104 protein-coding genes, 1 tRNA gene and 2 pseudogenes (2 of these 107 only partly in view) are annotated in these 114281 nt (G+C 69.0%); 36 read left to right on the top strand and 71 right to left on the bottom strand.

Going from position 1 to position 114281, the window contains the following annotated elements:
* A protein-coding gene (locus F8178_RS07080; protein WP_317493852.1) for an ABC transporter substrate-binding protein crosses the window boundary here: on the top strand, nucleotides 1–1120 show its 3' portion. The gene continues 113 nt to the left of window position 1, outside the view; the window shows 1120 of its 1233 coding nt (coding positions 114–1233); its start codon lies off the left edge, out of view; it ends in the stop codon at nucleotides 1118–1120.
* 197 nt (nucleotides 1121–1317) lie between these two features.
* Here the strand turns inward: F8178_RS07080 and F8178_RS07075 are convergent, their stop codons facing one another.
* The 5 genes from F8178_RS07075 to F8178_RS07055 form a co-directional block, all read right to left on the bottom strand.
* Nucleotides 1318–2112, bottom strand: coding sequence for an ABC transporter ATP-binding protein (locus F8178_RS07075; protein WP_317493851.1), 795 nt, complete (start codon nucleotides 2110–2112; stop codon nucleotides 1318–1320).
* On the bottom strand, nucleotides 2109–2969 hold the full coding sequence (locus F8178_RS07070; RefSeq protein WP_317493850.1) for an ABC transporter ATP-binding protein: 861 nt from the start codon (nucleotides 2967–2969) through the stop codon (nucleotides 2109–2111). The genes F8178_RS07075 and F8178_RS07070 overlap by 4 nt, the downstream gene beginning before the upstream one ends.
* Nucleotides 2959–3948: a branched-chain amino acid ABC transporter permease gene (locus F8178_RS07065; protein WP_317493849.1), complete on the bottom strand. Its 990-nt coding sequence runs from the start codon at nucleotides 3946–3948 to the stop codon at nucleotides 2959–2961. The genes F8178_RS07070 and F8178_RS07065 overlap by 11 nt, the downstream gene beginning before the upstream one ends.
* Nucleotides 3949–3958: 10 nt before the next feature.
* Nucleotides 3959–5173 (bottom strand): branched-chain amino acid ABC transporter permease, encoded by a 1215-nt coding sequence (locus F8178_RS07060; protein ID WP_317493848.1) that lies wholly within the window; start codon nucleotides 5171–5173, stop codon nucleotides 3959–3961.
* Between the two features lie 166 nt (nucleotides 5174–5339).
* Nucleotides 5340–5933 (bottom strand): response regulator, encoded by a 594-nt coding sequence (locus F8178_RS07055; protein WP_317493847.1) that lies wholly within the window; start codon nucleotides 5931–5933, stop codon nucleotides 5340–5342.
* A gap of 168 nt (nucleotides 5934–6101) precedes the next feature.
* Here F8178_RS07055 and F8178_RS07050 point away from each other — a divergent pair.
* The 3 genes from F8178_RS07050 (at nucleotide 6102) to F8178_RS07040 (ending at nucleotide 8156) form a co-directional block, all read left to right on the top strand.
* A tRNA-Leu gene (locus tag F8178_RS07050) sits at nucleotides 6102–6175 on the top strand.
* Nucleotides 6176–6355: 180 nt separating this feature from the next.
* The gene (locus tag F8178_RS07045) at nucleotides 6356–7519 is read left to right on the top strand and encodes a tyrosine-type recombinase/integrase (protein ID WP_317493846.1); all 1164 of its coding nucleotides are present in this window, start codon (nucleotides 6356–6358) and stop codon (nucleotides 7517–7519) included.
* Between the two features lie 55 nt (nucleotides 7520–7574).
* Nucleotides 7575–8156, top strand: coding sequence for an NUDIX domain-containing protein (locus tag F8178_RS07040; protein ID WP_317493845.1), 582 nt, complete (start codon nucleotides 7575–7577; stop codon nucleotides 8154–8156).
* Here F8178_RS07040 and F8178_RS07035 read toward each other — a convergent pair.
* A complete protein-coding gene (locus tag F8178_RS07035; RefSeq protein WP_317493844.1) occupies nucleotides 8118–9239 on the bottom strand; it encodes a tetratricopeptide repeat protein in 1122 nt (373 codons plus the stop codon). The two genes, F8178_RS07040 and F8178_RS07035, sit on opposite strands and share 39 nt — an antisense overlap.
* Nucleotides 9240–9422: 183 nt before the next feature.
* Complete coding sequence (locus tag F8178_RS07030) at nucleotides 9423–9812, bottom strand: XRE family transcriptional regulator (RefSeq protein WP_317493843.1); 390 nt, start codon at nucleotides 9810–9812, stop codon at nucleotides 9423–9425.
* 166 nt (nucleotides 9813–9978) lie between these two features.
* Between F8178_RS07030 and F8178_RS07025 the strand changes: the two genes are divergently transcribed.
* Genes F8178_RS07025 through F8178_RS07010 form a run of 4 tightly spaced genes read left to right on the top strand, consistent with a single transcriptional unit; the run spans nucleotide 9979 to nucleotide 13185 of the window.
* Nucleotides 9979–10263, top strand: coding sequence for a helix-turn-helix domain-containing protein (locus F8178_RS07025; protein ID WP_317493842.1), 285 nt, complete (start codon nucleotides 9979–9981; stop codon nucleotides 10261–10263).
* Nucleotides 10260–10646, top strand: a complete 387-nt coding sequence (locus F8178_RS07020; RefSeq protein ID WP_317493841.1) for a WhiB family transcriptional regulator — start codon at nucleotides 10260–10262, stop codon at nucleotides 10644–10646. The genes F8178_RS07025 and F8178_RS07020 overlap by 4 nt, the downstream gene beginning before the upstream one ends.
* Nucleotides 10643–10975, top strand: coding sequence for a hypothetical protein (locus tag F8178_RS07015; RefSeq protein ID WP_317493913.1), 333 nt, complete (start codon nucleotides 10643–10645; stop codon nucleotides 10973–10975). Before F8178_RS07020 ends, F8178_RS07015 begins: the two co-directional genes overlap by 4 nt.
* Nucleotides 10972–13185 carry a cell division protein FtsK gene (locus tag F8178_RS07010; protein ID WP_317493840.1) on the top strand — a complete coding sequence of 738 codons (2214 nt, stop codon included), beginning with the start codon at nucleotides 10972–10974 and terminating at the stop codon, nucleotides 13183–13185. Before F8178_RS07015 ends, F8178_RS07010 begins: the two co-directional genes overlap by 4 nt.
* A 129-nt stretch (nucleotides 13186–13314) precedes the next feature.
* On the opposite strand, the gene F8178_RS07005 is transcribed toward F8178_RS07010, so the two are convergent.
* The 4 genes from F8178_RS07005 to F8178_RS06990 all read right to left on the bottom strand — a co-directional run bounded on the left by F8178_RS07005 (nucleotide 13315) and on the right by F8178_RS06990 (nucleotide 14680).
* A complete protein-coding gene (locus F8178_RS07005) occupies nucleotides 13315–13524 on the bottom strand; it encodes a hypothetical protein (RefSeq protein WP_317493839.1) in 210 nt (69 codons plus the stop codon).
* 96 nt (nucleotides 13525–13620) lie between these two features.
* Nucleotides 13621–14040, bottom strand: coding sequence for a hypothetical protein (locus tag F8178_RS07000; protein ID WP_317493838.1), 420 nt, complete (start codon nucleotides 14038–14040; stop codon nucleotides 13621–13623).
* A complete protein-coding gene (locus F8178_RS06995; RefSeq protein ID WP_317493837.1) occupies nucleotides 14040–14285 on the bottom strand; it encodes a hypothetical protein in 246 nt (81 codons plus the stop codon). The genes F8178_RS07000 and F8178_RS06995 overlap by 1 nt, the downstream gene beginning before the upstream one ends.
* The gene (locus F8178_RS06990; RefSeq protein WP_317493836.1) at nucleotides 14285–14680 is read right to left on the bottom strand and encodes a hypothetical protein; all 396 of its coding nucleotides are present in this window, start codon (nucleotides 14678–14680) and stop codon (nucleotides 14285–14287) included. The genes F8178_RS06995 and F8178_RS06990 overlap by 1 nt, the downstream gene beginning before the upstream one ends.
* A 106-nt stretch (nucleotides 14681–14786) precedes the next feature.
* On the opposite strand from F8178_RS06990, the gene F8178_RS06985 reads away from it, so the two are divergent.
* Nucleotides 14787–15977: a hypothetical protein gene (locus F8178_RS06985; RefSeq protein ID WP_317493835.1), complete on the top strand. Its 1191-nt coding sequence runs from the start codon at nucleotides 14787–14789 to the stop codon at nucleotides 15975–15977.
* A gap of 380 nt (nucleotides 15978–16357) precedes the next feature.
* Here the strand turns inward: F8178_RS06985 and F8178_RS06980 are convergent, their stop codons facing one another.
* From F8178_RS06980 to F8178_RS06970, 4 genes are all read right to left on the bottom strand, one after another.
* The gene (locus F8178_RS06980) at nucleotides 16358–16678 is read right to left on the bottom strand and encodes a hypothetical protein (protein WP_396345053.1); all 321 of its coding nucleotides are present in this window, start codon (nucleotides 16676–16678) and stop codon (nucleotides 16358–16360) included.
* A 614-nt stretch (nucleotides 16679–17292) separates the two neighbouring features.
* On the bottom strand, nucleotides 17293–18297 hold the full coding sequence (locus tag F8178_RS06975; RefSeq protein WP_317493834.1) for a PQQ-binding-like beta-propeller repeat protein: 1005 nt from the start codon (nucleotides 18295–18297) through the stop codon (nucleotides 17293–17295).
* A gap of 333 nt (nucleotides 18298–18630) precedes the next feature.
* Nucleotides 18631–18897 (bottom strand): thioredoxin family protein, encoded by a 267-nt coding sequence (locus F8178_RS20395; RefSeq protein ID WP_396345051.1) that lies wholly within the window; start codon nucleotides 18895–18897, stop codon nucleotides 18631–18633.
* A gap of 49 nt (nucleotides 18898–18946) precedes the next feature.
* Complete coding sequence (locus tag F8178_RS06970) at nucleotides 18947–19369, bottom strand: heavy metal-responsive transcriptional regulator (protein WP_317493833.1); 423 nt, start codon at nucleotides 19367–19369, stop codon at nucleotides 18947–18949.
* A gap of 84 nt (nucleotides 19370–19453) precedes the next feature.
* On the opposite strand from F8178_RS06970, the pseudogene F8178_RS06965 reads away from it, so the two are divergent.
* The 4 genes and pseudogenes from F8178_RS06965 to gndA form a co-directional block, all read left to right on the top strand.
* A pseudogene (locus F8178_RS06965) lies at nucleotides 19454–19707 on the top strand (transposase); the annotation flags it as partial.
* An 81-nt stretch (nucleotides 19708–19788) separates the two neighbouring features.
* Nucleotides 19789–20790, top strand: a complete 1002-nt coding sequence (locus tag F8178_RS06960; RefSeq protein ID WP_317493832.1) for an o-succinylbenzoate synthase — start codon at nucleotides 19789–19791, stop codon at nucleotides 20788–20790.
* Between the two features lie 908 nt (nucleotides 20791–21698).
* Nucleotides 21699–23372, top strand: coding sequence for a serine/threonine-protein kinase (locus F8178_RS06955; RefSeq protein WP_317493831.1), 1674 nt, complete (start codon nucleotides 21699–21701; stop codon nucleotides 23370–23372).
* 324 nt (nucleotides 23373–23696) lie between these two features.
* Entirely contained in the window at nucleotides 23697–25124 is a 1428-nt protein-coding gene (gene gndA, locus F8178_RS06950) for an NADP-dependent phosphogluconate dehydrogenase (RefSeq protein ID WP_317493830.1), read from the top strand.
* 174 nt (nucleotides 25125–25298) lie between these two features.
* Here gndA and F8178_RS06945 read toward each other — a convergent pair whose 3' ends face one another.
* A complete protein-coding gene (locus F8178_RS06945; RefSeq protein ID WP_317493829.1) occupies nucleotides 25299–26114 on the bottom strand; it encodes an alcohol dehydrogenase catalytic domain-containing protein in 816 nt (271 codons plus the stop codon).
* Nucleotides 26115–26239: 125 nt separating this feature from the next.
* On the opposite strand from F8178_RS06945, the gene F8178_RS06940 reads away from it, so the two are divergent.
* Complete coding sequence (locus tag F8178_RS06940; protein WP_317493828.1) at nucleotides 26240–26875, top strand: TetR/AcrR family transcriptional regulator; 636 nt, start codon at nucleotides 26240–26242, stop codon at nucleotides 26873–26875.
* On the opposite strand, the gene F8178_RS06935 is transcribed toward F8178_RS06940, so the two are convergent.
* Entirely contained in the window at nucleotides 26862–28304 is a 1443-nt protein-coding gene (locus F8178_RS06935; protein WP_317493827.1) for an NAD(P)/FAD-dependent oxidoreductase, read from the bottom strand. The two genes, F8178_RS06940 and F8178_RS06935, sit on opposite strands and share 14 nt — an antisense overlap.
* 142 nt (nucleotides 28305–28446) lie before the next feature.
* On the opposite strand from F8178_RS06935, the gene F8178_RS06930 reads away from it, so the two are divergent.
* The 3 genes from F8178_RS06930 (at nucleotide 28447) to F8178_RS06920 (ending at nucleotide 32136) form a co-directional block, all read left to right on the top strand.
* The gene (locus F8178_RS06930) at nucleotides 28447–29973 is read left to right on the top strand and encodes an NAD(P)/FAD-dependent oxidoreductase (RefSeq protein ID WP_317493826.1); all 1527 of its coding nucleotides are present in this window, start codon (nucleotides 28447–28449) and stop codon (nucleotides 29971–29973) included.
* A 177-nt stretch (nucleotides 29974–30150) separates the two neighbouring features.
* Nucleotides 30151–31044, top strand: coding sequence for an LLM class flavin-dependent oxidoreductase (locus F8178_RS06925; RefSeq protein WP_317493825.1), 894 nt, complete (start codon nucleotides 30151–30153; stop codon nucleotides 31042–31044).
* A 114-nt stretch (nucleotides 31045–31158) separates the two neighbouring features.
* Nucleotides 31159–32136 (top strand): pirin family protein, encoded by a 978-nt coding sequence (locus tag F8178_RS06920; protein ID WP_317493824.1) that lies wholly within the window; start codon nucleotides 31159–31161, stop codon nucleotides 32134–32136.
* 30 nt (nucleotides 32137–32166) lie between these two features.
* On the opposite strand, the gene F8178_RS06915 is transcribed toward F8178_RS06920, so the two are convergent.
* The 8 genes from F8178_RS06915 to F8178_RS06885 form a co-directional block, all read right to left on the bottom strand.
* Complete coding sequence (locus tag F8178_RS06915; RefSeq protein WP_317493823.1) at nucleotides 32167–32637, bottom strand: MarR family transcriptional regulator; 471 nt, start codon at nucleotides 32635–32637, stop codon at nucleotides 32167–32169.
* 46 nt (nucleotides 32638–32683) lie between these two features.
* Nucleotides 32684–33673, bottom strand: coding sequence for an LLM class flavin-dependent oxidoreductase (locus F8178_RS06910; RefSeq protein WP_317493822.1), 990 nt, complete (start codon nucleotides 33671–33673; stop codon nucleotides 32684–32686).
* Between the two features lie 14 nt (nucleotides 33674–33687).
* Nucleotides 33688–33933: an acyl-CoA carboxylase epsilon subunit gene (locus F8178_RS20390; RefSeq protein WP_396345047.1), complete on the bottom strand. Its 246-nt coding sequence runs from the start codon at nucleotides 33931–33933 to the stop codon at nucleotides 33688–33690.
* Nucleotides 33933–35558, bottom strand: a complete 1626-nt coding sequence (locus F8178_RS06905) for an acyl-CoA carboxylase subunit beta (protein ID WP_317493821.1) — start codon at nucleotides 35556–35558, stop codon at nucleotides 33933–33935. The genes F8178_RS20390 and F8178_RS06905 overlap by 1 nt, the downstream gene beginning before the upstream one ends.
* A gap of 15 nt (nucleotides 35559–35573) precedes the next feature.
* Nucleotides 35574–36023: an acyl-CoA thioesterase gene (locus F8178_RS06900; protein ID WP_317493820.1), complete on the bottom strand. Its 450-nt coding sequence runs from the start codon at nucleotides 36021–36023 to the stop codon at nucleotides 35574–35576.
* A 21-nt stretch (nucleotides 36024–36044) separates the two neighbouring features.
* Nucleotides 36045–41873, bottom strand: coding sequence for an SDR family oxidoreductase (locus tag F8178_RS06895; protein ID WP_317493819.1), 5829 nt, complete (start codon nucleotides 41871–41873; stop codon nucleotides 36045–36047).
* A 45-nt stretch (nucleotides 41874–41918) separates the two neighbouring features.
* Nucleotides 41919–43286, bottom strand: a complete 1368-nt coding sequence (locus tag F8178_RS06890) for an acyltransferase domain-containing protein (protein ID WP_317493818.1) — start codon at nucleotides 43284–43286, stop codon at nucleotides 41919–41921.
* A 69-nt stretch (nucleotides 43287–43355) separates the two neighbouring features.
* Nucleotides 43356–43943, bottom strand: a complete 588-nt coding sequence (locus tag F8178_RS06885; protein WP_317493817.1) for a TIGR03086 family metal-binding protein — start codon at nucleotides 43941–43943, stop codon at nucleotides 43356–43358.
* A gap of 552 nt (nucleotides 43944–44495) precedes the next feature.
* Between F8178_RS06885 and F8178_RS06880 the strand changes: the two genes are divergently transcribed.
* Complete coding sequence (locus F8178_RS06880) at nucleotides 44496–45272, top strand: AfsR/SARP family transcriptional regulator (protein WP_317493816.1); 777 nt, start codon at nucleotides 44496–44498, stop codon at nucleotides 45270–45272.
* Here F8178_RS06880 and F8178_RS06875 read toward each other — a convergent pair.
* Together F8178_RS06875 and F8178_RS06870 are read right to left on the bottom strand one after the other, a co-directional pair.
* Nucleotides 45221–45769, bottom strand: coding sequence for an acyl-CoA dehydrogenase (locus F8178_RS06875; RefSeq protein ID WP_317493815.1), 549 nt, complete (start codon nucleotides 45767–45769; stop codon nucleotides 45221–45223). The genes F8178_RS06880 and F8178_RS06875 overlap by 52 nt on opposite strands.
* A gap of 58 nt (nucleotides 45770–45827) precedes the next feature.
* The gene (locus tag F8178_RS06870; protein WP_317493814.1) at nucleotides 45828–47345 is read right to left on the bottom strand and encodes a DASS family sodium-coupled anion symporter; all 1518 of its coding nucleotides are present in this window, start codon (nucleotides 47343–47345) and stop codon (nucleotides 45828–45830) included.
* Between the two features lie 177 nt (nucleotides 47346–47522).
* Here F8178_RS06870 and F8178_RS06865 point away from each other — a divergent pair, with 177 nt between their 5' ends.
* Complete coding sequence (locus tag F8178_RS06865) at nucleotides 47523–48239, top strand: TSUP family transporter (RefSeq protein WP_317493813.1); 717 nt, start codon at nucleotides 47523–47525, stop codon at nucleotides 48237–48239.
* Nucleotides 48240–48261: 22 nt separating this feature from the next.
* Here F8178_RS06865 and F8178_RS06860 read toward each other — a convergent pair whose 3' ends face one another.
* Nucleotides 48262–49392 carry a cobalamin-independent methionine synthase II family protein gene (locus tag F8178_RS06860; protein WP_317493812.1) on the bottom strand — a complete coding sequence of 377 codons (1131 nt, stop codon included), beginning with the start codon at nucleotides 49390–49392 and terminating at the stop codon, nucleotides 48262–48264.
* A 12-nt stretch (nucleotides 49393–49404) separates the two neighbouring features.
* Nucleotides 49405–50079, bottom strand: coding sequence for a hypothetical protein (locus F8178_RS06855; protein WP_317493811.1), 675 nt, complete (start codon nucleotides 50077–50079; stop codon nucleotides 49405–49407).
* Between the two features lie 194 nt (nucleotides 50080–50273).
* Here F8178_RS06855 and F8178_RS06850 point away from each other — a divergent pair, with 194 nt between their 5' ends.
* Nucleotides 50274–50783, top strand: a complete 510-nt coding sequence (locus tag F8178_RS06850) for a mycothiol transferase (protein ID WP_317493810.1) — start codon at nucleotides 50274–50276, stop codon at nucleotides 50781–50783.
* A gap of 161 nt (nucleotides 50784–50944) precedes the next feature.
* Here F8178_RS06850 and F8178_RS06845 read toward each other — a convergent pair whose 3' ends face one another.
* Together F8178_RS06845 and F8178_RS06840 are read right to left on the bottom strand one after the other, a co-directional pair.
* Nucleotides 50945–51430 (bottom strand): hypothetical protein, encoded by a 486-nt coding sequence (locus tag F8178_RS06845; protein ID WP_317493809.1) that lies wholly within the window; start codon nucleotides 51428–51430, stop codon nucleotides 50945–50947.
* Nucleotides 51431–51915: 485 nt separating this feature from the next.
* Nucleotides 51916–52260: a hypothetical protein gene (locus F8178_RS06840; protein WP_317493808.1), complete on the bottom strand. Its 345-nt coding sequence runs from the start codon at nucleotides 52258–52260 to the stop codon at nucleotides 51916–51918.
* 117 nt (nucleotides 52261–52377) lie between these two features.
* Between F8178_RS06840 and F8178_RS06835 the strand changes: the two genes are divergently transcribed.
* Nucleotides 52378–53577, top strand: coding sequence for an FAD-dependent oxidoreductase (locus F8178_RS06835; protein ID WP_317493807.1), 1200 nt, complete (start codon nucleotides 52378–52380; stop codon nucleotides 53575–53577).
* 74 nt (nucleotides 53578–53651) lie between these two features.
* Here F8178_RS06835 and F8178_RS06830 read toward each other — a convergent pair whose 3' ends face one another.
* Nucleotides 53652–55208: an AbgT family transporter gene (locus tag F8178_RS06830; RefSeq protein WP_317493806.1), complete on the bottom strand. Its 1557-nt coding sequence runs from the start codon at nucleotides 55206–55208 to the stop codon at nucleotides 53652–53654.
* A 231-nt stretch (nucleotides 55209–55439) separates the two neighbouring features.
* On the opposite strand from F8178_RS06830, the gene F8178_RS06825 reads away from it, so the two are divergent.
* Entirely contained in the window at nucleotides 55440–57377 is a 1938-nt protein-coding gene (locus F8178_RS06825; protein WP_317493805.1) for a VWA domain-containing protein, read from the top strand.
* A 67-nt stretch (nucleotides 57378–57444) separates the two neighbouring features.
* On the opposite strand, the gene zwf is transcribed toward F8178_RS06825, so the two are convergent.
* Nucleotides 57445–58836 (bottom strand): glucose-6-phosphate dehydrogenase, encoded by a 1392-nt coding sequence (gene zwf, locus F8178_RS06820; RefSeq protein WP_317493804.1) that lies wholly within the window; start codon nucleotides 58834–58836, stop codon nucleotides 57445–57447.
* A 168-nt stretch (nucleotides 58837–59004) separates the two neighbouring features.
* Here zwf and F8178_RS06815 point away from each other — a divergent pair, with 168 nt between their 5' ends.
* The 3 genes from F8178_RS06815 (at nucleotide 59005) to F8178_RS06805 (ending at nucleotide 62103) form a co-directional block, all read left to right on the top strand.
* Nucleotides 59005–59457 carry a DUF6319 family protein gene (locus tag F8178_RS06815; protein WP_317493803.1) on the top strand — a complete coding sequence of 151 codons (453 nt, stop codon included), beginning with the start codon at nucleotides 59005–59007 and terminating at the stop codon, nucleotides 59455–59457.
* A 165-nt stretch (nucleotides 59458–59622) separates the two neighbouring features.
* Entirely contained in the window at nucleotides 59623–60993 is a 1371-nt protein-coding gene (locus F8178_RS06810) for a DUF222 domain-containing protein (RefSeq protein ID WP_317493802.1), read from the top strand.
* Nucleotides 60994–61137: 144 nt separating this feature from the next.
* Complete coding sequence (locus tag F8178_RS06805; protein ID WP_317493801.1) at nucleotides 61138–62103, top strand: hypothetical protein; 966 nt, start codon at nucleotides 61138–61140, stop codon at nucleotides 62101–62103.
* Nucleotides 62104–62167: 64 nt separating this feature from the next.
* On the opposite strand, the gene F8178_RS06800 is transcribed toward F8178_RS06805, so the two are convergent.
* The 5 genes from F8178_RS06800 to mraZ form a co-directional block, all read right to left on the bottom strand.
* Nucleotides 62168–62857 (bottom strand): uracil-DNA glycosylase, encoded by a 690-nt coding sequence (locus tag F8178_RS06800; RefSeq protein WP_317493800.1) that lies wholly within the window; start codon nucleotides 62855–62857, stop codon nucleotides 62168–62170.
* 31 nt (nucleotides 62858–62888) lie between these two features.
* Entirely contained in the window at nucleotides 62889–64895 is a 2007-nt protein-coding gene (locus tag F8178_RS06795; RefSeq protein WP_317493799.1) for a penicillin-binding protein 2, read from the bottom strand.
* A complete protein-coding gene (locus F8178_RS06790; protein WP_317493798.1) occupies nucleotides 64895–65596 on the bottom strand; it encodes a septum formation initiator family protein in 702 nt (233 codons plus the stop codon). The genes F8178_RS06795 and F8178_RS06790 overlap by 1 nt, the downstream gene beginning before the upstream one ends.
* Nucleotides 65597–65618: 22 nt before the next feature.
* Nucleotides 65619–66596, bottom strand: a complete 978-nt coding sequence (gene rsmH, locus F8178_RS06785; protein ID WP_317493797.1) for a 16S rRNA (cytosine(1402)-N(4))-methyltransferase RsmH — start codon at nucleotides 66594–66596, stop codon at nucleotides 65619–65621.
* 258 nt (nucleotides 66597–66854) lie between these two features.
* The gene (gene mraZ, locus F8178_RS06780; protein ID WP_317493912.1) at nucleotides 66855–67286 is read right to left on the bottom strand and encodes a division/cell wall cluster transcriptional repressor MraZ; all 432 of its coding nucleotides are present in this window, start codon (nucleotides 67284–67286) and stop codon (nucleotides 66855–66857) included.
* Between the two features lie 701 nt (nucleotides 67287–67987).
* Between mraZ and F8178_RS06775 the strand changes: the two genes are divergently transcribed.
* The 3 genes from F8178_RS06775 to F8178_RS06765 are packed head-to-tail and all read left to right on the top strand — an operon-like array spanning nucleotide 67988 to nucleotide 72725.
* A complete protein-coding gene (locus F8178_RS06775) occupies nucleotides 67988–68923 on the top strand; it encodes a MoxR family ATPase (protein WP_317493911.1) in 936 nt (311 codons plus the stop codon).
* 23 nt (nucleotides 68924–68946) lie between these two features.
* Nucleotides 68947–70221 (top strand): DUF58 domain-containing protein, encoded by a 1275-nt coding sequence (locus tag F8178_RS06770; RefSeq protein ID WP_317493910.1) that lies wholly within the window; start codon nucleotides 68947–68949, stop codon nucleotides 70219–70221.
* Nucleotides 70218–72725, top strand: coding sequence for a DUF3488 and transglutaminase-like domain-containing protein (locus F8178_RS06765; protein WP_317493796.1), 2508 nt, complete (start codon nucleotides 70218–70220; stop codon nucleotides 72723–72725). The genes F8178_RS06770 and F8178_RS06765 overlap by 4 nt, the downstream gene beginning before the upstream one ends.
* An 80-nt stretch (nucleotides 72726–72805) precedes the next feature.
* Here F8178_RS06765 and F8178_RS06760 read toward each other — a convergent pair whose 3' ends face one another.
* The 3 genes from F8178_RS06760 to F8178_RS06750 all read right to left on the bottom strand — a co-directional run bounded on the left by F8178_RS06760 (nucleotide 72806) and on the right by F8178_RS06750 (nucleotide 75499).
* The gene (locus F8178_RS06760) at nucleotides 72806–73219 is read right to left on the bottom strand and encodes a DUF3040 domain-containing protein (protein WP_317493795.1); all 414 of its coding nucleotides are present in this window, start codon (nucleotides 73217–73219) and stop codon (nucleotides 72806–72808) included.
* A gap of 165 nt (nucleotides 73220–73384) precedes the next feature.
* Nucleotides 73385–74671 (bottom strand): DNA polymerase IV, encoded by a 1287-nt coding sequence (gene dinB / locus F8178_RS06755; protein WP_317493794.1) that lies wholly within the window; start codon nucleotides 74669–74671, stop codon nucleotides 73385–73387.
* A gap of 96 nt (nucleotides 74672–74767) precedes the next feature.
* Entirely contained in the window at nucleotides 74768–75499 is a 732-nt protein-coding gene (locus tag F8178_RS06750; protein WP_317493793.1) for a methyltransferase domain-containing protein, read from the bottom strand.
* Between the two features lie 401 nt (nucleotides 75500–75900).
* On the opposite strand from F8178_RS06750, the gene F8178_RS06745 reads away from it, so the two are divergent.
* Both F8178_RS06745 and F8178_RS06740 read left to right on the top strand, forming a co-directional pair.
* A complete protein-coding gene (locus tag F8178_RS06745) occupies nucleotides 75901–76812 on the top strand; it encodes a ParA family protein (protein WP_317493792.1) in 912 nt (303 codons plus the stop codon).
* A gap of 10 nt (nucleotides 76813–76822) precedes the next feature.
* Nucleotides 76823–77890 carry a quinone-dependent dihydroorotate dehydrogenase gene (locus F8178_RS06740; protein WP_317493791.1) on the top strand — a complete coding sequence of 356 codons (1068 nt, stop codon included), beginning with the start codon at nucleotides 76823–76825 and terminating at the stop codon, nucleotides 77888–77890.
* Between the two features lie 6 nt (nucleotides 77891–77896).
* Here the strand turns inward: F8178_RS06740 and F8178_RS06735 are convergent, their stop codons facing one another.
* The 5 genes and pseudogenes from F8178_RS06735 to pgsA form a co-directional block, all read right to left on the bottom strand.
* A complete protein-coding gene (locus F8178_RS06735) occupies nucleotides 77897–78709 on the bottom strand; it encodes a phage shock envelope stress response protein PspM (RefSeq protein ID WP_317493790.1) in 813 nt (270 codons plus the stop codon).
* A 167-nt stretch (nucleotides 78710–78876) separates the two neighbouring features.
* Nucleotides 78877–79602: pseudogene (locus tag F8178_RS06730) on the bottom strand (PspA/IM30 family protein); the annotation flags it as partial.
* Nucleotides 79603–79865: 263 nt separating this feature from the next.
* Nucleotides 79866–80282, bottom strand: a complete 417-nt coding sequence (locus tag F8178_RS06725) for a helix-turn-helix transcriptional regulator (RefSeq protein WP_317493788.1) — start codon at nucleotides 80280–80282, stop codon at nucleotides 79866–79868.
* Nucleotides 80283–80386: 104 nt separating this feature from the next.
* A complete protein-coding gene (locus tag F8178_RS06720) occupies nucleotides 80387–80884 on the bottom strand; it encodes a CinA family protein (RefSeq protein WP_317493787.1) in 498 nt (165 codons plus the stop codon).
* Entirely contained in the window at nucleotides 80884–81501 is a 618-nt protein-coding gene (gene pgsA, locus F8178_RS06715; RefSeq protein ID WP_317493909.1) for a CDP-diacylglycerol--glycerol-3-phosphate 3-phosphatidyltransferase, read from the bottom strand. The genes F8178_RS06720 and pgsA overlap by 1 nt, the downstream gene beginning before the upstream one ends.
* Before the next feature lie 185 nt (nucleotides 81502–81686).
* Here pgsA and F8178_RS06710 point away from each other — a divergent pair, with 185 nt between their 5' ends.
* A complete protein-coding gene (locus F8178_RS06710) occupies nucleotides 81687–82268 on the top strand; it encodes an amino-acid N-acetyltransferase (protein ID WP_317493908.1) in 582 nt (193 codons plus the stop codon).
* Here the strand turns inward: F8178_RS06710 and F8178_RS06705 are convergent.
* The gene (locus F8178_RS06705) at nucleotides 82240–84756 is read right to left on the bottom strand and encodes a DNA translocase FtsK (protein WP_317493786.1); all 2517 of its coding nucleotides are present in this window, start codon (nucleotides 84754–84756) and stop codon (nucleotides 82240–82242) included. The genes F8178_RS06710 and F8178_RS06705 overlap by 29 nt on opposite strands.
* Nucleotides 84757–84969: 213 nt before the next feature.
* On the opposite strand from F8178_RS06705, the gene F8178_RS06700 reads away from it, so the two are divergent.
* Nucleotides 84970–85767 (top strand): lysophospholipid acyltransferase family protein, encoded by a 798-nt coding sequence (locus F8178_RS06700; protein WP_317493785.1) that lies wholly within the window; start codon nucleotides 84970–84972, stop codon nucleotides 85765–85767.
* Here F8178_RS06700 and F8178_RS06695 read toward each other — a convergent pair.
* The 5 genes from F8178_RS06695 to thyX all read right to left on the bottom strand — a co-directional run bounded on the left by F8178_RS06695 (nucleotide 85754) and on the right by thyX (nucleotide 91302).
* The gene (locus F8178_RS06695) at nucleotides 85754–87457 is read right to left on the bottom strand and encodes a ribonuclease J (RefSeq protein ID WP_317493784.1); all 1704 of its coding nucleotides are present in this window, start codon (nucleotides 87455–87457) and stop codon (nucleotides 85754–85756) included. The two genes, F8178_RS06700 and F8178_RS06695, sit on opposite strands and share 14 nt — an antisense overlap.
* Nucleotides 87454–88479 carry a 4-hydroxy-tetrahydrodipicolinate synthase gene (gene dapA / locus F8178_RS06690; RefSeq protein ID WP_317493783.1) on the bottom strand — a complete coding sequence of 342 codons (1026 nt, stop codon included), beginning with the start codon at nucleotides 88477–88479 and terminating at the stop codon, nucleotides 87454–87456. Before dapA ends, F8178_RS06695 begins: the two co-directional genes overlap by 4 nt.
* 69 nt (nucleotides 88480–88548) lie before the next feature.
* Nucleotides 88549–90108: a protein kinase domain-containing protein gene (locus F8178_RS06685; protein WP_317493782.1), complete on the bottom strand. Its 1560-nt coding sequence runs from the start codon at nucleotides 90106–90108 to the stop codon at nucleotides 88549–88551.
* Nucleotides 90109–90137: 29 nt separating this feature from the next.
* Nucleotides 90138–90545, bottom strand: a complete 408-nt coding sequence (locus F8178_RS06680; RefSeq protein ID WP_317493781.1) for an ACT domain-containing protein — start codon at nucleotides 90543–90545, stop codon at nucleotides 90138–90140.
* A 4-nt stretch (nucleotides 90546–90549) separates the two neighbouring features.
* Nucleotides 90550–91302, bottom strand: a complete 753-nt coding sequence (gene thyX, locus F8178_RS06675; RefSeq protein WP_317493780.1) for an FAD-dependent thymidylate synthase — start codon at nucleotides 91300–91302, stop codon at nucleotides 90550–90552.
* A 369-nt stretch (nucleotides 91303–91671) separates the two neighbouring features.
* Between thyX and F8178_RS06670 the strand changes: the two genes are divergently transcribed.
* Nucleotides 91672–92178 carry a toxin-antitoxin system HicB family antitoxin gene (locus tag F8178_RS06670; protein WP_317493779.1) on the top strand — a complete coding sequence of 169 codons (507 nt, stop codon included), beginning with the start codon at nucleotides 91672–91674 and terminating at the stop codon, nucleotides 92176–92178.
* Here F8178_RS06670 and F8178_RS06665 read toward each other — a convergent pair.
* Complete coding sequence (locus F8178_RS06665) at nucleotides 92175–93413, bottom strand: DNA glycosylase AlkZ-like family protein (RefSeq protein WP_317493778.1); 1239 nt, start codon at nucleotides 93411–93413, stop codon at nucleotides 92175–92177. The two genes, F8178_RS06670 and F8178_RS06665, sit on opposite strands and share 4 nt — an antisense overlap.
* Nucleotides 93414–93476: 63 nt before the next feature.
* Here F8178_RS06665 and F8178_RS06660 point away from each other — a divergent pair, with 63 nt between their 5' ends.
* On the top strand, nucleotides 93477–94055 hold the full coding sequence (locus F8178_RS06660) for a GNAT family N-acetyltransferase (protein ID WP_317493777.1): 579 nt from the start codon (nucleotides 93477–93479) through the stop codon (nucleotides 94053–94055).
* A 2-nt stretch (nucleotides 94056–94057) separates the two neighbouring features.
* Here the strand turns inward: F8178_RS06660 and F8178_RS06655 are convergent, their stop codons facing one another.
* From F8178_RS06655 to F8178_RS06610, 10 genes are all read right to left on the bottom strand, one after another.
* Complete coding sequence (locus tag F8178_RS06655) at nucleotides 94058–94507, bottom strand: hypothetical protein (RefSeq protein WP_317493776.1); 450 nt, start codon at nucleotides 94505–94507, stop codon at nucleotides 94058–94060.
* Between the two features lie 73 nt (nucleotides 94508–94580).
* A complete protein-coding gene (gene dapB / locus F8178_RS06650) occupies nucleotides 94581–95330 on the bottom strand; it encodes a 4-hydroxy-tetrahydrodipicolinate reductase (protein ID WP_317493775.1) in 750 nt (249 codons plus the stop codon).
* Nucleotides 95331–96707: a pitrilysin family protein gene (locus F8178_RS06645; RefSeq protein ID WP_317493774.1), complete on the bottom strand. Its 1377-nt coding sequence runs from the start codon at nucleotides 96705–96707 to the stop codon at nucleotides 95331–95333. It abuts the gene before it with no gap.
* Nucleotides 96685–98910 (bottom strand): polyribonucleotide nucleotidyltransferase, encoded by a 2226-nt coding sequence (locus F8178_RS06640; RefSeq protein ID WP_317493773.1) that lies wholly within the window; start codon nucleotides 98908–98910, stop codon nucleotides 96685–96687. Before F8178_RS06640 ends, F8178_RS06645 begins: the two co-directional genes overlap by 23 nt.
* Before the next feature lie 290 nt (nucleotides 98911–99200).
* Nucleotides 99201–99470, bottom strand: coding sequence for a 30S ribosomal protein S15 (gene rpsO, locus F8178_RS06635; protein ID WP_317493772.1), 270 nt, complete (start codon nucleotides 99468–99470; stop codon nucleotides 99201–99203).
* A gap of 294 nt (nucleotides 99471–99764) precedes the next feature.
* Nucleotides 99765–100295 (bottom strand): RNA 2',3'-cyclic phosphodiesterase, encoded by a 531-nt coding sequence (gene thpR / locus F8178_RS06630; protein WP_317493771.1) that lies wholly within the window; start codon nucleotides 100293–100295, stop codon nucleotides 99765–99767.
* 3 nt (nucleotides 100296–100298) lie between these two features.
* Nucleotides 100299–100778, bottom strand: coding sequence for a helix-turn-helix transcriptional regulator (locus tag F8178_RS06625; RefSeq protein ID WP_317493770.1), 480 nt, complete (start codon nucleotides 100776–100778; stop codon nucleotides 100299–100301).
* 89 nt (nucleotides 100779–100867) lie between these two features.
* Nucleotides 100868–101845, bottom strand: a complete 978-nt coding sequence (locus F8178_RS06620) for a bifunctional riboflavin kinase/FAD synthetase (protein ID WP_317493769.1) — start codon at nucleotides 101843–101845, stop codon at nucleotides 100868–100870.
* Between the two features lie 79 nt (nucleotides 101846–101924).
* Nucleotides 101925–102866 carry a tRNA pseudouridine(55) synthase TruB gene (gene truB / locus F8178_RS06615; RefSeq protein WP_317493768.1) on the bottom strand — a complete coding sequence of 314 codons (942 nt, stop codon included), beginning with the start codon at nucleotides 102864–102866 and terminating at the stop codon, nucleotides 101925–101927.
* A 107-nt stretch (nucleotides 102867–102973) separates the two neighbouring features.
* Nucleotides 102974–104296 carry an MFS transporter gene (locus F8178_RS06610; protein ID WP_317493767.1) on the bottom strand — a complete coding sequence of 441 codons (1323 nt, stop codon included), beginning with the start codon at nucleotides 104294–104296 and terminating at the stop codon, nucleotides 102974–102976.
* Between the two features lie 331 nt (nucleotides 104297–104627).
* Here F8178_RS06610 and F8178_RS06605 point away from each other — a divergent pair, with 331 nt between their 5' ends.
* Entirely contained in the window at nucleotides 104628–105725 is a 1098-nt protein-coding gene (locus tag F8178_RS06605; RefSeq protein ID WP_317493766.1) for an SAM-dependent methyltransferase, read from the top strand.
* 63 nt (nucleotides 105726–105788) lie between these two features.
* On the opposite strand, the gene rbfA is transcribed toward F8178_RS06605, so the two are convergent.
* The 6 genes from rbfA to rimP form a co-directional block, all read right to left on the bottom strand.
* Nucleotides 105789–106238 carry a 30S ribosome-binding factor RbfA gene (gene rbfA / locus F8178_RS06600; protein ID WP_317493765.1) on the bottom strand — a complete coding sequence of 150 codons (450 nt, stop codon included), beginning with the start codon at nucleotides 106236–106238 and terminating at the stop codon, nucleotides 105789–105791.
* Nucleotides 106239–106394: 156 nt separating this feature from the next.
* On the bottom strand, nucleotides 106395–106688 hold the full coding sequence (locus F8178_RS06595; protein ID WP_317493764.1) for a DUF503 domain-containing protein: 294 nt from the start codon (nucleotides 106686–106688) through the stop codon (nucleotides 106395–106397).
* Between the two features lie 77 nt (nucleotides 106689–106765).
* Nucleotides 106766–109744, bottom strand: coding sequence for a translation initiation factor IF-2 (gene infB / locus F8178_RS06590; protein ID WP_317493763.1), 2979 nt, complete (start codon nucleotides 109742–109744; stop codon nucleotides 106766–106768).
* Nucleotides 109745–109831: 87 nt separating this feature from the next.
* On the bottom strand, nucleotides 109832–110146 hold the full coding sequence (locus F8178_RS06585) for a YlxR family protein (protein WP_317493907.1): 315 nt from the start codon (nucleotides 110144–110146) through the stop codon (nucleotides 109832–109834).
* An 82-nt stretch (nucleotides 110147–110228) separates the two neighbouring features.
* Entirely contained in the window at nucleotides 110229–111284 is a 1056-nt protein-coding gene (gene nusA / locus F8178_RS06580; protein ID WP_317493762.1) for a transcription termination factor NusA, read from the bottom strand.
* Nucleotides 111281–111901: a ribosome maturation factor RimP gene (gene rimP / locus F8178_RS06575; RefSeq protein ID WP_317493761.1), complete on the bottom strand. Its 621-nt coding sequence runs from the start codon at nucleotides 111899–111901 to the stop codon at nucleotides 111281–111283. Before rimP ends, nusA begins: the two co-directional genes overlap by 4 nt.
* Before the next feature lie 230 nt (nucleotides 111902–112131).
* Between rimP and F8178_RS06570 the strand changes: the two genes are divergently transcribed.
* The gene (locus F8178_RS06570; protein WP_317493760.1) at nucleotides 112132–113091 is read left to right on the top strand and encodes a ferritin-like domain-containing protein; all 960 of its coding nucleotides are present in this window, start codon (nucleotides 112132–112134) and stop codon (nucleotides 113089–113091) included.
* A 33-nt stretch (nucleotides 113092–113124) separates the two neighbouring features.
* On the opposite strand, the gene F8178_RS06565 is transcribed toward F8178_RS06570, so the two are convergent.
* Both F8178_RS06565 and F8178_RS06560 read right to left on the bottom strand, forming a co-directional pair.
* Nucleotides 113125–113862, bottom strand: coding sequence for a hypothetical protein (locus tag F8178_RS06565; protein ID WP_317493759.1), 738 nt, complete (start codon nucleotides 113860–113862; stop codon nucleotides 113125–113127).
* A 170-nt stretch (nucleotides 113863–114032) separates the two neighbouring features.
* On the bottom strand, nucleotides 114033–114281 hold the 3' portion of the coding sequence (locus F8178_RS06560; RefSeq protein ID WP_317493758.1) for a PH domain-containing protein. The gene runs 1407 nt beyond the window's last position; the window shows 249 of its 1656 coding nt (coding positions 1408–1656); its start codon lies off the right edge, out of view; the stop codon is at nucleotides 114033–114035.

Raw genomic sequence — 114281 nt, 5'->3', positions numbered from 1 at the left:
CCCGCAATCCGGTGACTTGGCGTTCCTGGGGCCACCGCAGGAACAAGCGCTTCGCTACGCCATGCACACCATCAACGAAGCGGGTGGCGTGCTCGGCGAGGAGCTCCCGGACCCGATCGTCAGGGACGAGACCGAGGAGGAAGCCCAGGCCTCCGAAGCGGCCGACGAGGTGCTGCGCGGCGGCGCGCACGCGCTGATCGGGGCCGCCGCATCCGGCATGTCGCTGGCGTTCGTCGACCGGGTCAACGACTCGGGCGTGGTGCAGTGCTCGGGCTCCAACACGGCACCAACGTTCACCGATGCCGCCCACGAGTACTACTTCCGGACTGCGCCCAGCGACGCCCTACAGGGCCTAGTGCTTGGTGAGCGGATCCTCGAGGACGGCTACGAGCGCGTCTCGCTGGCTGCCCGCGCCGACGACTACGGCCGTGGCCTTCTGGAGAACACGGCCGAAGCCGTCGAGGAAGGCGGTGGCGAAGTGGTCGCCACCGACACCTACGACCCGGACACCACCGACTTCTCCCCGGTCGTGAGCAACCTGCTCGACCCAGGCCCGGATGCCGTCGTGGTGGTCGGCTTCGAGGAGGGCGCGCAGATCTTGCGTGACCTGGTCGAGGCAGGCGCCAGCCCGGAGGAGGGTGTCGGCCTGTACGGTGCCGACGGCCTGAACGAGCCGAACCTGGGCGAGCTGGTTTCCTCGGCGAACCCCGGCGCGATCGAGGGTATGGTGCTCACCGCGCCGAGCACGCCGGAGCCCGAAGCGTTCCTGGAGCGTCTGCAGGAGTTCGCTCCTGACCTGGATGGCTTCCAGTTCGCGCCGCAGGTCTTCGACTGCGTCACGATCGTGGCGCTGGCAGCTGAAGCCGCAGGCAGCACCGACCCGACCGTGTTCGTCGACGAGATGATCGGGGTGACCAGGGACGGCACCGAGTGCACCTCGTTCGAGGAGTGCCGCGAGCTGATCGAGGACGGCGAGGACATCAACTACAACGGCGTCAGCGGCCCGCTGGAGTTCAGCGATGTCGGTGAGCCGAGCGTAGCCACCATCGGTGTCTTCGAGGTCGACGATGAGGGCACCCCGGGCGGTATCGACAGCGTCGACGTCCAAGCGGACGAGTAAGCAGTAACGCGGGAGGAGTGGGGCCCGGCTCCTGACGAGTCGGGCCCCACTCCTGTGTTCTATCCCGGCCAGAGTCACCCGCACCACACCCGACAGTCCTCGCTCATCGCGCCCCACAGTCGCGCGCGCCCACAGTCGCGCAGGGAAGCAGCGGCGACGGCTGACGCGTACCTGGTCCGGGTGCCTAGTGCGGGTGCTCAGTCCACCTTGGCGAGCGTGCCCAGGTAATACTCGATCACCTTCGGGTCGTGCAGTAGCTGGTCACCCGAGCCCGTGTAGGCGTTGCGTCCTTGGTCGAGGACGTAACCGCGGTGGCAGATCTGGAGACAGCGGCGGGCGTTCTGCTCCACCATGACAATGGACACCCCGGCGTCGTTGACCTGCTGTACCTGCTCGAACACCTGATCCTGGTAGATCGGTGACAGGCCGGCGGAGGGCTCGTCGAGGAACAGCACCTCCGGCTCGGACATCAGGGTGCGACCCATGGCGAGCATCTGGCGCTCACCGCCGGAAAGCGAGCCAGCGCGCTGCTTACGGCGCTCGGCGAGCCTGCCGAACAACGACGCGACCTTTTCGAACCGGCGATCGAACTCCTTGGGCTTGAGGAACGTACCCATCCGCAGGTTCTCCTCCACGGTCAACGCGGCGAAGACGTTCTCCCGTTGCGGCACGTAACCGATTCCCCTCGCCACCAGCTTGTGCGGCTGCGCCTTGGTGATGTCGGAGCCGTAGTAGGTGACTGTGCCGTCCCTGATCGGCACGAGGCCGAACATGGCCTTGATCAGCGTCGACTTGCCCGCGCCGTTGGGGCCGATCACCCCGACCAGCTCACCCTGGCCGAGGGTCAGGCTGCACCCGGTCAACACGTTGACCTCGGGAACGTAACCCGCAACGATGTTCTCGGCGTGCAAAATAACGTCGTCACCCGGCTCACCGGCCCGCGGTTCGGCGCCCTCGACGTTGTCCTGCTGCGGTGTGTCGTCTGTACTCATGACGTCAGCTCCTCCGCGGGCGGTGTGCCGTGCTGCTTACCCAGGTAGGCGTCGATCACAGCGGGGTTGGTGCCGATGCTCTGTGGCGGCCCTTCGGCGATCACCTGGCCCTCCGCGAGGCAGACCACCCAGTCGCTGATTCCCATCACCGCATCCATATCGTGCTCGACGAAGCACACCGTCAGGCCTTCCTCGTCACGGAGCTTGACGATGTGTTCGAGCAGTGACTGGGTCAGTGCCGGGTTCACTCCGGCCATCGGCTCGTCCAGCATCACCATGGTGGGCTGCACCATCAGGGCACGGGCCAGTTCGAGCAGTTTGCGCTGCCCGCCGGAGAGGGTGCCCGCGAACTCGTCGCGCAGGTGGTCCAGCCGGAACCGCTCCAAGAGTTCGTCGGCCCTGTGCCGGATGGCGCGTTCCTGCCGGGACCATAGCGGCCGGAACACCGCCGCCGTGATCGCCTCGCCTCGCTGGCCGGTCGCGGCGAGCTGCAGGTTCTCCAGCACCGTCAGCCGTGACAGTGCCTTGGTGAGCTGGAACGTGCGTACCAGGCCGTGCCGCGCCACCCGGTAGGCGGGCATGTGCGCCATCTTCTTGCCGTCGAACCACCAGCGCCCCGAACCGGGCCGGTCGAACCCGGTGAGGACGTTGAACAGGGTGCTCTTCCCGGCACCGTTCGGACCGATCAGTGCGGTGATGGCGCCGCGCTGCACTTCGAGGTGGCTCACGTCGACGGCCATGAGTCCACCGAAGGCGCGGGTGACGTCGTCGACCTTCAGCAGCGGGTCCGGCTTGGCGACACCGGGCTCGGCGGCGACGTCCGCGAGCGGCGTGTACGCGGTCGTGTCATCGGACATCGAGCACCATCTCTTTCCTCTTACCCAGGATGCCCTGCGGCCGGTACACCATCAACAACAGCAACCCGATACCGACAATGACGTACCGTGCCGCGCCGATATCCGCAGGTTCCATGATCGCCGCCGGGATGTAGCCAGCGCGCATGGCCTCGTCGAGGAACGTCTCGAAGGACCGCAGGATGAACCAGAACAGCAATCCTCCGATCACCGGGCCGAGCACGCGACCCGCGCCGCCGAGCACCAGCATGGTGTAGAGGAAGAAGGTGACCACGGGATCGAACCCATCAGGGGTGACCGACTGTCGGTGGACCACCCACAGGATCCCGCCGATGGAGCCGATCACGCCTCCGAGTACCAGGCTCTGCAGCTTGTAGGCGTAGACGTTCTTGCCGAGGCTGCGCGCGGCGTCCTCGTCCTCCCTGATGGATCGCAGCACCCGGCCCCAGGGACTGTGGATGAGGAAGTAAACCAGGATCACGGCCAGCAGTACCAGGCCCCAACCCACACTCCTGGTCCAAACCTCGCGCGAGGTCATCTCGATCACGCCGAAGTCGTAGCTACCCCGTGGGATCGGGTTGAGGTCGTAGAAGTCTCTGCCGACGCCGGTCAGCCCGAAGACACCGCCGGTGACCGGTTCCGCGGCGTCGGATCTGTAGAACAACCGGAGAGCCTCGCCCGCCGCGATGGTGGATATCGCGAGATAATCAGCACGCAGCCGCAGGGCCGGTATACCCAGTATCAACGCGAGCACCACAGCGCAGGCGATACCGACGAGGATGCCCAACCATAGCGACAGTCCGAACTCCACCGATACCGCGGCGCCGTAGGCGCCGACGAGCATGAATCCGACCTGCCCGAAGTTGAGCAGGCCCGTATAGCCGAAGTGGATGTTCAAGCCGATCGCCGCGAGGATGAACGCGATCGCTGTTGCGCCCAGCGCACCGTGCAGGCCGTTGGCGAGGATCAGTTCGAAGTTCATATCGGCCCCCTCACCCGACCCTTTCCTTGCGGCCGAGGACGCCCTGCGGCCGGACGATCAACACGACGATCAGCACCAGCATGGCCCACATGTTCTGCAGCTCCGCCGGGAACCAGAGGGTCGACACGTGGGCGACGACGCCAACGGCGAATCCACCCACCATCGCGCCGTACGGCTTACCCAGGCCTCCAAGGATGATTGCGGCGAACATCAGCAGCAGCAGGCGGAAGCCCATGTCCCAGGCGACCACCTGGGTCAGCCCGAACATCACACCACCGAAGGCGGTGAGCCCGCCTGCCAACATCCAGACCACCATGATCACGTAGTTGACGTTGATCCCGGAGGAAGCGGCGAGGTCGCGGTTGTCGGCGACCGCCCGGATCGCGGTGCCCACGCGGGTCCGTTCCAGCATGAGCGCCACAGCGAGCAACACGATCACCGACAGGCCGAGCACCCAGAGACCGCGTGGCGTCGCGGAGAACCACCACCAGTTGATGACCGGCTGCACCTGATAGTCGGTGTAGTTCCCCGGACGAGAGCCGTACACGATCAGTATGAGATGCCGGATCAGCAACGCGAGCCCGATCGAGATGATGAACATGTTGATCCGGCCGACGCCGCGCATCCGCAACGGACGCCACAATCCGCGATCCAGCCCAGCGCCGAGCAACGCACCCACGATGACCGCCAGCACGGTCGCCGGGATGATGTGCAGACCTGGGCCGATCACCGCCGCGTTGAAGAAGAACGCGACCACCATGCCGAACGTGACCAGCTCACCGTGGGCGAAGTTGATCAGGCGTGTGGTGCCGAAGACCAGCGACAGCCCGACGGCGCAGATCGCGATGATGCCGCCGTACTGGAGCCCGGTGAGTAACGTCTGGGCCAGCCGTTCCTGGAACGGTGCGCCTACCGGCGGCGCGGGTTCGTCGATCTCGTCCTCGGTGCCCGCAGGGGGATCGTCGACCGGATCATCGGGCTCCTGCGCGAGGATCGAGGCCTCGCGTTCCCCTCCCGCTGCGAGCAGTTCGACGTCGGCTGGGCCGCCCCGGGCCACCACATCGACCCGTTCGGCAGGTGCGGACTCCGTTACCTGACTCGTGTCGGCGACGCCGGGTTCGGCCGGGTCGCCCGTGGCGGCCAGTGCCGTGCCCGGCGCCAGTATGAACAGCGCGAGAAACGCCAGCACGGCAAGCGCTCGCGCGATAACACTCCGTGGTTTCACCAGGGTTTCCCTGTCTTCCTTCCTCAGCCGTACGCCAGCGGATCACACCGTCGCACGAAGAGTGGCATTCTCCGGCGACTGAACGTAGCCGTAGCACGCCGTGTTGCCCAGAGTTGTTCACTGGCCGTTTTCACATCGTGATCGAACCGCGTGCATCAGCCACCGGCTACTTCCCGATACCGTCCACCACCGCCTGGGCGATCTCCTTCATCGTCGTCCGGCGATCCATGGCAGTGCGCTGGAGCCAGCGGAACGCCTCGGGCTCGCTGAGGCTCTGCTCCGTCATCAACAACCCTTTGGCCCGGTCGACGAGCTTGCGCGTTTCCAGCTTCTCGTTCAACCCCTCTACCTCGGCCTCCAGCGCCTGCAGCTCGGCGAACCTGCTGACCGCCAGCTCCACGGCCGGCACTAGTTCACGCTTGGCGAACGGCTTGACGAGGTAGGCCATCGTACCCGCCTCGCGCGCACGCGAAATGAGGTCGCGCTGGCTGAAGGCCGTCAGGATCACCACCGGCGCGATCCGATCCCCGGTGATCTTCGATGCGGCCTCGATGCCGTCCATCTTCGGCATCTTGACGTCCAGGATCACCAAGTCCGGCTTGAGCTCGGTGGCCAGCGCAATGGCTTCCTCTCCGTCGGAGGCCTCGCCGACGACCGTGTAGCCCTCCTCCCGCAACATCTCGACCAGGTCGAGGCGGATCAGGGCCTCATCCTCGGCGACGAGCACTCGCCGCTGGGCTTCGGCGGTCGATTCCGTCACCGGAAGTCCTCCTGCAAACGTGGATGGGGTCGATCTGGGTTGTTGCGACAGCCTACCGGGGGTAGGAGCTGGCGGCGGAAGCCTGCTCGCAACATGCGTGACTCGCGGCTCACCCGTAACCGACCTGGAGTACTAGCACCGCGAGCCATGCCGTAGAGTTGGATCATCGCCCCCGTAGCCCAATCGGCAGAGGCGGCGGACTCAAAATCCGTGTAGTGTGCGTTCGAGTCGCACCGGGGGCACAGGGCCTGACCTGGGCCAACAACCGAAGAGAGATCAACAGGCGCAAGCCCTGTCCATGACTGTGTCCATGAGCTAGGCTGGACACCATGGCCAGGGCTAGTCGTGTTGGTCGAACGAGGGGGAACATCCGTCAACGGGGAGGCTCCCTCCAGGTCCGCCTGTACGCCGGGCGTGACCCTGTGACCAGCAAGGATACGTATCTCTCGGAGACGATCAAGGGCACCGACAAGGCGGCCTGGCGCAGGGCGGAGGACAAGCTCGCCGAGTTCCAGGACCGGGTCGCCAATCAGCGGGCGGCGGCCTCCTCTGTCACCCTGGGCTACGCGCTCGACGAGTGGCTACGGGTGACAGAGATCGAGGACAGCACCCGCAATACATACGTGGGCTACATTGAGCGCACCATCCGACCGGTCCTCGGTTCGGTGCCTGCCAAGAACATCGACGCACGCACGCTGGAAGGCTTCTACACCGAGCTGCGGCGCTGCCGTTCGCGCTGTGACGACAAGCCGTTCATCGAGAAACACCAGGCGCGCGACGCGGACCACGACTGCACCGAGAGCGGGTGTGTGGCTCACCGCTGCCGCCCCATGTCGGCATCGACCATCCGCCAGCTTCACGCCATCATCAGCGGCACCCTGTCCGCCGCCGAGCGGTGGGGCTGGATCGCGAACAACCCGGCACGCGCCGCGCGCCGACCGAAGCCGAAGCCGCCATCACCGGACCCGCCCACCCCGGCGGAAGCCGCCCGGCTCGCCGAGGAAGCCTTCACCATGGACGACGACTGGGGAACCCTCGTGTGGCTTGTCATGGCCACCGGCATGCGCCGGGGCGAACTGTGTGGTCTGCGCTTCTCCTGTATCGACTTCGACGGCGAGGTGATCGATCTACGCCGCAACTGGGTGCTGGGTAAAGAGAAGGACACCAAGACCCACCAGAACCGCCGCATCGCACTCGACAGCGAGACCATCACCCTGCTCAGGGAACACAAGGCGCGGGTGAAAACGCGTGTCGAAGCGCTCGGTAAGAACTTCAGCGACGAGCTGTTCGTCTTCAGCGGCAGCAAGACGCCGGACCACTCGGAGCCCTACTCCCCCAACGCCGTGAGCGCCCGCTACCGCACCATGGCGCGCCGCGTGGGCGTGGATACCCACATACACGCGCTGCGGCATTACTCGGCGACCGAGTTGCTGACGGCTGGCGTTGATCTGCCGACTGTGTCCGGGCGCCTCGGGCACGGCGGAGGTGGCGCCACGACGCTGCGCGTCTATGCCGCTTGGGTCGCTGCTAGCGACCGAAAAGCCGCCGAGATCCTCGGCTCTCGCATGCCCAAACGATCGAGCTAGTTGTATGAAGTGAGGGAGCAAAGTCAGCCTGGCGTTGCCCCGTACCCTGACCCTCGTGACTGAGGAACAGGCCTCCTGGCAGACGTTCGGTGAGCGGTCGATCTATGACAGCCGTTGGGTTCGGTTGGGCTTGACTGATGTGCAGGCGCCGAATGGGCAGCGGTGGGAGTATCACGTTGTTCACCTGCACCGGATCGCGATCGCGCTGGTGGTGGATGAGCACAACCGGGCGTTGATGCTGTGGCGGTACCGCTTCGTCACGGGCCAGTGGGGGTATGAGCTGCTCGGGGGGCTTGTCGAGGATGGTGAGGAACCTGCGGCTACGGCGGCTCGTGAGGCGGCTGAGGAGAGCGGCTGGCGCCCGTTGGGAGAGCCCGATCATTTGATCAGCTTTGAGCCGTTGCCGGGGCAGGTGACCGCACCGGTGGATGTGTTCCTGTGGCGGGGGGCTGAGCGGGTGGGTGAGCCAACCGATACTGAGGAGGTCGGCACGCTGGAGTGGGTGCCGTTGCGCCGGGTGCCGGAGCTGGCGCGGCGGCAGGAGTTGCTGGGGTCGGGGGCGTTGGTGCCGCTGCTGTACTACTGCGCTACGCGTGGCCTAGCGGGTGGGCAGGATGAGGCTTCCGAGTCGGCGTAGTTGCCGGTCGGAGGTGATCTGGCTGGCTAGCCTGCGGGCTTGCCGGGCGTAGTCGCGCGCGGTGCTGGCATCGCCTGCGGCGGCGTGGGCGTAGGCGAGGTCGACGAGCATGGCGGTGCGGGCGCGGGTGAAGTCGGTAGGTAGTCGGGGTAGGGCGTTGGTGAGTTGGTCGATGGCTTCGTGTTCGCCGAGGCGGGCGAGGGCGTGGCCGCGCCAGCGGTCGAGGTGGGCGCCGCCGAGGAACAGGAACGGTAGCTCGGGGTCGGTGGGATCATCCGGCAGCAGGCTGGCGGCCTGGTCGAAGGCGCGTAGGGCGCCTTCGCGGTGGCCGGTGGCGGCCAGGCCCTCGCCGTGGGCGGCGGCCAGCCAGGCGCGCAGCAGCGCGGGGGCGGTGTGTTCGGCGAGGGTGCGGGCGTGGGCGAGCTGGTCGACGGCCGCCTGGGGGTGGTCGAGGTCGGTGAGGATGAAGGCTTGCTGGGCGGTGGCATGGGCGAGTAGGGCGGGTGATTCGGCTTCGCGTGCGGCGGCTTTGGCGGTTTCGTGGTGTTGCCAGGCCTGCCGGATGGCGTTGCGGTCGAGGGCTTCCCATCCGGCCAGGGCGGAGGCTTCGGCCAGCACGCCCGCGAGCTGTGTGCGGGCGGTGCCTGCGGTGCTGTAGCCGAGGAGATCTTCCACCTGGCTGATGTGGCTACGGAGCTGGTCGAGCTGGGTGAGCGCGCCGAACTGGCGATCAACCCGGCGGGCGTGGTCGACCTGCTGACGAAACAGCCGCACCGCCTCGGCGTCGACGCTGCGGGCGCGGTCCAGCCGGGTGATCAGCTCCTCGGCATCGGGATCGGCGTCCTGTTCGGGCGGGAATCCGAGTTCGGTGTTGGTGCGGCCGTAGATCTCGCGGAACAGTTGCCGGTAGGGCTGGCTGACGGTTTCGCGGCCGTTTTCCCACCGGGACAGTTTGACTTTCAGGCTCGCCTCGGTCATGACCGGAATGTCACGCGCGGCCGCGCGCTCGCACAGCAGGCGAATCACCCGGGCCGCCGAGTAGCCGGATTGCTGGCGCACGCTTTGCAGCCGGGTCGCAACCATGGTTCTCACCGCCCCCGATAACGGCTGTGACCAGGCGAATTAATCGCAGTTAATACCCGTGGGGTTAACTGCCGCCATCTGTTAGCGGGCGCGATTGTGGCGTGTCCTGGAGACATGCACACAGACACCAACTGGCCCGCAGAGCGGGCACACGGACACGACCGCTCCCCCACCATGGCGGGCTCACCGTCCGTTCGAGCCGGTGAACTTCTCGGCCATCGAGGACAGGCGGCGGTCGACCGTGTCGAGGCGTTCGGTGATGTCGTCGAGCCGGTCTTCCATCGCCTCCAGGCGGGCCAGGATCTGGTCGGTGACTGCGTCCCCGGTCTGGCCGGGATCCAGCGGTTTCTGTCCACGCAGGACAGCCGAGAGGTGCTGCGGGTGCCACTCCAGTGCCAGCGACAGCGCCTCGAGGGTGCGGGCGCTGCGGCGCCGCTGCACGGTGTGGTGCTGGATCTCACGCACGATCGCCTGCGACACACCCGAGCGCTCGGCCAGCTCGCGCTGGCGCAACCCCAGCTCGGTCACGCGCTCGTTGATCGCTCGCGCGACCGCCGCCCAATTCTCGGTCACCTATTCCTCCGTGCTCCGCCTGCACGGCGAGGTTAACGCTTAACGCATTCCCCGCGGCGCCAATCCTGGGCAGCGTCGCGCTTTCGGAGCAATCACGCTCCATTTTGAGCTGATATCAGCTTGTTTTTCCACTGAAATCATTCCATTCTGTTGGAGGAAATCCCTCATGAGTACCCCTGTGTCTTCTGGTGCCGGACGGCCGGCGTTTTACACGGTGGCTGAGGCTGCCGAGTTGTTGCGGGTCAATCCGGCGACGGTGTATCGAGCCATCCGGGAGGATGCGTTCCCGGCGGTGCGGATTCGGGGGCGGTATGTCGTCCCGGCGGCCGCGCTGGATCGGTTGATCGCTGAGGTGGTCGAGTCGGGTGGCTGTGTCGATCCGGCTCGGCTGATCGAGGAGCGGCGTACCGCGCGGGAGTTGGATGGCCGGTTCGGGGGTGGTGCCCGATGAATCGGGATCACCTGGATGAGCTGGCATTCAAGCTGACCAAGTTGCGGCATGTGCCGGATGAGGTGCTGGCCGAGCTGGTCACCCGGGACGGGTTGTGTTTCTGGGCCTTCGACCGCGACGAGATCCCGGAGCACTCCGGTATCGAGGATGCCGATCGGGCGCTGGCGGCCTGGCTGTGCGCGGGTTGTCCGGTGATGGAGGAGTGCCTGGAGCTGGAGCTTCGCGCCGGAGGGGAGCACACGGTCGGTGTGTGGGGTGGGATGTGCGAGCAGGATCGGCAGCGGTTGTATCCGATCTGGCGCTGGCACCGTGAGCACCCGCCCGAGCCCGGCGAACCCGACCACGAGCCCGACGAGCACGAGGATAGGGGTGGGTGGCGATGACGCTGGACCTGTCCCCCACCGAGGTTCTGGCTGGGATCGGCGTGGTGTTGGCGCTGGTGATCGCGTGGCGGGCGGGCTCCCGGCGTGCCCGGCGGGCGGCTGAGGCCGCCCGCGCGGGTGCCCGCCTGGTCTCGCTGGCCGGGCGCGTCGCGGTCACGGCGGCGGCGCTGCTGGGTGCGCAGTGGCTGGTGATCCACTATGTGGACAACACCACGCTGCTGATCATCCTGCTGGCGGTGCCCAACGTCATCGCCGCGCACGTACTCACCCGCACGCTCACGGTCACCGAACTGCCTGTCAGCAGGCGGGAGCGGGGTGGGCGGCCATGACCGGCCAGCAGCACCAGCGGCCGGACGGCAAGGGGGTGGTCGCCTCCGGGCGGCCACCCCACCCACCCGGTACCGAACCGTCGGGGGCGGTGGAGCATGTCGGTCCGGTCTACGACGCCGAACTCATCGACGACATACCGCCGAACGGGCAACACCAGCAGCACCCGTCACGGTGGTGTCGGTGGTGGCAGTGGTTGGCCGCGCGGTGGAGGGGCTCGCCGCGTGTGCCGCTGTGGCTCAAAGACCGCACCCAGCTCACGCAAGCCGCCAAGGATGCCCTCGCCGCCGTGCTCACCTCGCCCGTGCGGTTCGCCGGTGCGGTGGTGCGGGGCACGGTGACGGCGGGTCGGGTGTGGCGGCGGTGGGTGTCGGTGGCCGACTACCGGCAGGCGGCCGAGGAGGCGGGCAAGCTGGCCGATAAGTACACCGACATCCGGGCGCTGGCACTGTTCCGGTGGAAGGTCACCGGCGCCGCGCTGGCCGTGGCCGCACTGGCTGTCACGTGGAGCGTCCTGCTGTCTGATGACCGTCTACTCTGGCTCGTCGGTGGCGCGCTCGCGGTGGTGCTGGCGGTATTCGGGCGACGGCGGGATGGTCAGCCGGGGCGCAGGCAGGCGTTGGCCGGGCCGCGCTCCCTGACCTGGACCATGGACCCGCACATTCTGGTGGATGCCTTCCGGGACGCCCGGTTGATCGGCAAGGACGAAACGCTGCGGCTGGTGGATCGCCCCACCCGCCAGGGCCACGGGTGGGCGGTCACCCTCGACCTCCCGGCGACCCGTAAGGCGGTGGATGTGCTCAAGCATCGCGACGCGCTGGCCTCCGCACTCGCGGTGGACGAGGTGCAGCTTGTGGTCGAGCGGGTGCGCGGCACCGGCGGGCACGCCGGACGCGTCGCCCTGTGGGTGGCCGACACCGACCCCTACGACACCCCACCGAAACGCACCCCACTACGGGACGCGGAGCGGTGGGATGCGTGGCAGCCGGTGCCCTTCGGTCGCGACGCCCGCGACCGGCCCGTGGTGCTGCCGCTGGTGTGGACCTCGCTGCTGATCGGGGCCATCCCCCGGCAGGGCAAGACCTTCGCCGCCCGGCTGGCCGCCAGCGGGCTGATCCTCGACCCGCACGCGCGGCTGTATGTCGCCGATTTCAAGGCGGGTAAGGATTGGGACGCCGCCCAAGCCGTGGCGTATCGGTTCCTGTCCGGCGACGACCATCATCATGTGCTCGCGCTGCGGGACTGGCTGGCCGAGCTGGTCGAGCACGTGCAGTCCCGCTACCGACGCATGCGCCAGCTCGATGATGCCACCTGCCCCGAATCCAAGATCACCCCGGCGATGTCGCGCGACCCCGCGCTGGACATGCCCATCACCGCGCTCGTGATCGATGAGGTGCAAGTGCCGTTGGAAGACCGCACCCCGGTCACCGTCGACGGGCAACGCCTACCCACAGGCGAACGCATCGGCGAGCTACTGACCTGGCTGGCCAAGAAAGCCCCAGCCGCCGGGGTGGTGCTGATCCTGGCCACCCAACGCCCCGACTCCCGCACCATCCCCTCCGGACTCCGCGCCGTGCTGGGCTCCCGGTTCGCGCTACGGGTCATGGACTGGCGCGACTCCAACATCATCCTCGGCGAGCAAATGAACACCCGAGGCCACGACGCCAGCCGCCTGCTGGCCGCCCACAAAGGCGTGGGCATCCTCCGCCCCGACGGTGACACCACCAGCGGCGAGGAGGTCGCCACGACCGTGCGCACCTACTACGTACCCGGCGACGACTGGAACGCCCTCTGCCAACACGGCCATACCCTGCGCGAAGCCGAGGGCACCCTGACCGGCCACGCCGCCGGACACCACCACACCCCCCGCCTCGACCACGCGCCGTCCGTCGCCGCCCTCGCCAGCGGCCACGGCAGTTCCGGCGGGCACGAGGCCGACAACGTGCCGGAACCACTGGCCTCAGTGGCCGCTTACCTCGCCGACGACCTCGACAGCGAGCACGGGCGCGAGTTCGTGCCCACCGCCGAACTCCTCGACGCACTCGACACCGACGCCACCACCTTCGCACGCGGCATGCACGACCTCGGCTGCCAACCGGTCCGGCGCCGGATAGTCGACCAGGACGGCACATCCCGCCAGGTACGCGGCTACCGCACCGCCGACATCCACGCCGCCCTCGATCACCACGGCGGCGGTAAGGACGATGGATAGGCCGTCACAACCGCCCGTCACACCGCCGGGTGCCCGTCACAGCCGCCGTGACAGGCCATCAGGGCTCCTGCGCTGGGGAAACATGGTGCGTGACGGGTGTGACGGGTGCGCGCGAGCCCGTCACACCCGTCACTGTGGGGCACCACCGGACTCGGGGTCGGACGTCTCCGGTGGGGTGTCACAGCCGACCTGTTCGGCCAGGTGGTCGACAGAAGCGACCAACCGGCCCGCGAGTGTGGCCAGTCGTTCCACGCGCTGTTCGATCGCGGCCAGCCGCTGCGCGATCGCCGCACAGTGACAGGCGCGCGACCCATTGCCGGGGTCCTGCTCGCCTAGCATGGCTGGCCGCACTTGGCGCAGACTTTGCCCCCGCCGCCCTGCACCGGGATCGGGGCATGCGCCCGTCCCTCCGGGCAACCCCCCGCTGTCGGCGGTTCAGGCGGCCTCGCCGGGGCCGGGATCGGGGTAGGGGTGGGTGCAGTGTTCATCGCTGATTGCCTCCACGAACAGACAGATCACGCCGCTGGCGGTGGGCACGTCGACATACAGCGAGTCGCCCCGCGAGGCGATCGCCAGGTGCATCCGCCGCGCCCGCGCCAGCTCCTCGGCATCCCCACAGGACACCCACCGCTGCTCCGCCGGAGCCCACGTCCGGCGCCGCTGGATACGCGCGCGGGTGTGCCGCTCGATCCAGTCGGCCACCGCCACCGGATCGGCCAACACCGCATCCGGCGCGGTCTCCAACCGCACGTGCCGGTACCGCCACCGGGCGGTGTCGCTGCGGGGCAACAGGTAGGCGTGCCAGTGCACCCCACGCCAGCGCCAGGCATCCGAGACCACCAGCGGGCCCGCCATTACCCCGGCCCCTCGCCCAGCTCCCTACCGGGCGGGGGAATCCGCGCCAAGCATCGCTCACACGGCATGCCCCCGGGCCCGTCCATCAGCTCCAGCTCATCCGGCCCGAACACCGCCCCGCAGAACGCCACCAGCCGCAGCGGCAACGGCTCCCCCGGCTGCGGCGCGGGCAACACATGCGCCACCCGCCGCGTCTCGCCCACCGTGCCCGCCACCGGGCGGGCGATCAGCAACCGCACCCCCATCAGCCCTCACCCCCTGCGGGGTGGAACCCGGTGGGAACGGGCGAGGTCGGGGTCAAGCCCGTCCCCACCGGAGACTGCGACCACCGCGCTCGCCCGGTCGTTGGCCCGTGCTGGGCGCGCTCGCGTCGCTGGCGCCACTCGCGTGCCCGCTCGGGGGTCACCAGGCGCGGATGCGCCCACGCCAACCGCCGACACCGGGCGCATGGCGGGCCGGGGGCCTCGCCCAGCGCGCCGGGCATGACCACGTGTCCGCACAGCGCTCGATACCGGCCCCGCTGTTGGGAGCGTCCCGCCAGCTCGGCGTGGGTGACCACGTGCTCATGACCATCGTGCACGCACGCCACCCACGCGGCCCGTACCGCGCGCTCGCGTGGCTGGCGCTGTGTCCCGTTCACTATCGCCTCCACATACGTCACCGGTCTGACCAGGCACGAACGCCTGTGTCACACTGAAATCAGCTTGTCGTTAGCGCATGGGACCGGAACAGGACACGAGCGGGACATGACGGGGACATCTCCAGGCGGCGCCACCGGGGGCGAGCACGCGCGGTCGCCGCGCACGCTGCTGGAACACAAGATCCGCGAACGCAGGCAGTCCCTGGAAGAGTTCGCCGACTACGCCGAGCAGTTCGCCCGCCAGCACGGCGAACCCGGCACGCTCAGCGTGCGCCACCTCAAACGGCTCGTCGCCGGACACGGCGCCCACGGGCAACCCCTCGGCCGCCCCCGGCCAGCCACCGCCCGGCTACTCGAACGCATCTTTGACACCACCATCGACGAACTCCTGGCACCCCCGCACACCGCCGTGCGAGACCAGCGCGACGACGAGCGCGAGCTACGCCGGATGCTGCACGCCGCCGCCCGCATCGACAGCACCACACTGGCGCTGCTACGCGATCAGCTCAACGCCACCCGACGACTCGACCGGCAGCTCGGCGCGATCATCGCCCACGACGAAGTGCTCACCAAGACCCGCCAAGTCACCCAACTCCTCCACCACAGCCTCACCCCCGCGACACGATCCCAGCTCGCCGCACTACTGTCCGAACTGCACAGTCTCGCCGGATGGCAAGCCCTCGACATGGGCCAGATGCACATCGCCTGGCAACACTACGAACACGGCCGCATAGCCGTCAGCGACACCGAACACCCCGCCTACCGCGCCCACACCATCGCCGGGCAAGCCTTCGTACTCATCGACCTCGGCGACACCGCCAACGCCAACACCATGCTCGCCGCCACCCGCGAACGCACCCACCGCACCACCAGCCGCCTCATACGCTCCTGGCTCGCCGCCGCCCACGGCGAAGCACTCGCCGCCGACCAGCAACCCGAGGCCAGCGAGCGCGCCTTCGACGAAGCGGACGCGCTGCTACCCAATGACACCGCCGATGCCGACGGACCTTACGTCGCCCTCGACCCCATCCACCTCGCCCGCTGGCGCGGCCACGCCCTCGCCCGCACCGGCAACCCCGAAGCCATCGACGTCCTCACCACCGCCCTCGACCACCTCGACCCCACCTTCACCCGCGCCGAAACCGCGCTACGCGTCGACCTCGCCCAAGCATTGGCCGCTTGCGATGAGCCGATCGAAGCCCGCAAGCAGGTCGAGCAAGCAGACACCCTCGCCTCTCACATCGGTTCGACACGCCAGGGGCGCAGGATCAGCACACTTCGTCATTCGCTCCAATGAGAGGATCTCAGTGGGCTTACTATGCCGAAATGTGGCGATCAGCCTGCTCGCGACCAGTCATCGCCGTTACCTGCCTCCCCATCCTCTGACGACCCCACTCGCTACCTCGACTTGTCCATGCTCTTGTCCATGAACTGCGGTCGGTTGCGGCACTCTCAGTGCTTCATGGACAACTCCAATCGGAGAACATGCAGGTAACAGGACTAAGTGATTCCGGCCAGCCGACTCAAAATCCGTGTAGTGTGCGTTCGAGTCGCACCGGGGGCACCACCACAGAGCAGCCCTGAACGGCCCCTCACCAGGGAAAACCCGGCGAGGGGCCGTTGGTGTGATGTTCGGCCATATACGGCTGTCACCGGGGCTAGTCGGCTATCTGTGGACTATTCGTGGACGCGCTCGGACGGGGCGTCGAGGCCGAGGACCTTCCCGATGCGGTCGCGGGCGGTGTCTTCTTGCCCGGCGAGGACCTTGGCGTAGATCTGGTGTAGCACCGCTACGGAGTGCCCGGCCCACTCGGCCACCTGAGTCGACGGCACTCCGGCTGCCAGCCAGGTGGATACGCAGGCGTGCCGCAGGTCGTAGGGGCGGCGCGCCAGCACCGAGTGATACTCCTGCTCGCTCAAGGCCGCCTTGCGTGCCCGGTCCCACACTCGGAGGATGGTGGACTCGGCCAGCTCACCGCCGGTCAAGCTGCGAAACAACCGCCCAGCCGACGCGACGCCGAACCGCTCCAGGTGACGATGAAGCAGTGTGGTCGGCGGGTGAGTCCCGGCCGACGCGGTGCGTGATCCGCTCGGTGTTGTACCGGGACTGCCACCTGCTGGTTGTGTCGTTGACCGTAGCTAAGGCTGGCCAGCGGGCCGGTGCGACACGGCGACTCCTCACGGACGCTCGGTGTTGTACAGGCCTATCGCGGTCTCGGCGAAGGCATGATCGAGCGCGTAGGCCACCGTCCCGATCGAGGGCACCTACCCCTCGAGGTCGAGCGTGTCGCAGGCGGTTGGCGCTCGGTGCCCAACAGCGTGGTCGTGCCCTGATGAGTACGGTCGCCCAGCTGGATGCACGTCGCCCGGTGCGGTCGCTGGTCGACACGCATCACCACACCGACCACACCTTCGGCAACTACGTGGTGCCCGGCCATGGTCCGGTGGGTGGTGCCGAGCAGATCGTCGCGGTCCACCGCTACCTCAAGTTTCTCGGTGAGGTCGCCGAATCCGCGCATCAGCGCCGCCTGTCGCCGCTTGAGGCTGCCGGAGAACTCGATTTCGCGGTACCACAGGTGCTCCCGCCGCACATCGGGTCGAAGCGTTCGACCTTACCGCCCGCGGTCGTGGCCAGCTACCGTGTATGCACCCGGATCGACCGCTACGGCACGTACGGCGCTGGTGTGACCGGTATATGCCCATAGGTGATTACCGTCAGCATCGATCTTGTGTACCTCGTCATCCTGGCTTGCGGTGTAGGCATTGCCGTGTTCGTCGACCGCCACCTGGACCACGCGTCCCGTGTGGTGCCCGGTGTAAGCCCAGTACCGTTCCCCTTCCGGACTGAGCTTGTGCACTTCGAAGTCGGCAGCAGCAGTATAGATATCCCCCTCGCTGTCGACCGCGACGTCGAACACCGAGTCTGAGTGCCCGGTGTACGCCCAGACCCGCTGGCCGTCGGGATCGATCTTGTGTACCTCGTCGTCCCAGCTCGCGGAGTACACCATGCCCTCCGGATCAACCGCCACACCGCGCACAATGCCGTCATGCTCACCGTAGCGCCAGGCTACCTCCCCGTCCTGTGTGTACTTGACAATCTGCCGTGAACCGGCGGAATAGACGTTTCCATCACCATCGATAGCGAGTGCATTGGGAACGCACGGTGTGCTGGTGCTGAACACCAGGGAACCGTTGGGGTCGAGCTTGCGAACGTCACATGTGGTGGTGACACCCTCTTCTCGCTCGACACCCGCATAGGCGAACCCGTCGGCATCGACGGTGACTGTCGTGACGAACTCGTCCAGATTACCCGGATAGGACCACACTACCTCGCCGTTCGGGTCGAACTTCACCACGCTGTTGGCCACCACAGCATGTACGTAGCCGTCGGGGTCGACCTCGACATCGTCGCCGATCCCGCCGCCGTTGAAGCGCCACAGCCTTTCCCCCGTCGGGTCGAGCTTGTCGACCTCGGCAGTGGGAAGCGTTGAGTCGTAGCCAGCGGTGTAGACAGAGATCTCGGGCGATGCGTGAGATGCTGGTCCGCCAGCGAGCGATGGTACAACCGTCGCGCTGGCCAGTACGGCCACAAGTCGACGTGCTTTCGGCCCCGACATGATGAACCTCCCCCGATAGTGTGCGCTGTGCCTCAGACACGAAGCGTCTCACGTGCATACACGCGGCATCGAGCCGAGCGGTTGCCTCGCGCCCGAAGCTCGGCTACCCCTTTGGTGGAGAGAATGACGGTGCCCGTCCTGTCCTGCATGATGCACGCAGTATCCAACCGGAACCGGCACCATTCACACCTCGGTCGCCGAGGGCGTCGAGGGTGATGCGCCCCGGGTTTGACAGAGTCTGATTGTTGGATTCTTCTGGCATCTGACCTTGAGAAGGTGGTATGGGCCGACGTGATGGTCCCGCCCGCGTCCAGACAGGACCACCACTGGGCGTCAGCAGCGGCCGACGCCTGCTGCGGACAGGCCCTCTCGGGTCGGGCCATGAGCGCCCGTACAGCACTCAGCCACACGGCCGTCCACCACGACAGCGGGGACACGGGTGATCCCGTACTCTGCGGCCTTGACGGTGGCGTCACCGTTGCCTCGCAGGTCGCGTACGACTACGTGACAGTTGGGACCGGCCATTTCGTGCACCAGATTCACTGCGGGTTCGCAGCCTGGGCAGCCGGTCGTGAACACCTCGATGTGGCGCTGTGCCATTTTTCATCACCTCCACAGGGAACGCTAGAGATTCCAGCCCAGTGGAAGGTCAAGTCCGGGCATCGCCGTGGCTGCGCACGTTGTCGATCAGCGGGCACGAGGCGGACCCCACATCAGGATCGGCGGCCAGCTCCTCGGCGCGCGCGTCGAGATCCACGAGTTGCGTGCGCAAGCGTCGCAGCTCGGCAATGCGGTCGTCGATGCTGACCACGTGTTCGCGCAGGACGCGGCGGACATAGCCGCAGGGACGTGTGTCCGCATCACGCAGGGCCAGTACCTCGGCGATCTCATCCAAGCGCATACCCAACCGCTGTGCAGCTTTGATGAAGCCCACCCTGTCGACGTCGCCCTCGCCGTAGACGCGGTAACCAGCGCTGGTCCGCTCGGCCGAGGCCAGCAACCCAATGTTCTCGTAGTAGCGAACGGTCTTCGGGTTCACTCCGACCCGTCGCGCCAGTTCTCCAATGCGCACCGTATCTCCCGCCCTGGTCAAACACTGCTCTCGGTGTCCGGCTACAGTCTGTACCTTCCATTCGGGTGGAAGGTACAGCCCATGGAAGAATTCATCCGGTTTCTGGACTATGACCCCGAAACAAGGAAGGTGGCTTGTTCAGCCAATGCCATCGAATCTCTGAATGCCGGGTATCGGCGAGCGACCCGGGCACGCGGACGTTTCCCCCACGAGCAAGCAGCGATGAAAGGACCGTACCTGGTGAGCCGCTCGCTGGACCCCACCGGCAAGGGCAAGGCACGCTGGGCCATGCGCTGGAAGAACCCCTCAGCGCGTTCGCCACCGGGTTCGAAGCGCGCATCGCCCCCAGCACCACCAGCGAGAAACCCGACCGCTTACACCGCTCAGCCGACACTCCCAGACGAGGACACCGCCACCTGATGACCAATGAGCTCGACTTCGACGGAGCCCGCGTCTACGCGATCCCGATGCGCGCCCGCTTCCGGGGCATCTCCGTGCGCGAGGGAATGCTGATCGAAGGCCCCGCCGGGTGGGGCGAGTTCTGCCCGTTCACCGACTACGACGACACCGTGTCCGCCGGGTGGTTGGCGACCACGATCGAACAGTGCACCGTCGGCTGGCCCGAACCCGTACGCGAGGCCATCCCGATCAACTGCACCGTGCCCGCCGTCGGCCCCGAACGTGCCCACCAGATCGCCGCCAACTCCGGATGCCGGACCGCCAAGGTCAAAGTCGCCGACCATCCTGAGTCGCTGACCGAAGACCTCGCGCGCGTCGAAGCCGTCCGGGATGCCCTCGGCCCGGACGGGGCGATCCGGGTGGATGCCAACGGGGTCTGGGACATCGACACCGCCGTGTCCCACATCCGCCGGCTCGACAAGGCTGCAGGAGGTCTGGAGTACGTCGAGCAACCCTGCCGCACCATCGACGAACTCGCCGCCGTCCGGTGCCAGGTCGATGTGCGCATCGCCGCCGACGAGTCCATCCGCCGCGCCGACGACCCGCTACGGGTCGCCGTCGCGGGCGCCGCCGATGTCGCCGTGCTCAAGTGCACGCCCCTCGGCGGGGTGCGCCGCTCCCTGGAAGTCGCCGAAGCCGCCGGGCTGCCCTGCGTGGTCTCCTCCGCGCTGGAAACCAGCGTCGGCCTCGCCGCCCAGGTCGCTCTCGCCGCCGCTCTACCCGAACTGGACTTCGCCTGCGGGCTTGGCACGCTCTCGCTGCTCGACAGCGACATCGTGTCCGGCCCCGGCTCACTGCGGGCAGCGGAGGGCTACCTGCCGGTACCCCGCACACCACCCACCCCAGACCCCACCCTGCTCGACGCCTACGAACTCACCAACCCCGACCAAGCCGCGTGGTGGCGTGATCGGCTCGCCCGCGTCCGCGCAGTGTACAACGCCAACGACACAGGCGGGAACTAGAAGCCGAAAGGGGACCGCACTCGTGCCCAGCAGAAACGACATCGTCCGTGAAGCGGGGAGGGAGTTACCTTGCCGACCTACGCGGAGATCAACCCCGTGACGATCTCCACGTGTAGTGAGTGATCAGAGGTAGCCAGTTGACGATCAGCCCGATCCGCATAGCAGAGTCGGCGGTCGTCCGCCGCTTCAGTCATCCGTCCTTGTGACAGCCACTGCACAAGAAGTAAGTGGTCTTCCCGCTGTTCTTAGCCTCAGCCGGTAACGGGGCCACCGGCTCCACAGTGTCGAAACCCCGAACGATCCGGTACAACTACCGACCGAGTCGCTGTTCGATCGCCACCTGCATGTCCTCGAACAACACGGAACGCGGGTTCTGTCACGTACGTGCGATATCCTCAGCCCGGGCCAGACGCGGCAGTAAGCGCCCGGATCCCGCAGCTCCGGCAGGGCGGTGTGCCGCCACATGTTCAGCAAGAGGTGCAGGCCCGTCCGCTCCCGAGACTGCTTGGGCCCAGGCCCGGCCGAGAACGATCTCCTACTCGTGATCGAACTCGCCAGTCAGCATCGATGTGCTGACGCCGATCACGCCGGTCACTTCCCGACACGGAGTGCCGTAGCGCCGGACACGAGCGGCCGGACAGCCCGGCCAGCGTGCGGGCCGGGCTTCGACGCTCGCGAGCACTGACGCCGCACCTCAGCGACCCAAAACGGCGGCCACCGAGGCCAGGCGGGGCGAACGCCCAGTCAACCGTCGAGCGCAGCGGAGTCCGGTCGTGCGGCTTTCAGCGCTGTGAAGCCAGCATCGCCACTTCCCTTCGCGCCTCCCGTACTGCACCCCGCGCTTGGCAATGCTGTCGCGGGCGCAAGCTAACCTGAGCAGGTGAACGTTGTGCGTCTGAGGAGCCGCGTTGCTTGACTCCGGTGACCTGCTGGCTGGCCGTTACCGCCTGCGACAGCAGCTCGGTAGCGGTGCGATGGGTGTCGTCTGGCTGGCGACCGACGAAGTCCTGCAGCGGCAGGTGGCGGTCAAGCAGCTCGTGCAGCAGCCCATGACGGATTCCGCGCGTGCGGAGGAGGCGCGGGAGCGGGCTATGCGGGAGGGGCGGGTCGCAGCCCGGCTGGATCATGCGAACGCCATCGGCGTCTACGACGTCATCCTCGACGACGGCCTGCCGGTGCTGATCATGGAGTACCTGCCGTCGCGGAGCCTGGCCGATATCCTCGCCGAGCAGGGCCAGCTCGCCCCGGAGTCCGCCGCCGAGATCGGGCGTCAGGCAGCAGCGGCGCTGGCCGCGGCCCACGCGGCGGGGATCGTCCACCGGGACGTCAAGCCCGCCAACCTCCTCGTCGCCGACGACGGCACGGTCAAGATCACCGACTTCGGAATCTCGCACGCCACCGGGGACGTCGTCGTCACCCAGACCGGCCTGCTGGCTGGCACGCCCGCCTACCTCGCGCCCGAGGTCGCGCGCGGGAAGCAGCCGACTGCCAGCTCCGACGTCTTCTCTCTCGGCGCCACGCTGTACGCTGCGGTGGAGGGAACACCACCGTTCGGGGTCGACGCGGACAACCCGCTGGCGCTGCTGTACAAGGTCGGCGAAGGCGCCATCCCGCCCCCGCAACAGGCCGGGATCCTGGCGCCGGTACTGGCCGGCATGCTACGCGCCGATCCCGATCAACGCATCACCACAGGCCAGGCCACCGAGGCGTTGCGGGCGGCGGCATCCGGCTTGCCACTACCGGAAGCGGTGGCCGAGGCGACCGCGGAATGGGACAGCCGGGCGCAAGCACCGTCCCCCACCGCCACCCTGCCGGGCACGCCCCCGGCAACGGCGCTGATGCCCGAGACCGAGCGGGAACCCGACGGGCCAGAGCGGACGATGACCGCGCCCGCCGAAGCGGATGCACACCGTCAGGGCCGTCGCCGCAAGCTCGCCTACCTCCTCGTAGGCCTGGCCGTGGCGCTGCTTGCCGGCGTAGGTCTTTACGCGCTGCTGGGAGCGGGTGACACCTCGGGATCCGCGTCGGCGGCATCCATGACAGCCGACGAGCGCGAACAGGCCGTGTCCGAGTATTACGCGCTCCTACCCGACCAGGCCGAGCAGGCATGGGACCGTCTCGGCCCGGCGCTGCGTGAGCAGGGCAGACAGAGCTATCTCGACCGGTGGTCAGCGGTGTCCGCAGTGACCGTGACCTCGGGTCCGGACGCGACCGGGGAAGACCGGGTGCGCGTCGAGATCGAGCTGTCGATGCCCGACGGCAGCGTCATCACCGAGCTCCACGAGCTCACGCTCATCGCCACCGACGACGAATTGTTGATCAACGGAGATGACATCCTGCGACGCGACACCGTCGGTCCCGAGCCCGAAGCGCCCGAACCGGAGCCGCAAGCCCCGCAAGAGGATGCGGAGCCGCAGCCGAATCAGGGCCGCAACGGTGAGGACGAGGACGCCGAACGCCCGGAGCCCGACGACGAGGACGAGGATCAGCAGGAGGAAACCCCGCCCGACGACGAGGACGAGGACCCGCCGGACGAGGACGACGACCCGCCGGAAGACAACAACCCGCCCGGCGAGGAATGACGCTCGCCGCCGCGAGCGGCGCCCGCCAACGGTTCGTCGCGAAGGCGGCAACCGGGAGTGTCACCACGGGCGCTGTCAGTGCGGCGAGCACCAGCGCCCCCACCACCGGGACGAGGTGATTCTCACCCCGGCTCCGACTGCCGGATCGGACTCGACTGGCAGGCAGACTACTGCGCCGCTGGGCCGCAGTGCGTATCGAGCTCGGCGCGCGCACACCCACCAGTCGCCAATCCACCGGGCATACGATCGGGTGCGAGCGCCCGCGGTGCGGCAGGATGGCGATGGCAGCGCAGGCAGTCTGCGGACTCGGAAGGACGGCGGCAGATGGATGAAACGGCGACGATCGGCGTCACGGGCTTGGCAGTGATGGGCCGTAACCTGGCCCGCAACCTGGCACGGCGCGGCCACCCGGTGGCGGTGCACAACCGGAGCCCGCAGCGCACAAGGGAGCTGGTCGACGAGTTCGGGGAGGAAGGTTCGTTCGTCGCGGCCTACACGGCCCGCGAGTTCGTCGCGGCGCTGGCGCGGCCGAGGAAGATCGTCGTCATGGTGCAGGCAGGCGAGCCGACCGATGCGGTGATCGACGAGCTCGCGCCGCTGCTGGAGTCCGGCGACATCCTCGTCGACGCCGGCAACGCCCACGTCGCCGACACCCGCCGCCGCGAGGCCGAGCTGCGGGAGCGTGGCCTGTACTTCGTCGGCACGGGTGTCTCCGGCGGTGAGGAAGGGGCGCTGCACGGCCCCAGCATCATGCCGGGCGGCTCCGCCGAGGCCTACCGCCATCTCGGGCCACTGCTGGAAAGCATCGCCGCCAGCGTCGACGGCCAACCCTGCTGCGCCCACATCGGCTCCGACGGCGCGGGCCACTTCGTCAAGATGGTGCACAACGGCATCGAGTACGCCGACATGCAGCTCATCGCCGAAGCCTACGACCTGCTGCGCGGGGCGCTCGGCTACCAGCCCGCCCACATCGCCGAGATCTTCCGCGGCTGGAACCAGGGTCGGTTGCACTCCTACCTGATCGAGATCACCGCCGAGATCCTCGCGCACACCGACCCGGCCACCGGGGCACCGTTCGTGGACATCATCGCCGACCAGGCCGAGCAGAAAGGCACCGGCCGCTGGACCGTCCAGCTCGGCCTGGAGCTGGGCGTGCCGATCAACGGCATCGCCGAGGCCGTCTTCGCCCGCTCGCTGTCCGGCAACTCCACACTGCGTGACGCGGGACGCGACCTGCCCGCCCCGCCAACAGCCCAGCAGCCGGACATGACGGTCGAGGACATCGAGCGGGCACTGTACGCCTCCAAGATCGTCGCCTACGCGCAAGGCTTCCACCAGATCCAGGCGGGAGCCCAGCAGTACGGCTGGGACATCGACCTGGCAACCCTGGCCGCGATCTGGCGCGGCGGCTGCATCATCCGCGCGCGCTTCCTCGACGACATCCGCGCCGCCTACACCGCCGACCCCGCACTGCCCAGCCTGCTGCGCTCCGAGACCTTCACCCCCGCCCTCGCCGACGCCCAGCGATCCTGGCGCACCGTGACAAGCGCCGCCATCGCCCACGGCATCCCCACCCCCGGATTCAGCTCCGCCCTGGCCTACTACGACACCGTCCGCGCCAGACGCCTACCCGCCGCACTCGTGCAAGCCCAACGCGACTACTTCGGCGCACACACCTACCAACGCACCGACCGCGAAGGCACCTTCCACACCGCCTGGGCCGAACCCGACCGACCCGAACAGTCCATGTGAACCCGCCTTCACCGCGTTTGCCGCGTTTGCCCGTGCGGGTGGAACTCGCACCAGCGCCTGCGGTGCTGGCTTCAACCGTCCCGGGGCACGGCGAGCACGAACTTGCCCACGAACCGCTTCTTGTCGAACTCCTCCTGCGCGGCGACGATCTCGTGGAGGCGAAAGTCTCGGCGATCACCGGCCGGAACGTGCCGCGCCGCGCGTGGTCGACCAGCTCGCGAAAGTGCTTGGGTGTCCACATCGATGAACCGATGATGCTCCGGTTGTGGAGATACAGGCGGCGGACGTCGGTGGTGATCTCCGCGCCCGCGATCGCACCCGCCACGACGAGCCTGCCGCCTTCGGCGAGCACATCGACCAGGTGCCCGAACCCGCCCCTGTAACGAGAACGCGTTCGCCGCTGAGGACGCCGGCACGCTCCAGCATTCCCACGGCGGTGCCGTACGCGATCGGCAACGCCGCGAGTTCCTCGTCGGACAACGGGCTTGCCTCAACGTCGTGGGCACGGTGCGATGCGACCCGCACGTACTGGGCGAATCCACCGTCGCGTTCGCTGCCCAGCAACCCGACCGGACGGGCCTGCGCGCTCGAACCGTCGTAGATGGCGCTGTCGACCAGCACGCGATGGCCGAGCCGGGACACGTCGACGTTCCTCCCTGCCCCGACGAGCGTGCCCGCGATGTCACCGCCCTGGATCCGTGGGAAGGCGAGCGGCACTCCGCGCCATCCGCCGACGGCGGCCGGATCACCTGCCGTTCCGTAGCTTCCCTCGCGGCTCCAGATGTCGGTGTTGTTCATTCCGGCCGCCGCGACGGCGATCAGTACATCGTCGTCGCCGGGCAGCGGGGTCGGCACGTCGTTTCTGACCTCCAGTGCGTCAGTGCCGCCGTGCCGGTTCAGTACGACCGCGGTCATGCGCTCGGGCACAGTGACCGTCGTCCGACCCTGGTCGTTCAGTTCACGGACCGATGTCGCGCCGGTCTGAGTCATCACACCCCTGCTCATCTTCGAATGGAGATCCCTGTCAGAAGTTAACTATACATATCGGTATAGTTAACAAACATGGATGGAGTACAACGAGGTATCGGCTACGGTCGCGGTGGAGGAGATCGCTGATGCCACGGCCGCGTACGCCGGCGGGCGAGCTGACCCCGGCCGCTTCGCGCGTGCTGACAGCAGCGGGTGAGCTGTTCTACCGGTACGGCATCAATGCTGTCGGCGTCGAGGCCATCGCTGACGCGGCTGGAGTCACCAAGAAGACCCTCTACGACCGGTTCGGCTCCAAGGACGAACTGATCACCGCTTATCTCCGCGAGCGGGACCGGCGGTGGCGGGATTGGCTCACCGGCTTCGTCGAGGAGCACGCCACCACTCCCACGGACGCGTTGCTCGTCACGTTCGACGCGCTCGCCGAGTGGCTGTCGCAGGTGAGCTCGCGCGGCTGCGCCTTCGTCAACGCCTACGCCGAGCTGGCCGAGTCCAGCCACCCCGGGCACGCCGCGATCATCGAACAGAAGCGTTGGCTCCGCGACTACCTGGCATCACTGGCGCTCGACAGCGGGCACGACGACCCCGAACGCATCGCCGAGAACCTCCTGCTGCTCCACGACGGCGTCGCGGTCGCGCAGCCGGTCGGTGTGGTGACGCACGCCGTCGAGCACGCCAAGCAGCTGGCGGTGTGCGTCCTCAGTGGCGGTCGGCAGGCGCGCCGCCCTAACTTCCCTCCCCCACACCGCCTCACACCACCGTAAACTCGTCGGTGTGGGGCTGCCGCAGCATCGCGGCGTGGCGCTGCGGGGACAGCGGCCAGACCTCCGGGGTGCCGTCCGGCCCGAGGTACCAGCTATCGCACCCGGTGGTCCACACGGTGTCCGGCATCGCCGCGCGCAGCCACGCGTTGTAAGTGTCGGTGGCTTCCGCCGTGGGCGCTGCCGCGGTGAACTCCCCGCGCCGCCATCGCTGGATCCAGGCGATCACGTAGTCGGCCTGCACCTCGGCGACCGGAATCAGCGAGAAGTTGCCGACCGGGCTGTGCGGCCCCATGAGCATGAAGAAGTTGGGAAATCCCGGGAGCGCGACGGTGCGGTAGGCGCGGGCACCGCCTGCCCACTCCTGGCTAAGTGTTCTGCCGTCCGGCCCGGTGAGCTCGACCGGGCGCAGGTAGGCGTGGGAGTCGAAACCGGTCGCGAACACCAGCACGTCCAGCTCGTGGTGCCTGCCGTCGGTGGTGGCCACTCCGGACGGTTCGATCCGCTCGATGCCCTCGGCTGCGAGGTGCACGTCGGGGTGTTGGACGGCGCGGTAGAAGCCGGAGCAGATCACCAACCGCTTGCACATGGGCTGGTAGTCCGGGGTGAGCTTGCGACGCAGCTCGGGGTCGCCGACGGTGCGCAGATAGGCCCGGCAGGCCGCGCTGACCGCCCGGCGTTGCCAGCCGGGCCGGATGAGCGCGGCGACGAAGATACCGAATATCGCCCGCACCAGCCGGTACTCCAGCGCGGTGGCACCGGGCACCGAGCAGCGTAGCCTGCGGGTCACCCGGCCGTTGCGCCAGTTCGGGATGGGCAGCACCCACTGCGGGGTGCGCTGGAACAGGGTCAGCTCGCCGACCTCGCCCGCGAGGGCGGTGACAATCTGCATCCCGGTGGAACCGGTGCCGATGACTCCGACTCGCTTGCCAGCCAACGGAATCGAGTGGTCCCAACGCGCCGAGTGGAACGCCGCACCGGTGAACGCGTCCCGACCAGGGATATCCGGCACGACCGGGCGGTGGAGCACGCCGGTCGCCGAGACGAGGAAGTCTGCCTCGCGTACCGCGCCGTCGGCCGTGGTCACGCGCCACCGGTTCTCGCTGAACGTCGCCGAGGTCACCTCGGTGCCGAGATGGATGTGCGGCCACAGCCGGTGCCGGTCGACCACGTCACGGAAGTAGCGATGGATCTCCGCACCGTGCGAGAAGAAGTGGGACCAGTCCGGGTTGCGGTCGAACCAGAACTGGTAGAAGGCCGAGGGTACGTCGCACTTGAGTCCGGGATAGGTGTTGTCGCGCCAAGTGCCCCCGATGTCGTCGGCCTTCTCCAGCACGGTGACGTCGGTGATCCCGGCGTGCTTGAGCTTGACCGCGAGTCCGATGCCGGACATCCCGGCGCCGATCACGATCACTGACGGGTCTCGGGGCATCACTCACCCTCCGGCGACTGTGCCGTACGTCTCACAGAGCTGTGCGATCATGTTACTGAGACATACTGTAACAGGTAATTCGTGTGCGCTGACTCACCACACACGAAGCTGCCGCTGCCCTCGCGGGAAGGAGTGCCACGTCATGAACGGCAAACACGTGGACGTGCTGGTCATCGGCGCCGGTGTCTCGGGCATCGGCGCGGCGTGCCACCTGACACGCGAGCACCCCGGCAAGAGCTACCTGGTGCTCGAACGGCGCCATGCCATCGGGGGCACCTGGGATCTGTTCCGCTACCCGGGGATCCGGTCGGACTCGGACATGCTGACGTTCGGCTACAACTTCCGGCCGTGGACCGGCACCTCGGTGCTGGCCGACGGGCCGAGCATCCGCGCCTACGTGGAAAGCACAGCCAGGGAGTACGGCGTCACCGAACGGATCCGCTTCGGCCGCAAGGTGAGGCGGGCGAGCTGGTCCTCCTCGGCCGGGACGTGGACGGTGGAGGCCGTCGACGAGTCCACCGGCGAGACCGAGACCTTCACCAGCCGGTTTCTCATCGGCTGCACCGGATACTACGACTACGACTCCGGCTACAGGCCCGAGTTCGACGAGGAGGAACGGTTCGCTGGCACGATCGTCCACCCCCAGCACTGGCCGGAGGATCTGGATTATCGGGGCAAGCGAGTGGTCGTCATCGGCAGCGGCGCGACCGCGATCACGCTCGTCCCCGCCATGGCCCCCGACGCTGGCCACGTCACGATGCTCCAGCGATCACCGAGCTACATCCTCCCGGTGCCGGAGCAGGACCCGGTCTCGCGCGCGCTGCGGCGGCTCAAGGTGCCGGTGCCGGTGGTGTACCGGCTCGGGCGCTGGCGCAATATCGCGTTGCAGCGCGCGGTATTCCAACTCTCCCGGTCGTGGCCGGGCCTGATGCGCAGGATGCTGCGGCGGGCCGTGAAGTGGCAGGTCGGCGACCGGGTCGACATGCGCCACTTCACGCCGGACTACAACCCTTGGGACGAGCGGCTGTGCATCGTTCCCGAAGGGGACCTGTTCGCCGCGCTGCGCAAGGGTGACGCCTCGATCGTCACTGGCCACATCGAGCGGTTCACCGAGACCGGCATCGAACTGACCTCCGGCGAGGAGATCCCGGCCGACATCGTCATCGCCGCGACCGGCCTGGTGGTGCAGATGGCGGGCGGCGCGCAGCTCGAGGTCGACGGCGAGCCGGTGGTCACGCGCGACCGTGTCGTCTACAAGGGCGTCATGCTGGACGGGGTACCCAACGCCATGGTGGTGATCGGCTACACCAACGCTTCCTGGACACTCAAGGCCGACCTCGCCTGCGAGTACTTCTGCAGGCTGCTCACCCACATGGACCGCAACGGCTACACCCAGGTCGTCGCCGAAGCGCGTGCCGAGGACCGCTCCGAGGAGTCCGTGATGGGCAGCGCGTTGCAGTCGGGCTACATCCGACGTGCCGACGCCATTCTCCCGAGGCAGGGCACCCGTGGGCCGTGGAAGCTCACCAACAACGTCTACCGCGACGCGATCATGCTGCGTCGTGGCGCGATCGAGGACGGTGCCCTACAGTTCACCCGCGGCGCACCTACCGGCACCGCGATCGCGAGGCGGGAGGACCCGGCACCGCGGCAAACGGCGAGCAGCTGACCCGTCAGGATTCCCGTACGAGGAGTACCCGGCGAGCAGCGACCGGCACTCGATCCGCTTCACCGGAAACGGTGACTCGTAACCTCCACCGACACCCCGCTCACTGACGCGACCGCGGGCGACCGCACCCCGGGCCCAGTACGGTGAGCACCACCGGTGATCCGAGAGGAGGAGGGCGTGGGTGATTACGGACGTGAGCCACAGTTCGGGGTGTTCCCGAACCCGGACGCGCGGTCGGTGGACCATCTGATCGCGGTCGCCGAGCTCGCCGACACCGGTGGGTTGGACCTGATCGGCGTGCAGGACCACCCGTACCAGCGGCGGTTCCTGGACACCTGGGCGCTGATGGCCACGCTGCTGGCACGTACCGAGCGGGTACGGGTGTTCCCGGATGTGGCCAGCCTTCCCCTACGCCCACCCGCGATGCTGGCGAAATCGGCGGCCAGCCTGGACGCCCTCTCCGGCGGGCGGTTCGAGCTCGGACTCGGCGCCGGGGCGTTCTGGGATGCCATCGCCGCGATGGGTGGACCGAGACGCACCCCCCGCCAGGCGGCCTCGGCGCTGATCGAGGCGATCGAGGTGATCAGGGCGCTGTGGTCGGCGGAACAGTCGGTGCGGTACGCGGGCGAGTACTACCGGGTCGACGGGGTACGCCCCGGGCCGGCACCGGCACACCCCATCGGGTTGTGGCTGGGTGTGCTCGGCCCGCGCCTGCTGGCCGAGGTGGGCCGTTCCGCCGACGGCTGGGTGCCGTCGGCGAGCTACGCGCCACCGGAGACGTTGGCGGATAAGCATCGCCGGATCGATGAGGCCGCCGCGGCTGCCTGCCGGGATCCGGCCGCGATCCAGCGCATCTACAACGTGTTCGGTGCCATCACCAACCGCGAGTCGGTCGGCTTCCTGCACGGGCCGATCGACCAGTGGGTCGACGAGCTCACCGAGCTGGTCACCGCCCACGGGATGGACACCTTCGTCCTCGGCGTCGATGGCGACGACCTCATGCAGATCCGCATCTTCGCCGAGGAGATCGTCCCCGCGGTCCGCGCCGCCGTCGCTGACCACCGTGGCTGACGGGCAGCGTCGAGTACAGTGACGCTGCCGGGAATAGGGGCCACCTGCCATGCGTTATATGCATGCGAATGCATTTTCGGGTTCACGCGAACCCCGGTAAGCGAGGAGACAGCAATGCCCGCAATCAGTGTGGCGAACCCACTGCTGTTGCCACGGATCACGCGTCCAGGGGTCGAGGTCACCGACCGCGCACCCCGCCAAGTGGTCACCGCGGCCAAGCAGACCGAGGGTGCCGGTTTCCAGGTGCGGCGCCCGTTCCCCAGCATGGAGCTCCGTGGGGCCGACCCGTTCATCCTGCTCGACCACCTTGGTGAGGTGGCCTACGAGCCGCACGAGGCCAAGGGCGCGCCGTGGCACCCCCACCGAGGATTCGAAACGGTGACCTACCTCATGGACGGGGTGTTCGTGCACCACGATTCGCACGGCGGTGGGGGCGTCATCGCCGAGGGCGACACTCAGTGGATGACCGCAGGCTCCGGAGTGCTGCACGACGAGCTCCCCGCCGAGGAGCTTGTGCTCAACGGCGGGTGGTTCCACGGGGTGCAGCTGTGGGTGAACCTGCCTCGCAGCAGGAAGTGGGTCGACCCGCGCTACCAAGACCTGCGTGGCAGCGAGCTGACGCTACTGACCTCCGACGACGGCGGCGCCCTCGTGCGGCTGATCGCCGGTGAGTTGGACGGGCACCAGGGACCGGGCTCGACCTACACCCCGATCAGATACGCCCACGCGTCGCTGGCTCCCGGGGCACAGCTGGCCACGCCCTGGCCGGCGGCGTTCACCGCCATGGTGTATGTCCTCTCCGGTTCCGGCTCGGTCGGTGCCGAGCGGCGCCCGTTGCGTGAGGGGCAGCTGGCCGTGCTCGACACCGGCGACGCCATCACGGTCACCGCGGACGGAACCCAGGACAACCGCACCGGCCAGCTGGAGGTCCTGCTGCTCGGCGGCGAACCCATCGGCGAACCCGTCATCCAGTATGGGCCGTTCGTCATGAACGACGAGCGGGAGATCATGCAGGCCATGCACGACTACCAGACCGGCCGCATGGGCACGGTCCCCGCCGAACACCGGGGCACCACCACGTCGGGTGGGTGAGCATCCCGACCGGGTCGGTCGCGTCCAGGCCTAGGTCAGCTCGTCCTTGAGGCGAGCCAACGCGGTACGCATCGTGGCCAGCTCGTGCTCCGACAACCGGTCGCCGAACGAGCGCTCCACGACAGCGGCGTTGGTGCGGGCGGCCGCCCTGGCCAGCTTACGACCTTCGGCGGTCAATGCGAGCACGACGGCGCGGGTGTCCTCGGCCAGCGGTTCGCGGGTGATGAGCTCCCTGCGCTCCAACCGGTCGACGAGTCTGCTGAGGGCGCTCTGGCTGAGCACCACACGGTCACGCAGCTCGCGCATCGGGGCGCCGTCCCTCGGTATGTTGATGAGCGTGTCGAACTCGCTGACCGTCAGGCCGTGCTTGGTGAGCTCGGTTTCGAGCTCACCGAGCACCGCCTGATGGACCTCCATCAACAACCGCCACGTTTCGATCTTGAAACGTCTCCCGGTGCCCGCGGCCGACATGCCGAGCAGCCTACCCGGATGCACCCGCATGCATCACCACGGTGAGCGGATCGAGCGCCACAGCTGGGAACCGCCGCTAGGCGCTGTCGTCGTGCAGGCGCGGCAACACCTCGTCGACGAAGAGGTGCAGGCTCTGCCACCCGACGTCTGGATCGATCCCGGCGAGCAACGGATGCAGGAAGATGGTGGTACCGTCCGGACCCCGGTTCATCAGCTCCACGCACTCCTCCGGCGTGACCAGCGAATACAGCCCGCTGGCACGGACGGTCTCCACGTCCTCCGCCGGGTAGTACGGGCTGGCTCCCGGTTCCGCGGCCTTCCAGTGCCCGTAGGTGTTCATGTCGTCCAGGATGTACTTGCCCAACTCCGCCCATGCCCGCTCGGGATCCTCCACCACGAGCACCGCGAGCGCTCCCCTGACGTGACGGTAGCTGCGGGGTTCCCGCCCGAGGCGCGCGCACTCGGCCTCGTAGGCCTCCACGAGTCCCGGGTCGGGCACGATCGGCATGAAACCGTCCGCCATGGCCGCTGACCGGCGAGCCGCGGCCGGGGTCGCGCCGCCGAACGTTATCGGCGGCCTCGGCTGTTGCGACGGCAGCGGCGAAATGGTGGCACGGCGCCCTCGGTAGTACACTTCCTCGCCTGCGAGCAGGCGCATCAGCGAGTCCGCCTTCTCCTCGAAGGCGCGAACGCGGCTATCGAACTGCTCGCCGTACATCGCGAACTCCTCCGGCACGTACCCGACGGTGAGCAGGCCGTCGAGCCTGCCACCGGAGAGCTGATCGAGCGCCGCGAAGTCCTCGGCCCGCGCGATCGGATCGCGCAGCACCGTATCCGTCACCATGATCCGTGCCCGAGTGGTGCGCGCGGCGACGCCGGCGCCGAGGACCGCAGGGGAGGCGAGGTAGCCGCCTACGGAACCGTGATGTTCGGGAAGGAGAATCGCCGGGCACCCCTGCCGGTCCGCCCACTCGCACTGCTCGAGGGCTGCGGCGTACAGCTCCTCGTGCGGCGCACCGATCCCGGCGGCGGTACGCAGGTCGTAACGGAGCATCCACTGTGGCATGATCGTGCCTCCACTCAACGTACTACGGGCGGGTGTCCATCCGGCCTCGGGGAGAACCGGTGCTGCGAACGGTGCTGCCAGGACACGGGTAACGGCACCGGCGGCATGGTCCAGGGGGCGGGGCGTCCTACGGCTGCCTGTGGTTCGCCGCGCGCCCCGGTGAGGGCGGCGAGCGCGAGGGCCACCGCGGCGAGTTCCGTGCCGTCCGGATCGCCGCGGACAACCTCGATGTCGCGGGTCGCTATCGGTGTACCGCCCATCACAGCGCCGGGTTTCCGTGCTTGCGGGCGGGCATCGGGGCGTGCTTGGCGCGGAGCATGGCCAGCGACCGAGCCAGCGTCTCCCGCGTCCGCGCCGGATCGATCACGTCGTCGACCAGGCCGTGCTCTGCGGCGTAGTAGGGATGCATCAGCCTCTCCCGGTACTCCTTGATGCGCCGTTCCCGCACCGCCTCGGGATCCTCGGCTGCCGCGACCTCGTGGCGGAAGATGATGTTCACCGCCGCCTCGGAGCCCATGACCGCAACCTCGTTGCCCGGCCACGCGAAGGATAGGTCCGCACCGACCGAACGGGAGTCGAGCACGATGTAGGCACCGCCGTAGGCTTTGCGCACGATCACCTGAACTCTCGGAACCGTCGCTGTGCAGTAGGCGTACAGCAGCTTCGCCCCGTGCCGGATGAGCCCGGCGTGTTCCTGCTGCACGCCCGGCAGGAAACCGGGAACGTCTACCAACGTCACCAGCGGTACGTTGAAGGCGTCGCACATCTGCACGAACCGGGCGGCCTTCTCCGAGGCGCTGATGTCGAGTACACCGGCCAGCACCGCAGGCTGGTTGGCCACGAACCCGACCACCTGCCCGGCGATCCTGCCGAACGCGCAGATGACGTTCCGAGCCCACTGGTCGTGGATCTCGAACGCCACCCCGTCGTCCACGATCTCGTGGATGATCTCGTGCATGTCGAACGCGCGGTTGGCGTGAGCCGGAACGAGGTTGAGCAACGCGTCGTTGCCGCGGTCGGGTGGATCGTCGGTGTGCGTCTCGGGCGGTAGCTCGCGATTGTTCGACGGCAACAGCGAGATCAGGTACCGGACGTCGCTGAGGCAGTCGTCCTCGTTGTCGTACACCGCGCCGGCGATCCCCGACCTGGTTGCGTGCACCTCGGCCCCGCCGAGCTCCTCGTGGGTGACACTCTCCCCCGTCACCGCGCTGATCACGTCGGGCCCGGTGACGTACATCTGCGAGATACCACCGACCATGAACACGAAATCGGTCATGGCTGGCGCGTAGACTGCCCCACCAGCGCACGGACCGAGCATTACGCTGATCTGCGGGATCACGCCGGAGAGCCTGGCTATGCGCTGGAAGATGCCACCGTAGCCTGCGAGGGCGACGACACCTTCCTGGATACGCGCTCCCGCCCCGTCATTGAGACCGATCAGCGGCGCGCCAGCCGACTCGGCCAGGTCCATGACCTTGTGGATCTTCTCGGCGTGCGCCTCCCCCAGCGACCCCCCGAAGATCCGGAAGTCCTGCCCGTATACGAAGACGGTGCGGCCGTCGATCGTGCCCCATCCCGCCACGACGCCGTCGGTATACGGGCGCGCTTCCGCCATACCGAACTCGGACGACCGGTGGCGACGAAGCGACTCGATCTCGACGAAAGAGTCGCGATCGAGCAATCGTTCCAGCCGCTGGTAAACGGTAAGCTTGCCTTTCTCGCGTTGCCGCTGCGAGGAGCGGGAGTCGAAACCAGACTCGATGTCGTGCTGGATCCGACGCCGCTGCTCCGTTCGCGCGCGGAGGTCGGTGCCGGTGTCCTCCGGTGGATCCGGGGGGTCCACCGGATCGGGGTTTACCGCGGCGTGCGCTGAACCGGTCGACATGCTGCACAACCTTCCCTACTCCACGAACGCCCGGGACACGTCGCATCCCAGTTCCTCGACGGCGTTGACCATCTCCGGCGGCCAGCCAGCGGGCACCAGCTCGCCCGCATGGCGCCGGACGCACGCGACCTGCTGATCGCCGCGGGCGACGAGCGTCTCGCCAGACTGCTCGCACCGGTAGTACGTGAAGTCCAGCGTCATGATGTTGAACCGGGCGGAATGCACGGCCATCCGGATCGACACGGTCTGCCCCAGTTTGAGTTCGGACAGGTACTCGCATCGGCAGTTGGCGGTGACGACGATACGTCCAGTGTGGATATCGTCGATGAACGCGGGAGCACACCGAATCAGGAACTCCTCGCGACCCTGCCCTTGCCAGGAGATGAAGCGGGAAAAGTGTACGTTCCCGACCGGATCCGCATCGTCCATCGTGACGATACGGTCGATGGCGAAGTTACGGTCCATGGATCCTCCGTCGGGGCACGGTTACCGTGCCAGCTGGGTGTCGTCGATCGGCATGGTGCTCATCGGCTGGGTACCGATACCCGACATGCGCAGCAGCACGCCGCCCTCGGGTGTCACCGCGGTGCAGGTGTCGGACCCGGCGTCGTAGTACAGGTCGATACCCGACGGGTAGCGTCGGGTCAGCTCGACGTCGTTGCCGCCTGCGTAGAGATCGATGACGGCGATGCCGGTGGGGACGTGTGTCGTGATCCGCTCGCCGTCGGCCACCTCGAAAGACCGGGACCGCAGCAGCGAATCCAGTAGCAATACCGGCAGGCGTGCGGTGGCGAGGGCGTCGCAGTCCACGCGAGCGACCCAGCGGCCGTGCCCGCCGGATGCGCTCACCGTCACATCCGAGGTCGTGCGGAACGGCCCGATGAGCCAGGCTTCGGAATCCGGACGGTGGTAGGGATCGACCGTACTGTGCCCCCGCATGCCCGCGAGATCGCCAGGCTGCCACTCCGGCATGGCGCGTGGTGTGCCCAGCAGGACCTCCATCGCGCAGTACCGCCTGCCGCGCTGTAGCACGCGCCCGTCTGGCGCGATGACATCGGCCTCCACGGCCACATGGACACGTGTCTCGGATGCCGATCGCTCCACCACCTCGGCGAGCAGCCGGTACGGCGTGGCTTTCCCGCGGGGATCGGTGAACAGGAAGTTCTCGAAGCTGATGTCACGCCACCCGCGGACCGTGGCGCCTGGCAACAGCGCGAGCCCGGCTTCGCCAGCCAGCGCGACCATGAGCTGTCCCGGTGCGACCGGCTTCCCCCCGACGAGGTGTTCCAACACGTAGCTGTCCCTGCCGAGCTCGGCCTGCCACTCCCACTGCGCGGTGTCTCGATCGCGGTGGATCGGCACGCCGAGCATCCCGCGGCCGATCTCGACGCTGTTGAGCTCGTCCTCGGTGATGTGCTCGCCGATCAGGACGGCCGATCTCCGGAGCGTGTCTCCCGGCAGGTACAGCGAGTACGGCTCCGGCGGGCGCGTTACGCTCAGCTCCGTCAGGAAGTCCGCCCTGCCTCTGGCGTCGGTGATCCCGAGCGGGATGGGCTCCTGGCTCGCCGCGATCCCCGGCCCCGCGCGCATTCCCGACTCACCCCAGGTGCTCCATCCGATGGTGAACTCCGCCGTGGAGCGATGCCTGCTGTTCCGGCACGCCGCCGCCGCGAGATACTCGTTCGCCGCGATGTAGTCCGTTTCGCCGGTGATGCCGAACGTGCCGAGCACCGAGCCGAACGTGCACCAGTGCCGTGGTTGCCGATCGCCGAACGCTCCTTTGAGGTTGTGATATCCCAGCACCTTGGGATCACGCACCGATCGGTAGTCGGCGATGGTCTTGGAGTCGTACAGTGCTGACTTGTTCCGGCCTGCGGCGTGCACGACGAGCGTCACCCTGCCGTCCTCGGCATGGATCGTCTCCACCGCGTACCGGACCGCCTCGGCGTCGGTGACATCGCATTCCAGGTAGCGCACGCGGGATTCGCCGAGCAATGCCCGCAGCTCCCGCACCGCGGTCCGCACCTGCCGTGCCCGCAACAACCGGTCGAACCGAGCGTTGATCTCCGGGACGCGCTGCTCCGGATACTCCTGCCGCGCGTCCCTGATGAACCGAGCCCGCAACGCGGGCAGCTCCTCGTCGGTGGCGTCGAGCAGCTCATCGGGAACCGGCTCGTCGGGCGTACTCCCGAGCAGCCACAGCTTGGGGCGCGCTCGCCGGGCGAGCGCGGCCAGGGCGACAGCCGCGATGCCGCGCGCTCCCCCTGTCGCGAGCACCACCGACGACGAGTCCACCAGCAGTTCTTCCTCCCCGCCCGAACCAGCCGGGGCGGGCCTGAGCCGTTCGAGCAGCCGCACGCCCCGGTGGTAACGCGCCACCGACCGGTCGTCGGCCGCGGCCGACTCCGCCGCGAGCTGGGACAGTGCCGTCTCCAGCGGAGCATCGGTGGCCACCGCCCAGGTCCGCGCGGGAACCTCCCGGCGGATACCGCGGATGAAACCGCTCACCAGCGACAGGTAGGGGTGGATGTTGGCGTCGCGCAGCTCGTCGAGGAGCAGGGCCGCGATCGTTCCCCCGTCGAGCCGGTCGGTGTAGCGCTGGCACACCATCAGCGCCAGCTCGGGCAGCCGCAGCAGCGACGGCGGTGGCACCTCGGGCCAACGATCCGCAATGTCGCGCACCGTAGCGAGGACGCGCAGGTGCAGGGCCTCACCGTCGGCGACGGCGAGGCTGTCGACGGCCGCCGCCATCGCTTCCTCGCTGCCGGCATCGAGGGCGATGCAGCCGCTCGTCTCCGGATCGGTCGAGATCATCGTCGCGCCCGCCCGTGCCACCTGATCGGCCACGCGCTCGGCGAGGTCGGCGCGGTTGACGAGGACGATGCCGCCCGCGGGGATGGCGGGCACCTCGGGGAACTCGGCTGTCGCATCGACGCGGCGGGTCACCAGGCAGTACCGCTCGGATGCGGCCACATCCGGCGCACCGCCGCTCGCTTGCTCGCCAGCCGTAGCGGCTGGCGGCCCGGCTGCCTCGCGGGTGGGCACGCTGACCGCGATCGACGGGCTGCCTGCCGGTGACCGCACCGTGGCGTGTGGCCGCCCCGATTCGACGGCGCGGATCAGCTCGACCGCGCCGTCCCCTGCTAGGTAACTACGGCCTGTGTGCGGGGATCCGGCAGCCACGGCAGCCACCGCCGCCGACGGCTCGTCGCGTTCGCCGTCCCTGTTCAGGCTGCGCAGCCGGGCACGTACGGGCCAACCGTGCTCACTGGCCATCCCTTCGCGGGTGAGTGCGAGGAGGAAAGCGCCCTCGGCCAGCTCCTCCTGCGGCACGCCAACGAATTCGGAGTTCACTGCGGTGCTGTTGCCGTTCACGCTGAGCACCAGCGCCATGTCGAGCTCCCCGGTGCGCAGGTACCGCTCGGCCACCCGGACGGCGGCCTGCGTCGAGGCGTGCCCGGCATCGACGGCCATGGTGGGGCCGTGCATGTCGAATCGGTGGGAGATCCTCGACGCGATGATGTTCGTCATCACCCCGCTCATGGACTCCTCGTTCGAGGGGGGCATCTCCCGGCGGTGGTCGTCGAGGAATTCCCGCATCGCCCGCTCATCGGCCTCCGGGGTATCGCTGTAGCGGCGTACCGCCTCGCACAGCTCGTCCTGAGCGATGCGGAGGCTGTAGTCGACCATCGCGCGCGGTATCCCGGTATGCCCGGCGATCACTCCGGTCCGCTCGCGGTGTTGCGCCCAGATCTCACCGTGTTCCCGCACGAAGCGGTTGGTGAGCTCGATCGCCATCAGCTGGCAGCGGTCGATGCTGAGCGCGGTGACGTCCGGGAGCTTGCGCTCGGCCAGTGGCGGGAGGGGATACCGGTCTCCGAAGGAGCGCTCGGGTGCGGCCGCGTCGCGGGTCAGCCAGGCGCGGACCGCGTCGCGGTCCGGTGCGCCGGGTAGGTGAGCGCTCCAGCCCAGCAGCACGACGTCCTCGCCTGTAGTAGCCGGAGTGGACGCCGGGAGCGCTTCGGACCCCCGCGGCCCGGCTTCGCGGACCAGCTGGTGCGCGTTGATGCCGCCGAACCCGAACGCGGATACCCCGGCCTGGCGGGGGTACTGCGCGTCGCCCGGCCACGGCACATCGCTCGACGGCACCCGGATCCGGTCTGCCGGTGTGGCCGGGTGGAGTTCGCTGAAGCGTTGCTGCGCGGGGATGGTTTCGTTGCGGAGGGCGAGCAGCGCGTGCGCGACTGACACGGCACCCGCGGTCCACCCGCCGTGCCCGACGAGTGACTTGTTGGACGTCACCAGCTGCCCGCCGTCCGGGGCGTGCTCCGCGAGCGTTTCCAGCTCGACGGCATCGCCCGCCGGGGTGCCGGTACCGTGGCCGACTACCCAGTCCACCTCCTCCGGTGTGACGCCGTTGACCGCCCGTGCGCGTTGCAGCGCCCGGCGCTGTCCGGTCTCGTTCGGCGCGGCGATCGCCTTGCCGCGACCGTCGGAGGCCGCGCCGAACCCGGCGAGCAGCCCCAGCACCTCGTCGCCGTCCTCCCTGGCGGTGGACAGGCGCTTGAGCCCGAGCACCACGGTGCATTCGCTGAACAGCACACCGTTCGCGTCGATGTCGTAGGCGCGGAGCTCACCTGTCGGCGACAGTCCTTTGAGCTTGGAGAACAGCACCATCACCCGCCGCTCCGCGCTGCCTGCCCCGCCGCAGAAAGCCACGTCGCAGTCACCAGCCAGCAAGCCCTTCACGCCGAGATCGATCGCGTACATCGAGGAGGAACATGCCGTGTCGACGACGAGGTACTCGGCATCGTCACCGAGCAGGTCGGCAGCGGCGTCACGGAGCACGGCGTCGGGAAGCGAGCGCCTCGGCTGCTCCACGGCCTGACCGAAGTGCCTGCGCAGCACGCCGCGCAGCCGAGACTCGTGTCCGGATCCAACCAGCCGCGCGCCCGCACCCCTGGCCGCCGCGCTGACCAGCATCGAATCCTCCAGCGTGTGGCTGCTGCCGGTCCACGCGCCCACGTACAGGCCGCAACGCGCGCTACCCGCGATGCGCATCCCGTCGCGCGCTTGCAGTACCGAATGCCTGAGGTACCGGGTGAGCAGATCGGGTCGGTCCGGGTCGGTCACTCGCATCCCGGGGTGCGGGCGGAAGTCGCGGATGAAACCGAAGGTCCGGACGTAGGATCTGTCCTCGGCTTCGGGATCCGCGGAGTAGATCTGGTCGATGTCGAAGCGGGGTGGCTCACCGAAGGTGTGGTCCGGCTGCCGGAGGAGGTCCCAGAACTCGTCCGGGCTGTTGGCGCCGGGAACCACCATCCCCATACCGACCACGGCGATCACGTTGTCCTCGGGTCGGTCACGCCCCGCCTCGCCTGCTTCTGCGATGACCGGCGCGACCGGTCGAGCGGTCGCGGCCGTATCGCTGCCCTGCGGCTGCGCGCCGTCCACATCGTCGGATCCCGCCGCGGGCGTCAGTCCCCTCGGCGCCGGGATCTCCCCCGTTGTCGTCCACGCCGGGCGTGCCGTCACCGGGGGTGACAGTGCGGCGCTGAACAGCGACAACCCGCCGTCCACATCCAGCGTCTGCCCGGTGATGCTACCTGCCAGTGACGAGCACAGGAACACCGTGACCTCGGCCAGTTCCCGCTCCGCGGGCAGCCGTCCCATCGGGGTCGCCGCGATGAGAGTGTCCCGCATCCGCTCGCTATCGGGAAACAGGCGTGTGGTGTCGTTGTCGACGAACCCTGTGCTGACGATGTTCACACGGATTCCCGCTGGCCCCAGCTCCGCGGCCGCGTAGCGGCTGAAAGCTTCCATGGCCGCCTTCGCCGGGGCTCCCGGGGTGTAGTTCGCGAGGGGGTAGCGGGTGGCGATCACCGAGATGTTGACGATGGATCCGCCGCCACGTCGCTCCATCAACGGCACCGCGTACTCGGTACACATTCGGGTGCCGTGCAGGTCGACGTCGATGCACCGCTCCCACTCGATGTCGGGTACCCGGTCGAGCGGGTCCATAATGGCCCGTGCCGCGTTGTTGACCAGGAAGTCGATGCCTCCGTGCGCTTCCTCGACGCGGGCGAACATGTCAGCCAACTCGGCGCGCTTGACCACCGACGCGCGTATCACCTCCGCGGAACCGGGCATCTCGGCTGTGATCGTGGCCGCTAGCTCGCGTGCCTGCTCGACCGAGTGGAAGCAGTTGATGACGACGTGCGCACCCCGGCGGGCCAGTTCCGTGGTGATCGCACCACCGATTCCTTTCGCTCCCCCAGTGACTACGGCGACCTTCCCGGAGAAGCTCTCCAGCATCCCGATCTCCCTGTTGCACCTTCGACGGTTCCGGACTATGCGCGCTCAGCGGGTCTCGACGGGTTCGCCAGCGGCGAGCTGCCGCAGCAGCGCCGCGATCGCGGGTAGCGTCGGGTAGGCCCGCATCCTGAGGTTGTTGGGCGGGTTCGGTATGCCGTAGCGATCGAGCACCTTGGTGAACAGCTCGATCTGCTTCATGGAGGAGATACCCAGCTCGGCTTCGAGATCGGCGTCCTCGGTGAACACCTCAAGCGGGTACCCCACCGAACTCGCGAACAGTTCGGCCAATTCCGTGACGAGCGTGTCGTGCGGCGGCAACCCGGAATCGTCCGCGGCCTCTGGCGGTGGTTGCTGTGCGGCAAGCTCCTGAGCCGGGACAGCTCGAACGTCCGGAGCCGGGCGTGCGGCCTCGTCCGTGCGGTCCCGCTGCAACGCGGCGGTGAGATCACCGGCGCCGGGCACCACCCGTTGGAGCTGTTCGTCCAGCTCCCGTGCTGACATCCTGCGCGCGAACGGCGCGACCACCGTCGCGCTGGGAACCGTCTGCCGCGCCAGCTCCACCAACGCCTGTCTCGCCCCGCACTCGACGAACACGTCGACGCCGTCCTCCTCGAGCTCCCGGAGGGCCTGGAGGAACCGCACCGGCCGGTGGAGGTGCTCGACGTAGACCCGCCTGACGTCCTCGACGGTATTCACGTACCGGCCAAGAAGTGGTGAGTAGACCGGTCGCGTCGGGGGCCGCGCGGCGATGCCGTCGGCGACCTCGGCGAGCCAGCCCTCGAACGGGGCGAAGATCGGATTGTGGAACGGGTGCAGGCTCGCCAGCCGGGTAGCACGTATGCCGAGCGTCTCGGCGACGCGTTCCACCGCCCGCAGCCCGTCATCCCTGCCGGACAGCACCGTCTGCCGCGCGGAGTTGTACGCGGCGATGGCGAGCGACCAATCGTCGACGGCCGCCCGCATGTGCTCCGCGCGCCTTGGTGGGACCTCCACCGCCAGCATGCCTCCGGATACGTCCTGGTCCTGCTCCAGAACCTTGCCCCTGCCACATACCAGCAGCGTCGCGTCGGCAGCGGTGATGGCGCCGCCCGCCGCGAGCGCGGCTACCTCACCGACGCTGTGTCCCATGAGGACGTCACCGCTGACGTTCGCGGTGTCGAGCACTTCGTAACCGGCCAGCGAGGCGGCGAGGATGACCAGGGACAGCTCGGTCGGTCGTTGCATCAACTCGTCAAGTTTCGGGGCGTCCGGCTCGACGAGGCGGGCGGAGATGTCGGTGTATCCGAACTGGGCGGATGTCCGGTCGATGTCCGAGAGCACCTGGTTCACCCGTGGAGAATCGCCGTACTCGGCGAGAATTCCGGGGATGTAGGCTCCCTGCCCTGGAAAAAGTACTGCTGTTCGGTTGTTCATCTCGACTCCTCGACGCGGGGGATGGACACAGGTAAGGATTGGAAAGGCGCTTCGCGGTGATCCGGGACGTCACGGACCAGGGCGGGAGAAGTCCGGATCGCGACCGAGTAGGGCTACGAGCTGATCGCCCATCGTCGCGGTGGTACCGGTCTCCCGCGGCGGACCGAAGCTGGGCAGCGCCTGCGGATTGCCGCCGCCCAGTTGCGCGGCGAACAGCAAGGCCACCTTCGCCACCGAATCGGGAATGCGAACGTTCCTTCCTGCACTACGTGTGACGTCCCAGCCGTGCACGGACCATTCGATAATGCAGAGTTGTACCGTCAGCGTGGCGACAGGTTCCGGGGCGAACAGGATCGCGGACAACGAGCGTTCCGCGGCGCTGGAGTTCTCGTACAGCGCGACTATCGGGGCGGCGACCGCCTGGAAGGAGGCGCCCGGATCGGCTCCCAGATAGTCCGCTTCCGCGGTGTTTTCCGGGAGGAACTCACTCACGGTGACCGGACGCCCGGTCGTCACCTGCCAGAAGGCGTGTGTCGTTCCGATGAGGTGGTTAAGAACATGCCGGAGGTCCCACTTCTCGCACGGGGTAACCGCATCGAGCGGTGTTCCGGCCGCTCCGTCGATCGCATCGGAGGCGAATTCGTACGCTTTCTGCAATGCCGCGTAAGAAATTTTCTACGACCTCCTTTCCCGAAATTTGAGCTCCACCGGTTTCCCGGCTTCGAGCTCATCGCGCCACTCATCATGCTTCCCGTCTCTGATTACCTGGTGATCCCGCGACGACAGCGCGATCGTGCGGTCATGACCAGGCGGTGTCGCGGCAGTGACACCACGCTGAGGCCGCACTGACGCGCAGGCGACGCTGTGACAGCACATCCTTGACGGGGGCGTGGCAGGCAGGCGGCCCCATCGGGTCGGAAGCGTTCACCGGGAAGTCAAGAAATCTCGCAGAGGCAAGGATGTTTTCTCAATCGCGAAATAGAGAATTCTTGCCGAGCGATACAGACCTCCGCGCGGTCACATTTCGCGCCCATCCGAACACCCGTACGGCGGTTCAACGGGACGAAAGATACACGTAATGTATTCAACTGTGACCGACAGTAGTACGCGAGGTTCTCTCGCATACGACGCACCAGGCTCGCCTCCCGGCGGATCATCGCTGCTCGACCCGCGGCGTGTCGTGCCGGCTCCGTGTTCCATAGACCCGCCGTGATCCGATTCCGGGTCCTCGGTCCGCTCGAGATCCTCGGGCAGGCGGGGCAATGGGTGCCCGTCAGCGGCACACGCCGCAGGGCGTTGCTCGCGGTGCTCCTGCTCAACGCGGGCCAGGTCGTGTCGTACTCGCAGCTCATCGGCGAGCTGTGGCCGGAGGGGCCACCGCACGCTCCGAGCAACGCACTCCACGCCCAGGTCGTACGGCTGCGGGACAGCTTGAACCGTCACCTCGGTCCCGGGCAGGGGAAGCAGCGCATCGCCATGACCGACCAGGGTTACGCGCTGCACCTGGAACCGGGGGAGCTCGATCTGGCGGTGTTCGAGTCGCTGCGCGGGCAAGCCTCGGATCTCGCCGCCAGCGACCCGAGGTCGGCCATCGACAAGCTCGGGCAAGCACTGGCGCTGTGGCGCGACATCCCCTTCGGTGATCCACCTGAGGAACACGGTCCACAGCTCTACGCCGCCGCTGTCAGGCTCGAGGAGCATCGCTTGCTCGCGACGGAGGATCTCGTCGACCTCCGCTTGACAGCCGGCGACCACCGGCTCTTGATCGGCGAGCTCAAGGCACTCGTCGCCCGGTACCCGCTCCGCGAGCGGTTCTGCGAGCAGCTGATCGTGGCACTCGGCAGGTCAGGGCGCCGCGCGGAGGCCGTCGAGGCGTTCCGTGCCACCCGCAAGTACATGATCGCGGAGCTAGGGCTGGAACCGTCGTCAGCGCTCTACCAGAGGTTGCAGGAAATCCTCAACGATACGCAGGGACGTTCCGCGTGAGAGGTTCGGTGGTGCGCAACGCGGAGTTCCTCCAGCACGCCGAGCGCGGTCGCTCCCTGCCGGTCCCCGCTGGTGGCAGGCACCAGGTCGCCCCATCCCAACAGATCCATCCACGCGGCGACGTAGTCGTCCTTGCCGATGGGGGCATCCAGGGTCGCGGAGGTGATACCGAAAGCATTGACCAGCTCGGGCAGCCGCGCCGTGATGTCCCGGTACGCCCAGGCGAGCTGTTCCTCCGCCTGGCGCGCCTGCTCGGGATCCAGCACGCCACCTACGGTGAAGGCCAGCCCGTGTTGCTGGACCTGTTCGAGCCCGAAGGCCGTCGCCAGCGTCCGCATCAGCTCCGCTGCCTCGTCCCCGACGCTGCCCGCCGCCGCGAGACTGCACTCGTACCACCGGAGGAGCGCCAGCCACCAGCGTTCGCCGGGGCGCTCGTCGCCTTCCGGCCCAAGGCGGGCGAGGATCCGGAAACCACCGTCGACGACGATCTCCCGCACATCACCGACTGCTCCTGACGAGCTACATAGGACATACGATCGGCGCGTGATGGTCCCATCAGAAACTGATACCGAGGACCCAGCCGCCGACAGTGTAGGCGGCCAGCGTCACCAGCACGATACCGATCGCGTTGAGCCAGACCCCGCCTTTGATCATCTGGCCGATCGTGACGTGCCCGGAACCGAACACGATCGCGTTCGGCGGTGTCGCCACGGGCAGCATGAAGGCGCAGGTCGCCGCGAGCGCCGCGGGAACGACCAACAACAGCACGTCCATGCCGAGGCCGACCGCGACCGCCCCCAGGATGGGGACGAACACGCTCGCCATCGCGGTGTTGCTGGTCAGCTCCGTCATCAACAGCACGATAACCACCGCCGCGGCGACGAACAGCAGCGTGGGAAGCACGTCGAGGTTGGCGACCTGCTCGCCAAGCCACGATGCCAGCCCGGTTTCCTCGAACTGCGCCGAGAGCGCCAGGCCGCCGCCGAACAGCAGCAGGATGCCCCACGGCAGCTGCTTGGCTGTCTCCCAGTTCATCGTCCGGACGCCCCGCCCTGCGGGCAGGACGAACAGCAGCGCAGCGGCCGCGATGGCGATCACGCTGTCGTCGGCGTACGCCAACCACTCGAGGGCGGCCTCCCCCATGACCTCCTCGTCAGCCAGCAGCGGCAGCACGATCCAGGACGCCGCGGCACCGACGAACACCCCGAGCGCGTTCTTCTCGCCCCGCGACATCGGCCCCAGCTCGGCGAGCTGCCGCTGCAGCAGCTCCCGCCCGCCTGCCAGCTCGTCGAGCCGCGGCGGGTACACGAGCTTGGTCAGCACCAGCCACGCGATGAGCAGGAACACGATCGAGATCGGCAACCCGAAGAGCATCCACTGCCCGAAACCGATGTCGATGCCGTGGCTCTCGCTGAGGTAGCCGACCAGGAACGCGTTCGGCGGGGTACCGATGATGGTGCTCAACGAGCCGATGGACGCGGCATAGGCGATACCGAGCATCAGCGCGGTGGCGAAGTTCGGATCACCCCGGCCGTTGCCGAGCTGCAGCACGAGGCCGAGCACGGACAGCCCGACCGGGAACATCATCACGGCGGTGGCGGTGTTGCTGACCCACATGCTCAGAAACGCCGCGGCGACCATGAACCCGCCGATCAAGCGAACCGGGCTTGTCCCGACAATCAGCACGGTGCGCAGCGCGAATCGCTTGTGCAGTTGCCAGCGCTGCATCGCGAGCCCAATCACGAACCCGCCCATGAACAGGAAGATGATGTCGCTGGCGTACGGCGGGGTCACATCGCTGATCTCGCTGACCCCGAGCACCGGGAACAGCACCAGCGGCAGTAGGGCCGTGACCGGCAGCGGAATCGCTTCTGTCACCCACAGGGTCGCCATGACCACCGTGATCGCGGCCGTGGCCCTGCCGTCCGGCGGCAGGGTGTCGGGCAGCAGGAGGTAGGTCACGACCGCCAGCGCCGGTCCGATTGCCAGCCCGATCCACCGCCGGATCTCCCCGGATCCCGGGTCCCCGGCACCCGCGGGCGGGTGGCCCTGCACGACCTCCTGCCGCGACATCGCTACCTCCTCGCACAGCCGGATGGGGAGTCTAGATCGCAGCCAGGCGCCGTCCAAGACGCGCATCCGCGAGCGGTCGCCTTGGCGTTCCCGGCGGCGCCTGCCGCTTCGCGGTTGCCCCGTCAGGAAGATCACAGCGGCTGGCCCGGCCGCGCATGCGGACGTACGCTGCGCCCGGTGAGCTATGCCCTGGTGATCGCGGCGCTGGTGATCTTGCTCGGGGCCATCGTGCAGGGGGCGGCTGGCTATGGCATGAACCTCGTGGCGGCGCCGATCCTCGCGCTGGTGGATCCCGCACTGCTGCCCGCGCCGCTGCTGCTGCTCGCCGCTGTGCACGCCATCCTCGCCGCGACCAGGGAACGCCACCACGTGGACTGGTCGGGTGTCGGCTGGACCATGGTGGGGCGTCTACCAGGAACCGTCATCGGCGTGATCATCGTGGCCACGCTGCCGCAGGGCCCGTTCGCGATCGTGGTCGGCGTGGTGGTGCTGGCCTGCGTGCTGCTGTCGCTGACGAGCTGGCACCCGCGACCCACCCCGGGAGCGCTCACCTTGGGAGGCGGGGTCGGCGGCATCTTCGGCACCGCGGCCACTATCGGGGGCCCACCGATCGCGCTGCTGTACCAGCACCAGCGCGGACCGACGATCCGCTCCACCCTGGCCATGTACTTCCTGCTCGGCTCGCTGCTCTCGGTGGCCGCGCTCGCCGTCGGCGGCCAGGTGGACACCACGGCACTCCTCCAGGCGGCCGCGTTGCTGCCGTTCATGCTGCTCGGCTTCGCTCTGTCCAACCCGGTGAAGCGGTTCCTCGACACCGGCTGGATGCGCACAGCCGTGCTCACGGTGGCCTCGGTCAGCGCGGCCGTGCTGATCGTCGAGAACGCCGTCGGCTGACCGGCGGTCGACCGGCCTCGGCTCACGCGCTCCCGAATGCCCGTTCCGCGGTGGTCACCACAAGCTCCAGCTTGCGCCGCTGATCCTCGCCGCTGAGCCGGTTGCCGTGCAGCGAGGTCGCGAACCCGCACTGGGTGCCGATGGCCAACCGCTCGAGCCCAACGCGCTGGCTCGCGTCGTCGACCCGCGCCAGCAGTTCCCGATGCGGCTCCAGCCGCGGGTGCTTGGTGGTGACCAGACCGAGTACGACCACCCTGTCCTCCGGTACGAACCGGAGCGGGTCGAACCCCCCTGAGCGCTCGTCGTCGTACTCGAGCAGCAACCGGTCGGCCCTGAGCGTGGTGAACACCGGCCGGGCAATCGACTCGTAGGCGCCGGAGACGAGCCAGCGACTGTCCTGATTGCCCCGGCACAGGTGAAACCCGAAGGTGGCGGGCTGTCCCGCGGCGATGACGGCGTTGTCCAGCTCGATGCCGTAACCGAGCCACCGGTCCGCGTCCCAGCCTCTCGCCTCGTAGAACTCCCGCCACCGGGGATCCACCAGCAGCGGGTAGTGCGGAGCGTCGAGCTGGATGTAACGGCAACCGAGCCGGACCAGCTCGCGCACCTCGTCGCAGAGGATCTCCACCACATCGGACAGGAAGTCGTCGAGCGTGCGGTACGGGCCAGAGGAGGTGGGTGACCACAGCCCGGCGAACAGGCTCGGGCTCGGCAGCGTCACCTTGATCGTGGGCGCCGTACCGCCCGTCCCGTCCAGGTGCGCGCGCAGGAACGTGAACTCCTCGGCTGCCAGGTTGCGGCGCTTGCGCAGCCGACCGACCACCGCGAGCTCGCCGGGACGCTCGACGTGCCGGTGGCCGAACTCCTCGGAGTACCAGTCACCCCACAGCCAGGCATCGAGCTCCGCGCCAGCCACCCCATCGACCGCGGCGGTGAACTCGCCCTGGAACGATTCCCGACGCAGCTCCCCGTCGGTGACGACGGGGCAGCCAGCCTCGCGTTGCAGCGCCACCACCTCGCGCACGGCGCGATCCTCCGTCGCCTTGAACGAGGCGGCGGTGAGCCTGTCCCGCTGCCGCTCCGAACGGGCAGCGAGCAAGTAGTCCGGCCGCAGCAGGCTTCCCACGTGCTCCGCGCGCGCGACGAGACCCATTCCCGCTAACCGTCAGCGCCCGTCGGTGCGCAGCGCGAAGTAGGCCAGTAGGTGGAGTCCACCGTTGCGTGTGCGCCACAACATCCTGCCGAGGTGAACTCCAGGGACGAGTTCCACGAGCTCGTCCCGGATCGACTGGATGATCAGCTTCGGGTTCTCCGCTGCGGGCCGTCCCGCCGCCGCGTAGTCGATGACCAGTACGTCCCGGTGCGGCTGCAGCGCACCCGGCTCCACCCTGGTGGTGAAGTCGAACGCCGCGAGCCTGCCATCAACCTCCCGCATCCGGTACCGGGGCCACGGGATCCGGCTCGGCCAGCGAGCGCTACGGGCGAGCAGGTTGTCCCCCGCTTTCCGCTCGGCGTCGAACCGCTTGCCGACCCACGGCATCCACGCCGTGGTCACCGTCGCGAAGAACCGGTCGACGAGCGGGTGCACGGTGAAGCTGACGAGGATGCCCCTCGTCGACCCGCTGATCCCCGTCGAGGGTGATCCGGCCGCGAACAGGGACGCGAGCTCGGCCGTGGCGCGCTCCCGGTCGCCTGACACCCGGCTACCCGCTTCCACGATCATCGCCCACGCCTGGTCGGCCGCCGCCGTGGGATCACGCTCGACCAGCTCGCGGATCAATGTCAGCCTGGTTCCCGCCGTATGAGCGCCGGAGGCGGCGTCGCCACGTGGTGTGCTCATGCTCGCTCCCCGCGTCCGCAACCTTACTGGGAAGTAGTCTAGGTGTGCCTTCGACACCGTGTCCATCGACTGGCCAGCACGCTCACCGCACCCCCGACCGTCGCGGGATGGCGACGCCGCCGTGCGCCCGCACGCCGAGCACGGCACAATCACCGTCACCGCACGACAGCGCCGACCCGACGGTGGAGCTTGCGATGACCAGTGCTGATGTTCTCGCCGACGCGTACGGCAGGGTCAACGAATCCGTCCACGAGGCGGTCACCGACCTGACCGTGGACGACCTGCACGAACGCCTCGACAGCGACGCCAACCCGATCGCCTGGCTGGTGTGGCACCTAACGCGGGTGCAGGACGACCATATCGCCGACGCCAAGGGCACCGAGCAGCTCTGGACGACCGAGGGCTGGTCGGAACGGTTCGACCTGCCGCTGCCCACCGCGACCATCGGTTACGGGCACAGCAGCGCCGAGGTGGCCGCCGTCCGGGTGACGTCCCCACATCTGCTCACCGACTATCACGATGCCGTCCACGCGCGCACCGTGCGCTTCGTGACCGGTCTCGACGACTCGCAGCTGGACCGGGTCCTCGATGCCCGGTGGGACCCGCCGGTGACGCTCGGCGTGCGGCTCGTCAGCGTCATCGCAGACGGGTTGCAGCATGCGGGGCAGGCGGCATTCATCCGGGGGATCCTGCTGCGCCGCTGATACCCGCGAAGCGCCAAGCCGAACGCCTCGACACGACCGTCCAAAACCGACTGGCCGGAATGAGCGCATGATGTGCGGAGCGATCCAGCGGTCACGGCTCCCCGGGGCCGTATCCGGCTCCGGGGAGTGACACTACGGCCGCAGCAGGTGCTGCACCCGCCTTACTTCGCCGTGCTCTCCGCTGCGACGCTCGCCCGGTGCATCACGGGGTAGATCGCCCCGACGGCCGCACCGTACACGATGTGGCCGATGAAGCTAAGGGCGTTCCAGTCCGGCACCGGCGGGTCCATATCGGTCACGCCACCGATCCAGGCGGGCATGACGAACGCCGCGAAGATCAACCACACCACGATGCCGAACACCGCTCCGGGGATGGCGCCCGTCGGGAACCCTTCCACGATCCGGGCAAGCGGGCGTACCGCCCGCGTGAGCCCGACGAAGACCAATCCGAAGAAGATGCTGTGCAGCAGGTGGAAGATCCATCCGGCGATCATGCTGCCTTCGAATCCGTAGAGTGCTCCCACCATGGGGATGAACTCCGGCGGCACCATCACCACCGCGAAAAGTACACCGGCGATACCACCCGCTACCGCACCGGCGTTCAACGGACTGACAGCCCTGACGGCACGATCGTTCGCCACTGTCATCACTTCCTTCAACGAGCGATTTCGCCCTTTTTGCCAAGTGTAGTCCGCGTGAGCACAGTGGACCAGCCGAAGCGAGAGGCGATGTCGAGATCGGCCCGTCGGGCCTCGGTGCTGGCGCGAGTAGTCACCCCGGACACCCTCACCCGCGACGCCGATCTCCTGCGTAAATACGTACAGTTACATACTGGGTGCTCATAGTTATTACCCGAAGGTGTGGCCTACTGCCGGTCTCCGGCGGGGCGCCATCACCGCCGGAGACCGCTCGCGGGCCGGTAAGAGCGCGGCCACGGCGTCGCCGGCCCGACCTGTGGCACCGGGCGAACGTTCCCACGCCGCGCCGGTGGACAGCCGAGCAGGACACGTGAACACACACTGAACCGTACACAAAAGACACTCGGCAGAGCACTTCACGCTAGTCGCCGCCGACTCCGGTGCGGTGTCGTGTTCGGACATGACACCCGCCTCGTGCGTACCGAGCCGGCCCCTCAGCCGCGGATCGCACGGTTGATCAGATCACCGCTGCTGTCCAGGCACTCCACGCACAGCACCGCACCGTTACGGGGGAAGACCACCCGGACCAGCTTCCGTTGCCGGAAACCGAGGAACGTCTCCCGCGCGTGCCTGCCACAGCTCTCGCAATCAGTGGTGTCGTGACGTTCCAGCCGCGCAGGCGGCGAGTTCTCCTCCGGCAACCCGGGCGTGCCGTGTGAGGCTACGAACAGCCCTGCCTCGATGCAATCGGCACAGATCGGTCCCGCGGGCATCGGCGCGCGGTGCTGCTGCGTACTGCGGGTGCGAGCGCAGTACCGACACACGGTGTTGGCGTTCATGACCTCCTGAGAATACCACCGGCAGGGCTGTGTCAGGCTCGGCCGCGCCAGCACTGAGCAGGCGCTGTGGCGGCGTCGTTACCGGTGTCACACAGCCACGACGGACGAGGAGGTCGGGTGCGCATCGCGGTGATCGGCGCGGGTGTGGTCGGGGCGAGCGTGGCTCGGGAGCTCGCCACGCGCGGGGCCGACAGGACCGAGGTGACGGTGTTCGAGCAGTGGCATCCCGGATCGGGCACCTCTGCGAGCACCTTCGCGTGGGTCAACTCGAACGAGAAGCGACCGGACTCCTACCACCGGCTCAACGTCGCGGGTTGCGAGGAGCACCGGCGGCTGGCCACCGACCTGGCGGGGACACCCCGATGGTACTTCCCGACAGGCAACCTCGCGTGGGCGTGTGACCCCGGCGACCGCACCGAGCTGGAGGATCGCGTGGCGCGGCTCGATCGGCTGGGATACCCGTATCGCTGGATCGAGCCCGCCGAGCTGACCGACCTCGAACCGGACATCCGCCCGCCCAACGCAGTCGATCGCGTCGCCTTCTTCCCCAGCGAGGGCTACGTGCAGCCCGCGCTGCTGCTGGCGCGCCTGCTCGGCGAGGCGGTAGACCGGGGCGTGCGGCTGCGCCACCCGGTCACGGTGCGCGCGCTGGAACCCCGGGCGAACGGGGTCGACGTGGTACTCGCGGACGCCGAACGCCTCCGGTTCGACCGCGTGGTGTGCTGCGCAGGCCGGTCGACCGAGGGTCTCGCCGCCACCGTGGGCGCCCGGATCCCGCTGCATCACGACGGCGCGGCGGGTTCCGGGGTGGCGGACTCCCGCCCCGCAGGCAGTGGGCACGGCGGCGCGAGCGCGGGTCTGCTGGCCACCACCGATCCCGTACCCGCACGGCTGTCGCGGGTACTGACCACACCCGAGCTGAACGTGCGCCCGGATGGCGGTGGGCGCCTGCTGATGCACGCCCCCGACCTCGACACCGCTGTCGAGGCGGATCCGGCTGAGCTCGCCGAGCGGCACGGGGACGGGGATGTGGCGCGGCTGCTGCGGGACCGGCTCGCCAAGCGGCTCGCCCGCACCGGGGACGCGGCCATCGCCACGCTCCGGTTCGGCAGGCGGGTGCTGCCCGCCGACGGCCTGACCGTGGCGGGTTTCGCCGACCCGAATACCCGGCGGTGCTATGTCGTCGCCACCCACAGCGGCGTCACGCTTGGACCGCTGCTCGGCAGGTTGACGGCGGGCGAGGTACTCGATAGCACCGAGGCACCGCAGCTGGCCGGGTACCGACCCGACCGTTTCGACACCGCGGCAGGCAGCTGACCGCCTGCCGCCTGCCGCCTGCCGCCTGCCGCCTGCCGCCTGCTGACACCGTAGGGTCGCAGGCGGCAGCGGTGTCAATCGATCGGCACCCCGGGTCCGAGCGGCAGCCCAAGCGCGTACCAGCCGAGGAAGAACGCCACCCACGTCACGAAGAGCGCCACCGACAGCGGCAGCGTCAGCGAGATCAGCGTGCCGATCCCGGCGTTGGACCGGTACCGCTGGATGAACCCGAGGATCAACACGAAGTACGGGCTCATCGGCGTGATGATGTTGGTGGTCGAGTCGGCGATGCGGTACAGCGCCTGGGTGACTTCGGGCTCCACCCCCAGCAGCATGAACATCGGGATGAACACCGGGGCGATGAGGGTCCACTGCGCCGAACCGCTGGTGATCAGCATGTTGAGCAACGCGGCAAAGATAATCATGCCGACGAACAGCACAGCCGTCGGCAGCGCGAGATCACCTAACCATTCGGCGCCCCGGATCGCCAGCACCTCGGCCATGCCCGACCAGTCGAAGTACGCCAGGAACTGCGCAGCCGCGAAGAACAGCACCAGCACCGGCGCCAGGTCGCGCACCCCTTTGGCCATGAACGTGGGGATGTCCACCGGCCTGGTGATGGTGCCGACCACCACGCCGTAGGCGATTCCGACCAGCATGAACACCACACCCAGCAGCACCGCGATCCCCTCGATCAGCGGGGAAGCCATCACCGATCCGTCATCACCGCGGAACACGGACCCGGATGGCACCAGCGCCGCCGTCACCAGCACCGCGCAGGCCAGCAGGGTAAGGCCAGCGGCGAGCAGCCCGCGCCGCTCGAGCCTGTTCACCACCAGCTCCCCCAGCTCGTTATCCCCCTCGGTAGCGTGCCCCGACTCGTCGTCCGCGGTCGCGTCGCTGCGCTTGCTCAGCAGCAGCTCGGTCACCAGGGTGATCACGATCGCCAGGACGATCGCGCTGGCGGCGTTGAAGAAGTAGTTGGCGATCGGGGTCACCACGTGGTCGGGATCGATGAAGCTCGCCGCCTCGGTGCTGACCCCGGCGAGCAGCGCATCGGTCGGGGCGATCACCAGAGTGGCGTTCCACCCCGCGGAGACCGCGGCGAAGGCGACGATGATCCCGACCACCGGGCTGCGGCCAACCGCCTGGAACACCAGCGCGGCCAGCGGGACCAACACCACGTACGCCGCGTCGCTGGCGACGCTGCCGCAGATACCGGTGAGGGCGACGACGAAGGTGAGCCACTTGGCGGGTACCCGCGTGACGCTGCCGCGCAGCATCGCGGATAGCAGCCCGCTCTGCTCGGCGACCACGACGCCCAGCATCATCACAAGGATGAGCCCCAACGGCGGAAAGTTCACGTAGTTGTCGACGGCGTCGGCGAAAATGACCTGGATGCCCTCGGCGGACAGCAGACCGCGCACCTCGACCCGCTCGCCGTCCATCGGCGAGACCGCGTATGCGCCGAGCCGTTCCAGTACCGTGCTGAGCACGAGCACGACACCGGCGAGGATGACGAACAGCCAGAACGGGTTGGGCAGTTTGTTCCCGACGCGCTCGACGCCTCGCAGAAACGTCAGTACCAGCGAGACGCCGCGCCGGGGTTGCTGCTCGGTTGTACTACTCACACCAGCTCCTTCGCGCGCGGGCGCGCTCGTGGCGCGCCCGCTTGCTGATCGTGTCCTTGTGGGAGCCGGACTATTGTGAAGCACGGCACCTGACGGCCTGGCGACGGGGTTACCGCTGTTCACCATGGGCTCGCCGAGCGGGGCACGGCGAGCGGGCCGCAGGGAACCGTGCGCGCCTCTATCGCGTCCCAGCGTGCGATCATCGCACTCGATCGCGTGGGAGTAAGACGTATGAGGAGCTGCAACCCCGGCCGGGTCCGCCACCGGCTCACCGCAGTGACGGCCGCGGTCGGCCTCGTGACCGGAGTCGCCGCAGTACCGGCTGCGGCGCAGCAGACGGGTGAGAGCGGCGAGGACGCGATGGCACCGGTGATGCTGGTGCTCGACGCCTCCGAGTCGATGACCGATCCCGATCCCGGCGGCAGGTCCAAGATGGACGCGGCCAAGTCGGTGCTGATCGATATGCTGGAGCAGCTACCGGACGAGGCCGAAGTGGGTCTGATCGTCTACGGCAGTGAAGTCGACGCCGCCGAAGGACCGGAACTGTCCTGCGAGGACATCGCCACCGCGTTCCCTGTCGGTCCGCTGGACCGGGAGGCGATGACCTCGGCCGTGGCGGATATCGAGGCACGCGGTTGGACGCCGATCGGCGGTTCGTTGCGGGCCGCCGCCGACGGGCTGCCTGGTGAAGAGCCGCGCTCGATTCTGCTGATCTCCGACGGTGCCGAGACCTGTGCCCCGCCGGAGGCCTGCGATGTGGCAGAGGATCTCGAGCAGGCAGGCACCAAGCTGACGATGCACACCATCGGATTCGACGTCACCACCGACGCCCGGCGTGAGCTGGAGTGCATCGCCGAGGCTGGTAACGGCGAGTACGTCGAAGCGCCGGATGCCGAGGCACTCGACGACGAGCTGCCCCGGCTCACCGAGTCCGCGCTGCGCAGCTACGAGGCCAGCGGTATCCCGGTGACCGGCACTGAGGCGGTCGACGACGCTCCCGCGCTGCTGCCTGGACAGTACGTCGACAGCGTCAACAGCGATGCGACCCGCTACTACGGGCTGCGCGTACCGGAAGGAATGGCCGCGCACGTCGCGGCAACGCTGATCCGCCCGAGCGACGAAGGAGCAGGCGGCACCGCGGCAAGCTACCTCGACGCCAAACTGGTCGACCGCGACCACGACCAGTGCGACTCCGACCGCAGTATCGACAGCGACATGACATGGAACGCCCACAACACAGCCTCCGTCAGCATGCGCGCCGGTTCCGGCGGGAGCTGCTCCAGCGAGGACGGCCATTACTACCTCCGTGTCGAACGCGGCAGCTCGGAGCGAGCGCTTGGCGAGCGTGATCTGGAGATCCTCGTCGCCTTCGAACCACCCACCTCGGAGGACCACGGCCCCTCGCCCGAGGGGATCGACGAGCCCGATGACCTTCCCGGCGAGCCGGAGCGGCTACCGGGAGGTGGTTCCTTCAACGTCGCCACCGAACTCGCAGACAGCGGTACCTACGTCGACGAGCTGCACTACGGCGAGGCCATCTTCTACCGGGTCCCGCTCGAATGGGGTCAAGGGTTGGCGTACCAGGTCACCCTGGGCGACACCGCAGGCCCTTCGCTGGACACCACGGCCAACATCACGACCGAGCTGTACAACCCGGTGCGTGACAACAGCGACGTCGCGACTAGGAACTCGACCGCCTACACCGGCAACGTCCTGGACCTCGACGTCATCGCCATCCCCACCGTGTACGCCGGTAACCGCAGCCTCAGGGGGGCACCCGGGATGGCCGCGCTCGCAGGCGATTACTACATCGTCGTCCAGCTCAACCCCTCCGGCGGGGACGTGGGGCCGGTGGATATGACGCTCGCACTCCAGATCTACGGCGATCCCGCCGACCCGCCCGCGTACACCAGCATCGACCACTACCCAGCCACGCTCATGTACGACGGTGCGGGCCTCACCGATGGCGGCGAGGCCAGCGACGGCACCGGATCCGTCGCCGAGGCCGAGTCGGGCCACCAGCGAAGTGAACACTCGACCTCGGGCAGCCGTGTCGAACTACTGAGCGACGCCCGGGTGCTCGGTGCGGCGGGCACCTTCGTCGTCCTGCTCGCCGGAACCATCGGCGGCATCTGGTGGTGGGCGCGCCGCCTGCCAGCCGGCGGGTGACCAGGTACTACACGCGTGGGTGCGGTACGCCTCAGTGCAGCCGTGGGAGAACCGTCCTGATCGGACACTAGACGGCCGGGGTGTGCCAGCTCCTGCCGGGCGTGAGCAATGTGTCGGCTTCGGCCGGTCCCCACGATCCCGGGCGGTACGGGTACACCGGGCCTGGCGCGTCGAGTGCGGGCTGCACGACGCGCCAGGCCTCGTCGACCGCGTCGGCGCGGGCGAACAGCCGCTGGTCACCTTTGAGCGCATCGTCAAGCAGCCGTGCGTAGGCGTCCTCGCGCGCGCCCTCCACACGCTCGTCATAGGTGTAGCTCAGCTCGACCGGCCTGCTGACGATGCCCTCCCCCGGGGCCTTCATGTGCACCGCCATCGAGACGCGCTCCCCTGGTTTCGTTCGGAACACCAGGTGGTTCGGGCGCGGCGGCGGGTCGTCTGGCCGCGCGAAGAACAGCTGCGGTGGCCGTTGGAACTCGACCAGTACCTCCGTGACGGTCGTCGCGAGCTGCTTACCTGCCCGGATGTAGAACGGCACCCCCGCCCACCGCCAGGAATCGATCTCGGTTTTCACGGCGACGAAGGTCTCCGTTTCGGAGTCGGCGGCGACGCCGTCCTCGTCGCTGTAGCCGGTGAACTGCCCGCGCACCACCGTGGCCGGGTCCAGGGGCTGCATCGCGCGCAGCACCTTGACCTTCTCGTCGCGTAACGCTTGCGCATCGGTACTCACCGGCGGTTCCATGGCCGCGAGGGTGGCCACCTGGAGCAGGTGATTCTGCACGACGTCCCGCAGCGCCCCGACCTCGTCGTAGAACGGACCCCGCCCGGCGACGCCGAAGTCCTCGGCCATGGTGATCTGGACATGGTCGATGTGATGCCGGTTCCACGCGGGCTCGAGGAGGGTATTCGCGAACCGCAGCACGAGCAGGTCGAGCACTTCATCCTTGCCCAGGAAGTGGTCAATGCGGAACACCGCGTCCTCGTCGAACCGGTGGCGAAGGCACCGGTTGAGGTGCCTTGCCGAGGCGAGGTCCCGCCCGAAGGGCTTCTCCACGACGATCCGGCTGTGCTCGTTGAGCCGGAACGTGGCCAGGTAGTCGATCACGGTCTCGAACAGGCTGGGCGGGATCGCGAGGTACAGCAGCGGGTGTTCGGAGCCGGTCAGCGCCTGCTGCAGCCGCTCGTAGGTCTGCCGGTCACCGTAGTCACCCTGCACGTAACGCAGCGCGGAGACCATCCGCTCCACCGCGCTCTCGTCGACCGGATCCGGTCCGAACCGCGTGACGGCATCCCTGGCGTGCTGACGCAGCTTCGTCGTGGACCAATCGGACCCGGCGACCCCCACCACACGCTGCGGCAACCGCCCGGTCGCAGCGAGCTCGGCAAACGCAGGGAACAGCTTCTTCCGCGCCAGGTCGCCCGTGGCGCCGAACACCACGATCGCGTCACATCGGTCCCGCATCTTGCCCTCCGCTATGGTGTGCGAGCTCCACACTAGACCGGCCTGCGTGCTCACGCAGCGACGAGCCCCCGCGCCGGTGTCCGAGAGCAGCGTCCTGGACACACCGAACGGGTGTTCTATACTCTGGCGCGGCGACCGTACCCGTCCACCGAGGAGACGACACCGACCATGACCGCAGACACCGCTTCCGAGCAGCAGGGCGAGACCACCGGCGAGAACAGCACCACGGGCACCGCCACCAACGCGGCTTCCGAGGCAGCAGCGAACTCCGACTCGTCCGGTCAGGCCGGTACCGAGGGTGAGCAGTCCACCTCCAAGCGCGGCCGCCCGAAGGGTGCCTCGGCGAAGAAGACCAGGACCGTGCAGCTCACGCTGACCGTCACCGGCACGGCGGATGGCAACTGGCAGGCCGAGCTCAAGCACGGCGGCACGTGGGTGGCACGCGGCCTCGACGTCCCCGCTTCCGCCGTCTCGCGCGCGGCCAAGGAACTGCACGATGAGCTTTCCGGGCCGATCGACGATGTCATCAACGCCGCGCGCGAACAGCAGCAGGCGAAGGTGGCCCAGCTGGAGGCCGAGCTGGAGCAGGCCAAGAAGGCCCTAGCCGAGCTGGAGAGCTGACCGGAGGTAGCCGGTTGCCGTACGACCCGGGAGCCGGGGACGACTGCGCTGCCGCGGCCACGGTCGGGGCGGTGTCGCGACACGACCGCCAGTCCAGTAGGTGCGCCTACCCACCTACCGAGGTCACGGTTGTGTATCGAACACCAGTTCGTTATTCTGTGTTATGTGGCACAGTTTGTGGAGGCTGCTCATCCGGCCGGGGTGTTGTTCCTGCCGGAGGATGTGGTGCCGCCCGCGGAGTTCTCCGTCGAGGAGTGGGCGGAGATCGATTGCCGGGCGCTGTCCGGTGGCGAGATCGCCGAGCTGGATGCCGACCGCACGGTGGAGCTGCTGGCGGCCGCCCGCCGGATCCGGGCGGCCGCCGACGCGGCCGAGGCGCATGCGTTGGCGCGGCTGGATGCGCTGCGTGGCGGGGATCGGTATGTGGCCGATGAGGCTGCCCTGGAGCTGCGCCTCTCGCGGCAGCAGGCCCAGGCCCGGCTCGAGCGGGCGCGCCAGCTGACCCGCCGGATGCCGCGGCTGCTGGCACGCATGCACCACGGCGACCTCGAAGGCCACACCGCCGGGCGGGTGGCCGACACGGTCGCGGTGCTCGACGACGACACCGCCCGCCAGCTCGATGCCCGGCTCGACGAGAAACTCGACTCCGGGCGGGTGGATATCCACAACCCCGCCAATCTGGCCCGCGCCGCCCGCCGGCTGGTCGAACACCTCGATCCCCGGGGCCAAACCGCCCGCGCCCGCCGCGCCAGAGCCGGCCGCACGATCGAGCTGCTGCCCGGCGAGCACGGCATGTCCACCCTGCTGTTCGACCTGCCCGCCGAGATCGCCGCCTCAGCGTATGGCCGCATCGATGCCACCGCCCGCCGCATCCGCAACACCGGCGACGCCCGCACCCTCGACCAACTCCGCGCCGACGTGGCCGCCAACCTACTCCACGAACGCACCCCCGGCAGCCCCTCGACCTCCCCCAAGGCGGCCGATGCGGTAGACGCGGCCACGGTATTCCTACACATGCCCATCGACACCGCCCTGGGCATCAGCGACAGCGGGTGCGAGCTCGCTGGCTACGGACCACTACCGGGTCCCATCGCCCGCGAGATCATGAGCAACCCCAACAGCCTCTGGCGCAAGGTGCTGACCGACCCCGCCTCCGGCGCCGTGCACGATGTCGGCCGCCGCTACCGGCCCACCGCCGCCATCCGCGACCTCGTGGCCATCCGCGACGCGGAATGCACCATACCGGGTTGCCACCGCCCCGCCCAGCGCTGCGACTTCGACCACCAACAAGCATGGCAACACGGCGGCAGCACCAGCGCCACCAACGCCGCAGCCAAATGCGAACACCACCACAGCATGAAGGACACCCCCGGCTGGACCATCCACACCGACCCGGTCGCCGGCACCACAACGCTGACCACCCCCACCGGCCGCACCCACACCACCCACCACCACCCGAAGAACGAACCTCCAATACAAAAACCCCCGCCACCAGCAACCAACCCACCACCCGAGGACGCCCCACCACCCTTCTGACCAGTGCGATCGCGGACGGGGGCGTCACACGCTCGTCATCCGGAGTTCGCCCGATCGCTCCGAACGGACCTACCGGAGGTCACTCCATCGTGGAAGTCTGCCGCATGTCCGCGAGCTGTTTCCCGACGACGTCAGGAGTGCGTGATGCGGCCCTACCTGCTTTTCGATGCCCACTGCGGTGAGTGTTCCAGCATCGCCCGGACCGTGCGTGAGATCGCGGGTGACCGCGTGACCCCCCGCAGCATGCATGACCCGGAGCTACGCCCGCTGGTCGAGCGGGCACGCCCCGATGGTCCCGACGAACCCCTGCTGCTGGAAACCAACGGCGACGAGGTGCGGATCCGTTCCGGGTTCGGTATGCGGCTGCGGCTACTCCGGCTGCTCGGCCCCGGCCGGGCGTTCCGACTGGCGGCGCGGCTGAGCTCCACCGGTACCGGCGCTACCGGCCACGTACCGGACGCGCTAGGCAGGCGCGCCGCGCTGTCCCGAGCAGCGGGCGTCGCGCTCGCTAGCGTCGGCGTCCTCGCCGGGTTCCGGTTCGGCACCGCCACCGCCTCGGCTTCGACTTCCGGGAACCTGACTCCGGTGACCGATCCCGCCGTCCTTGACCGGCTCCGCGACACGGCGGCGGCACGCTCGGCGGCCACCTCCTTCGGGACACCGCGCTGGGACGCCGTGTACCGGGGCGACGGCCCGGCCGGTCCCTTCTACCTGCTCAGCCACGCCGGGAACACGTTCACCGCGATCGGCGACCCGGCGGCCGGAGCCGATCCCCTCGGCCTGTCCTTCCGGGTGCGGCGCCGACTCGGGCACCTGCGAGTGGATTGGCTGCACCCGGAGGGCATCGAGCTGCTGCACTCCGACTTCGACGGCGACGGCAATGCCGACCACACCCGGCCCGCGCAGCAGGAAGAGGACGGCTTCGAGCGCTTCGTCGACTTCATGATCTGCTTCGGCCGGTGCGCCGCGCCGCAAGCCCCCGCGTGCGGCCCCGACTGCATCGCGTGCGGCTTCGATTTCGGGCTCAACCAGCCCTGCCTGGCCTGCGCCGGGTGCGTGGCCTCGATCGGCCTCGGCTGCGCCTCGATCTGCCAGGACGAGCTCTCCTGAGGCGCCACACCGCCTCCAGCGGGAGCCGGCACCGGCGCAGCCAGGGGCGGGCACGGTCGGGTCGCTACGGCAACTTCCAGTCGATCGGTTCGGCATCCTGCTCGGCGAGCAGCGCGTTGGTGCGGCTGAACGGCCGCGACCCGAAGAAGCCGTAGTGCGCGGACATCGGGCTGGGATGCGGAGACTCGACACATCGCACCGCGCCGGACTCCTGCTGCAGCATCGGCTTGAGGTTCCGCGCGTTACGCCCCCACAGGATCGCGACCAGCGGCTTGCCGCGCCTGGCAAGCGCCCGGATCGCCTGCTCGGTGACCTCTTCCCAACCCTTGCCCTGATGCGAATTGGGTTTACCCGCCTGCACCGTCAGCGCCCGGTTCAGCAGCAGCACACCACGTTCGGACCACGGGGACAGGTCACCCGTGCTCGGCATCGGGTATCCCAGGTCCTCGCAGTACTCCTGGAAGATGTTGATCAGGCTCTTCGGCAGCGGTCGGACATCGGGAGCCACCGAGAACGACAACCCCATCGGATGACCCGGCGTCGGGTAGGGGTCCTGCCCCACGATCAACACCCGCACGTCCTCGAACGGCTGCTGGAACGCCCGCAGCACGTTCTCGCCTGAGGGCAGGTAGTCACGCCCCTGGTTGATCTCGGCTCGGAGGAACTCCCCCATCGCCGTGATGCGCTCGGCCACGGGCGCCAGTGCCTCGGCCCACCCTGCTTCCACGATTTCCGGTAGCGGTCGCGCTGACATAGTCATGAAGCCTAACCTGCCCAGTGCGGGTTCAATCGACCACCAACGGCACCACGGGGGCCTCCTCGCTCGACAGCGGGACCTGGTAGCGCTGCATCAGGTACGAGGCCACATCACGGAACAACGGCGCAGCCGAGCTACCTTCCGGAATCGTGGTGTCCGGCGCATCCAACATGATCGCGATCACGAACTGGGGGTTGTCGGCGGGCACCGCCCCGGCGAAGGTGATGTTGAACAGCGACTGCGAGTACGCCCCCGTGGCCGGGTTGACCTGCTGCGCCGAACCGGTCTTGCCGGAGATCTGGTACCCGTCGATCGCCGCCATCGGCGCCGTCCCGCTGTCCTGACCGGGACCGTCCTGGATGGTCGCGCGCAGCATGTCGAGCACCGTGTCCGCGGTCTCCGGGCTGACCACCCTGCTCGTCTCCGCCTCCGGCTCCGGAACGCGCTCGCCGTCCGGATCCACCGTGTACCGCACCACACGCGGCTCGACCCGCACTCCTTCATTGGCCAGCACCTGGTACATGCTCGCCATCTGCACCACCGTCATCGACAACCCCTGACCGATGGGCAGGTTGCCGAACGTGGTTCCCGACCACTCCTCCAGCGCAGGTACGTACCCGGGGCTCTCGCCCGGCAGTCCGATCCCCGTGCGCCTGCCAAGCCCGAACCGTTCCAGCATCTCCGCGAAGCTCTCCTCCCCCAGCTCCTGCGCGAGCTGCAGCGTCCCGACGTTGGAGGACTTGGCGAAGATACCCGTCGTGGTCATCCCGATCACTCCGTGGGACCAGGCATCCCGCACGGTGTGATCGGCGACCTGGATCGAGCCAGGCACCGAGTGCACCTCGTCGGGGTCGGTGATGCCCTCCTCGATCGCGGCCGCCGCCGTGACGATCTTGTTCACCGAACCCGGCTCGAACGGCGTCGTCACCGCCGCGTTGTTGAGCTGCTCGTTGGTGGCGTTGCTGAAATCGCTCGGGTCGAAGGTACTGTCGTTGGCCAGCGCGTAGACCTCGGCGGTCTCGGCGTCCATGACCACGGCGCTGCCCCCGTTGGCGTCGGTGCGCTCGACGTAGTCGGACAGTCGTTCCTGCAGGTCGTGCTGCACATCGGAGTCCAGCGTCAGGTGCAGATCCGAACCGGCCACCGCAGGCTGGACGTCACGTTCGCTGCCGGGAATCACCACCGAGGGGTCGCCCTGCCGGGTATCGACCAGTTGCTGCCCCGGGCGACCGGCGAGGTCATCGTCTCGCAGATTCTCCAAGCCGACCCGGCCGTGCAGGTTGTGCTTGGAGACGTCCTCGTCCTCCATCAACCAGCTCGCGTATCCCACCACATCGGCGGCCACCCGACCGCTGGGGTACTCCCGGTGCGCTCGCTGCTCCTTGGCGATCTCCGGGTAACGCTCGGTGACCTCCTCAGCCACCGACGGCGGGACATCGTCGACGAGGAAGGTAAAGTTCGCCGGTTTGCGGAACTTCGCCAGCAATTCCTCCTTGCTGGTCAGCTCGGGAACCCGCTCGGCGATGTACTCCGAGATCTCGGTGATTCGCGTATCGAAATCCTCATCGGACTCCGGGTTCTCCCTGGCATGCTCCGCCCATTCCCTGCGCAGGCTGCGCAGGTTCACCTGCAAGGTGCGGGTCTCGACGCTGAACGCCAGCTCGATGCCGTCCCTGTCGAAGATCGATCCGCGCTGGGCAGGGATATTCATCACCGTCGTGCGCTGCCGCTCGGCCTGTTCTGACAACGCCTCGGCCTGGAACGCCTGCACGTGTACCAGCTTCAACGCGGTGATGCCGAGCACGACCACCAGCAGGACGCTCACCACCTGAAACCGGTTCACCCGCGCGCACCGAGCCGCACCTGCCCCGACACGGCGTGTCAGCCTGCCCCGCGCGGCAGGCTGGCGTTTGGCCTGCCCCCGCTTACGCCCCACGTTCTTGGCGGCGATCCGCTGCGCCTGCTTACCACTCCGGCCTGGGCGCGCCCCTGGCCGCCTGCCTGGCTGCTTGCCGCGACCGCTGCCGCCGCGCATCATTGCACCTCGGCGTGTTCGATCTGCTCGTCACTCTCCCCGCCGGAGGAGTCCACCGATTCCGGGTCGCCGAACAAGCTCACCTCTCCGTCGGGTTCCACCACGATCCTGGCGGGGTCGCCGGAGGGCACCATACCCAGCTCTCGCGCACGCTCGGCGAGCGAAGCGGGCGACTCCTGCCGGGTTACCTCCCGCTGCAACTGCTCAACCCGCTCGGCCAGCGCAGCGTTCTCCTCGCGCAACGACTCCAGCTGGTACGAGCCTGCGATGGCCTGAGTGGATAGCCACAGGGTGAAGGCCAGCCCAGCAGCGAGCAGCCCCATAACGACGAGCACGAACGCGCCACGGGAACGAGGCACGCACAGCCGCAGCAGCGAGCGCACACCCTGCCCCGTCGTCAACGGGGACACGTGCGACGCCACGGCCCCGTGACCGCCGTCGAGCAGCATCGCCGAACGTTGCGCCCGGCGAGCGTAAGCCTTCTCCGCGACGGAGCCGCGCCTGCTCGGCGTGGTGGCGGTGCGCGTCGCGCGCGGTTTCGTTGCGGCTGACCTGCCGGGGGTGGAACGGGCCGACGCGCGACGGTCGTTGCGCAACCGCGCGCTACGCTGCGCTGTGCGACCCGTGGACGCGCCACGGGACCCCCGCGGCACCTTCCTGGAGCCCCCATTACGCGTACGGGACCGTGCCGGTGCCGTCATCAGGCCACCTCCCGATCGCTCGTCATGCCGCTTCGACCAACCGCTCAGCCGCGCGTAGACGTACCGACGCCGAGCGCGGGTTCCGCTTGTATTCCTCCTCAGCAGCCTTCTCCGCTCCCCTGGTCAGCAGCCGTAGCTGCGGGCCGTGGCCGGAGAGCTCCACCGGTAACCCTTCCGGCGTGCGTGACCTCGCTCGCTCGCCCAGCTCGCGCTTGACCATGCGATCCTCGAGCGAGTGGTAGGCCAGCGCGACGAACCTCCCGCCGACGGCCAGCGCGTCCAGCGCCGCGGGCAACGCGTGGCGCAGCGCGTCGAGCTCCCCGTTGACTTCGATACGTAGCGCCTGGAACGTCCGCTTGGCCGGGTGTCCTCCGGTGCGCCTGCTCGCTGCGGGCACCGCGTCCGACAGCACCTGCACCAGCCGGGCACTGTTGCTGATCGGCTCCCGCTGTCGTTCCGTCACGATCGCCTTGGCGATGCGGTGCGCGAAACGCTCCTCCCCGTAGGACCGCAGGACCCGCACCAGCTCCGCCTGCGGGTAGGTGTTGAGCACGTCGGCCGCGGTCCGCCCCGCCCCCGGATCCATGCGCATATCGAGCGCGGCGTCGGTGGCGTAGCTGAAACCCCGCTCCGGCCGGTCCAGCTGCAACGAGGACACCCCGAGATCGAACAACACACCCTGCACCGACGTGAGACCGTGCTCGGCGAGCACATCCGGCATTGCGTCGTACACCGCGTGCACGAGATGGACGCGGTCACCGTGCCGCGCCAGGCGGTCCGCCGCGTGCCGCAGCGCTTCGGGATCCCGGTCGAGGCCGATCAGCGTCAGGGTCGGGTGCGCCGCCAGCAGGGCATCGGCGTGCCCGCCGAGCCCCACGGTCGCATCCACGATCACCGCATCCGGCACATCCAAGGCAGGCGCCAGCAGCGTCAGCACCCGGTCGAGCATCACCGGCTCGTGGGATGCCTCCTCCCGCTGCCCCGACGTGCCGCTGGCCATCGCAACCCCCTTCTGACTGGATCCGGACATTCCCGCACGCGTCGGACCGGTGTCCGCGGTGCCGTCACGGCCGATGCGGTCAGGTCCCCGCCCGCTCCGCCGCGAACCTGGTACCGGGGAAGTTGCACCAGGGTCCTACGAGCGGACAGAGGCCTCACTGCATCGACCGATGCGGCACCGTGCTCGCGCGAACCCGCGCCCCCCGACAGCGTGGGTACGGCGAGAACGTGGGAAGCCATGCCCACGTCGGCGGCCGCGCTAGAACACGCCGGGCAACACCTCCTCCTGCGCCTTCGCGTAGCTGTCCTCGTGTTGCTCGAGGTACTCGTTCCATGCCTGGGCGTCCCAGATCTCCAACCGGGTGATTGCTCCGATCACCACGCACTCCTTGGTCAGCCCGGCATAGCGGCGCAGCTCCGGCGCGATGGCGATCCTGCCCTGCGCGTCGGGACGCTGCTCATCGGTACCGGCGAAGAGGTAGCGCTGGTAGGCCCGGACCGTCTCGTTGGTGAACGGCGCTTCGGCGACCTTGCGCGCCATCTGCTCGAACTCCGCACGGGGGAAGACGTAGAGGCAGTGATCCTGACCTTTCGTGATCATCAATCCACCTGCCAACTCGTCCCGGTACTTCGCGGGCAGCGCCAGCCGCCCCTTGTCGTCGAGCTTGGGCGTGTGGGTGCCAAGGAACACGGCTCCCACCTCCCTACCGACCCTCGTGCTCGAGCCGGCCACGGGGCTCCCTTGCGCCCCACTGGGCACCACAATACCCCACAACCCACCACAGTCAACGCGGAATTGCCCGGATTACCTCGCCAGATCAGGGCGTTTTCGCAGTTCACCGCCAGCGTTGCCGTGGTGGGGGGCAGTGGGGCGCCGCTGCCGGACCTTCCCGGAACTGACCCGCAACGGGGATAGTGGACACCAGCCGGAACCGCACCCTGAAGCGCCTCAGAACCATCACGAGACGCCGCCCCCACCCTGCCGTGGGGGCTGGTGGGGACGGCCCGGCGAGGCAGCAACGGCTACGAGCCACCCTGGTTCTCAGGTGCACCGCCAGCGCCGCCACGAGGTTTGACACACTGCACGGTGAGGTATGGGGTTGGCTCGCACCGCTCCGGTGCACCGGATACTCCCGGTCACTGGCGCGAATGGGCTGTTCACGCCTACCGCGCCCTCGTTAGGGTCATCCGTACGTGTCGCGCCGGCTCGCCTGCCGGCGCTGGTCGCCTGGAGGTTGTGTGACATCGAGAGCCCAGCCCACGCCGCACGCTTCGACCACGGATCCCGGTGCGGTCACCTGGCAGGCGCCGAACGGTTCACACTCCGCCACCCGCGGCGGTACCCCGGCCCCTTCGCAGGCCAGCGGGTATCACGTTCCCGGTTTCGGAGAACTGCACGACACCGTCAACCGGATCGCGGGCAACGTCGAGCAGGTTCTGGTCGGCAAGACCGAGGTCGTCCGCATCGCCCTGGTCACCATGCTCTCCGAAGGGCATCTGCTCGTCGAGGACGTGCCGGGGGTCGGTAAGACCTCCCTGGCCAAGGCGCTGGCCCGTTCCATCGACTGCTCGGTGAGCCGCGTCCAGTTCACCCCCGACCTGCTGCCGAGCGACATCACCGGGGTGTCCATCTACAACAGGGAAACCGGCCGCTTCGAGTTCCGGCCGGGTCCGGTGTTCAGCCACATCGTGGTCGGCGACGAGATCAATCGGGCCTCCCCCAAGACCCAATCGGCGCTGCTGGAATGCATGGAGGAACGGCAAGCCACGGTGGACACCGTGACGTACCAGCTCGAACGGCCCTTCATGGTCATCGCGACGCAGAATCCCGTCGAGATGGAAGGCACCTACGCGCTCCCAGAGGCCCAGCGCGACCGGTTCACCGCGCGGATCTCCATCGGCTACCCCGACCAGCAGGCGGAGCTGGCCATGCTCGACGAGCACTCCGCGCACGATCCACTCGCCGACCTCAAACCGGTCTCCGATGCCCGCAGCGTGCAATCCGTCGTCGAGACCGTGCGGCGGGTCCACGTCGCCACCGAGCTCCGGCAGTACGCTGTGGAGCTGGTCACCATGACCCGGCAAGCCGCGGAGATCCGGCTTGGTGCGTCGCCACGCGCAACGCTGCACCTGGTTCGCGCGTCCAGGGCGCAAGCCGCGCTGGCGGGGCGCGAGTACGTGATCCCGGACGACGTGCACGCCGTCGCCATCCCGGTGCTGGCACACCGGCTGGTGCTCACCACGGAAGCGCAGGCCAGTCGCCACACCGGCGCGGATGTCGTGCGGTCGATCCTGAGCCGCGTCCCGGTACCGCGCGGAGCGCGATGACGATGCCGGGGCAGCTGCGAACCCTGCTGCGTGCGGTGCTCGGTCTCACCACGCGGGGGCGGTGCCTGCTCGCGGCCGGCCTGGCCGCAGCGCTGTGCGCCTGGGCACTGAACGAGCGGGAGCTGCTCCGTGTCGCGGCGTTCGTCATCACGCTGCCCCTGCTCGCCGTCGTGCTGCTGGCAGTGACCCAGGTCCGCATCCACGCCCAGCGCAAGCCGTTCCCCCAGCGGGTACCCGCCGGGGCGGAATGCGCCGTGCGGATCGATCTGTGGCGCAGCGGGCGGCTGCCAGCCGGGCAGACCATCATCACCGACGGCGTTCCCTACGGACTCGGCGCCCGACCACGCTTCGTGGTCCAGCGGCTGCCCCACGACAGGTCCGTCCCGCTGTCGTACCCCCTCCGCCCCGTACTGCGCGGCGTGCACCACATTGGCACGCTGCACGCGACGATCGCCGACCCCTTCGGGTTGTGCGAGGTCGACCGACCGTTGCTCGGCCCTTCGCGGATCACCGTGATCCCGGCCACCGTGGAACTGGCGGGCCTCCCGTTCGGCGGCTCGCTGGGCATCGATGATCGCGGCACGGCAGGCCGGGTCGCAGGCATCGGCGACCCCGACGCCGTCGTGCGCCAGTACCGGCACGGTGACGACCTGCGCCGGGTGCACTGGCCCTCCACTGCCCGCCGCGACGAGCTCATGGTCCGCCTCGAGGAACGGCCACGCCACGGCAGCACCACCATCATGCTCGACCACCGCGCCGCCGCCCACGCCGGAACCGGCACCACGGCCAGCCTGGAGTGGGCGGTGTCCTTCGTCGCGAGCGCCTGCCTGCGGCTGCGCCGCGGGGGACACGGCGTCCGGTTGGTGAACCACCTCGCCACCCCGCTGGCCGAACTACCGAGTCACGGCACCTCCGAACACGAGGACCTGCTGCTCGACGCGCTCGCCGAGGTGCGCGCATCGCACGAGCGGGAGATCACCACAGGCCACGACCCGGCAGGCGGCGGCGCGCTGATCGCCGTGCTCGGCGGGGTGGGGGAAGCCGCAGCCGAGCGGCTGTGCCGTCACCGCAGGCCGGGGGCGGCCGGGTTCGCGGTGCTGCTCGACACCCCGTCGTGGGCGGCTGACGGTACCGGGGACGGCGCCGACGGTGACGCGCCCGCGCTCAACGCGGCACAACAGTTCCAGGCCGCGGGCTGGGATACCTGCGTCGTCACCCCTGGGACGGACATGCATCAGGTCTGGACGCGGATCTGCACCAGCACGCCCCGGGCACCGGTCACCGGAGGGTCGCCATGAGCGCGCCGGACACCGGCACCACACGGTCGCGGGGCCGTTCCGCCGCGGCACACCGCAACGATGTGCTCGCCGGGATCCTGGCGGCACTGGCCACGCTCGCCTCCGCCACCGCCCTGGCGAGCGTGATCGCGGGCATCTGGTGGATCGCGGTCATCGCGGTTCCCGTGACGCTGGTCACGGGAACCGGCGTGGCGCTGCGACTGCTCGGCTTCCCCGCCATCGTCGTCGGGTTCGCCCAGCTCGGCGTGCTGGCCTGCGCGGTCACCGTCATGTTCAGCGACCACGGCATTGCCGCCGTGCTCCCCGGCCCCGCCGCGCTCGCCGACCTGAACGGGTTGATCCTCTCCGCGGGCGACGACATCCGCACGTCCTCCCCGCCGGTCGAAGCCACCGCCGGGATCCTGCTGCTCTGCACGCTCGCGATCGGTCTGGTGGCGATCCTGGTGGACACGCTGGCCGTGGCCACCGAAGCACCGGCCGCAGCCGGGCTCGCCCTGCTGTGTGTCTACGCGGTGCCTGCCTCACTGTCTTCCGAGATGCTGCCGTGGTGGTCGTTCGTGCTCGGAGCCTCGGCTTTCGCCCTGATGATCACCGTGCACGGCAACCATCGCCGCTGGGTGCCCCGCCAGGCGGACCGGCCGCGCGCCGCCGCGGCCGCACGGTCGATCCCCGCACCCGCGGCGCTGGTGTCCGTGGCGGTCGTCTGCGGCCTCCTCGCAGGCTCGGTGTTCACCGGTATCGGCACCGTCGGCAACCTGCCGGGACGGGACGGCCAGCAGAGCGGCTCCGCCGGTATGGGACTCGACCCCTTCGTCTCGTTACGCGGCATGCTCGAACAGAACACCGAACGCGAGCTCTTCCGTGTCGACGGTCTCGACGAAGAGCGGCAGCTCATGCGGGCGTTCACGTTGGACACCTTCCGACCCAAGGAAGGTTGGACCCTCGCTGACCGCGACTCGCTGCCCGCCGGGGTACCCGCGACCGAGCGGCTCCAGGTGGCAGGCGCCGATCCCGAGGGGCGCACCCAGAAGATCACCATCCGACCCGTGCAGTGGGAGGACGTCTGGCTGCCGATCTACGGCACGCCACTCGCGCTGGACGGGATCGGCGACGGCTGGTACTACGACGCGCTCAGCGGCGCCGTGTTCAGCGAACACCGCCAGCAGCCGCCCGAGTACACCGTGACCGCGCTGCTGCCCACTCCGGAAGCAGCAGAGCTCCGTACCGCCGCACCGCAACCCGCCGAGCCCGCCCCCGTCTACACCGAGCTCGCCGACGTCGACCCGCGCATCGTCGCCAGGACCGAGGAGATCACCGCGGGCGAGGACACTCCCTTCGACCAGGTCAGCGCGCTGTGGCAGTACTTCATGTCCGACGGGGGTTTCACCTACGACACCAGCACCGCACCGGCCTCCGACAGCGACGCCCTCGTCGACTTCGTGCTGCACGGCAAGCGAGGTTTCTGCCAGCAGTTCGCCTCGGCCATGGCGGTCATGGTGCGCACTCTGGACATACCAGCCCGCGTGGCACTGGGCTTCACCTCGGGCGAGCAGCGCGACGGGCAACGGGTGATCACCTCGCGCGACGCGCACGCCTGGGTGGAAGTGTACTTCGGCGAGGAGCACGGCTGGGTCGCTTTCGACCCGACGCCGCTGGACGACGGTCGGAGCACCGTCCCGCCGTACCTGGAGGTCGAGGGCGACCAGCCCCCTGGGCAGGACGACGAGGCCGCGGGCGCGCCGGAGGAACGCGCGGGCGAGAACGTCCCGCGTGACGAATCAGGATCACCGGACGCGGCGGCCAGCGAGGATGCGCACATCGCGACAGGGGTACTGTCCTCTGGCGCGCCGCCACCGTGGACACGCTGGTCAGGCGGGGTACTCCTGCTGCTGACCGGGGCTCTGGCCGCCGCGGCATCGCTCAGCAGGCGGCACACCCCGCGAGCACGCGCCACCGCTGCCTCCGGCATCCCACCGCGATGGCTGGCAGCTGCCGCGACGTGGTTGCCGGGAGCCACCGCGGGCACCGGTCTTCTGGGATCCGGACTGCTGCTCTGGCAGGTCTCGGGGTGGCTGGCGCTGGCGGCAACGGTCACCACGGCCTGCGTGGCTGCCCCGTGGCTGCTGCGGGACGGCAAGCGAATGACCAGGTTGCACACGCTGACCACCGATCCCGATCGCGCTCCCCGAGCGGCGTGGCAGGAGTTCCTCGACGAGTGCGCGGACCGGCGGATCACCATCGGCACGACAGAGACGGCACGCGCCGCGGCCCGGCGCGTCGCCGATCACATCCAGCTCGGTTCCGAAGCCGCCGAACAGCTCGACACGATGGTGGCCCGGTGGGAGCGAGCCTGGTATGGGCCGCAGGACGAGACCGCACGAGCGCGCAGCGGAAGCGAGCTGGCTACGGCGTTCGAACGACTACGTCACAGCCTGGCCACGAGCAGCCCGCTACCGCTCGGCAGCCGGGTACTCCCGCCGTCGGTGCTCACCTTCCGCGGCTGATTCCCCCGGGATGCGGCACCGGAGGCCCTGAGGCCGCTGGAAGTCGCTGAAGCCGCTGGAAAGGGTCTGGCGCTGGGCGCTCACCGGTCGTCGAAGCGGTGCTTGAAGCGCTGCTCCATCCGCTGCGCGAAGGAACTCCGCGATTCCTTGTCCTTACCACTGGAACCCGTCTGGTCGTTCTTGCCGTCCTCGTCGTCGGTCGGGAACGCCTGCGGCGGCCGCAGCGAGGCGATGGTGACCAGCACACCGATGAACATCATCAGGAAGCCCAGCACGCTCAGGTACGGCACCTCGGCCAGGCGCAGGTCGAGCATCACCCCGAGAGGCAGGCACACGGCACCCACGAGGAAGAGCGCCACGCCGAGGATCCGCTTGCGCCGGTTAGGCCTATGCACGCGGGTCCCGCGCACGCTCGTGGCGAACTTCGGGTCCTCCTCGTACAGGGCCTGCTCGATCTGCTCGAGCATACGCTGCTCATGCTCGGAGAGTGGCATCGTCCTCAACCTCCCGCAGCATGTCGCGCACGCCGCGCGGCGCAACTCGACGGATCCTGTCTGCCCACCAGCGGCCGGTGGTTTCACTGTCCAGGATACGAGCACCTCGCGTACGCGACTACCCTAACCGGCATTACACGTGTGTAGATTTCCCGACGCGACGGATCAACGCCGATCCTCGCCCCCGCTAGGCGGCAGCAAGGACGCCGGACGCACGGCTGCCGCACCGAAGCGGTGACGAGCATCATCCACCGCCACCTCGGCATCCCGCCACCGCGATCCGTCGGGGGCAAAGCTTAACTGTTCGCCGGAACGGGCATCCACGAGCCCCTCCGCACGCACCCCGAGTAGCCTAACCAGGGCACGGGGCGGGACGCACTCGCCGAGCAAGTCTCGGGCGCACCGGTAGATCTCCCGCGTCACATCCGTCGGCACCGGAACCGAACGCGATCGGGTGATCGTCGTGAAGTCCGCGAAGCGCACCTTGATGGCCACCGTCCGGGCACGAAGCCGCTTGCCACGCAGGCTCGACGAGACCCGGTCGGCTAGCCGCAACAGTTCCCTGGTGTGCTCGGCGCGGCTGTCGCGATCCGTGTCGAAGGTGTGCTCTGCCCCGAGCGACTTCTCGGGGGCATCGGCTACCACCGGCCGCGGGTCACGCGCCCACGCCAGGGCGTGGACATGACCTGCCGCGGCCGCGCCGATGGCACGCCGCAACCGCGGCAGTGGTGTGTGCGCCACATCGCCGATGGTGTGGACCCCGAGGCGCTCCAGCGATGCCGTGGTCCGGCCGCCGACCCCGTGCAGCGCCGACGCGGGTAGCGGGTGCAGGAACTCGAGTGCCCGCGCCGCAGGCACGGCCAGCATGCCGTCCGGCTTGGCCATGCTCGACGCCAGCTTCGCCAGGAACTTCACCGGGGCGATCCCGACCGAGCAGGTGATGCCGTACGCGGCAGCCACTTCCTCGCGGACGTCGGCGGCTATCCCTGCCGGTGTCCTGTCCAGACGGCGCAGTGCACCGCCGACGTCAAGGAAGGCCTCGTCGAGACTGAGCGGTTCGACCTGGGGCGTCACGGCCCGGAAGATGTCCATCACCCCGCGCGAGATCTCGCGGTAGGCACCGGGCGTCGGTGTCAACAGCGTCAACCTCGGGCAGCGCCGGTACGCCCCGGCCACCGGCATCGCCGAGTGCACCCCGTAGCGACGGGCGGGATAGTTCGCCGACAGCACCACAGATCGCGGCCCATCCCCCGCCACGATGACCGGCCGGTCGGCGAGTTCGGGGCGCGTCCGCAACTCCACGGCGGCGAAGAACGCGTCCATGTCGATGTGTAGCACGTGGCAGCCGGTGTCGTCCGGGCCTTCCCCGGCACCGACGTCCCCGGCCTGCCCTGCCTGCCGCGAAACCCGGAAACGCGCCAGCTCCGGTGGCAGCTCGGCGTTCCGGCCCATCGCGTGTCCCCTCCGGCATGTCACGACACCGTCCGTCGTGACGGCGCCACGACGGCACCACGCCAGCGCGATGCCGATGCCGCGCCGACGTCACACCTAGGTCACGCGGCGCGCCAGCACGTGCAGCCTGCTGGCGATGTCGCGTAGCGGCGGCGAGGCCGCCGTCGCGCGCTCGAACTCCGCGAGTTCGGGATCGTGCGTGTCGTGCGCGGAGTCCGGCACCACACCCTCACCTTGCACCAGCACGATATCGAGCCCGGCGGCGTGATGCAGCGCCCGCAAGCCGTCCACGTCGAACCTGCGCAGCAACGTCTCACCGTCGTCGTGCACCACGCCTGCCTGCGCAGCGTGCAGCTGGCGCGCCTCCGCGAACCTGCCTGCCAGGGCTTTGTGCAGCACCGCCCCGTGCTTGTTGGCCGTCAACACCGAGACAGCTCCCTCTTCGGTGACGGTCGCGGCCAGCGCCGCCATCGTCCCCGCCGGGTCGTCGACCACCTCGAGTAAGCCATGCGCCAGCACCAGATCGGCTGTACCCGGTTCGATCTCGGTGGCCAGCGCGTCCGAATCGTTGGCGACGACGGCGATGTGGTCGCGCACCCCTTCCTCGTCCGCGCGTCGCTGCAGCGTCGCGATCGCGTTCGGATTCGGCTCGACGACGGTCACCCGGCAGCCCTGCGTGGCCAGCGGCACCGCCCAACCGCCACTGCCACCACCGACGTCGACCACATGGGGATCGGCGTTGCCGCGCTCGCGCGCACGCGCCAGCTCCGCCTCGAGCGCGAGACCGACCGCGCTCGAACCGAGGACCGCCGAGGTGTCGTTTCGCATGGCCTCTCACCGTATACCTGTTCGCTCCGGACGATCTGCGCCCCGCCACGCCGGGCCGGGATTCACTCCGGTATGGCTGCGTACCCCGGGTGAATGCATCGATCGTGTCATGCCGCCGCGAGCGCTACGCAGCAGGTCAGCGAGCGCGTCCCTGGCAGCCTATGCTCCCGGGTGCGCACGCGCTCGCGCCACGCGGTCTCGCAGGTGGTGTCGGCAAGACCACCGTCACGCTGGGATTGCCCTCGGCCGCGCTGTACAGCAGGAACCGCCCACCCTCGACCCGGCTCTTATCGGCTCCGCCGCTGCACAACGGGCCTCGACAAGGCGGGCAGCCGCATCACAGGGGCCGGATCGGCCACCATGGGCGGTGCGAGTACGCACGAGCGGATACGCTCGGGGGCGTGCAGACCGTGGCGGTGCTGAGCCTGAAGGGCGGCGTCGGGAAGACGACCGTGGCACTGGGGCTTGCCTCGGCCGCGCTCCGCCGCGGCAGTCGCGCCCTCGTCGTCGATCTCGACCCGCAGTGCAACGCCACAACCACTCTCGATCCGCAGCAGTCCGAGTGCAACCTCTCGGACGTACTGGCCACCCCCCGGCCGCCCATACTGCACCAGGCCATCGCCCCCAGCGGGTGGAGCGACGACCTGCACGTGCTGGTCGGCTCCGAGGATGTCGAGGCGCTCAACGAGCCCGCCCCGACCTCGCGCACGCTGGAAGGCCTCGGCAGGGCACTGCACCTGCTGGACGGCACCGGCGAGCAGGGTCCCTATGACCTCGCAATCCTCGACTGCCCACCCTCGCTGGGCAGGTTGACGCGCTCGGCACTGACCGCCTCGCACGGCGCGCTGCTGGTCACCGAACCCACGATGTATGCGGTCTCCGGTGCCCGGCGCGCCTTCGAAGCCATCGAGAACACGCGCGCTGAGCACAACCCCCAGTTGCGCGCGCTCGGCGTGCTGGTCAACAAGTTCCGCAACCGGTCGCAGGAGCATCACTACCGCATCCAGGAGCTGCGCGAGAGCTTCGGTCCGCTGGTGATGCCGGTGGCGCTGCCCGACCGGCTGGCCGTGCAGCAGGCCTCCGGGTCATGCACCCCCATCCACGAGTGGCAGACCCCGGGCGGCCGCGAGATCGCGCTGGCGTTCAACCTGGTTCTCGCCCGCATCCTGCGGTCCTCACGCCGTGGCAGGCACCACCTGGAGCCACCCTCCGGCGACGCCGATGGCTGGGACGAGGTGTCGGGCGAACTCCGCGAGGAAGACGTGACCGACTCCGACGCCAGTGCAGGCACCGGCACGGCCTCGACGGGGTGATCGGTACCCGATGAGTGGGCGTCTCTTCCGGTCGCTGCTGCGACCCGCTTTGTACCAGCTGGCAGGTCGCGACCCGGAAACGGTGCACGAGCGTACGCTGGCCGCACTCGCCCGGCTCAGCGCCACACCCACCGCGCTGGCTGGGCTGCGCAAGCTCTACGCCGTCGACGCGCCCGTCACCGTGTTCGGCCTGCGGTTCGCCAATCCGGTGGGTCTGGCGGCCGGTATGGACAAAGACGCCGCGGCGCCGCACGCCTGGCCCGCACTCGGCTTCGGTTTCGCCGAGATCGGCACCGTCACCCGGTGGCCGCAGCCGGGTAACCCGCGACCGCGGCTGTTCCAGCTGCCGCGCAGCCGCGCGGTGATCAACCGTATGGGCTTCAACAACGCGGGTGCCGAGGCGCTGGCGGCCAGGCTCGCCACGGCCGGCAAATCCACCGTGCCGCTCGGGATCAGCATCGGCAAGTCGAAGGCCACCGACCTGGCCGATGCGGTGACCGACTACACGACCTCGCTGCGGCTGCTGCACCCCTACGCCGATTACGTCGCAGTCAACGTCAGCTCCCCCAACACGCCGGGGTTGCGGTCGTTGCAGGACCGTGGCGCGCTGGCCGAGTTGCTGGCCGAGCTGCGCAACGAGACAGCGCGCCTGGCCGAGCAGCGCGGCACCGGCCGTACCCCGGTGCTGGTGAAGGTGGCACCGGATCTCACAGAGGACGCGCTGGCCGAACTGCTCGACGTCTGCGCCCAACACGAGGTGGCTGGCATCATCGCCACCAACACCACGCTGGCCAGAGACGGCCTGCATCCGGCCGAGGCCGGGATGGCTGTCGAGACCGGGGGCTTGTCCGGCAGGCCGCTAGCGGCCCGCGCCGTGGAGGTGGTGCGGTTCCTCCACCGCACCACCGATGGCACCATGCCGATCATCGGTGTCGGCGGCATCTGCGTCCCTGACGACGCGCTGCGCATGCTCGACGCGGGTGCCAGCCTGATCCAGCTCTACACCGGTTTCGCCTACTCGGGACCCGGCCTGGTGAAGGGCATCAACAAGGCCATCGGGCGCGCTCCGGCCCGCTGAGGGCTGTCACCGCAGCTCGCGCAGCGCGATCGCCAGGCCAGCCACCCGGTCGGTGGCATCCACCAGCGCCTGGCGCGTGCCCTCATGGCCGGTATCGGTCGCCGCCACGGCTTGCCCCGCCGCCGCGACCAGGCTGCCGTACCCCTCCAGCCCATCCTCGAGCTGCTCGTGCAGCGTCGACAGCGCCGCGTCCAACGCGGCATGCTCCGATACCGGGGCGGACTCCCGTGCCCGCTCGATCGCCTCGATCCGTGCCGCGAGGCCACGCAACGCGTGAGCGGCCTCATCGGCCGTGCCGCGTACCCCGTCCGCCGGCGCACCCGCACCGCCGCCGTCTGCCGTACGCAACTGGGCCAGCAGCTCGTCGAGCGACGACTCGGCACGCGCGAGCCTGCGCATCGGTTCGTGCGCCGCCGAGCCGGGCGCGGGCAAACTGGCACGGGACCGCCCGGGCGGCACGCGTTGCCGGTGCAACGAACGCAGCCGGATCCCCGAGCGCACCGCGACCGCACCGAACGTGATCGACCCAGCCAGGGCAAGGAACACCATCGCCGTGAGCTGCCCGGCCGATACGGCACCCGCGACGGCTGCGAGGCCGAACAGCAGCGTGACCACCGTCCAGACCGTCAGCGCTCGCGAGGTACGCCGCTTGCGGCGTTCCAACCTGGCCGCTGGGTCGTTCCACCGCGCGAGCGACTCGCGGATATCGGCGACCACCGGCAGTTCCGCCAGCGGGTTCGGCTGTCGCGCGGCGGCAGGAGGCCCAGCCGAGGGCCGCTCTCCCGCTGCGCCCCCGACCTGCTGATGGTCACTCGCCATGGCCACCCACCCGCTCAGGCCTGCTTCTTCTGCTGCTCCGCTTCGACGCGCTTGCGGATCTCCTCCTGCACGCTCGGTCCGGACTGGCCGGCACCGGTACCGGACGACTGCTCACCGGACTCGATCGCCTGCCGGGACTCCTCCTGACCGGCGGTCAGCTCGCCGCTCGATTCCCCCTTCATCGACGCGCGGATCTGCTCCAGCCTGCTGTGACCCGCCAGCTGCGTGGTGGCCTGCTCCACCTCGAGCATCCGGCCCTGGGTGGAGTTCTGCGCGAGCTCAGCCTGACCCAGCGCGGTCGAGTACCGAGCCTCGATCTTCTCCCGCACCTCGTCCAGCGAGGGCGTGTTGCTCGGCGCGGCCAGCTGCGTCATCTGGTTCAACGACGCGGAGACCTGCTCCTGCATCTTCGCCTGTTCCAGCTGGGACAGCAGCTTGGTCCGTTCGGCAAGCTTCTGCTGCAACACCTGCTGGTTACGCTCCACCGCTTGCTTCGCCTGGTTCGCCGCCTGCAACGCCTCATCGTGCAGCGTCTTGAGATCCTCGATGCCCTGCTCCGCGGTGACCAGCTGCGCGGCGAACCCCTCTGCGGCGTTCTCGTACTCGGCAGCCTTGCTCTCGTCACCCTTCTCGCGGGCCTCCTCGGCGAGCGTAAGTGCCTGGCGAATCGATGACTGCAGCTTCTCCACCTCGGCGAGCTGGCGGTTCAGCTTCATCTCCAGCTGGCGCTGGTTACCGATCACCGAAGCCGCCTGCTGCGCCAGCGCCTGGTGGTTACTCTGGGCCTCTTCGATGGCCTGCTGGATCTGTACCTTCGGATCCGCGTGCTCGTCGACCTTCGACGAGAACGCAGCCATGAGGTACTTCCAGAACTTCACGAACGGGTTGGCCATCTCCTCCGCCTGCCTTCTCGCTGTGCCGGTCCTCTCATAGCCCGGTTCCGTCGCGCCCCCGGAGCGTACGGCACGCTCACGACGGGTAGCCATGGCACGAGCCGGGCCTGCTTCCATCGTGTCAGGTGACGGTGCCGCGTTCCAGATCACCCCGGGATAATTCCGGGCACTCCCGGATCACCCTCCGGGTTGGTGACAGAGCACACGGGCCGGACGTCCCTAGCAGCGTAGCCTGCGCGCACACAGCTGGTTGGAGAACACGGCTAGGCCAGCACGGCCGGTACGGAGCGTCCCTCCCCCGGGCGCTCGAAGCCGCCGCCCGTCCGAGAGCGCGTGGCCGTGGAGGCCATCGCGGTGGGCAGGCCGCCGCCCTCGGCCTCGACAGCGCCCTCCTGGGGCGGACGCTGGTGGCCGTCGAAGTCGGCGCCGTCGATCGCCATCGCTCCCAAGGCGTCGACATCCGAGGCGACCGAGCGCAGCAGTGTGGCCAATGGCATGTCGAGCGCATCGCAGATAGCCGCGAGGAGCTCGCTGGAGGCTTCCTTCTGCCCGCGCTCGACCTCGGAGAGGTAGCCGAGGCTGACCCGCGCGGCATGCGAGATCTCCCGCAACGAACGGCGCTGGTTCGTGCGGGCGTGGCGCAGACGATCACCAATCGCCTCGCGCAGCAGCACGGTCATCGCGGGGCCTCCCTTCCGATGTCACACCCGCTGTCAACGGTACCCACAGTCGCCCCCTCGGCGCATACGTGTACCACAGCTTCCGCCACAGGCGAACGCACAGGTCAGTGCAGATGTTCCCGGAGCAACTCGACAGCGGCCGCCACCGACGCCGCGCGGACCCCGGCACGATCGGCCGCCGAGCGCAGCGTGCGCACCGCCCGCACGCCCGGACCCGCCACCGCGAGGTGAACCGTTCCGCTGGGGATGCCGTCCTGCGGCCCGGGGCCCGCGACCCCGGTTACCGCGAGCCCCCAGTCGGCGCCGCAGACCGTGACCGCTCCCCCTGCCAGCTCCGTGGCCACCTCCGGATGCACCGGCCCGTGCCGCCGGAGCAGCTCGCCGTCGACCCCGGCGAGCCGGGCTTTCAGCTCCGTCGCGTACACGATCAGCCCGCCCCGCACGGCGGCGCTGGCCCCAGCGACCGACGTCAGCCGCGCGCACACCGCGCCAGCCGTCATGGACTCCGCGGTGGCCACAGTCTGACCACGCTCGATCAGCGACGTGATCACCTGCGTTGTGGTGGTATCCGCGGCATGGTCTCGCTGCCCGCCGCTTGCCATTACTCCTCCACCGTGGCGGAGTCGTCACCCCGACGCCGTGCCGCGGCCCGCAGCGCGCGCACCAGGTAATCGATCCCGGTCACCACCGTCAGCAACACCGCGAGCCCCATCACCGTCCAGCTCACCGGATCCAGCACCGAGGGAAGCGGCAGCAGGAACAGCAGCAGCGCCGCGATCTGCGCCGTGGTCTTGGCCTTGCCTCCCCTGCTGGCCGGAATGACACCGTGCCGGATCACGATGACCCGCAGCAACGTGACCCCGAGCTCGCGGGCGATGATCACGATCGTGATCCACCACGGGAGCTCGCCGAGCAGGCTCAGCCCGAGCAACGCCGCCCCGATGAGCGCCTTGTCTGCGATCGGGTCGACGATCTTGCCGAAGTCGGTGATCAGCCCCCGGCTACGGGCCACCCAGCCGTCCACCTGGTCGGTGAGCGCCGCCAGCGCGAACAGCGCGGTGGCCACCAGCCGCCACCCGTAGTCGCCGTCCTCTCCGCTGAACAGGGCGATGAGGAACAGCGGCACCAGTGCCAGTCGCAGCACCGTCAACAGGTTCGCGACGTTGATCGGCGACACCCGCTCCGGGCGGCTGCCCTCTCCCGGCGCTCCGGCTCCCACCGCCTCGTCACTCACGAGGCGGCTCGCAGGTCGGGCACGTCGGTGGCACGGACGCGGTCCGCGCCCGACGGCGCGGGCCCGGTGGGAAGAAGCATTCGTAGCGCAAGCACAACGGTCAGGGTAGCTTCCGGCCACGTGTGGTGTGTACGCGCTGCGGTCGGCGTTAGATTGATCCCGTGCCCACGATTCCAGCAGGCGCCCCTGGCGGACCCTTCGACAGCGACACCGATGACCCCGAGATCACTGTGCGGCGCGCGCGCATCGCCGACGTCGGCCGGATCAAGGCACTCGTCGACTCCTACTCCGGACGGGTGCTGCTGGAGAAGGAACTGGTCACGCTGTACGAGGACGTGCAGGAGTTCTGGGTGGCCGATCAGCGGGGTTCAGTGGTGGGTTGCGGCGCGCTGCACGTGCTGTGGGAGGACCTCGCCGAGATCCGCACGGTGGCCGTCGATCGCTCCGTACGGCGCCGCGGCATCGGCGACAAGCTCATCGTCCGGCTCATCGAGCAGGCAAGGGAACTGGGCCTGCCACGGATCTTCGTGCTGACCTTCGAGACCGAGTTCTTCTCCCGGCACGGCTTCGTACCGATCGAGGGCACCCCGGTGCCGCCCGAGGTCTACGAGGAGATGCGGCGATCACGGGATCCGGGCGTGGCGGAGTTCCTGGACCTGCCGTTCGCCAAACCCAACACGCTCGGCAACACCCGCATGCTGCTCGAGCTACCGCCGGACGGTCTCAGTCCTGGTCCGGTTCCTCCTCGCTAGGCCCACCCCGGATCAGGTCGAGCGCCGAGTTCACATCCTCCGGTTTGATCATTACCTCCCGCGCCTTGGACCCTTCGGACGGCCCGACGATCCCCCTGCTTTCCAACAGGTCCATCAGCCTGCCGGCCTTGGCGAAACCGACCCTGAGCTTGCGCTGCAGCATCGAGGTCGAACCGAACTGCGAGCTGACGACCAGCTCCGCGGCCTGAAGCAACACGTCGAGGTCGTCGCCGATATCCTCGTCGACCTCCCGCTTCTCCGCGGCCTTGGCTGCGGTGACCCCCTCGGTGTAATCCGGCTCGGCCTGTTCCTTGACGAACCGCACGATCTCGGTGATCTCGCTGTCGTCGACGAACGCCCCCTGGAGCCGTGCCGGCCTGCTGGCTCCCATCGGCAGGTAGAGCGCGTCACCCATACCGATCAGCTTCTCGGCACCCTGCTGGTCCAGGATCACCCGCGAATCGGTCAGTGAGGAGGTGCCGAACGCCAGCCGGGACGGCACGTTCGTCTTGATCAGACCCGTCACCACGTCCACTGATGGTCGCTGGGTGGCCAGCACCAGATGGATGCCTGCGGCTCGGGCCTTCTGGGTGATCCGCACCACGGCGTCCTCGACGTCGCGGGGGGCGGTCATCATCAGATCCGCTAGCTCATCGACGATGGCGAGGATGTAGGGGTACGGGCGGTACTCGCGCTCGCTGCCCGGCGGCGCGGTCACCTCACCCGAACGCACCTTGGCGTTGAAGTCGTCGATATGCCGAACCCGGCTGGCCTGCATATCCTGGTAGCGCTGCTCCATCTCCTCGACCAGCCAAGCAAGGGCGGCCGCGGCCTTCTTTGGCTGGGTGATGATCGGCGTGATCAGGTGCGGGATCCCCTCGTACGGGGTCAGTTCCACCATCTTCGGGTCGATGAGGATCATCCGGCACTCGTCCGGGGTGGCACGGGCCAGCAGCGACACCAGCATCGAGTTCACGAAACTGGACTTACCCGAACCGGTCGACCCGGCGACCAGCAGGTGCGGCATTTTCGTGAGGTTGGCGGTCACGAACTGCCCCTCGATGTCCTTGCCGAGCCCCATCACCAGCGGATGGCTGTCGGCAACCGCCTCCTGCGAGCGCAGCACGTCACCGAGGTGCACCTTCTCCCGATCGCTGTTGGGCACCTCGATGCCCACCGCCGATTTCCCGGGGATCGGCGCGAGCAACCGCACGTTGTCGGTGGCCACCGCATAGGCGATGTTCTTGGTCAGCGCGGTGATCTTCTCGACCTTCACCCCGGGGCCGAGCTCGACTTCGTACCGGGTGACCGTCGGTCCCCTGACGCAGCCGGTGACGTCGGCGTCGACGTTGAACTGGTCGAGGACCCCGCGGATCGCCTCGATCATGGACTCGTTGGCCTTGCTCCGCCCCTTCGGCGCACCACCCCGTGTCAGCAGGTCGAGCGGCGGCAACGTGTAGTCCCCCTCGACGGTGCGGGTCACCGAGATCGTGGGCTCCGGCTGCTGGTTCCCGGTGGTCTTCTTCCTCCCGGCGGTCGGCGCGGACGCCTGCTGTTCCGCGGTGCCCGCAGCGGTTCCCGCGGCAGCGGCCGCGCCGGATCCGTCGTCGACGGCGGGCAGCTCCGCGGTGTCGCCCGCGCCGGTGCCCTGCCGCCTGCGCGCGGGCTTGCGCAGCCGCACCGACTCCGGATCCGCCTCGGCGTCGCGCCCCCGGTCCCGTCCCGTCGCGGTCGAACCGGACGCCGACCGCTCGGCCTGCGCCTCTTCTGGGTCCATGCCCCAGGTGCGCAGCCGTTCCGGGATCTGCCGCACCGGCGTCGCGGTCAGCACGAGCACCCCGAACAGCAGCGCGAGCACCAGCAGCGGAACCGCGACCCACCAGGTGACGCCGCGCGCGAGGAAGTCGCCTGCCAGCCAACCGACCCAGCCACCTGCGAACATGATGTCCTCGTGTTCACTCGGCCTGCCGAGGAACAGGTGCAGCAGGCCGAGGGTGGCTGCCGAGATGATCAGCGAGCCGATCACCAACCGGGGGCGCGTTTCCCTGCGAGGTTCGGTTCGCATCAGCAGCGTCGCCACCAGCACCAGCACCAGCGGCAGGAACAGCGCGCCCGCGCCGAATACGCTCCGTGCGGCGATATTCACCCAGTCCCCGACCGGACCTGCCGCGCGCACCCACACGCCGACGCCGGCGACGAGCGCGAACGCGAGTAACCCGAGGGCCAGCCCGTCCCTGCGGTGCTCCGGCTCAAGTTCCCTGGTGCGGCCTACGGTACGCGCGAGCCCGCCGATTCCCTTCGCCGCCACGTTCCAGCTCGCGCGGATCGCTCGGCCGAACCCGCCGGAGGAACGGGAGGATCGCTTGCGCGCACCGCCCTTCCGCGCGTTCGAACCGGTACGTGTCGCGCCCCCCGCCTTGCGCGAACGGCTGGCCGTACCCGTCGCGCGGGCGCCGCGTCGCTTGCGTGTTCCGGTTCCGCTCGCCATACCCTTGTGTGTATCAGAATCCCGGGGTGACATGGGGGCGGACAGGCCGTCAACGGGCGACCGAACCCGCCACATACCATGAAAAACCCGGATCGCGGCCCACGAAACCGGCGTCCGTGCCGGATTCCGGGCGCGCCGGGCGCTACCGGTCACTCATTGACACGCGTCGCAGGAACAGGACAGGTGGCTCATGCGAAAGTCAGCGAAGATCCGATGGCCGCTTCCACCGTGACCCCCGCGATCTGGCGCAGCCTCCTTGCCGCGGACACCGCCATGGTGCGGCTCGCGGGTGACCTGGTGGTCACTGGCTCGGTGCCGGAGCGCGCGCGGCAGCGCCCGTTACTGCTCGCGGCGAACCACATCGGCGTGTTCGACCCGATGGTGCTGATGGCCGCCTGCAGGCAGCTCGGCCTGGCACCCCGGTTCATGCTGGCAGGCGGGTTACTCGACGCGCCGGTGCTGGGCAAGGCGCTCCGGTCGAGCGGGCACCTGCGGGTGGATCGGGGGAAGGGCAGCGTGCTCGAACAGTTCACACGCGCGGCCGAGCAGGTGCGTCCCGACGCGCCCCCGCTGCTGGTCTACCCGGAAGGCCGCATCAGCCGCGATCCGGGACTCTGGCCGGAACGCGGCAAGACCGGCGCGGCACGGCTCGCGCTGGCGTCCGGGGCGACCGTGATCCCGATCAGCCAGTGGGGCGCACACGAGGCAGTGTACTGGGGAACCGAGACGGTCTCCGGCCTCGCCGACATCGTGCCGCTCGCCCGCTCCGGGCTGACCTCGCCGTTGCGACGCCCCACGTTCCGGGTGCACTTCGGGACGCCGGTGGATCTGTCGGACGTGGAACCCGACCGACCCGGGGCGGGCATGCGCGCCCACCGCCGCATCATGCAGCGGATCGTCGATGGGCTGGTACCGCTGCGTTATGCCGAGCCGGACCGCCCGCGCTTCGTCGACCCCACCCGACCCACGGACGGGTCGAGTCCCTGGAAACCGGGAATCACACCGAGATGACCGTCGGCACGATCATCGGGCGTCGCCGGTAGGTCTCGCCGACCCACTTACCCACCACCCTGCGGACCGCCTGGGCGACCCGGTGGGTGTCCACGATGCCCTCGGACTCGGTTCGTGAGAGCTCCATCTCGATCAGCGGTACGACCTCATCGAGCGCCTTGGGGTCGTCGGAGAACCCGCGCCCGGAGACGGTGGGGGGCGAAACCGCGCGCCCTGTGGCGTGATCGATGGCGACGTTGATCGCGATGAACCCGCCCTCGCCCAGGATGAGGCGATCGGACAGTGTGGACTCACCGACATCCCCGACGGAGAGGCCGTCGACGTAGACGTGCCCGACCTCGAGCCGTCCCGTGCGCCGGGCATGCCCGTCGACCAGGTCCACGACCACACCATTCTCGGCGATCACCACGTTGCTCCGGTCGACACCGGTCTGTACGGCGAGTTCAGCGTTGGCCCTGAGGTGTTTCCACTCACCGTGAACCGGCATCGCGTTGCGTGGCCGGATCGCGTTGTACAGAAACAGCAGCTCCCCTGCCGAGGCGTGCCCTGAGACGTGCACCTTGGCGTTGCCCTGATGCACCACCGTCGCTCCCAGCCGCACCAGCGCGTTGACCACCCGGAACACCGCGTTCTCGTTGCCGGGGATCAGCGAGCTGGCCAGGATCACGGTGTCCCCCTGCCGCAGGCTGATGTTGCGGTGCTCACCGCGCGCCATCCGTGACAGCGCCGACAGCGGCTCACCCTGCGAGCCGGTGGAGACGAAGATCACTTTCGATTCCGGCAGGTTGGCGGCTTCGTCGACGTCGATGAGCAGGCCTTCCGGAACCTGCAGGAAGCCGAGGTCGGCTGCGATGCCCATGTTCCTGACCATGGAGCGGCCGATGAACGCCACGCGGCGACCGTGCCGGTGCGCCACGTCGAGCACCTGCTGCACGCGATGGACGTGGCTGGCGAAGCAGGCCACGATGACGCGCTGCTTGACCTGACTGAGCGCGGATTCCAACACCGGACCGATCTCGCGCTCCGGGGTGACGAACCCGGGGACCTCGGCGTTGGTCGAGTCGATGCACAGCAGGTCGACGCCTTCCTCGCCGAGGCGGGCGAAACCCGCCAGGTCGGTGAGCCTGCCGTCGAGCGGCAGCTGGTCGAGCTTGATGTCGCCAGTGTGCAGCACGGTACCCGCGCTGGTGCGGATCGCCAGCGCCAGCGCGTCCGGAATAGAGTGGTTCACGGCGAAGAACTCGATGTCGAACCCGCCGACCGCGACACGCTCGCCCTCGCTGACCTGGGTCAGCGAGGGGCGCTGCTTGTGCTCCCGGCACTTGGCCTCGAGCAGAGCCAACGTGAACCGGGAGCCGTACACTGGCAGATCGGGGCGCATCCGCAGCAGGAACGGCACCGCCCCGATGTGGTCCTCGTGGCCGTGGGTGAGCACCACGCCGTCCACGTCGTCCAGCCGGTCCTCGATCGCCCGGAAATCAGGCAGGATCAGGTCCACTCCTGGCTGCTCATCTTCAGGGAACAGCACCCCGCAGTCCACGATGAGCAGCCGCCCGGCGTGCTCGAACACCGTCATGTTGCGCCCGACCTCGCCGATACCGCCGAGCGCGACAGTGCGCAACCCGCCGTCCTGCAGCGGGGGTGGTGACTTCGTCGGCCCCGGCCCGAAACTCTGGTTCTCGTCGCTCACTGTGGATAGTTCCCCACGCTGGTGTGTGTCGTCGGTGCGATGTACGCGGCAGCTGAGTCGGTGTGGGCGACTCGCGCACCGTGCCAGTCGGCCTCCTTCGTACCCAGCGGCACCCCGGCCTGCGTGAGGTCCGCGGAGATCGCGTCGACGACCTCCTCGCTCGCAGGCACCAGCGGGAGTCGCGGCTGGCCGATCTCGAAACCCCGCAGCCGCAACGCCGTCTTGGCGAACACCACGCCGCCCACCCGCGAGAAGGCACGTAGTACGGCCAGCATGCCTCGGTGATTGGTACGAGCGGTGGAGGTGTCCCCATTCTCGTACGCCTCGATCATGGCCCGGATCCTGCCTGCCACCACGTGACCGATCACGCTCACCACACCGGCCGCGCCGACCGACAGCCACGGCAGGTTCAACGCGTCGTCCCCCGAGTAGTAGGCGAGGTGGGTGTTGGCGATGACCTCGCTGCCTGCCAGCAGGTCGCCCTTGGCGTCTTTCACCGCGAGGATACGGGGGTGCTCGGCCAACCTGCGCAGCGTGTCCACCTCGATGGGCACCACCGACCGCGGCGGGATATCGTACAGCATCACCGGCAGGTCGACGGCGTCGGCGACGGTGGTGAAGTGAGCGTGCAAACCTGCCTGGGTTGGCCGCGAGTAGTACGGCGTCACCACCAGGATCCCGTGCGCGCCCGCCTTCTCCGCGCCGCGCGCGAGCTCGACGCTGTGCGCGGTGTCGTAGCTTCCCGCCCCGGAGATCACGGTGGCCCGGTCACCGACCGCCTCGACCACGGCACGCACCAGGTCGGACTTCTCGCGGTCACTGGTCGTCGGGCTCTCCCCCGTGGTGCCGTTGACGACGAGGCCGTCATTGCCCAGTTCCACCAGGTGTTCGGCGAGCTCGGCCGCGCGGTGCAGGTCGAGCTCGCCCTCGGCGTCGAACGGTGTCGCCATGGCGGTGATCACACGGCCGAACGGCTGGCCGGGCGCGGCGCTGGGGGCCTGCGGAGTTGACGCTGTGGGCATGCCCCAGACGTTACCTCGTGACCCGCGCCCGTCCCTGCCGGGCCGGAGCGTGCGTACCTGCCCGCGCATTCACTCCAGGTACCGGCTCACCCGCCCCTCGAGCTGATCCCCGTCGCGGTGGGTGACCACACAGGTGACGTGGTACAGCTTCCGCGGCTCGCCGTCCTCGTCGGTCCTGGTCCAGCGCTCCTCGGTGGGGATGAGCGCTCGGTAGCTGAGCACCTCCTGCTTCGGCCGTTCCTGGTACTCGGCCACAATGGCGTCCGATTCGAATGCCAGCTTGCAGCGCTGCTCGGCGTACTCGGCCAGCGCCTCCTCCCCCGGGTACTCGGGGTGGATCCCATCCGCACCGAGGGATGCGAGGGAGTCGCTGCTGGCCACGCTGCGGACCACGTCGAAGACCTCGTAGTCGTGGGGCTCATCACAGTCGACCTGGTTGGTGCCGGTGACCCGACGCCCGGGCTCGATCTGCCCCACGCCGCAAATGCCGTCCCTCGCGCCGTCGAAGCCGAAGGCGATGTCGGCGTCGTCTTCGCTCCCTCTGGTGAGCGTGGGGAGCTGGGCCTCGTCCTCGGTGGGACTGCCGACCCAGTGGCCGAAGGCGGTGCCCGCTGCCAGCAGCCCTACCGCGGCCACGGCGCCACCTGCCGTGGCCAGGCGCCACCGCAGGCGCGGCCGAGCGGCCGGGCCGGTCGACCGCGCGGTGACCGCCATCGTGTTCGGCGGCTGCTGCCTACCGCCCACGGCCTGGGGCGGCGGGGCACCCAGCTGGCCCGCCCCGCTGCCTGTCAGGACCAGCAGCCGCCGCGCCTGCTCGGCCGAGATGCGGCCGCGCGGGTCCGGCGCCAGCAAACCCATGATGACCGATGCCAGCGGCCCCTGCACCCTCGTCAGGTACGGCACTTCGGACACGATCGCGTGCAGCGTCGCCGCCGTCGAGTCGCGTTCGAAAGGCACCACCCCTTCTGCCGCAAAGAACAGTGAGGCACCCAGCGCCCACAGGTCCGAGGCGGGCACCGCCTCCCGCCCGGACACCCGTTCCGGAGCCATGAACGCTGGCGAACCCACCAGCGTTCCGCTGGTGGTCAGCCGCGGATCGTCGACGGCCTGGGCGATCCCGAAATCGGTCAGCTTCACCCGACCGGCCGCGCCGACCATGATGTTGCCCGGTTTGACGTCGCGGTGCACGATCCCCGCATCGTGCGCCGCCCGCAACGCCGAGAGCACCTGTTCACCGATCGCAGCCACCTCAGCGGGCGGAAGCGGCCCACGCGCGGCCACCAGCTGCGCCAGGGTCGGAGCCTCCACCAGCTCCATCACGATGAACGTCGTCTCGCCCTGGGTGACCACGTCGAACACGGTGACCACCGTCGGATCGGACAGCCGCCCCCCGGAGCGCACCTCGCGCAGCACCCTGGCGGCCACCGCGCCCCCGTCGTCCTCCGGCAGCCGGATCTCCTTGATCGCGACCTCGCGGCCGATCACCTGGTCATACCCACGCCAGACCACACCCATGCCGCCGCGGCCCAACTCGCGCTTCAGCACGTAGCGGTCCGCGATCACTCGAGCGCCTGCCGGATCCGTCGGTTGCCCGTCCGTGTGGTCGCCGACACCGTAAGCGCCGGTCACCGTGTCTCACCTCTCCCCAGCAGCATCCGTTACGTCCCGTGCACCTCGTGCCCGGCGTCCTGCAACGCGAGAGTCGCACGCGTCAGGTTGTCCTGCCGGACCAGAACGTGATCGGTATCGAAGGTGGACAGCGAGAACAGCGCCACCCCGGCAGCGGCGAGCTCGCTGGCGATCGCCGCGATGATGCCCGTCAGCGTGAACTCCAGCGGCCCCCGTATCGACAACAGCCGCCACCCTCGCTCCACGACGCCGGTGTCACCGGCGAGCTCGGCCACGACACCGGCCGGGCCGATCACCGAGATCTCCTCGCCGGTCCGGGTCACCGAGACCAGCGAGCCCGCGGCCCCTGCGAACACCTCGGTGGGCACTTCCGCGTGCGCGTCGAGCCGGGCCACGGCGTACTCGCCGGGCATTACGTCGATCGCGAGCCTGCGCATCGGCTCAGCCCTCGGTCACCAGTGGGGAACTGGCGACCTCGGTGCCGTCGGGCAGGGCCGAGATGGTGAAGTCGGCGAACACGTTCTCCGCGACCTTCTGGAGCTGCCGCAGGCATTCCACGGCGAGCCCGCGGATCTCGACATCGGCATGCTCGGTGGCGCGCATGGCGATGAAGTGTCGCCATGCCCGGTAGTTGCCGGTCACCACGATCCGGGTTTCGGTGGCGTTCGGCAGGATGGTGCGGGCGGCCTGCCGCGCTTGCTTGCGCCGAAGCGTCGCGTTGGGCTCGTCGGCGAACCGCTGCTCCAGCCCGGCGAGCAGCTCGTTGTAGACGTCCTGGCTGGCCTGGGCGGCGGCGAGGAACTTCTCGTGCAACTCGGGGTCGTTGGCGATGACCTCCGGCTCCACGAACGCCGCTTCACGCTCGGGAACGTAGCGCTGCGAGAGCTGCGAGTAGGAGAAGTGCCGGTGCCGGATCAGCTCGTGGGTCAGCGAACGCGAGATGCCGGTGATGTAGAAGCTGGCCGACGCGTGTTCGAGGACCGACAGGTGCCCCACCGAGATGATGTGGCTCAGGTAGCCGTCGTTCGTGGCCGTTTTCGGGTTGGGCTTGCTCCACGACTGGTAGCAGGCTCGGCCTGCGAACTCCGCGAGGGCCTGACCACCATCGGCGTCGGTGGACCACGGGATGTCCGGGGGTGGGAAGAACTCGGTCTTGGCGACGAGCTGGACCTTCGGCGATACCGTTTCTGCCACTGTTAGCACCGATCCCCGTATCTCGACTGCAGTGCCCGCTCAGGGCTTACCCACTGAGCCTAGCGGTTGGTCCGGACGCCATTCGGCAGGCGGGGCCTCCCGCCAGGGAGGTCGCGACTGCCGAACCACCTCCCGGCGTCCGGACCAGAGCTCGAAGGGGGACACAGCGGTTGGTCCGGACGCCATTCGGCAGGCGGGGCCTCCCGCCAGGGAGGTCTCGACTGCCGAACCACCTCCCGGCGTCCGGGGCGAGCCGAAGGGCCCCTTGGGTACATATCCGGTACCGAAGGAGTCCTTCGGCTCACCCCCACCGTCGCGGCCCCACGCGCAGCGTTGACGTGATGTCACTTGTGCTGTCACTGTGATGTCATGGACCTGACACCGTATATCTCCTCGTTGCGCGAGGACCTCACGGCGACCGCGGCGGCGGGAGACGAGCACACCCGCAAGGCTGCGGAGACGCTCTCGGGTGCCCTCGAACCCGCGATGCGGCTGACGTTGATGACCGCCCTTTCCGACCTGGCCGCCGAGGTGAGCGCGCAACTGGAGCACCACGAGGTGGACGTCCGGTTGCGGGGCCGCGACGTGCGTGTCGTGGTCAGCCCGTCAGGGCCCCCGCAGGCCGGGGCTGCCCCGAACTCCGCTCCGTTCAGCGAAGGCACTCAGCAGGGCGACATCAGCCGGATGACGCTACGGCTGCTCGACCAGCTCAAGAGCAAGGCGGAGGACGCGGCCGCGGCGCAGGGAGTGTCGTTGAACACCTATGTCTCGCAGGCACTGCAATCGGCGCTGCAAGGCACGGGCCCATGGACGCCGTACCGCCCCCACAACCGGCAGGAGGGGGAGCAGCACCAACAGGAGGGGGAGCCCGACTAACGCCCGCGCACCGCCGACCGCAGCTTCCCTGCCAGGTCACCGTGCTCGGCCACGACGACCTCGCCGAGTCCGAGCCACTCCGCTGTCGACCGCAGCTCCCCAGCCAGTTCGGCAGCGACCCGACCGAGATCCACCCCGGGCTCGGCGAATGCCCCCTGCACGCGCAGCACGCCTGCCGTCCGGTCCGACTTGAGGTCGACCCGCGCGACGAGCGAGCCGTCGAGCAGGAACGGGAACACGTAGTAACCGTAGGTCCGCCGCGACGCGGGGACGTAGATCTCGATGCGGTAGTGGAAACCGAACAGCCGCCGTGTGCGTTCGCGGTTGAAGATCAGCGGGTCGAACGGGCACAGCAGTGCCCTTCCGGTGACCGCGCGCGGCACCCGCGCCGCGGCGTGCCGGTAAGCCTGCTCGCGCCACCCCTGGACTGCGACCGGTTCCAAGACACCGTCCTCCACCAGCTCGGCGACGGCGCGCTTGCTGCGCGCCGGCTCGATCCGGTAATAGTCACGCAGGTCGCCTTCGGTGGCGATACCCAGCGCCACGGCGGCCTTGGCGGTCAGTTCCCGCACGGCATCGGCGGTGTCGATCTCTCCGGCGGTGAGCACGCTGCTGGGCAGGACCCGCTCCGGGAGGTCGTAGCATCGTTCGAACCCCCGGCGGGTGCCTGTAGTGAGCTCGCCGATAGCGAACAGCCACTCGCAGACCCGCTTGACGTCCGAGCGGTCCCACCACGTGCCGCGCGTGCGGCGATCACCGTACCGCCCCAGCTCACGCTCCAGCGCCCCGGCACCGATCGGTCCGAACTCCTTCACAGCCGCCCGCACCTCGTCGGCGATCCGGGGCGCATCGTCGGAAGTGTGCAGCACCGACCGGGGGTGCTCGCGGTAGTGCCGCTCCAGGTCGCGCATCCGGAACCGCAGCAACGGCCAGTCCTCCACCGGGATCAGGCTGGCCTCGTGCGCCCAGTACTCCACCAGCATGCGTGGCCTGCGCGCCGAATCCGACCACGCGGCGTCGTCGACCACCCGCGTCGGGTACGGGCCCAGCCGAGCCAGCAACGGCGCATAGTGCGCGCGGAATGCGACGTTGACCGAGTCGAGCTGGAACAGCTGGGTCCGGGACAGCACCCTACGCAGGTGTGTCCTGGTCGGTGTGGTGCGGGGAGCGCGATCGGCGAAACCCTGCGCCGCCAGCGCGATCCGGCGCGCGGACTGGGAACTGATGGTGCGCATGGGCCGCATCGTGTCACGCCCCACCGACACCACCGACCGAGGCGTGGCAGGTAGGTTGCGGGTATGGCCCGCGTAGCTGTCCACCTCGCCGCGCCCGACGACGCGTCCGCGATCGCCCGCATCCAGCGGGACACCTGGCGCTTCGCCTACCAGGAGGTGCTGGACCAGGCCGCGCTGGAGGCACTGGACTCCGGCGACGTCGAGCGCGAGTGGCGCGAGGCGATCGGCCACCCGGAAACAGACGTGTTCGTGGCCACCGAAGGTGGCCACACGGTGGGATTCTCGGTGTCCGGCCCGGCTCCTGAGGAGGAGCTCGCGGGGCCGCGGGGGGAGTTGCCGGAGGACTCGGTCCATATCGGCCTGATAGCGACCGCGCTCGTCGAACCGCGGTGGCAACGCAGGGGACACGGCGGCAGGCTCATCGCCGCCGCGGCACGCGCCCTGCGCTCGCGCGGCGCGAACCGGGGGATGACGTGGGTGGCCGAATCCGACTCGGCCACGCTGAGCTTCTACCGCGACATCGGGTGGCATCCGGACGGCACGGTCCGCACGCTGGACACCGGCGGGGTCACGCTCCGCGAGATGCGGCTGTTCGGCACCCTCGAGTTGCGGGTGACCGAGCCCGCCCACGGCGCGAGTTGAGTTCAGCTGCGGTCGGCCAGCTCCAGCGCCCGCCGCATCGTCTCCCTCGCCCTGCGGCGATCCCCGGCGATGTCGTAGGCATAGGCCAGCCGGTACCAGCACCGCCAGTTGGTCGGATCCTCCACCACCTCGGCGCGGCGTTGCTCGAACCAGCCGTCCGCGGCGTCCCTGTCGATCCTGCCACTCGGCCTGCGCGGCAACTCGGACACGTCCGGCAGCCCGCCCTCAGCCGCCAAGGTGCGGGCGAGCCGCTGGACACGCAGTCCGGACCGCCAGGTGGCCACCGCGGCCCAGATCCCGATCAGCGGCAACAGCAGCACTCCAGCGCCAAGCAGCACCGCCGCCGTCTCCCCGGTACGCACCAGCTCGATTCCTCGGCCAGCAAGCAGCACCACGTACAGCCCGAGCGCCGCGGTGAACACCACGGCGGTGATCAATGTCGTGTTCCGCACAGCGCGTGTCCTCACCTGTTCCAATTCGCCCGGCCCGTTGCTCTCGCCCGCCTCGGTCCCGGGCAGCGACCCCCTAGACATCCAGCAGTTTGTCGAGCCCGACGGTCAGGCCGGGGCGTAAGGGAACCTGCCGGACTCCCAGCAGTACACCGGGCATGAACGACGCGCGGTCCAGCGAGTCATGCCTGATCGTCAGCGTCTCACCCGCCGAACCGAACAGCACTTCCTGGTGGGCAACCAGCCCGGCCAGCCGTACCGAGTGCACCGGCACGTCCGCGACGTCCGCCCCTCGGGAACCCGGCATCGCCGAAGTCGTCGCGTCGGGGTTGGCGCCGAGGCCCGCTGATTCGCGTGCCTGGCCGATCAACCGCGCGGTGTGGGCCGCTGTCCCTGACGGGGCATCCACCTTGCGATTGTGGTGCAGTTCGACGATCTCGGCGGTCTCGAAGTACCGGGCGGCGACCTCGGCGAACCGCATCGTCAGCACCGCGCCGAGCGCGAAGTTCGGTGCGATCAGCACACCGGTACCGGTTCCTGCGACCCAACCGTCCACCGTGGCCAGCTTCGCTTCGTCGAAACCGCTGGTACCGACGACGGCGTGGATGCCGGCCTCGGCGCAGAAACGCAGGTTGTCCATCACGGCCTCGGGGTGGGTGAAATCCACAGCGACTTCCGCGCCCGCGTCGGTCAACGCCGAGAGCGCGTCCGATTCGTCCACAGTGGCCACCAGCGTCATGTCGCCGGCACCGTCGACGGCCTCGCAGACCGTGGCACCCATTCGCCCGTTGGCGCCGAGCACCCCGACACGGATCCCACCACTCATCTATCCCATCACCTCGCGCAGCTCGTCGGGCAGTTCGTCGATGTGAGCGTACGGGCCGACGACCGCCGCCGCACGGGCGGCGCCCGGTCGCGGCACTACCCACCCGGCGAGCTCGGCCACCTCGCCGACGCCGACCGCGTCGATCCGGGTCAGCGCCTCCTCGACATCGATGTGCCTGCCGTAGTTCAACTCGTTCTTGCCCAACCGGGTCATCCTGGCTGCGGTGTCCTCCAGGCCGAGGACGAGCCCGCCCCGCAGCTGGCCCTTGGCACGGTCGAGCTCGGCAGCATCCAGACCGTGTTCGGCGACCCCGGCGAGCACCTCGCTGATCACCGCGGTGGTCTCGCCCAGCCTGCCCGGCTGGCACCCCGCGTACACGGCGACATGCCCGGTGTCGGCATAGCTGGCGATCGAGGAATACACCTGGTACGCCAGACCGCGTCGCTCGCGGACCTCCTGGAAGAGCCGGGAGCTCGTGCCCCCGCCGAGGGCGGCATTGAGCACGCCCAACGCGTACCGGCGCTCGTCGTGCCGGTCCAGGCCGGGCGCGCCGAGCATGAGATGGGCCTGCTCGATGTCGTCTCCGGTGAGAACCAGGCCATCGCCGCACCCGTAGTCGTTCGTATCCCGGCTTCCCTGCCTGGGCCCCACCGGCTCCGCATCGGGAAACCGGTCATCAAGCGCCTCGCGAACCAGACCGAGCAGCCGCTCGTGGTCGATGTTGCCCGCGGCGGCGAGCACCATGTTCGGCGGCCGGTAGTGGTCGCGGTAGAAAACGCGCAGTGCCGCCGCGCTCATACCGGCGACCGAATCGTGGGTACCGAGCACCGAGCGACCCACGGGATGGTCGCCGAGCATCGACCGCAGGAACATCTCGTGCAGCAGGTCCTCGGGATCGTCGTCGCGCATGGCGATCTCGTCGAGGATCACACCTCGTTCGGTGTCCACATCGGCGTCGCGACACGCGGCGTCGAACACCAGGTCAGTAAGCAGATCGACCGCCAGAGGCAGGTCGTGGTCCCGTACGTGGGCGTAGTAGCAGGTGTGTTCCTTGGCGGTGAACGCGTTCAGCTCCCCACCGACGGTGTCGATCTCCTCGGCGATGCCGGTCGCGTCACGCCTGCCCGTGCCCTTGAACAGCATGTGCTCCAGGTAATGCGCGGCACCCGCTCTCGCGACTGGTTCGTCCCGCGACCCGGTGCCGACCCAGACACCCACGGCGGCCGAGCGCATCCCCGGCATCCGCTCGGTGACCACGCGTAACCCGCAGCGCAGTACCGAACGTTCGACCACGGCGCGGTCACCAGCCGGTTCGGGGGTGACCGCGCCGTGGTGGAGCTGGTAGCTCAGCGGGTCAGCCGGAGGCCTCGGCGTCATCCTCTTCGCTGACCAGTACCAGACTGATCTTGCCGCGCTGGTCGATGTCGGAGATCTCCACGCGGATCTTGTCCCCGACGTTGACGACATCCTCTACCTTGTCGATGCGCTTGCCGTTGCCCAGCTTCGAGATGTGTATCAGGCCGTCCTTGCCGGGTAGCAGCGAGACGAAGGCGCCGAATGCCGCCGTCTTGACCACGGTTCCCAGGAAGCGCTCCCCGACTTTCGGAAGCTGCGGGTTGGCGATCTCGTTGATCTTGTCGATCGCCGCTTCGGCGGACGGGCCGTCGGTGGCGCCGACGTAGATCGTGCCGTCGTCCTCGATCGAGATCTCCGCGCCGGTCTCCTCGGTGATCGAGTTGATCATCTTGCCCTTCGGCCCGATGACCTCGCCGATCTTGTCCACCGGCACGGTCACCTGGGTGACACGCGGCGCGTACGGGCTCATCTCGTCCGGCTCGGCGATCGCCTCGTTCATCACATCCAGGATCGTCAGCCGCGCGTCCTTGGCCTGACCCAAGGCGCTGACCAGCACGTCCGAGGGGATGCCGTCGAGCTTGGTGTCCAGCTGCAACGCGGTGATGACGTCCTTGGTGCCCGCGACCTTGAAGTCCATGTCGCCGAAGGCGTCCTCCGCGCCGAGGATGTCGGTCAGCGCGACGTAGGACGTCGTGCCGTCCACCTCGTCGGAGACCAGGCCCATCGCGATACCTGCCACCGGAGCCTTCAGCGGGACGCCCGCGTTGAGCAGCCCCATGGTGGACGCGCACACCGAGCCCATCGAGGTAGAGCCGTTCGAGCCGAGTGCCTCGGACACCTGCCGGATCGCGTACGGGAACTGGTCACGCTTCGGCAGCACCGGGATCAAGGCGCGCTCGGCGAGCATGCCGTGCCCGATCTCCCTGCGCTTGGGCGTTCCCACACGACCGGTCTCGCCGGTGGAGAACGGGGGCATGTTGTAGTGATGCATGTACCGCTTGCTGGTCTCCGGCGAGAGCGTGTCCAGCGACTGCTCGAAACGCAGCATGTTCAGCGTGGTGATGCCGAGGATCTGCGTCTCGCCACGCTCGAACAACGCCGAACCGTGAGCACGGGGAACCACGCCGACCTCGGCGGCCAGCGACCGGATGTCGGTGAGTCCCCTACCATCGATACGGACCTGGTCACGCAGGATGCGCTGCCGGATGAGGTGCTTGGTCAGCGAGCGGAACGCCTCGCTCGCCTCCTTGTCCCTGCCCTCGTAGGTCTCGCCCTCCTCGAGGCCGAGCTTGGCGAGGGTCTCGGTCTTGACCTCATCGATGGCGTCGTCCCTGTCCTGCTTGCCCGACACGCTCAACGCCCTGGTCAGCTCGTCGGTGGCCAGGTCGGCCACGGCCTGGTAGATGTCCGGCTGGTAAGCGGGGTACAGCGGGAAGTCACCCACCGGCTCGCCCGCGGCGTCGGCCAGCCGCTGCTGCGCCCGGCACAGCTCGCGGATGAACGGTTTCGCCGCGTCGAGACCGGCGGCGACCGCCTGCTCGTCCGGGCCCGGAGCGCCCTCGGAGACGAGGTCCAGGGTTTTCTCGGTGCCCTCGGCCTCCACCATCATGATCGCCACGTCCTCGTCGGTGGCGCCCGCGCCACCGTCGATGAGGCGCCCCGCGACCACCATGTTGAAGGTGGCCCGCTCCAGCTGCTCCCAGGTGGGGAACGCGACCCACTGACCATCGATCAGCGCGATCCGCACGCTGCCGATCGGCCCGGAGAACGGCAGGCCACCGATCTGGGTCGATGCCGAAGCGGCGTTGATCGCCAGCACGTCGTACGGGTCACCGGGGTGCAGGCTCTGCACCGTGATCACGATCTGTACCTCGTTGCGCAGCCCGTCGGCGAACGACGGCCGCAGCGGCCGGTCGATCAGGCGGCAGGTCAGGATCGCGTCGGTGGATGGCCGCCCTTCACGGCGGAAGAACGCCCCGGGGATACGGCCAACCGAGTACATCCGCTCCTCGACGTCCACGGTGAGCGGGAAGAAATCGAGCTGCTCCTTCGGCTGCTTCGACGCGGTCGTCGCCGACAGCAGCATGGTCTCGTCATCCAGGTACGCGACCACGGCACCGGCCGCCTGCTTGGCCAGCCGGCCGGTTTCGAAGCGGACGGTGCGGGTGCCGAACGTCCCGTTGTCGATGACGGCTTCCGTCTCGTGTACAACGGCTTCAGTCATGTAGATGTGTCTCCTCGTCAATGACGAGCAGGGCCGCGGTCCCACCTCTGATGTGGATGGGCGAGCGAGAGACGAGGCCGGTCATCGATCGAAGTCTCCGGGGGCCACCATGACGAGCCCGGATATCCGGAAACCACCACCGAGGACCGGCGATTGCGCTCCCTCGCACGTTCCAGCCCTGCCCTCCTTAGTCTCGTGTGGTTGTAGGACGAGGGGAGGCTCCGTGCGCTGCACGGTCCGGCCGCTACGCGACACGGAGCGTCCCCTGCGCCAACTATGTCATCAGCATCTCACCTGCGGACCCCGAGACGCTGGATCAGCGCCCGGTACCGCTCGATGTCCACCTGCTTGAGGTAGTCCAGCAGTCGGCGGCGACGGCCGACCAGCAACAACAGACCACGGCGAGAGTGGTGATCGTGCTTGTGCTCCTTGAGGTGTTCGGTCAGCCCGACGATGCGCTTGGTCAACAGCGCGACCTGCGCCTCGGGGGAGCCCGTGTCGGACTCGTGCAGGCCGAAATCCTTCAGCACTTCCTGCTTCTCTTGGGTGGACAGCGCCACGCGATACTCCTTGTTCCTCGTACCGTGTACTACCGGATGCCCGCTGGCCTCCGGTACGGATTCCTTGCCGAGACCTCGCCCCGGTCGCGGCCGCGATGCGGTCGCCGAGCCTCCGGGGACTCGACCGGCACCTCACCGGGGGTTCCGCCGGGAGGAGGCCCGGGGGTCACGCCGTCACGGACTACAGCCTGACCCGATTGTCCAGCGTATCAGGTAACCTGCCCAGCACATCTGCCGAGGCGTTCCCGTCCCCGGTCACACCGCCGGTCGCGCTGCCGGTCACGCCGGAGCAGGTCACTCGGTGGCCAGCGGGAAACGCTCCACCTCGGTGTACCGCGGCCCGTCCCGGTACAGCTCGCTGCGCATCAACACCAGCTCGCGGGCCGTCCAGACCGGCCCCCGATAGCCCGCCAGCGCCTCCGCCCAGCGGCGCGCCGTGGTGTTGGCCGTGCGCCCCTTTCCACGCGCCAGCGTCAGGTGGGGGTGGTACGGCCGCGCGCTCTCGTCGACACCCGCGGCGCGCGCCACAGCGCGCAGCCGCTCGCGGTCCCCGGTGATGCCGACCCAGAGCACCCCCGGGAAGGTGCCCGCACCGTCGAGCCGGAGTTCGACGGCGCGGTGCCCGGCTACCTCCCTGCCCAGCATCCGGGTGCGGCGCCCGGGATCGTCCTCACCGTAGAAGGCCACCGTGACGTGCCACAGCGACGCCGCCACCCAGCGCAGCGGCTCGTGTTCCCCCGAGGCACGGCGACCGTGCCTGCCGAGCTCGGCATCGAGGTCGTCCAGGACCTCCCGCGGCGGCACGATGGCGGTGAACAGCCGCATGCTTTACTCCGCGTTCGCTGCCCTGCGCAGCAGGTCGGCGACCACCGGGAAGTCGCCGCCCAACCGCTCCGAGGCGGCCACCAGATCCTCGCCATCGGCGATATCGCGCAGCACGGCCAGCAACGTCGACTCTTCGATCCCCCGGTGGACGGGGAGGTCGTCGCGCCCGACCGAGGGGGTCGAGTCACGCACCTCGTCCATCGCCCGGATCATCGCCTCACGCACGCCCGCCGCCACACCAGGCGTGAGGACCTTGCGCTCCAGCATGATCAACCGCGCGAGCACGGCGGGGTTACCGATCTTCGCCCGCCGCCCGCTCATCACCTGGCTCAGCATCGGGGCGCTAATGCCGAGCACCTCGGCGAGGTAGGCCTGCGAGACGTCGAACGCGACGATCAACCTGCGCACACGGTCACCGAGCGGCTCACCGTACCACTGGCGCTGCAGCTCGATATTCTTCTGAATAGCGCTGATCTCCTCCACCGTCTGCCTTCCCCTGTGTCACTCGCCGCACCAGCCGCGACACCGCACCAGCCGTGCCCAAGGACGATCCCCGCCGCACCCGCGGGTGATCACGCCAGGCCCAGGGTGGCGCGGGTGTGCTCGACGTCTGCGCCGATCTGGTCGACCAGCTCCCCAGTGGTAGCGAACCCCACCATGTCCCGCAACCGCGCCACGAAATCCAGCGATACATGCTGGCCGTAGAAATCCTCGTCCACCCCGAGGACGTAGGCTTCCACACTGCGCTCCCTGCCCGAGAAGGTGGGGTTGGTGCCGACGGAAACCGCGGCGGGCAACGGCTGTTCGGGATGCGTCGCGCAGTTGAACCAGCAGCTGTAGACCCCGTCGGCCGGGATCGCGGCGAACCGCGGTGTCGCGAGGTTGGCTGTCGGGTACCCCAGCGCGTTGCCGCGCCCGTCCCCCCGCACCACGATGCCTTCCAGCCGGTGCGGCCGACCGAGAGCCGCAGACGCGGCAGCCACGTCACCCGCGTCGATGCAGGAACGTATATAGGTCGACGAGTAGGTGATCTCGCCCTGCAGCAGTTCCCCCGCGGCACTGCCCCCCTCCACCTGCGCGCCCTGCAACTCGGCTCCGTAGGCCACGTAGCCGAAACGCCTGCCCAGCTCGCGCAGCAACGTGATGTCCCCCGCTGCCTTCGCACCGAAGGTGAAGTTCTCCCCGACGACCACCACGGCGGCGTGCAACCGGTCGACCAGGATCTCGTGCACGAACTCGTCGGCGGTCAACCGGGACAGCTCCAGGGTGAACGGCAGGACGCACATCACATCGACCCCGAGCGACTCGATCAGCTCGGCCTTCCGGCGCAGGGTCGTGAGCTGCGCCGGGTGGCTTCCCGGACGCAGCACCTCGGAGGGGTGCGGGTCGAAGGTCAGCACCACACTGGGAAGGTCGCGCTCCCTGGCGACCTCCACGGTCCTGCGGATCAGCTCCTGGTGCCCGAGGTGAACGCCGTCGAACACGCCGATGGTCACCACGCACCGTCCCCAGTTCCCGGGCAGGTCCTCGAGTCCTCGCCAACGCTGCACGGCCACGAGCGTATCGAGGGACACGCTCCGCCACACGGCGGGGCGCGCCGCGGCACCGGTGCCGCGACTGCCGCCTACTTCACGCCGGCGCAAGCACTACCTGGAACGTGCATCGAGGCCCCTCATCGGTGGCGAGCGCGAGCGCCCGACCATCGGGGTCCACGATGCCGTAGGTGCCGTGGTAGCCCGCCGCCGGTATCCGCTGCCCGTGCCGCACCGCCCGCGCGGTCGCCGCGTCCACCGAGCGCAGCGGGAACGCCCGCGCCACTACGTCGTCCAGGCCGAACGCCGGTTCCGACCGCTCAGCCAGCTGATCGAGGGTGCGTGCCTCGGCCAGCCCGAACGGCCCGGCAGCGGTCCGCCGCAGCGCCGTCAAGTGCCCGCCGACGCCGAGCGCGGCACCCAGATCGCGGGCGAGCGCGCGCACGTAGGTTCCCGACGAGCAGTCCACCAGCACATCCAGCTCGATACGGTTCGCCGTGCCCGGCTCGGACGCGTCATCCGGTCCGGTGGCTTCCCTGCGCAGCGCGAGGCGATCGAAGCGGTACACGGTGACCGGGCGAGCGGGAAGGTCCACCTGCTCCCCAGCCCGCACCCTGGCATAGGACCGCACTCCGTCCACCTTGACCGCGCTCACCGCGCTCGGCACCTGCTCGATATCGCCGGTGAGCTCGGCGACCGCGGCATCGATCCGCTCATCGGTGAGTTCGGCCAACTCACAGGCCCCGGCTTCACCCAGCGGCTCGCCCTCGGCGTCATCGGTGGTCGTTGCCGCTCCCAGCGTGATCGTGGCCAGGTAGGACTTCCGGTCGAGGGTCAGGTGCCCGAGGATCTTGGTAGCCCGCTCGACACCGATCACGAGCACGCCCGTGGCCATCGGGTCGAGGGTGCCCGCGTGCCCAACCTTGCGTGTGCCCACGATCTTGCGGATACGCGCGACCACGTCGTGCGAGGTCATCCCCGCCGGCTTGTCGACAACGAACAGGCCGGGCCGTACTCCGCGGCTGTCGTGATGCTGCATCGCCTGCACGGTACCGGTACATTACCCGCGCCCCGGTGCCCCGCAGCCGGGCCCCGCGTCCGGGCCCCGCGTCCGGGCCCCGCGTCCGGGCACCCAATGCCGGGTGGTCACGACGGGGCCGGCCGGTCCCACAGGCGCTTGCGCAGCAGGACCGGCACGTCGTCGCCCCTGGCCTGCGCGGCGAGCACCGCAGCACGCGCGCGCAGCAACCACACCAGCAGCCGGTAGCCCGCCAGCACCAGCATCGCCACCATCGCGAGGAACGCGAGCCGGTAGTTCCCCCCGGTGAGCTCGAGCACCACACCGATCGCGAGCGCGGCCACGGTTGTCGCCACGAAACCCCCCATGTTCACCACGCCGGTCGCGGTGCCGACTCGACCGATCGGGTTGTAGTCGCGGGCGAGGGCGAAACCGACCGTCGACACCGGTCCCCCCAGCGCGAGGAACGCGAAGCACGGCAGCAGCACACCGAGCGGCACTACCCCCGACCAGCTCAGCAACACCGACCATGTCACGACCGCGCCCGCGAGGTAACCGACAACCAGCACCATGCGGGCGGCTGGCCAGCGACCGATGATCGCCCCAACCGCCGGGCCGGTCACCATCGCGGCGATCACCAGCGTCATGATGATGCCGCTGGCCTGCTCCCTGCCGCGCCCCTGCGCCTCGACCAGGAACGGGACACCCCACAGCAACTTGAGCACCATCGGCGCGAACATGGTGGAGAAGTGTGTCCAGAAACCCACGCGGGTTCCCGGGACCGACCAGGCTTGGGCGACCTGCGTGCCGATCGCGCGCACCGACAGCGACCCTCGCTCGTCCCGCGGCTGCGAACGGGTGTTCGGGGTGTCGAGGACACGCCACTGCACCATCGCGGCGTAGGCCAGGGTCAGGGCGCCGGCGAACAGGAACGTGACGATCCAGCCGGGACCGCCGAGCAGCAGCGCGAGCGGCACCGTGGCCGCGAGGTTGCCCGCGAATCCCAACGCACCGGTGAGTGTGGCCACGATCGGGTACTGCCTGGCTGGGAAGTGATTGGCCGCCAGCCGCAGCACGGAGATGAACGTCAACGCGTCCCCCAACCCCAGTACACCCCTGGCCAGCAGAGCCAGCGGGTAGCTACCCGCGACCGCGATCAGCACCTGGCCGGTTCCGAGCAGCAGGGCAGCCACGGTCAGCACCCGCCGCGGGCCGAACCGGTCCACCAGCACGCCGGTCGGCACCTGCATCGTGGCGTACACGGCGAGCTGGAGCACGGTGAACGAGCTCAGCGCCGCAGGCCCGATACCGAATCGCTCGGCTGCCTCCAACCCGGCCACCCCGAGTGACGTGCGGTGGAACACGGCCAGTACGTACACCACGGCGGCGGTGAACCAGATCAGCCAGGAACCGGCACCGGCAACCGAGAGGGGCACGCGCTGCGCTGGCACGCCGGGGATCCACCCTTCCTCGAGCGGCACGAACGATCGGCACGGCACGGGAAGGTGTCCCGATCAGCGAGCCCTCCACGCACCGGAGCTCAGCGTCGCAGCCCGACCCGCCCGGCCGGACCGGTACGTGCGGTACGACACATCACCCGCCACACCTCGCCACCCCCAGCCATGCCGCGGCGGGCGCACACCGGACCGGTGCCGGATCCGCGCCGGATACGATGGTTCCCGGCCGCCACCGTGGCGCCTCCGGCCACGAGCGCGCGGCAGTCAGCGCGCAGGTCATCACCAACCACCAGCGAGTCCTCAACAAGTCGTCACGAAGGAAGCCATGACGCGGTACGCGATCCTCCTGCTGCCCGCGGCGAACCGGGTATACGCCGACGCCTCGCCCGCGCTGCTACGCGCGGAGCTCGCCGCGTTCAGCGAGCGCGCCCTCGACGGTGAGATCGACGGCATCGACCAGACCCGGATCGCGGGCGTCGACTACGTCACCTTCACGGCGCAGGAGCCGCTGAGCGAGCGGGACATCGCGTTGCTGTCGAACCTGTCGAGCGTGTATGCCCTGTTCGAGCTGACCGGCCCGGATACCGCCGGGAACGCCGACTCGGCCGGGGAAGCTGCCCCGCTGCTGCGTCCGGTTTCGCTCGCGCCCCTCGACCGCTTCGACTCCGATCTGCTCACGATCCAGAAGTACTCGGGCAAGACCAACGAGATGTTCACCAAACTGCTGCTCAACATGGCGTGCCTCGGCATGCACCGACCGGCGGCGATGCTGAGCAAGCGGCTCGCGCTTCTCGACCCGCTGTGCGGCAGGGGGACCACGCTCAACCAGGCGATGATGTACGGCTTCGACGCCGTCGGTGGCGAGGCCGACGGCAAGGATTTCGAGCAGTACGAGCGGTTCATCAAGACGTGGTTGAAGGACAAGCGGATCAAGCACACCGCCGACTCCGGCCAGCTCCGCAAGGACAAGCGCAGGCTCGGCCGCAGGCTGGATATCACCTACGCGGCCACCAAGGACGCGTACAAGGCCGGTGACGTGCAGCAGCTGAGCTTCCGCAACGTGGACACGCTGGTACTCGACGAGCTCTACCCCGCACGGTCCTTCGATCTGGTCGTCGCCGACGCCCCATACGGCGTCCAGCACAGCAGCCGCAGACACACTCCGGACGAAGCCACCTCGCTGTCCCGCAGCCCGCGCGAGCTGCTGACGGCTGCAGTGCCGGTCTGGGAGCGGCTGCTCCGGCCGGGCGGTGCAATGGCGATCTCGTGGAACACCTACACACTGCCCAGGGAGGAGCTGACCGGGCTGCTGAGCCGGTCCGGCCTGGCCGTCCACGACAGGCCACCGTTCGACGGGTTCCGCCACCGCGTGGATCACGCGATCGTGCGGGATCTGGTGGTGGCGAGCAAACCACCGAAGTGACCACCCGAGAAGGCTTGCGGCCGAGGTGACGTCCAGCGTGGCAGGCGCGCTCGCCGCTGCCGCTCAGTCGCTGGTGTCGGTGCCCTCGTCCGGCTTGTACGGATCCGGGTCACCAGCCGGTTCTGCACCCGTCGCCCTGCGGGCCACCTCGGCGTCGGCTTCCTTGGCCTTGGCGAGCAGCTCGTCGATCCGCTGCGCGTCAGCGGGAACGGAGTCGGGCACGAAGCTCAGCGTCGGGGTGAACCGCACGCCGATGCTCTCACCGACCTTGCTCCGCAGGACGCCACGCGCGGACGCAAGCGCCGCGGCCGCGCCCGCGGTGTCCGGCACGGCCTCCAGGTTCTCGCCGAGCACCGTGTAGTACACCGTCGCGTCGCGGAGATCCCCCGTGATCTTGGCGTCGGTGATGGTGACACCCGCCAACCTGGGATCCTTGATCTCGTGCTCGATCGCGGACGCGACAACCTGTCCGATGCGCTTGGCCAGTCGCCGAGCGCGAGCGTGATCAGCCATAGCCCCTCTCCACAACTCGTTGCGCCGTGCTCGGCGAATCGTGCACCTCCGCGACGGCGCGCGCCACGATACCGCCGGCGTCCGCCGCGCGAGGCCTCCCCCGGTTCCCGGTCGCAACCGGCACCGGATACACAACCCGACCTGGGCACAAGCCTGTCAATCCTCCGGGCCGAGCCACCTCCTGCGAGCCGACAGCAGCTCGAACTCGGGCAGTCCAGCCACGTGCCGCTCGCACGCGTCGAGAATGTCCCGCACGTGCACCGCATCCGAGGCAACCGTCGCCACCCCGAGCAGTGCCCTGCGCCGCAGGTCGACATGCCCGGCCTCGGAAGCCGCCACTTCGAAACGCCGCCGCAGCTCGGAGATCACCGGCCGGACCGCGGACCGCTTCTGCTTGAGCGACCGCACATCGCCCAGCAACAGATCGAGCTCGAGCGCCCCAACGTACATGGTGTCCTCGCTGGTCTGGCGCGGGCGGGTGAACCGGGGGCGGAAGCGAGAGGCATCGCTTGCGCCCCCGGTTCGCGCTACACGCGCGGCTTCTCGCGGTACTCGTAGGTCTCGACGACGTCATCCACCTTGATGTCGCTGTACTTGCCGAGCGTCATACCACACTCGAACCCGTCGCGGACCTCGACGACATCGTCCTTGAACCGTCTCAGCGAGGAGACCGGGAGGTCCTCGGCCACCACCACGTTGTCCCGCAGCAGGCGCGCACGCGCGTTGCGCCGGATCTGGCCGGAAGTGACGCGACACCCGGCGATGGTGCCGACCTTGGAGGACTTGAACACCTCGCGGACCTCTGCCCTGCCGAGTTCGACTTCCTCGTACTCGGGCTTGAGCATGCCCTTGAGCGCGTTCTCGATCTCCTCGATGGCCTGGTAGATCACCGTGTAGTAGCGCACGTCCACGCCTTCACGGTTGGCGATCTCCGTGGCCTTGCCTTCCGCCCGGACGTTGAAGCCCATCACGATCACGTTGTCGGCGATCGCGAGGTTGATATCGCCCTCGGTGATCGCGCCGACGCCGCGGTGGATGATACGCAGCTCCACGTCCTCGCCGACGTCGATCTTGCTCAGCGAGCCTTCCAGCGCCTCGACGGTACCGGAGTTGTCACCCTTGATGATCAGGTTGAGCTGGCGCGTCTCCTTCAACGCCGAGTCCAGGTCTTCCAGGCTGATCCGCTTGCGCTGCACGGCGTTGGCCGCGTTGCGCGCCCTGGCCTGCCTGCGCTCGGCGATCTGCCGCGCCGTCCGGTCCTCGTCGACCACCAGGAACGTGTCGCCCGCACCCGGCACCGAGGTGAACCCGATGACCTGGACGGGACGGGAGGGCAGCGCCTCCTTGACGTCCTCGTTGTGCTCGTCGACCATCCTGCGGACCCTGCCGAACGCGTCGCCGGCCACGATCGGGTCGCCGACCCGGAGGGTGCCGCGCTGCACCAGCACGGTCGCCACCGGACCCCGGCCACGATCCAGGTGCGCCTCGATGGCCACACCCTGGGCACGCATCTCGGGGTTGGCGCGCAGGTCGAGCGCCGCGTCGGCGGTCAGCAGGATCGCTTCGAGTAGCGAGTCCAGGTTCTTGCCCTGCTTGGCCGAGATCTCCACGAACATGGTCTCGCCGCCGTACTCCTCGGCGACCAGCCCGTACTCGGTGAGCTGCTGGCGGATCTTGTCCGGGTTGGCACCCTCGACGTCGATCTTGTTGATCGCCACCACGATCGGCGCCTTGGCGGCCTGGGCGTGGTTGATCGCCTCCACCGTCTGGGGCATCACCCCGTCGTCGGCGGCCACCACGATCACCGCGATGTCCGTGGAACCCGCTCCCCTGGCGCGCATGGCCGTGAAGGCCTCGTGTCCCGGCGTGTCGATGAAGGTGATCAACCGGTTCGCACCTTCGAGCTCGGTTGCCACCTGGTAAGCGCCGATGTGCTGGGTGATCCCACCGGCCTCTCCCTCGGCTACGGCCGAGGACCGGACGGTGTCCAGCAGCTTCGTCTTACCGTGGTCGACGTGACCCATCACGGTCACCACCGGGGGCCGGTACTCCAGGTCCTGCTCGGTCCCGACGTCCTTGCCGAAGGTGATGTCGAAGGACTCCAGCAGCTCCCGGTCCTCTTCCTCCGGACTGACGACCTGGACGTTGTAGTTCATCTCGGAACCGAGAAGCTCCAGGACGTCATCGGAGACCGACTGCGTCGCGGTGACCATCTCGCCAAGGTGGAACAGCACCTGCACCAGCGAGGCCGGGTTGGCGTTGATCTTCTCGGCGAAGTCGGTCAGCGAGGCGCCACGCGGCAACCGGATGGTCTCGCCGCTGCCCTTCGGCAGCCGCACGCCACCCACGCTGGGCGCCTGCATGTTCTCCATGTACTCCTGGCGCTTCTGGCGCTTCGACTTGCGCCCCTTGCGCGCAGGGCCGCCGGGCTTGCCGAACGCTCCCGCGGTGCCACCGCGGCCGCGTCCCGGCCCCCCGGTACGCGGCGGACCACCGGGACCGCCGCCAGGGCCACCACCGGGGCCACCGCGGCCGCCACCTGGGCCACCACCGGGGCCACCGCGGCCAGCGCCCGGACCGCCACCGGGCGGTCCGCTACGGGTGCCAGCGCCGCGCCCGCCACCGGGACCGCCAGCAGGGCCACCACGGCCAGCGCCCGGACCGCCACGGCCGCCACCGGGACCGCCACGGGTGCCCGCACCGCGGCCACCACCGGGGCCCCCTTGGCCACCCGAGCCGCGCGCCGGCCGGGACGGCATCATGCCCGGATTCGGCCGGGGCGGCATGTTGCCGGGGCTCGGCTTGCCGGTGCTCGTCGCGTCGTCGTGCTGCGCCGCGGCCGGCTGCTCACCGCCCGACCGGCCACCACGCTCGCCACCGCGACCGCTGCCCTGGCCCCCGGAGGAACGCTGGGGGGTGCGTTGCTGCGGCGAACCGGCCCCCACGCCGAACGGGTTGTTGCCCACGCGGGGCTGCCGTGGCCCCGGCTTGGGTCCACCGGACTTCGGCCCCTGCGGCTTGGGCGGGACAACGCTGCCGCCGTCCTGGCCACCGGATTCCTGGTCGTCTTGACCGCTGGCCGGAGGCCCCGGCTTGGGAGCCTTCGCAGTCGGCTTCTCCTGCTGCGGCTCCTGCGGCTGCGCCGACTCCGGCTGATCTGGCTGAGCCGCCTGCGGCTGCGGCTGCGCCGGTTTGGGCCCCGGCTTCGGGGCCGTCGCCTGTTGCTCGGGCTCAGCGGGCTTGTCCGCCACCGGAGCGGCATCCGACTGCTGCGCTTTCTCGCGAGCCGATTTCTGGCCCGACCTGGGCCCCGGCTTCGCACCCGCAGCGGGCTTCTCGCCTTCCGGCTTGGGGAACGCCTCCCGCAACCGCCTGGCTACCGGCGCCTCGACCGTGGACGACGCCGACTTCACGAACTCGCCCTGTTCCTTGAGCTTGGCGAGTACTTCCTTGCTCGTGACTCCGAGCTCTTTCGCGAGCTCGTGTACGCGGGCCTTGCCTGCCACTACTCTCCTCGTCCGGTGAGGTCGGCGGCTAGCCCCGCAGACCTCGTCCTATTGTCGCGCGTTCATGGCTTCAGCTTCACGGCTGACTCATGACGGGTCGACCTGCTTTCTCTCTTCCCGCTTCGATGCGACCGCGGCCGCACCTGTGGTCTGGGTTGGCGCGCTGCCCCGGTACTGCCGGAGGTACTCTCCGACGGATCCGGCGTCGAGCGGCCCAGAAACCCGTAACGCCCTGGGGAACGCTCGCCGCCGGGTCGCGGATTCCAGACACCCTGGGTCGGGGTGCAACCACGCACCCCGGCCCGGTAGCCGCCGACACTCGTCGACGACCAGGCACCCGTCCGCCGCGACTACCCGCAACAACTCGCCTACCAACGCTCGGCCGCGGCAACCGACGCACATACGAACCGGGCGATGACCACGTTCCCCACGGGCTGGAACCACGATCGAGCGTTGCACCACCTCAAGTCTATCGTCTGCCTCACTACTCAGACGAACCGGTTATCGCAGTGCGCCGAGGCACCTCGCCCGGAGCGGGATCGGCGGGGATCACATGGCCGCTGCTGGTGTCGGCGTCGCTGCGGATATCGATGCGCCACCCGGTCAGCCGAGCGGCCAGCCGGGCGTTCTGCCCTTCCTTGCCGATCGCCAACGACAGCTGGAAGTCCGGCACGATTACCCGTGCGGTCTTCATGCGCTCGTCGACCACCCTCACCGACACGACCTTCGCCGGTGACAGCGCGTTGCCCACGAAAGTGGCCGGATCATCGGCGTGATCGATGATGTCGATCTTCTCGCCACCGAGCTCGTTCATCACGTTGCGCACCCGCGAGCCCATGGGGCCGATGCAGGCACCCTTCGAGTTGACGCCCTGCACCGTGGAGTGCACCGCGATCTTCGACCTGTGACCCGCCTCACGGGCCACCGAGGTGATCTGCACCGTACCGTCCGAGATCTCCGGGACCTCGAGCGCGAACAGCTTGCGCACCAGGTTCGGGTGGGTGCGTGAGAGGGTGATCTGCGGTCCCCGAGCGCCACGGGAGACACCGATGACATAGGCCTTGATCCGGCTGCCGTGCTCGTAGTGCTCGCCGGGAACCTGCTCGGCAGGCGGCAACACGCCTTCGGTGTCCCCGAAAGCCACGACCACCGTGCCCCGTGCGTTGGCCCGCGCATCGCGCTGCACCACGCCCGCGATGATCTCGCCTTCCTTCGCGGAGAACTCGCCGTAGGTCTTCTCGTGCTCGGCGTCCCGCAACCGCTGCAGGATCACCTGCCGGGCAGTGGTCGCCGCGATGCGACCGAAACCTTCCGGCGTGTCGTCCCACTCCTCGGCGATCTCGCCGTGCTCGTTGAGCGAGTAGGCGATCACGCGCACGAACCCTGTCTTACGATCGATGTCGATTTTGGCGTGGCGCTGGTGGCCCTCGGTGTGCCGGTAAGCGGTCAGCAGGGCGGACTCGATGGCCGACAGGACGGCTTCGAAGGGGATGTCCTTGTCTCGTTCGATCGCGCGCAACGCCGCGATGTCGACGTTCACCTCGACTCCTCCTTCGCCTGTGTTTGGTTCTCGCTCGCCCCTGTGCCAGCGGCACCTTCCCGGCCACCGGTCGCCTCGTCGGCGACCTGCTCGGCGTCAGCGTCGAGGCGCTTCAACTCGTCGCTGGGGGGTTGCTTGAACTCCACCTCTATGGTCGCATTGGCCACCTGCTCGTACCGAACGTCCCGGATGGCCGAGCCGACGAGGACGCGGGCGGCGTGGCTGCCCGCGTGGCCGATGCGACCTGTGAAGCTCTCACCGTCGGTCGTTGTCACCCGTACGAGGCGGTAGCGCGCGCGTCTCCAGTGGCGCTGCGCGGTCAACGGCCGATCGAGACCGGGGGAGGTCACTTCGAGCGTGTAGGAGCCGGCCAGCACGTGGTCGTGGTCGTCGAGCCTGGCCGACACGGCACGGCTGACCTCGGCCACCTCGTCCAGCTCGATCCCGTCGTCGGAATCGACGACCACCTTCACCACTTTACGCGCACCGCTCTGCTGCACATCGAGCGCATCCAGCTCGAACCCGGCTTCGCTGACCGCGTCGGCCACCACGGGCTCCAGCCGCGCGGCGAGATCCTTCGGCACTGTCGACTCTCCCCTGTCCGGCTGCGTCCTCATCGTGGCTGACCGAACTCGCGAGCTCGGCATCAGCGTTGGTCACGGTTGGTCCCGGTCAGCTTCCGTTGACCCGACCCACCATGGATCCAGCTTAGACCAACCTCGCGCTCACCGAACCTTCGCTGCCCGCCTCACGGTGCCCGGTCGCCACCGGCTTATCCACCATGCCCGCACTGCCCCCCGGCAGCCACCGGGCGGCGCGAGGAGTGTCCCCTGGCAGGATGATGCTCGTGGGGACAGCAGCGAACCGGGGACAGGGGCGGTTGACCCGCCGCAGCGTGCTGCGGCTGGCCGCGCTCGCCGTACCGGCCGTGCCCGTCACGCTGGCGGGCTGCGTCACCGGGCACGACACCCGGCCCGATCCATTGGTCCCGCTGGCGCGGCACGCGGAGTTCGACGCGGGCGCGGGCTACGAGCTGGCAGCACCGCTGACCGGGACCGAGTCCGAGGTCGCCACCGCCGTCGCCGAGGTACGGTCCCGTCACGAAGAGGTGCTGCGCGCGGAGGCCCGGCGCGCCAACCGTCCCGAACCCGAGGAGCTGCCCGCGCCCGACCCGGTGACCGATCTCGAAGGTCTGGGTTCGCGCCTCGAGACGGCCATCTCCCAGATCCGGGACCTGGTCGGCGAGGTGTCCCGGCACCGGGCCGCGCTGCTCGGCACGGTAGCAGGTGGCTGTGCCGCCGCGTTGGCGCTGCACGAACACCTCGGCGGGCCGCTGACCGTCGAGTTCACGGTGCGCTCACTGGACCTGGAGCTTGCCGAGGCGTCGATCCGGGCATTGCGCGAAGCGCTGGCCGCCGAGCACGCGGCGATCTGGAGCTACGACTTGATCCGCGCTTTCCTCCCAGGCGAGCTGACCGACATGATCGACGAGACCATCGCCGAACACCGCGCGCGCCGGGACGGCGGCCGGGAACTGCTCCGCGCGGCTGGGGCGACTACCGATCCCGCCGAACCGGCTTACCACCCGCCGGAGCCGGTCACAGACGAGGAGTCGGCGGCAATGCTCGCGATCATCGCCGAGCGCGACACCGCGCGGGCCTGGCGTGGCCTGCTGGAGCGGACCGATCACGGCGCGCTCCGGCAGTTCGCGCTGCAGGCGCTGCTGTCGTCCGGCACGGCGAGCACCCGCTGGCGCTCGCAGGTGGGCGCGGAGCCCGTCGCGGTGGCCCTGCCCGGCCGGCCGTGAGCGCGCCCCTGGCGCCCAGCCTGGTGTCGCGCGTCAGCGCAGCGCCGTGGCCAGTCGCAGCGCTTCCTCGGCGAGCTCGGCGAGCACCCCGGGATCGAGCGCGGTCTCCACCGAGTCCGCCTCCACGATCGTCACGACCGTGTCGTCGACCTGGGAGGCGTAGTGAGTGCCAGCCAGGCCGGGGACCGTGGGTTCGTCCACAGTGCCGTCCAGCACCAGATCCGAGATGTTGCCCGCCCCCGGCGTGTCGGTGATCCCCTGTAGCTGCCGAGCACGCTCGCCGTCGGGCATGGTCACCGTGACCACCGAGGTCAGCACGCGCTGCCCGTCCACACGCGTCTCGTACAGCCCGCGCACCACCCGTTCACACGGGTACTCGGAGAACCACCACTGGACCTGCCCGTAGGACACGGCCACGCAGTCGTCACCGGTGTCCGGGGTTACGACAGGTTCGAAGACGTACTCCCCGACCTCGAGCGGCTCCGGTGACCCCGGCAGTGACGCGTCCGGCTGCTCGGCCGAGTCCGCCTCACCGGCGGCGGGCGCGGAGACGTCGTCCCCGGCCCGTTCCTCTCCGGAGCGTCCCGTATCGGCGAGACCGTAGGCGAACAGCCACCAACCCAGCCCGGCGAGCACGGCCACGGTGCCCAGCCCGACCACCACTGTCACGATCCGCTCGCCGACCCACCGCCACAACACCGCGTGCCTGCCGGACGTGACGCTGTCACCATCCTGATCGTCACGGTCATGAGCACTCGTCGCCTCGCGCATGGTCGCCTCACCGTATCGGACGCCTGACCCGTCTCCCCTTCGGTGCCTGTGCACCCCGGCCGGTCACCAGGAGCCCACGCCATCATGCCTGGCGAGCGCCCCGGTGCGAGCCGAAGGGCCCCTCGGGTACATATCCGGTACCGAAGGAGTCCTTCGGCTCACCCCCACCGTCACCGCTCGTCGCGTTCGACGAACGGGGCCAGGAGGTCGGGTACGGCTTCCTCGGCGATCAGTAGGCCGTCGCGCTGGGCCACATCGGGGATGGCGTAGGCACCCTGGCCCGCCGCGGTAGTGGCCTCCACCGTGACCAGGCCGACGCGGCGCTGGAAGATGGACTGCCGGATGGTCCAGCCGATGATCCCGCTGCGCTGCAACGCGACCGTGCTCCTCCGGAGCGTTCCGCTGCGACCGAGGAGGTA

This window comes from Haloechinothrix sp. LS1_15 (assembly GCF_033042135.1).
GTDB lineage: Bacteria > Actinomycetota > Actinomycetes > Mycobacteriales > Pseudonocardiaceae > Haloechinothrix.
This window is presented reverse-complemented; position numbering and strand designations above follow the sequence as displayed.

Bases quoted from the DNA above. Each gene is read 5' to 3' on its own strand.
- F8178_RS06735 (WP_317493790.1), bottom strand. From the start codon at position 78,709: ATGGCGAGTGACCATCAGCAGGTCGGGGGCGCAGCGGGAGAGCGGCCC.
- F8178_RS06890 (WP_317493818.1), bottom strand. From the start codon at position 43,286: ATGAACAACCGAACAGCAGTACTTTTTCCAGGGCAGGGAGCCTACATC.
- F8178_RS06905 (WP_317493821.1), bottom strand. From the start codon at position 35,558: ATGTCGACCGGTTCAGCGCACGCCGCGGTAAACCCCGATCCGGTGGAC.
- F8178_RS06815 (WP_317493803.1), top strand. From the start codon at position 59,005: ATGACCGCAGACACCGCTTCCGAGCAGCAGGGCGAGACCACCGGCGAG.
- F8178_RS07065 (WP_317493849.1), bottom strand. From the start codon at position 3,948: ATGAACTTCGAACTGATCCTCGCCAACGGCCTGCACGGTGCGCTGGGC.
- F8178_RS06720 (WP_317493787.1), bottom strand. From the start codon at position 80,884: ATGGCAAGCGGCGGGCAGCGAGACCATGCCGCGGATACCACCACAACG.
- F8178_RS20390 (WP_396345047.1), bottom strand. From the start codon at position 33,933: ATGGGCGGTACACCGATAGCGACCCGCGACATCGAGGTTGTCCGCGGC.
- gndA (WP_317493830.1), top strand. From the start codon at position 23,697: ATGGATGAAACGGCGACGATCGGCGTCACGGGCTTGGCAGTGATGGGC.
- F8178_RS06975 (WP_317493834.1), bottom strand. From the start codon at position 18,297: ATGTCGGGGCCGAAAGCACGTCGACTTGTGGCCGTACTGGCCAGCGCG.
- F8178_RS06920 (WP_317493824.1), top strand. From the start codon at position 31,159: ATGCCCGCAATCAGTGTGGCGAACCCACTGCTGTTGCCACGGATCACG.
- F8178_RS06805 (WP_317493801.1), top strand. From the start codon at position 61,138: ATGCGGCCCTACCTGCTTTTCGATGCCCACTGCGGTGAGTGTTCCAGC.
- F8178_RS06850 (WP_317493810.1), top strand. From the start codon at position 50,274: ATGACCAGTGCTGATGTTCTCGCCGACGCGTACGGCAGGGTCAACGAA.
- F8178_RS06945 (WP_317493829.1), bottom strand. From the start codon at position 26,114: ATGACTCAGACCGGCGCGACATCGGTCCGTGAACTGAACGACCAGGGT.
- F8178_RS06585 (WP_317493907.1), bottom strand. From the start codon at position 110,146: ATGTGCGTCGGTTGCCGCGGCCGAGCGTTGGTAGGCGAGTTGTTGCGG.
- F8178_RS07025 (WP_317493842.1), top strand. From the start codon at position 9,979: ATGAGTACCCCTGTGTCTTCTGGTGCCGGACGGCCGGCGTTTTACACG.
- F8178_RS06640 (WP_317493773.1), bottom strand. From the start codon at position 98,910: ATGACTGAAGCCGTTGTACACGAGACGGAAGCCGTCATCGACAACGGG.
- F8178_RS06985 (WP_317493835.1), top strand. From the start codon at position 14,787: ATGACGGGGACATCTCCAGGCGGCGCCACCGGGGGCGAGCACGCGCGG.
- F8178_RS06995 (WP_317493837.1), bottom strand. From the start codon at position 14,285: ATGGGGGTGCGGTTGCTGATCGCCCGCCCGGTGGCGGGCACGGTGGGC.
- F8178_RS06895 (WP_317493819.1), bottom strand. From the start codon at position 41,873: ATGCTGGAGAGCTTCTCCGGGAAGGTCGCCGTAGTCACTGGGGGAGCG.
- F8178_RS06750 (WP_317493793.1), bottom strand. From the start codon at position 75,499: ATGCGAAACGACACCTCGGCGGTCCTCGGTTCGAGCGCGGTCGGTCTC.
- F8178_RS07020 (WP_317493841.1), top strand. From the start codon at position 10,260: ATGAATCGGGATCACCTGGATGAGCTGGCATTCAAGCTGACCAAGTTG.
- F8178_RS06760 (WP_317493795.1), bottom strand. From the start codon at position 73,219: ATGCCACTCTCCGAGCATGAGCAGCGTATGCTCGAGCAGATCGAGCAG.
- F8178_RS20395 (WP_396345051.1), bottom strand. From the start codon at position 18,897: ATGGCACAGCGCCACATCGAGGTGTTCACGACCGGCTGCCCAGGCTGC.
- F8178_RS06935 (WP_317493827.1), bottom strand. From the start codon at position 28,304: ATGCCCCGAGACCCGTCAGTGATCGTGATCGGCGCCGGGATGTCCGGC.
- F8178_RS06930 (WP_317493826.1), top strand. From the start codon at position 28,447: ATGAACGGCAAACACGTGGACGTGCTGGTCATCGGCGCCGGTGTCTCG.
- thpR (WP_317493771.1), bottom strand. From the start codon at position 100,295: ATGCGGCTGTTCACCGCCATCGTGCCGCCGCGGGAGGTCCTGGACGAC.
- dapB (WP_317493775.1), bottom strand. From the start codon at position 95,330: ATGAGTGGTGGGATCCGTGTCGGGGTGCTCGGCGCCAACGGGCGAATG.
- F8178_RS06870 (WP_317493814.1), bottom strand. From the start codon at position 47,345: ATGTCGCGGCAGGAGGTCGTGCAGGGCCACCCGCCCGCGGGTGCCGGG.
- F8178_RS06765 (WP_317493796.1), top strand. From the start codon at position 70,218: ATGAGCGCGCCGGACACCGGCACCACACGGTCGCGGGGCCGTTCCGCC.
- F8178_RS07035 (WP_317493844.1), bottom strand. From the start codon at position 9,239: ATGGTTGCGACCCGGCTGCAAAGCGTGCGCCAGCAATCCGGCTACTCG.
- F8178_RS06595 (WP_317493764.1), bottom strand. From the start codon at position 106,688: ATGTACGTTGGGGCGCTCGAGCTCGATCTGTTGCTGGGCGATGTGCGG.
- F8178_RS06840 (WP_317493808.1), bottom strand. From the start codon at position 52,260: ATGAACGCCAACACCGTGTGTCGGTACTGCGCTCGCACCCGCAGTACG.
- truB (WP_317493768.1), bottom strand. From the start codon at position 102,866: ATGCAGCATCACGACAGCCGCGGAGTACGGCCCGGCCTGTTCGTTGTC.
- rimP (WP_317493761.1), bottom strand. From the start codon at position 111,901: ATGAGGACGCAGCCGGACAGGGGAGAGTCGACAGTGCCGAAGGATCTC.
- F8178_RS06825 (WP_317493805.1), top strand. From the start codon at position 55,440: ATGAGGAGCTGCAACCCCGGCCGGGTCCGCCACCGGCTCACCGCAGTG.
- F8178_RS06800 (WP_317493800.1), bottom strand. From the start codon at position 62,857: ATGTCAGCGCGACCGCTACCGGAAATCGTGGAAGCAGGGTGGGCCGAG.
- F8178_RS06665 (WP_317493778.1), bottom strand. From the start codon at position 93,413: ATGCGCACCATCAGTTCCCAGTCCGCGCGCCGGATCGCGCTGGCGGCG.
- F8178_RS06960 (WP_317493832.1), top strand. From the start codon at position 19,789: ATGACCAATGAGCTCGACTTCGACGGAGCCCGCGTCTACGCGATCCCG.
- F8178_RS06645 (WP_317493774.1), bottom strand. From the start codon at position 96,707: ATGACGCCGAGGCCTCCGGCTGACCCGCTGAGCTACCAGCTCCACCAC.
- F8178_RS07000 (WP_317493838.1), bottom strand. From the start codon at position 14,040: ATGGCGGGCCCGCTGGTGGTCTCGGATGCCTGGCGCTGGCGTGGGGTG.
- F8178_RS06680 (WP_317493781.1), bottom strand. From the start codon at position 90,545: ATGCGCAGGCTCGCGATCGACGTAATGCCCGGCGAGTACGCCGTGGCC.
- F8178_RS07015 (WP_317493913.1), top strand. From the start codon at position 10,643: ATGACGCTGGACCTGTCCCCCACCGAGGTTCTGGCTGGGATCGGCGTG.
- F8178_RS06660 (WP_317493777.1), top strand. From the start codon at position 93,477: ATGGCCCGCGTAGCTGTCCACCTCGCCGCGCCCGACGACGCGTCCGCG.
- zwf (WP_317493804.1), bottom strand. From the start codon at position 58,836: ATGCGGGACCGATGTGACGCGATCGTGGTGTTCGGCGCCACGGGCGAC.
- F8178_RS07010 (WP_317493840.1), top strand. From the start codon at position 10,972: ATGACCGGCCAGCAGCACCAGCGGCCGGACGGCAAGGGGGTGGTCGCC.
- F8178_RS06855 (WP_317493811.1), bottom strand. From the start codon at position 50,079: ATGAGCACACCACGTGGCGACGCCGCCTCCGGCGCTCATACGGCGGGA.
- rbfA (WP_317493765.1), bottom strand. From the start codon at position 106,238: ATGGCTGATCACGCTCGCGCTCGGCGACTGGCCAAGCGCATCGGACAG.
- F8178_RS06845 (WP_317493809.1), bottom strand. From the start codon at position 51,430: ATGACAGTGGCGAACGATCGTGCCGTCAGGGCTGTCAGTCCGTTGAAC.
- F8178_RS07005 (WP_317493839.1), bottom strand. From the start codon at position 13,524: ATGCTAGGCGAGCAGGACCCCGGCAATGGGTCGCGCGCCTGTCACTGT.
- F8178_RS06915 (WP_317493823.1), bottom strand. From the start codon at position 32,637: ATGCGGGTGCATCCGGGTAGGCTGCTCGGCATGTCGGCCGCGGGCACC.
- F8178_RS07070 (WP_317493850.1), bottom strand. From the start codon at position 2,969: ATGTCCGATGACACGACCGCGTACACGCCGCTCGCGGACGTCGCCGCC.
- dinB (WP_317493794.1), bottom strand. From the start codon at position 74,671: ATGGGCCGGAACGCCGAGCTGCCACCGGAGCTGGCGCGTTTCCGGGTT.
- F8178_RS06790 (WP_317493798.1), bottom strand. From the start codon at position 65,596: ATGACGGCACCGGCACGGTCCCGTACGCGTAATGGGGGCTCCAGGAAG.
- F8178_RS06940 (WP_317493828.1), top strand. From the start codon at position 26,240: ATGCCACGGCCGCGTACGCCGGCGGGCGAGCTGACCCCGGCCGCTTCG.
- dapA (WP_317493783.1), bottom strand. From the start codon at position 88,479: ATGCCCACAGCGTCAACTCCGCAGGCCCCCAGCGCCGCGCCCGGCCAG.
- F8178_RS06565 (WP_317493759.1), bottom strand. From the start codon at position 113,862: ATGCGCGAGGCGACGAGTGCTCATGACCGTGACGATCAGGATGGTGAC.
- F8178_RS06740 (WP_317493791.1), top strand. From the start codon at position 76,823: ATGAGTGGGCGTCTCTTCCGGTCGCTGCTGCGACCCGCTTTGTACCAG.
- F8178_RS06705 (WP_317493786.1), bottom strand. From the start codon at position 84,756: ATGGCGAGCGGAACCGGAACACGCAAGCGACGCGGCGCCCGCGCGACG.
- F8178_RS06670 (WP_317493779.1), top strand. From the start codon at position 91,672: ATGGACCTGACACCGTATATCTCCTCGTTGCGCGAGGACCTCACGGCG.
- F8178_RS06700 (WP_317493785.1), top strand. From the start codon at position 84,970: ATGGCCGCTTCCACCGTGACCCCCGCGATCTGGCGCAGCCTCCTTGCC.
- F8178_RS06900 (WP_317493820.1), bottom strand. From the start codon at position 36,023: ATGGACCGTAACTTCGCCATCGACCGTATCGTCACGATGGACGATGCG.
- rsmH (WP_317493797.1), bottom strand. From the start codon at position 66,596: ATGGCCAGCGGCACGTCGGGGCAGCGGGAGGAGGCATCCCACGAGCCG.
- F8178_RS07075 (WP_317493851.1), bottom strand. From the start codon at position 2,112: ATGAGTACAGACGACACACCGCAGCAGGACAACGTCGAGGGCGCCGAA.
- F8178_RS06725 (WP_317493788.1), bottom strand. From the start codon at position 80,282: ATGACCGTGCTGCTGCGCGAGGCGATTGGTGATCGTCTGCGCCACGCC.
- F8178_RS06860 (WP_317493812.1), bottom strand. From the start codon at position 49,392: ATGGGTCTCGTCGCGCGCGCGGAGCACGTGGGAAGCCTGCTGCGGCCG.
- F8178_RS06605 (WP_317493766.1), top strand. From the start codon at position 104,628: ATGACGCGGTACGCGATCCTCCTGCTGCCCGCGGCGAACCGGGTATAC.
- F8178_RS06795 (WP_317493799.1), bottom strand. From the start codon at position 64,895: ATGCGCGGCGGCAGCGGTCGCGGCAAGCAGCCAGGCAGGCGGCCAGGG.
- F8178_RS06910 (WP_317493822.1), bottom strand. From the start codon at position 33,673: ATGCCACAGTGGATGCTCCGTTACGACCTGCGTACCGCCGCCGGGATC.